Consider the following 115,343-nt stretch of genomic DNA (forward strand, 5'->3'; position numbering starts at 1 on the left):
CCATGAGCCTCATCCCGCACCTGATCAACGGCGAACGCATCGACGACCAAGGCCGCACCGCGGACGTGTTCAACCCGTCCACCGGCGAAGCCCACCGCAAGGTCGGCCTGGCCAGCCGCGCCACCATCCAGCAGGCCATCGACGCCGCCAAGGCCGCGTTCCCGGCCTGGCGCAACACCCCGCCGGCCAAGCGCGCCCAGGTGCTGTTCCGCTTCAAGCAACTGCTGGAGCAGAACGAAGCGGTGATCTCCAAGCTGATCGCCGAAGAGCACGGCAAGACCCTGGAAGACGCCGCCGGTGAATTGAAGCGCGGCATCGAGAACGTCGAGTACGCCTGCGCCGCCCCGGAAATCCTCAAGGGCGAATACACCCGCAACGTCGGTCCGAACATCGACGCCTGGAGCGACTTCCAGCCGCTGGGCGTGGTCGCCGGCATCACCCCGTTCAACTTCCCGGCCATGGTGCCGCTGTGGATGTACCCGCTGGCCATCGCCTGCGGCAACACCTTCATCCTCAAGCCCTCCGAGCGTGACCCGAGCTCCACCCTGCTGATCGCCGAGCTGTTCCATCAGGCCGGCCTGCCCAAGGGCGTGCTGAACGTGGTCAACGGCGACAAGGAAGCCGTGGACGCGCTGATCGAAGCCCCGGAAGTGAAGGCCCTGAGCTTCGTCGGCTCTACCCCCATCGCCGAATACATCTACGCCGAAGGCACCAAGCGCGGTAAGCGCGTGCAGGCCCTGGGCGGCGCCAAGAACCACGCTGTGCTGATGCCCGACGCCGACCTCGACAACGCGGTCAGCGCACTGATGGGTGCCGCCTACGGTTCCTGCGGTGAGCGCTGCATGGCCATCTCCGTAGCCGTGTGCGTAGGCGACCAGATCGCCGATGCCCTGGTGGACAAGATCGTTCCGCAGATCAAGGGCCTGAAGATCGGCGCCGGCACCAACTGCGGCCTGGACATGGGCCCGCTGGTCACCGCCGCTGCCCGCGACAAGGTGGTCGGCTACATCGACGACGGCGTCGCTGCCGGCGCCAAGCTGGTGGTGGATGGCCGTGGCTACCGCGTGGCCGGCCATGAAGATGGCTACTTCGTTGGCGGCACCCTGTTCGACCACGTCAAAGCCGACATGCGCATCTACCAGGAAGAAATCTTCGGCCCGGTGCTCTGCATCGTTCGCGTCGGCAGCCTGGAAGACGCCATGCAGCTGATCAACGACCACGAGTACGGCAACGGCACCTGCATCTTCACCCGCGACGGCGAAGCCGCCCGCCTGTTCTGCGACGAGATCGAAGTGGGCATGGTCGGTGTCAACGTGCCGCTGCCGGTCCCGGTGGCCTACCACAGCTTCGGCGGCTGGAAGCGCTCGCTGTTCGGCGACCTCCACGCCTACGGCCCGGACGGCGTGCGCTTCTACACCCGCCGCAAGGCCATCACCCAGCGCTGGCCGCAGCGCGCCAGCCACGAGGCGGCGCAGTTCGCCTTCCCCAGCAACGGCTGAGTGAGGCGTTGAACAAAAAGCCCCGGCAATCGCCGGGGCTTTTTTATTTGATGGGTTTCGCTTCGCTCCAGCGGAGAGCCGCCTGCGATACCCATCAGAGCCTAGAGGCACGGATGTAGGTTGTGGCTGAGCTATGCGAAGCCCAACGATACCGGGCGGACGGCTATTTGCCAGTCTTGCGATTGCGCACGAACAGCACCTTTCCCCCGGTCGTAGTGGTTCCACGTTCCTCGAGTTCGAAGCGTTGGGGGTTTCCCTTCATCAGGTCGCTCAACTTCTTGAAACCATACAGACGGGGATCAAAGTCGGTGCGGATCTTGGTGATGTTGGAACCCACCGCAGCAAGGGGTGCCCAGCCGTCTTCATCGTCGAGCCCATCGATGACTGTGGCAATTGCATCCACTGGTACTTTCTGCGGCTTCACCGGTGCGGGCTTGTCAGCCAACTTGGGCGTCTCGGCCGGTTGTGGCGTTGCAGTGGGCTGCGGCTTGTCGCCGTTGGAGGCGGGCTCAGGTAGCGATTCAGCACGAAGTATCTCGGTGTAGATGAACTTGTCGCAGGCCGAAACAAAGGGCTTGGGGGTCTTCTCTTCACCGAAGCCGTATACGGTCAGGCCTTCCTCTCTCAAGCGCGCGGCCAGTCGGGTGAAATCGCTATCGCTGGAAACCAGGCAGAAACCATCAAAGCGCCTGGTGTAGAGCAGGTCCATGGCGTCGATGATCAGTGAACTGTCGGTGGCGTTCTTGCCCTTGGTATAGGCGAACTGCTGGATGGGTTGGATGGAATGGTCGAGAAGGACCTTTTTCCAGCTGCCGAGTTGCGGTGCGGTCCAGTCGCCATAGATGCGTTTGACACTGGCAACGCCGTACTTGGCGATCTCTTCGAAAAGGCCTTCGATGATTGATGCCTGCGCATTGTCGGCATCGATGAGTACAGCCAGGTGCTTCTGCTGATGGGAGGTTGGGGACTTGGCAGCCATGATTCGTCCTTGATGGGGAATTACTGGAACATACCGCCAACGCGCCACTCAGCGCCAACCGGCAAACTAATGTCCATTCCAGCTTTCAGGCTGGTGGTGACTATAAACACCAATCCACGCCAAGGACCGGTCATGAACAGTCGACATCGAGCTGATCAAGTCCGATGGATGGTTTCTGGTCAGGACCCGGGGCAGTCACCATCAATTCAAGCACCCGCCGAAGCCGGGACTGGTGACGATCCCGCATCCGAAGAAAGACCTGCTGCCCCGGACGGCGGCGAGCATTTTCAAACAGGCCGGACTCAAGTGAGCCAGTCGCATCCACTCCGAACGAGCCATGTCACGCTTTACCCGATCGCAATCCTTCCCGGTGACGACGGCCACGTCTGGCATGTGGATTACATCCACCACAACCCACGCAAACATGGGCATGTTGAACGTGTGGTCGATTTTCCAGCAACCGTATCCCGCCTGCCTTACCACTGGCTGCCTGCGGCATTGCGCGCCTCGCTCGGCGTACACCCATAGCGCGCCTTGAAGCTGCGGGCGAAATGCGCCTGGCTGGAAAAGCCGTGGCGATAGGCGACCTCGCTGATATCCAGGCCACTGGCCTGCGGGCTGCTGAGTAGGCGGTGTGCCAGTTCCATACGCTTGTCGCCGATGTAGCGGCCGGGCGAGCTGCCTTCCAGGGCGAACAGCCGCGCCAGGTGGCGCACCGAGATGCCCACGGCGGCGGCCACCCATTCGCAGCTCAGACCAGGGTCTCCCAACTGCTCGGCGATAACCCGCTTAGCGACCAGCAGATAGGACGCGCTATGAGCGCTGACGCGGCGCTCACCAGTCTGACCGGAGATGATATTCGCCAACAGTTCGAAGGAATCGTCCTCGAACCCTCCCGCGTCCTGATTCGCTGGACGCTCGAAAAAGCCCTGGCTACGGTCACACAGGGTGCGGATCAGCAAGCGCTGTAATCGTGTCTCGGCACCGATTTTTAGCGGTGCGTCGAGACGCTCAAGGCAGCGTGCCTGGAACAAATCCTGGGGAATATCGAAGATGTACTGGCGCATGTTGCCGGAGAAGCCAAACAGGTAGGGCCTGTCGGTGCGATAGATGACCAGCTCGCCCGGCTCAAGCAGTGTGCAGCCCCCTTCCTGGTAGAAGAACGAGTGGCTCTCTTGCACCAGAGAGACGAAGACCGATTCCTTGGGGATCGAACGGATCATCGAGCAGTCCCGTTCCACTACATGCTCGTTGCCCTTCACCAAGGCAATGCTCAAGCGCTCCAGTTCGAGGTTCGACTGGGATGCGACCAGGCCGCTGTTGGAGTAAGAGGAACACTTGAGGCCAACGAGGATGGAGGCATTGTATTGCTCCCAGAAGCTCAGTCGCTGATCGAGCGGTATGTCGTGGGTACTGGCTCGTCGGGTTTCGAGCAAGGCGTATGAAGTCATTTTTGTAGTTCTCATGAGACCGCTGCATATCAATCCCCCAGGCAAGGCATGGCAGCTCCCAGGGCCTGTCGTCGCAAGGAGCGCGGCAACCGCTTTCAGCTGCTGCCCCCGATTGCCCGCCTCGCGATGCCCGATCATTAACATCTGAACGGTGATCTTCGTCAACTTGACGCCCGCGCCCCGATCGGGGCTGTCCGAAAAGCGCAAACAAAAGGGCCGAGTCGGTCAAACCCGCTGCCGCCGCCATCCCTAGAGTGGACCTCAGTCACAACAACGACAGAGACCTCGAGATGCCTGAGCCTGCCCGCAGCGAATTCTGGAAGGACCTGCAACCCATCCCCAATTGCTTCAAACCCGATGCCAAGCCCGAGGTCTACCTGGCCGATGCAGCCTGCGACGACTTGCGCCTCTACGTGCCCTTCACCGAGTCCGTGTCATCCCGCCCGCTGTGGATCTCACCCAGCGAAAACCGCTGGTGCGACATCCTCATGGCCCGCAGTGCTGGCCTGGTGAACCGCCACTACCACCCCCACGAGGTGTTCGCCTACACGATTTCCGGAAAGTGGGGCTACCTCGAACATGACTGGACCGCCACCGCCGGCGACTTCGTCTACGAGACGCCCGGCGAAGGCCACACGCTGGTGGCCTACGAGCACGAGGAGCCGATGCGCGCCTTCTTCATCGTCAAGGGACCATTGATCTGGCTCGACGAGCACGGCGAACCGGACGGCTACTTCGACGTGCATGCCTACATCGCGATGTGCCGCGAGCACTACAAAAAGATCGGTATTGGCGCCGCCTATATCGACACCCTGTTCCGCTGAGCACCAGCCTGGGCGCTTGCTACGGCGCCCGGGAGGAGAACCCCATGGCGCATAACAATTCCAATGCCAGCTACGAAAACGTCCTGCTTGGCGTGCTATTCCTCACCTTCGGCTTCGTCTTCTTCGACCGTCTGGCTCTGTCCTTCCTCTTTCCCTTCATGGCGGACGAGTTGCAGCTCGGCAACCGCCACTTGGGGATGCTTTCCTCGGTACTGGCCCTGGCCTGGGCGGTTTCCGGCGCACTGGTGGGCGCCTGGTCGGACCGCACAGGCGTACGCAAGCCGCTCCTGGTAGTCGCGGTGATCCTCTTCTCGCTGTGCTCGGCGCTTTCCGGAATGGTGGGCGGTTTTCTCAGCCTGCTGCTGTTCCGCGCGGTCATGGGCCTGGCCGAAGGGCCGATCCTGCCACTCTCGCAATCCCTGATGGTGGAAGCCTCCTCGCCCCATCGACGCGGGCTGAACATGGGCTTGCTGCAGGGATCCGCCGCCGGCCTGCTCGGCGCAGTGATTGGCCCGCCAGTGATGATCGCCCTCGCCGAGGCTTTCGGCTGGCGCCACGCGTTCATCATCTCGTTGGTGCCTGGCCTCGTGATCGCCTGGCTGATCTGGCGCTACGTGCGACCCGATGACAAGTCGCAGAAGTCCTCCGCCCTGCCGCTTGCCGAAGTGGCGGACAAGAACAGCCGCCTGGCCCTGCTCAAGAGCCGCAACATCGTGCTCTGCACATTGATCAGCTGTGTGTTCCTCACCTGGTTCATCGTGCTGATCTCCTTCACCCCAACCTTCCTTGTCACCCAGCGCGGCTACAGCCCCGCGAGCATGGGCGGAATCATGAGCTGTCTCGGCGTGGCCTGGGTGTTCTGGGGCTTCGCCGTGGCGGCGATCTCCGATCGAATCGGCCGACGGCCAACCCTGGTGCTGTTCTCCCTGGTCGCCGCCTGTTGCCCGCTGGCGCTGCTCTATGCACCGACACCGACCAGCCTCGGTGCGTTGATGCTGCTGACCTACACCGGCCTCGGCTGCTTCACCCTGTTCATGGCCACCATCCCGGCGGAGACGGTCTCCCGCAGCGTCATCGCCACCGCGCTGGGCATGATCATGGGGATCGGCGAACTCATAGGCGGCTTCGTCAGCCCGACCATCGCCGGCTTCGCCGCCGACCGCTACGGACTATCCATCGTCATGTGGATGTCCTGCGGTGGTGCGGTGCTGGCCGCCTTCCTTTCGCTCTTCCTCAAGGAAACCGCCCCCGCTGTGCTTGCCCGCAAGGCCGGACGGGCCTCGCCCACTGCCACTCAGCTGCAAGGAAATACGTGATGAAAGCTCTACGCTGGCACGCTGCCCGAGACCTGCGCCTCGACGAACTGCAAACCTCCGCGCCCAAACCCGGCGAGGTGGAAGTCCAAGTCGCCTACTGCGGCATCTGCGGCAGCGATCTGCACGAATACCAGGACGGCCCGCACTCCATTCCTACCCACGAAGCGCACCCGATTTCCGGTTGCCGCGCACCGCTGACCCTCGGCCACGAATTCAGCGGCGTGGTCAGCGCACTGGGCGATGGGGTGGAAGGGTTCGAGATCGGCGACCGGGTAGCTGTCGAGCCCATCTACCGTTGCGGCCACTGCCGTTACTGCCAAGGCGGCCAGTACAACCTGTGCATTTCCATGGGCTTCATCGGCCTGATGGGTGACGGCGGCTTCGCTGAGCGCGCCCAGGTGCCGGCCTACATGCTGCACCACTTGCCCGATGCCGTGAGCCTGCGCCAGGCCGCCGTGCTGGAGCCAGCTGCCGTGGCCCTGCACGCCCTGCGCCAGAGCAGCTTGAAGCCCGGCGATAGCTGCGCGGTTTTCGGCCTCGGACCCATCGGCCTGCTGCTGATCATGCTTGCCCACCTGCGCGGCATCGAACGGATCACAGCCGTGGACATCGCCCCCGAGCGGCTGCGCCTGGCCCATGAATTCGGCGCCTGCCAGGTGTTGGATGCCCGCAATCTGGATGTCGCCCAGCACCTGCAACGGGACGGTGGCATCGACTGCGCCTTTGAGGCGGCAGGCAGCCAGGCGACCCTGGACGCCGCCCTGCACAGCCTGCGCAAGGGCGGCGAAGTGGTACTCGTCGGGCTGATGGGTGAGGCGCGCTTCGACGCCTTCCACCTGGTCAACAACGAGCTGCGCCTGATCAGCAGCGTCGGCTATCGCGGCGTCTACCCCGAGCTTATCGAACTGCTGGCCAGCGGCAGTCTCGACCTCAACCGCGCCGTCACCCGCTACGTGCCACTGGAGCAGGCCGTCAGCGCCGGCTTCGACTCGCTGTTGGGCGACAAGACGCAGATCAAGGTGCTGGTCAACCCAAACCCCGTCCTCGCCGAGACCTGAACCAACTACCTACCGACTCCGGGGCTTCCCGCCCCGGGGGGCACCCTGCTGCCCGAAAACAACACAACAACAAGAAAGGACGCTCACCATGATCCGCAAACACCCGTTGACCGCCCTGCTCCTCGGCCTGCCCCTGTTGCCGCTGCCCGGCATCGCCGAAGAGGCACCCGGCCCCCTGGCCGAGCTCGGCACACAACTCGCCGAACGCGGCATCAAGACTCGCGCCACCTTCCTCAGCCTGGCCCTGAAAAACCTCGACACCGGTCCGCGCCCGCACAGCTTCGGCAACAGCGGCGACCTCTTCCTCGGCGCCGACCTGGATCTGGAGAAGATGGCCGGCCTCGAAGGCGCCTCCCTGCACATCGAAGAAACCCTGTTCATCCTCGACCGTGGCACCGGCCAGCCCACATCACGCGCCTGGCAAGGTGCAGTAGGGAGCTACTTTGGCGGCGCGCCAATCCACAACGATATCGGCGCCAGCCAACTGAGCCTGTTGACCTGGCAGCAGCAATGGCTCGACGGTCGCCTCGACACACACCTCGGCCGCTCCAACGCGCGCCGCTACTTCCTCATCTACAACTGCGAGAGCCAGATCACCTGCAACGACCCGGTGATCGACGCCTCCACCGGTATTCTGCCGCCGCCCTATGGCGCCTGGGGTGGCTACTTCAAGTACGGGCTCACGCCGGCCACCTACCTGCATGCCGGCGCCTTCGAATCCAACCCCGTCGACTACCTGAGGAAACGCCACGGCCTGGACTTCAGCACCACCGACGCCAGCGGCACCAGCCTGCTGCTCGGCATGGGTCGGCGCGAAGGCCGCGAGCAGAACCCCTACGGTTCCCACTACGAACTCAACGGCTACTACAACACCGCCAGCCAGACCGACCCGCTCACCGGGAACAGCGAGCACGGCAGCAGCGGCGCCTTCTTCAAGTTCCAGCAGACCGTCTGGCGCGCCGACCAGGGCCAGGGGAACGCCCCACAAGCCGCGCAGTTGTTCGGCTCGCTCTCGGCGGCAGCCGACGACAAACAGCCCTTCCGCCACTTCGCCGAGGCCGGCATCTCCTTCTTCGCACCGTTCGACCGTCCTCGCGACAAGCTCAACTTCAAGGCCAGCTACCTGCGCCTCAACCCACACCAACTGGAGTTCCAGCGCCAAAGCCGCATCGCCGCCGGTGGCGATCCGAGCCAGGGCTCACGCGAAGTCTACGCCCTGGAAACCAACGCCCACTTCGCCCTTACCCGCGACCTCTCCCTGCAGCCCAGCGTCCAGTACATCTTCAACCCGGACAACTACTACAACCCCGGCGCCCGCGAGATCAGCGGCGACGGCTTCGTGGTCGGGCTGCAGGTGACGCTGGACGTCGGTTCGCTGCTGGGCCTCTAGACACCATAAGGAGCCAAACCATGACCACCCGCGCTCGCCGCTTCGACTACATCATCGTCGGCGCCGGATCAGCCGGCTGCGTGCTGGCCAATCGGCTGTCCGCAGACCCAAACACCTCGGTCTGCCTGATCGAGGCCGGTCCCAGTGACCGCAACCTATTCCCTGGCAGCTACATCCGCACCCCGGCCGGCATCATCCGCCTGATCGCCAATCCGAAATGGAACTGGATGCACCAATTCAGCCGCGCCGCCGACAGCGGCGAGCCCGACATCCCCTGCCCACGCGGGCGGGTCTGGGGCGGTTCCAGTGCCATCAACGGGATGATCTACATCCGAGGCAACCGCCACGACTACGACCACTGGGCCACCCTGGGCAACCGAGGCTGGAGCTATGGGGACGTGCTGCCCTACTTCCTCCGCTCCGAATTTTTCGAGCCCGGCGAATCGTCCTGGCACGGCCGTGGCGGCGAGCTGAACGTCACCGAGTTGCGCAGCCCCAGCCCGGTCAACCAGGTGTTCTACCAGGCCGCCGAGGAACTCGGCTGGCGCTACAACGCCGACTTCAACGGGCCCGAGCAGGAAGGTATCGGCCCCTTCCACGTTACCCAGATCAACGGAGAACGCTGCAGCGCGGCGCGGGCCTTCCTCCACCCCATCCTCCACCGCGCCAACCTCCATGTGCTGAGCGCCACCCTCACCTACCGCGTGCTGCTGGAAGGCAAACGCGCTGTCGGCGTGGAAGTCAGCCAGAACGGCGATGTGCTGCAGCTGCACGCCGAGCACGAGGTGATCCTCAGCGCCGGCAGCATCAACTCCCCACAGTTGCTGATGCTCTCCGGCATCGGCCCGGCAGATGAGCTGGCCCGCCACGGCATCGTCCTGCGCCATGAACTGCCCGGCGTCGGCCAGAACCTGCAGGACCACCAGGACGTGGTGCTGATGTACCGTAGCGCCGCAGACGTGAGTTACGGCCTGTCCCCCAAGGGACTCTGGCCGCTGGCACGCTCGCCCTGGCAATACCTGCTGGATCGGCGCGGCCCGCTGACGTCGAACACAGTCGAAGCCGGCGGCTTCTTGCGCCTGAAGCCCGATGATCCTGCCCCTGAACTCGGCCTGATCGTCGCCCCCGCGCTGAAGAACCAGCCCCGGCGGCTGATCCCCTTCGGCCACGGCATCAGCCTCCACATTGCCGTGATGCACCCGCAGAGCCGCGGTGAGATCCGCCTCAACTCACCCGACCCAAACGACAAACCACAGCTCCACCCCAACTTCCTCAGCCACCCGGAAGACCTGCGCAAACTGGTGGAAGGCGTACGCCTGGTTCGGCGCCTGGCCAGCACCGCCGCCTTTCGCGGCCACCTGAAAGGCGAACTAATCCCGGGTGAAAACATCAGCAGCGACGCGCAGATCGAACAATGGGTTCGCCACAGCCTCGGTACCGTCTTCCACCCGGTCGGCACCTGCAAGATGGGCAATGACGAACTCGCGGTGGTGGATGACCAACTGCGGGTTCAAGGCATCGAGGGGCTTCGAGTGGTGGATGCGTCGATCATGCCGACGCTGATCACCGGCAATACCAATGCGCCGGTGATGATGATTGCAGAGAAGGCCAGCGACATGATTCTCGGCAATGGGCCCAGCCATACCGAAGGGATGGAAGCAAGAGAGGCTGCCACCCGTGTTCTGTCGGGATTCTGAACGAGAGCCCGACGCGAGCCCGTCTGACTGTATGGAGCTCGCGCATAGACAACACGTAACAGCAATCCCGGTCGACGATGAAGACATCAGACGGGCGATCCCTGCCCTCAGCCGGGCTGTGGTAGGTATTGTCGCTCAGGGAGAGGAAGGCCTCGTCCAGCCCTAGGCAAATAGTCGACGTGGAGCGCCCTTAGTCCAGGATTTCCACTTTGGCGCCCTTGCGGCCCCAGCCCAGAGGACACTCTTCCCCCGGCGGAACGGTGGGAACAGTCGACAAGTTCACCGTCCGCCGGAAACATCATGCCAAGCCATTTGCCGCGCTGTTCGCATGGATACACGAAACGCCCCGGAGCGAGTCTGGTGAGAGGGGGCCGGCTTTTGTTGGGGGAAGCGTATACTTCGACGGTCGGTACCAGCAGACGCGCCTCCGTATCGCAACTTTCCCTGTCCGATAACGTGGCAATCCTCTCCGCTGCGAACCTGTCGCCCGCACACCCTGCCATCAACGCAGCGATGGTCGCGACGAACATGGCGCGCATGTCAGCGATCAGTCTGGTTGTTCATACTCCAACTCTAGGTTCGCCATCTATCTTGGCCGTGACCCTCACCCAGCCGGGTTGGTCAGTGAGCGAGACAAAGCCGGGCTTGGTGACGATCCCCCATCCGAAGAAGGACCTGCTACCCCGGACCGCGGCTAGCTTTATCAAACAGGCAGGGCTCAAGTGAGCTTGCCTTCATCTCTCCCGAGGGGCTTCATCATGCTTTATCCGATTGCGATTCTCCCCGGTGACGATGGGCACGCCTGGGGTGTGGAAGTACCGGACCTGCCTGGCTGCTTCTCGGCTGGCGATGATCTGGATGAGGCGATGGCGATGACGCGGGAAGCCATCGAGGGGCATCTGGAAATCCTGGCGGAGGAGGGGGCGCCAATTCCGGTGGCGAAGAGGGTCACGTTCCATGCCGCCAATTCAGACTATGCCGGCTGCACCTGGGCGCTGGTGGATATCGACGTGACCCGCTACATGGGCAAGGCGGAGAAGTTGAACATCACCTTGCCCGGCTATCTGTTGAATCGCATCGACGACTACGTACGGAATCACCCTGAGCAGAAAAGTCGTTCGGGCTTCCTCGCCGCTGCGGCGTTGCGGGCGTTGCAGGAGTCCTGATTACCGATTCAACCGCCGTGCATCGAACGCATCGCGGGCCTGGAAGGCGGTGTAGGTCATCTGCGCGGCCACCAGCCCGGCGAGGCCGAAGGTGCGGGTCAGGCCGAATCGGCTGAAGCCGGTGGGAATCGGTGTGGCGTTGGCAATGGCATCGGCCAGCACTTCGCCCGCTACTGTGGTCGGCGCCATGCCGTGGCCACCGAAGCCAACCGCGTGCCAGATGCCATCGGCGTCCTGGCCGATCTGCGCCATCTGGTGGCGGCCGTAGCTCATCAGTCCTCCCCAGGAATACTGGATCTCCACATCCTCCAGCTGTGGATAGACCGAGACGAGGTCGGCCTTGAGCAATCTCGCGATGGCTTCCGGATTGCGGTCGAGGATGGAGATGCGGCCGCCCCAGAGAATCCGGCTGTCCTGCAGCGGTCGGTAGTAGTCGAAGGCGAAGCGGGTGTCGTAGACCGCCGACTCACAATCGATGGCCTCCGCAAGGCGCGCGCCCAGGGGCTCGGTGGCGACCACGTAGGTGGCGATGGGGAGCACCGCGCGCTCGACGTGGCGGTGGAGGCCGCGTGAATAGCCGCCGCCGGAGAACACCACATGCTCGGCGTGCACTTCACCGCCCGCGGTCCTGACCACGTACTTTCCGGCGCGCTTCTCGATGGCCTGGGCGGGGGATCGTTCGTGGAGGCGGACGCCCAGGTTCGCCAGCGTCCGGGCGATGCCACAGACGTACTTGAGCGGATGGAAGTGGAAAGCGTTGCGCTCCCGCAGGCCGCCGAAGTAGCGCTCGGTCCTGAGCATCTCCTTCAGTTCGCCGGGCGGGATGTACTCCCAATCCACGCCGTAGGCCTGCTTCATCAACTGGCGCGGGGTATCCAGGCGTGCGGGGTCGTTGAACCAGTTGGCGAGGATCACACCCTTGTCCACCAGGTCGCAGTCGATGCCGTAGTGGCGGCTGCGGTGGCGGATCAGTTCGACCGCATCGAGGGTGAGTTGATACAGGCGACGCGCCTCCTCGGCACCCAGGGTGGCCAGCAGATCGGCGTTGCCCAGGCTGTAGCCGCCGAAGACGAAACCGCCATTGCGCCCCGAGGCGCCGTGGCCGACATCGTGGGACTCCAGCACCACCACGTCGGTGACGCCACGCTCGGCCAGCCCCAGGGCGGTGGACAGTCCGGCCAGCCCGCCACCGAGGATGCATACCCTGGCGTCGGTGCGGCCCGAATGGGCGGGATAGGAGATCCGGTCGACCGTGGCTTCGTAGTAGGTGTTGGGGAATTGGGGGCTCATCAGTCGTTCCTGCGCTGGCGTCCTGCTGCTCGTTGAACGACTGTTTAGCTTGGTGGGACGATGGAGGACAACCGAAAAATCCTCCGCATGTCAGTCCTGGCAGGAATCTTCAACTGTAGGAGCGAGCTTGCTCGCGAACCTGAGGGGCTTTCGCCGGCGAGCACGCTCTTTCAGTGACGGCCACCCAACAAAAAGCCCGGCATAAGCCGGGCTTTTTCGCTGAGCACGCGGCTCACACCTTGCGCACGAACTCCGACTTCAGCTTCATCGCGCCGATGCCGTCGATCTTGCAGTCGATGTCATGGTCGCCGTCGACCAGGCGGATGTTCTTCACCTTGGTTCCGACTTTCACCACCAGGGACGAGCCTTTGACCTTGAGGTCCTTGATCACGGTGATGGTGTCGCCGTCTTGCAGGACATTGCCGACGGAGTCCTTGATCACCTTGTCGTCGCTTGCTTCGGCGCCGGCATCGGCGGACCACTCATGGGCGCACTCCGGGCAGATCAGCATTGCGCCGTCTTCGTAGGTGTATTCGGAGTTGCATTTGGGGCAGGGCGGCAGGGTGCTCACGGTTTACCTCGACTTCGGTGTCACGAAAAACCATGGATTGTATAGGGTTTTGCCATCGCTCTGGACCCTATCCAAATCTTTTAGCGAAGAACGGCTGCTAGTCTCCCTCCTCGGAGAAATCGCGGGCCGGGCCCGCATCGAGGGTGCAATGCTGCGGGCCTATGAACGTGACTACGAGTGTCTGGGTTATGAGTGACGCCGTTCCATGCGAACTGACCCTCCCGGGGTGGGCCAGGGCATCGATCAAGCATCAGCGCCCGCGCTGCATCTGGCTGACCGGCCTGTCAGGCTCGGGCAAGTCCACGTTGGCCAATGCACTAGAAGTGGAGCTCAACGCCCGTAGCCTGCACACCTACGTGCTGGATGGCGACAACCTGCGCGGCGGCCTGTGCCGGGATCTCGGCATGTCGGCGGAGGATCGCCGCGAGAACGTCCGGCGTATCGCCGAGGTGGCGCGGCTGATGGTGGATGCGGGACTGGTGGTGATCGTGTCGGCGATCTCGCCGTTCCGCGCCGATCGCGAGGCGGCGCGGCAGATGTTCGCGCCGGGGGAGTTTTCCACGGTCTACGTCAGTACCTCGTTCGACGCCTGTGCCCGCCGCGACCCCAAAGGGCTGTACCGGGCGGCACTGGAAGGGCGCATTCGTAACTTCACCGGCCTGGACAGCCCTTATGAGCCGCCGCTCGATGCGGACTGGGAAGTGGACACCGAGGCGATCGCTCTACCACTGGCGATCCACGAACTGCTCGGGTTCGTGCTGAGCAACTGAAGCTCACGGCGTGTCGATGGGCTCGGGAATGCTCAACACGCCGGCATCGGTAAAGCGGCGGGTTCCCCAGAAGCCGCCGCCCAGTTTGCCGCGTAGGGCGTAGGGCACGTTCTGGACCGGATGGGTCCCGGTGAGCGTCCAGGCCTGGCGCAGCACCGAGAACGCGGAAATGGTCACTGGCACCTCGATCAGCGTCTCGCCGAAGCCCGCCACCGTGCCGCCCTGGCTGCTGACGCCGCTGGCCAGGGGCAGGTCGTTGAGGTCCATCTCCAGCGCCACACCGCTGTAATGAATGGCGCCCTCGTTGGGGTTCTGCACGCGGAGCTTGAGATTGAAGCGCACCTCCAGCCCCTCGCCGGGGATGGGTTCCATGCCGGCCAGGTCGACCTGTAACGGGTCTCGTGTGCCGAAGCCGACGCAGCCCGTAAGCAGCAGGGGGATCAACAGGGCAGCAAGGCCGGTCGCGCGCATGAAGTGCTTCCTGCGTGAGGTGGTGCCTTGAAGTAAAGATCAGGCCGGTACGGGCGTGCCCACAATTTCTGTGGAGCGAGCTGTGGATATCTTCTGGATGAATGGCCGCGTGGCCCGTGCCTGATGGGTTGGGGCCGGTTGCTCGTTTCCTGTGCATTCGGGGTGCAACCCATTCCGCCCGCCTGTCTGCCTCAGATACCCACGGAATCTGAGGGGCAAGTTGTGGATAGCTTTGGGGTGGATCGCTGCAGGGGCCGGATTGCGCGCCTTTCAGAAGAGTGGCTGGATTTTGCTCAGGTGTCTTGAGCCTTTGGGCAGCGGGTTGCGACAGTTCTGAAGTTCGCGAATTAATTCGTTCCCACAAGGTGAGGCCAGTTCCGAGTGGCAGGACATGTATTGCCCACAAAAACTGTGGGTCGCTCTGTGGATATCTTCGGGATAAATCTCGCGGCGGCCCATGGGAGATGGGCTGGAAGCGCTTGCTCGGTTTTTCGGCGTCAGTCGTATTCGGCCGCGGTGTGATCGCCCAGCAGGCGACGCTGCCGGGGCGTGCAGGCGGTCAGCACTTCGGGGTTGAAGTGAAAGGCGAGGTAGGGCGAAAACTTCTGCGCCACCATGCGCCGGCCGTAGTGCACCTGCAGCAGGTAGCGCGTGCGGTCGGTCGTGCGGTTGCGGCTGCCGGCGTGCCAGAGTTCGCTGCGGAACATCAGTACGTCGCCGGCCCTGCACAGCACCGCCTCGGCAGACTTGCCGCGCCAACCGGTTTCGCCGGTTCGCGGTCTGCGCCCGGCGCGGTGGCTGCCAGGAATGACCAGGGTGGGACACAGGTCGGCGTCGATATCGTCGAGGTAGATATGCGCGGTGCATATCTGCATTGGCAGCGCGAAGGTCGGATCGGCCAGTAGGCTTTCCGGCAGTTCCATGGCCAGGTGATCCACATGCAGGTCGCCACCTATGAAACCCGGGTGATTGCGCCAGGCGGTCATGCCGATCAGGTGGCAGTCTTCGCCGAGTGCCGCTTCAGCCAGTTCGATGACCCCAGGCAGATCGAGGTACGGCAGCCATTCCGGACCGCGGTTGAACACGCATTTGAAGTGGTCGTCCACCAGGCCGCAGTAATCCCAATGGATGGGCTGGAGCTGGTCGATCAACTGGCGCAACGAGGATACGGCGGCGGCGTCGAGCACGCCGGGAAGCAGGGTGAAACCCTGCTCGTGCAGGGCGTGGAGATGCTCGGCGGTGGACATGGGCATGTCCTCGTTCGCGGATGGCGCTACCTGTAGGGTGGACCACGTCCACCAATCGCACCCAGGACTTCACCGCTGTGTGTAGGGTGGACGTCGCTTTTTACGTCCACCAACGAGGCCAGGTTAAGTCCCCAAGGTGGATGGAAGAGCGCCATCCACCCTACAGGTTCATGCGCTCAGCAGACCCTCGAGCCTGGCTCGCAGTGGCTCGATCTCGTCGTTCGTGAGCGTAAGCAGGAAGTCATTTCTCAGCACTTCGACCAGTTCAGCTGCATCCTCGATCCGACGGCTTTCCACGCGGCCATCGCGGTGGCGCTTGTTGAAGGTGCCGTTGGCCAGGGTCAGGCGCCATTCGCCTTCGCTGCGGGCGGTCATCAGCATCTGCCGGAATACGCTGTTCGGGTGGGTGGAGGTGTACCAGTTGCGCGGAATGCAATCGACCCAGGCGTTCACCTCCGGTCCGAAGCGATAGCAGGCCGCCCAGCCGCTTTCCGCGCGGAAGTTTTCCAGCTGCACTTCCCCGGTTCCATCCTCCTGGGGGCGCAGGCGGTAGGGCAGGTCGTTGGGCATCTCACCCGCGAGGGGCACGGCGCGCCAGGGCGTGGCGGAGCCGAAGCCGACGTCCGCCAGGTAGGGCCCTTCGGGCAGCAGCACACGCAGCATCAGGTGGGAAAGCATGGTCTGCGGCGCATCCAGCGGCAGGCCCCAGCGCACGCGGCCTCCCAGCAGTTCGAGTTGGTAGCCGAGGGCGAGCAGCAGGCGCGCGAAGAGGTTGTTCAGCTCATAGCAGTAGCCGCCGCGTTGGCGCTCCACCACCTTGGCGAATACCGCATCGGCGTCGATGTGGACGGCGCGGTCGAGCAGGACATCGACGTTCTCGAAGGCCACCCGGCGCTGATGGGCGGCGATGAGGCGGTCCAGGCTGGCGAGGTCGGGCTGCTGCGGAGCGGGGATGTCCAAGTGACGCAGGTAGGACTCGGTCTGTTGCGGGTTCAGCGCGTACATGCACGAAGGCTCCATGACGATGACGCCTGGATGCTAGCAGATGACTTCCTATTGACGATGAACGGTAGTTTGGTGTCGTTCTTAATCAACGGTGCATGTAAAAAATAAAAAACTGACGAGTCACAAGCTGACGTTGAGATGCCTTTAAATTCAAGGCTTTGTGAGTCTGTCTGCTCCGTAATGAGGCACGCATCCTGTCGATTTTTTTGCTCATCTGCGCGGTAATTGTTTGACATATTTTACGTCTTTGGCAGACTGCGCCTCCGTGGTACCCGCCTGCCTCGCGTGGCATCGGGCCCTTCCGCGTCAATAACAAAAACTCCGTCAGTCGAACTCCGGACTCCCAGGCTTTTTCCGGGCTCGACGAGCGTGCCTCTGGAACAAGAACAAATGCTGATCTGGTTTGTTGCGATCTATCTGCTGATCACTGTCGCTGTCGGCTTCTACGCCTCCACTCGCGTCAAGAACTCCACGGACTTCGCTTCCGGCGGCCGGAGTATGTCTTTCCCCCTGGTCGTGGCGATGGTGTTCGCCACCTGGTTCGGCTCGGAAGCCGTGCTGGGCATTCCCGCGACCTTCCTCGAAGAAGGCTTCGCCGGGATCATCGAAGACCCCTTCGGCTCCTTCGGGTGCCTGATGCTGGTGGGCCTGGTATTCGCCCGTCCGCTTTATCGCCTCAACCTGCTCACCATCGGTGACTTCTTCCGCAAGCGCTTCGGCCCGAACGTGGAACTGCTCACCAGCCTGGTGATCATCGCCTCCTATCTCGGCTGGGTCGCTGCGCAGCTCACCGCGCTGGGCGTGGTATTCAGCGTGCTGTCCGACGGCGCCCTGACCACCACCCAGGGCATGATGATCGGCACCTTCATCGTCCTGCTGCACACCCTGTTCGGTGGCATGTGGTCGGTGGCAATGACCGACTTCCTGCAGATGATCATCATCGTGGTCGGCCTGTTCTATCTGACCTGGCTCGTCGGTGACATGGCAGGCGGCCCTGCGGCCGTGATCAGCCAGGCCGCGAACGAAGGCAAGTTCGCCTTCATCCACGGCACTTCGGCCAAGGACATCGTCGCCTTCCTCGCTGCCGCAGTGACCATGATGTTCGGTTCCATCCCGCAACAGGACGTGTACGCCCGCGTGATGTCGGCCAAGAGCGAAAACATCGCTGCTCGCGCCTCCATGACCGGTGCCTGCTTCTACCTGTGCTTCTGCATGCTGCCGATCTTCCTCGCCTACTCGGCCAAGATGATCGACCCGGCGATGGTGCAGCATTGGCTGGCCGAGGATTCGCAGATGATCCTGCCGCGCCTGATCCTGGAACGCACCCCGCTGTTCGCCCAGATTATGTTCTTCGGCGCCATCCTCTCGGCGATCATGTCCACCGCTTCCGGCACCCTGCTGGCGCCGTCGGTGACCTTCACCGAGAACATCCTCAAGCGCTTCATCCCCGACATGACTGACCGCCAGGCCTTGCTGGCCATGCGTTGCAGCGTGCTGGCGATGACCTTCGCCACTGGCCTGTTCGCCCTGAACTCCAACTCCAGCATCTACGAGATGGTCGGCAACGCCTACAAGGTGACCCTGGTTGCCGCTGCCGTGCCGCTGTTCGCTGGCCTGTTCTGGAAGCGCGCCACTACCCAGGGCGCACTGCTGGCCATCTTCGCCGGCCTCGGCTCCTGGGGGCTGCTGGAAATGACCTACCAGGAAACCGATTTCTGGCCGCCGCAACTGGCTGGCCTGCTGTTCAGCTGGCTGGGCATGGTCGTGGGTTCGCTGCTGCCGCAACTGGTGCGCAGCCGGGCCGAGATCATCGGCGTGGCGCCCGCTAGCGCCTGATCGCTCCCGCGATGAAAAAAGCCCCGCCATGTGCGGGGCTTTTTATTGGGCGAAAAGCTGTGCCACGGCCTTGTAGGTTGTGGCTAAGCTACGCGAAGCCCAACGTAAAGGTCACCTCCGAATGTTGGGCTTCGCTGCGCTCTGCCCAACCTACGGGATACCGCGCCTTGGATATCAGGCCGCCGGGTTGGCCGGGTGTCGAGATGTGCCAGAGCCTTGTAGGTTGTGGCTGAGCTACGCGAAGCCCAATGCAAAGGTCGCTTCCGAATGTTGGGCTTCGCTGCGCTCTGCCCAACCTACGGGGATACCGTGCCGTAGCGGTCGGGCCGCCGGGTTGGCCGGGTGCCGAGATGTGCCAGAGCTTTGTAGGTTGTGGCTGAGCTACGCGAAGCCCAACGCAAAGGTCGCTTCCGAATGTTGGGCTTCGCTGCGCTCTGCGCCGTCGATACTTGTAGGGGCGAATTCATTCGCCATGCAGGCCGAAGGTCTGCCCTACGAGGCTGAATGGGGCGGCTACGCCACCCTTGGCGAATGAATTCGCCCCCACAAATCAGGCTTCAGACCACCAGTTCGACGAAGCCGCGCAGCACCGTGAGGCCGACGAACACGGCCATGGCAATCGAGCTGTTACGGGGCACTTCGTCGCAGAGCTTGCGGTAGTTGATGGGGGTGATGAAGAGCTTCGGCCAGCAGGCGAAGGCAGCGCAGAGGGTGATCAGGGAGAGCAGCGCCAGGCTGGCGGAGAAGTCGAAGGATTCGTCGGAGAACAGGCAACTGATGGGGATGATGATGCCGAGGGCGATCCAGGCGCTGGAGACCAGTTTCTCACCGCGGGTGTGCGAGGAGGCTTGGGCGCTGTCGCTGGCCATCGGAACATTCCTTTTCTGACTGCAGGCTGGGACTGCCGCGCATTCTCTACCCGCCTTTTCCATGGCGCAAGACAGAAGGGCCCGACAGTGTGCCGGGCCCCGCAATCATCAGAAGTGCACCTTGGCCAGCAGGCTGAAGGTGTTCTGGTCGGTGCCGCCGAGGATGTCGTCGCCGAGGAAGCTGTTGTCGTCGATGGCGTACTTGTTCTTCCAGTAGTCGTACTCGACGCCGACGTAGAAGTGCTTCACAGCGCTCCAGCCCATGGCCTTGCCCAGGTCGTACTTGATCTGCGGGTTGAAGTGCAGGTTGGCGTGCAGGTCGTTCGGGCGGTTGGAAGTGGCGTCCTTGTTGTTCCAGACCCAATCCATGAAGCCGTCGATCACCACGTCCGAGTTGCCCACCGGAATGGTGTAGGACCACACCGGGGTGACCTGCCATTGGCCGGACGGGTTGTTGGTGATGCCGTCGGGCTTGCGGTAGTAGAAGTTCAGCTGGAAGTAGTCGAAGCCGGGGAGCTTGAGGTCGAAGCCCGGGCCAATCAGGTAGTTCTGGTTGCGGTTCTCGCCGCGCTCATAGGTAGTCGCCAGCAACACGTCGCTGATGGGGCCGAATTCCAGCTTCTGGTCGAAGATCTTGCCGAAGGACAGGCGCGGGGAAATCTCGCCGTAGTAGGTGTTCTTGCCGGCGTTGGCGTCTTCCTCGCCGTTGTAGTTGATCTGGTCGACGAAAATGAACAGGTCGCCGAAGGTCCAGCCGCTGGCGTGCTCGAAGGTGAAGGTCTGCTGGATTTCAGGGTTGATCTGGAAATCCTTGCCATAGAGGTAGGTCAGGCTGTTGTCCTGCCAGAGCAGGGGGCCGTCGGCCAGGGCATTGCCGGCCGCTAGCAGGCCGCCAGCGAGCATCAACGAGGAAAAGACGCGGTTCATCGGGTTTGGCTCCAGTGGTTTTAAGCTGTGTCTATCTGTGTAGAACTTGTCTGATTGGTCAGGTCTGCCCCAGAGCAAAAAGAGCGCCAGGATGCTCTGGGCAAACGACCGGGCGCGCGATTATCGGGGGATGGCGGGGTTTTTCAAGCGGTTGTGCGAAGTTCGCCAGGATTTCCCGACTGCTGGAAGCTGACCAGGTGCACAACTCTGGGGCGGTTTGGCAGGCACCGCTGCGGCACAGGTTGGTAGGAGCGAGCTTGCTCGCGAAAGATCGTGCCCGGGCTGTTCGCGAGCAAGCTCGCTCCTACAGGAAGTCCGACTTCACCCTGCCAATCCGAGCGCGTGGATAACGCTCTTTTTATCCACAGTGCCAGAACAAAAAAATCCCCCAGCCGCAAGACGCAGCTGGGGGCAACTGGAGCTGAGCGATCAGCGTACGGAAATGGTGCCGGTGCGCACTCCGCCGAAGGTGGAGCGCACGGTAACGCTGGGGTTGGCCGCGGGAACGACGGCGGTGGAGTTATTCACCGACAACTTCCACTTCCCATTCGGCCCCGGCGCGGCGGTGCCCAGCAGGACGACGCCCTGGGCGCTGGTGACTTCAATGCGGATCTGGTTGCCCGCAGGCCGCGACGTCGTGCCTTCGAAGTCCCAGGAGAAGCGGTTGTTGGAACCCGCCTTCACGTCCGCCTTGGTGATCGCCAGGGTATCGGCGGCCACGGCCGGGTTCACCGTCACGGTCACCGTTGCCTGTGGCGATGTGGCGCCAATGGAGTCCTGCGCCTGGTAGTTGAAGGTGACGGTGAAGGCGGTGGTCACCGTTGCCGGTGGGGTGTAGGTGACCGTGGTGCCGTTGGTGCTGGTCGTGCCGCGATCTGTGGGCGGCGCGGTCAGGTTCACCACCGTCATCGGGTTGGCTTCCGGGTCCGCGTCGTTGGCCAGCACGTTGATCGTCACCGGTGCGCCGGCGTTGGTGGTCGCGGTGTCGTTGGCAACCACCGGCGGCAGGTTCGGCCGCACGGTGAGCGTCACCAGGGCCGGGACGGAGAGCGCGCCGAGGTTGTCACGGACCTGGTAGGTGAAGGTCAGCGTCTGCGTCGTGGCGACCTGCGCCGGCGGATTGTAGATCACCGAGCCGTTGCCGCTCTGCACCAGGCCGCCGAGGGTGACGCTGCCAAAGTTGTCGATGATCAGCGGCAGGTTTCCGTCCGGGTCGCTGTCGTTGGCGGTCAGGGCCAAGGTCACCGGTACGCCGGCGGTGGTGTTGGCGCTGTCCGGGTTGGCCACTGGCGGCTGGTTGGCCGGGACATTGGCCGGCCGTCCTTCGATGACCACGAACTCCGTGTCGCTGCCGCCGGCAGCCGATTTCACCGTGACCTTCGCCGGCGGCTGCTCGATGCCGGCGGCCACCAGGCGCTGGGTCGCGCCACTGACCGGCAGCAGGCGGCCGAAGCCTTCGGCGACCATGGACGGGATTTCCACCTCGTCACTGGAGCGCGCTTCAACCGTCAGCGTCTTGTTCGGCCAGGAATAGCGTGCCTGGCTGATCTTGACGATATCGGTCAGCTGCTGGGTCTGGGTGGTGGCCGATGCATTGGTGTCCGTGGCGGTGATCAGCACGAAGGGCGGCAGGCTGGTCGGTGCCAGGTCCTGGCCGAAGAACAGGCCGCTGCCATCGCCGGTCATCTCGAACTGGCAGGGCGACGGCGGATCGGCCACCAGGTCGAGGCTTTCGCGGAAGCACAGGGTTGCGGTGGCGCTGGAGTTGGCGAACACCGAAATCCAGGTGTGCTGGGCGTCGCGGCTGTAGGTGGCACGGTCGACGCCGACCTTGCTGGCGATGCCGCCGGTGAACAGCTTGCCGGACAGGTTGAACAGGTTGGTCTCGATGAAGAGGCCGTTGGGACCGTCGATGCGTATGAAGTTGGTCCCGAAGGGGCTGCCCACCACCGGCTCGGCCAGGTTGGGGTCGCCGATGAAGGTTTCCACCTCATTGGTTTCCGGGTTGGTTTCGGTGTACAGCGGGCCGTCCCGATGCAGGAACGGGCCGACGTTGCCGGCCAGGGCGCCGCTGAAGTCGCCGGGGGCGCCGATGCCGATGTCGCGGGTCATGTTGATGGCGCGACGGCCGGGCGCGGTGACGGTGAAGGTATCCACGCCATAGGGGTGGGTGACCTTGTAGGTGCCGGCCACCGGAACCGTCACGCGGATGCGGATGCGCGCGAAACTCTGTTGGTCGCCCTGGCGCGGGACTTCGGCCGCGAAGGCCGCTTCGATGCCGGCCACGTAGGCATCCAGCTGCAGGCCATTGCCGGGGTCGTCGATGCTGGCCTCGGCGAGCATCCAGAAGCTTTCATCCGGGAAGTTGCCGGGGAAGGCGACGGGCTTGGTGTCGTCGAAGATGCCGGGGGTCGGCAGCAGGGTGCACATGAAGTTGCCTGGCGCTCGCGAGCTGCGGGCCTTGGACAGGCAAAGCTCCAGGGGGGTGCCCTCGGTGTCCTGGTACCAGCGCGGGAAGTAGCCGCTGGCGGCGGTGAAGGGACCGGGGTCCACCGTCGCCAGTTGCGCCTCGGCAACCGGAATGCCGACGAGCACACCCAGCAACAGGGTGAGTATTCCTGGCCATCTGAACATGACTGCCTCCGTTCACCCGCCTGCGGCAGGTGAGTGTTGTTCTCAGGGGAGAATCAGGACTTCTTCGGTATCGGAGCCGCCATTGGCCGAGCTCACGTGGACGGTCGCCGGTGGAATGAGGCCGGTCGGGAGATCCAGGTGTCCGGCTACCAGCGGGCCCAGTCCCTCGGCGGTCAGCGCCGGCTGGCCGGTCTGGTCGCTGGAGCTGGCATCCACCGTCAGGCGGCCGGTGGCCAGGCTGTACTCGGCGCGGCTGATGGTCACCAGGTCCACCAGCGGGGCGGTCTTGGTGGTGGCGGTGCTGCTGGGAATGGCTGCGCTGTTGTCAGCGGTGAAGGACAAGTTGCCATTGGCCGTCGGGGTGGCCGCGGACTGGCCGTACCAGGCACCCGTGGCGCTGCCCAGCATGGCGCCGGTGGTGCCGGCGGTGTCCGTGTAGCGCACGGTGGCCGGAGCGGGCGGGGCCAGGGTGAAGAAGTCCTGCTGGCTGGCGCCCCCGGTGCCGCCGGTGGAGTAGGTGGCGCGCTCGACGATCAGCGGCGTCGGCAACGGCACCTGGGACAACTTGCCGGAAATGGCGAACTGTCGCGTCTCTACGCGCAGGCCGTTGGGGCCTTCTATCCGCACGAAGTTGGTCCCGAAGGGGCTGCCAGTGACTTCCTCCAGCACGTTCGGGTCGCCGATGAAGGACTCCGGCAGGCTGGTGACCGGATTGACCTCCACATAGGGCCCGTTCACCGAGCGCAGGAAGGGTCCGACATCACCCTTCAAGGCGCCGCTGAACTCGCCAGGCGTGGTGATGCCGATGTCGCGGGTCAGGTTGATGGCGCGTGTCCCGGGGGTATCCACATCGAACACTTCCACGCCATAGGGGTGGGTGATGGTGTAGGTGCCGGCCACCGGTACGGTCACCCGGATACGGACGCGCGCGAAGCTGATCTGCTCGCCTACCGCCGGCAACTCGCCGCTGAAGGCCGCCTCCAGGGCGGACACGTACAGCAGGTCGATGCCGGTGGCGGCGTCGGTGATGGCGGCATCGCCGGTGAACCAGAACGCCTCGTCGGGGAAGTTGGTGGGGAAGACGATCGCCTGGGTGTCGTCGAACACCCCCGGATTGGGCAGCAGGTTGCACATGAAGGAGCCGGGGACGCGAGTGCTCTGTGCCTTGGAGAGACAGAGGTCGAGGGCGCGGCCGTGGGTGTCCTGGTACCAGGCCGCGAAGAATCCGTTGGCCTCGGTATAGGTGGTCTGGTCGACCGCATAGAGACCGGCCTTGGCCGGGGCGACCGTGAGTCCGAGCAATAGCGGGAGCACGAGTTTCGGCAGTGCGTTGTGCATGGTGTTGCCCTTCCAGTCGATGAACTTCGCCGTTTGTCAGGCTCCGATGGCAAAGGGGCCCGTCGTTGACCGGAAGAGGGCGCAAACCCCATGCCAGAGCGGTTCCGGCGCTCTGGTTCGGGGTTGGTGGCTGAAACATCTTGAAATAAGTCGTGAGGAGGGGGTCCCGGCTCTGGGGGCTGGTAGCCCAGAAGTGGGTGAAAAGTGGGTGGGGAAATGGGGGATTTTCGCCCCTACCGTTCGGCGACCGCTGAACGGTAGGGCCGCGAATCTCGGGGCCTGCGCTATAACTACCCGCAGTCGGCGCAGGAGTTGCCGACCCGGCCGGAGGCCCCTTTTTACGCCCGCCTTGCGAGCGATCCGACGGTCACACAAGGGGAGGTTTCGAATGAAGATGGCGCTGGTGAGCAAGCCCTTCAATCTGTTCCGCTGGTTTTCCCTGGTGAGCCTGGTGATCATCCTCGCGGTGGCCATTCTGCTCGGCTCGGCGGCAACCCGATTCCTGATGCGCGAGAGCATCGACCGCGATGCCATGCTCAGCGCCCAGTTCATCAAGTCCATCGCCGATGTCGAAGTCATCCACGGCAACTTCTCCCCCGGCCTGACGCTTGGTGAATTCCTCGACAAGCGCGTCGATGGTGCGCGCCTTGGCGTCTCTCACGAACAGCTGGTGAAATCCCACGAAGAATTCTTCGACCACATCGTGCGCCTGCCCGATGTGCTGCTGGCCAATGTCTATGCGCCCGATGGCGTGGTGATCTGGTCGACCAATCCGAAACTGGTGGGTGGCCATTCGCTGGAGCGCGCCAAGCTGAGCGAAGCGGTCAGCAGCCGCAACACGGTGACCACCGAGCACCACGGCCCCGATGCCTGCCCGGCGGAAGACTTTTTCATGCGGGTGCCGCACAGCCTCTATCTGGAAAGCTTCATCCCGCTGGTGGACAGCCGGGGCGAAGTGCTCTCGATCATCGAGATCTACAAGGAGCCGGTGGACCTGATCGCCCGCATGAACCGCGGACTCGTACTGCTCTGGATCGCCACGGCAGTGGGCGGGGCAGTCATCTACCTCAGCCTGTTCTGGTTCGTGCGCCATGCCTCGCGCCTGGTGGACGACCAGCAGCGGCAACTGGTGGAGAACGAAACCCTGGCCCTGCTCGGCGAGATGTCCACCGCCGTCGCCCACAGCCTGCGCAACCCGCTGGCGTCCATCCGCTCCAGCGCCGAGCTGGCGCTCGAAGTGGACCCGGGGCCGCTGCACAAGAACCTGGGCGACATCATCACCCAGGTCGACCGCATGTCGAAGTGGGTGCGCGAGCTGCTGTTGTCAGCGCGTCCGCTGGCCGGCGACCAGGAACCGGTGGACCTCACCAACGCCCTGGAAGAAACCCTCGCCGCCTATGAGCCGCAGATCCGCCATGCCGGCATCGAGGTGGATTGGCAGACCCGCCACGCACCCAAGGTGGTCAGCCACCCGGTGCTCCTGCAACAACTGCTGGGTAGTGTCCTTTCCAATGCCATCGAGGCCATGCCGCGCGGTGGTCGACTGGCCATCTGCCTGGAGCCGGATGCGCAGCGCCGGTTGCTGACCCTGACCGTCAGCGACACCGGCAGCGGCATGTCGCCGGCCATGCTGGAGATGGCCTTCAAACCTTTCCATACCACCAAGCGTGGCGGTCTGGGCGTCGGCCTGGTGCTGGTGCGCAAGATCGTCGAGCGCTTCGGTGGCGCAGTCAGCATCGATAGCCGGGAAAATTCCGGTACCAACGTGCACCTGACCTTCAGGGCCACGGCAGGGGGATAACAACAAATGGGCAACAGCATTCTGATTGTCGAAGACGACGAAATCCTGGCCGACAACTTCTGCACCTACCTGCAACGGCGCCAGTTCGACGTCATGGTCTGCAGCTCGGCCGAAGAAGCGCTGCCGATCATCGAGGCGCAGCATCCGGACCTGGTCCTCACCGACTATTGCCTGCCCGGCATGAGCGGTTGCGACCTGATCAGCCGGGCCCGCGCGATGGACGAGCAGCTCAAGGTCATCATGATCACCGGCCACGGCAACGTGCAGGGCGCGGTGGAAGCCATGAAGGCCGGCGCCAGCGATTATCTGACCAAGCCGGTGGCGCTCGCCGAGTTGAAGCTGGTGGTGGACAAGGTGCTGGAGGCGCGGCGACAGGAGCAGCGCCTGTCCTTTTACCAGCAGCGTGAAGCCCAGGACTCCGGACTCGCCGGGCTGATAGGCGACTCCGAACCCATGCGCACCATGAAGGATATGGTCCGCCAGGTGCTCGGCGCCGAGGAACGCATGGCCGGGGAAGACCTGCCGGTGGTGCTGATCGAAGGCGAGACCGGGACCGGCAAGGAACTGGTGGCTCGCGCGCTGCATTTCGACGGCGCGCGCAGCAAGGGTCCCTTCGTCGAGTTCAACTGCGCTTCGATTCCGTCGCACCTCCTGGAGGCCGAACTGTTCGGCCACGAGAAGGGCGCCTTTACCGACGCCAAGGATCGCCGCGTGGGCCTGGTGGAAGCGGCCGATGGTGGCACGCTATTCCTCGACGAGGTGGGCGAGATCGACCTGCTGCTCCAGGCCAAGCTGCTCAAGCTGCTGGAAGACCGCACCATTCGTCGCCTGGGCTCGGTTCGCGAGCGCAAGGTCAACCTGCGCATCATCAGCGCCACGAACTGCAACCTCGAGCAGATGGTCCAGGAGGGCAAGTTCCGCCGCGACCTCTTCTTCCGCCTGCGCATCATCACCATCAAGGTGCCGCCGCTGCGCGCCCGTGGTGAGGATGTCCTGACCCTGGCCGAGCACTTCGTCGCCCAGCATGGCAAGCGCTACGGCAAGCCGGGGCTGCGCTTCAGCGCCGAAGCCCGGTCCGTGCTCAAGGGCTACAGCTGGCCGGGGAACGTGCGCGAGCTACGCAACATGCTCGAGCAGACTGTGCTGCTGGCGCCGGGAAACGTCATCGGTCCGGACCAGCTCACCATCTGCCGCGGCCTGCTGGCCGGGGTTGGCGTCACCGAATCGGCTCCGCCGCAGATGCTCGGCGGCCCGTTGGGGCTGGAAGACGAGAACATGAGCCTGTCCGATGCCGAGCGTGACCTGGTGGTGAAAGTCCTGGGCAAGACCGACTGGAACATCTCCAAATCCGCCCGCATGCTCGGCCTCACCCGCGACATGCTGCGCTACCGGATCGACAAGCTTGGCCTGGAACGGCCCGACCGGCAGCAGCATTGAAATGGCCCCGATTCAGGGGAATCCCCCGACCAACGTAGGGGATTATGGGGATGGTGAAACTTTTCCGCCGATCTAGACTCTAGGAATCATCGACCCGGGCGGGTCGATGCAGCCTTGGCTCGGAATGTGCAGGGATGCAATCAGCGGTCAGCCTGGCCGCCGTCCGATCTCCTGACAGGGGAGTAGCCGCAGTGACGAAGAAAGTACTGATAGTCGACGATGAAGAAATCCTTGCCGCGAATTTCCAGACCTACCTGGAAATGCTCGGTTGCGAAGTGCGCACCGCCGCCAACGGTGCCATCGCCCTGGAGGTCGTGGTGCATTTCAAACCCGACCTGCTGGTGCTCGACTATCGTTTGCCCGACATGACCGGTTTCGAGGTTTTCGATGCCATGCGCACCCTGCACAGCTGCGAAGCGGTGCTGATGACCGCGCACCCCAGCATCGAAGTGTGCAACCGCGCCATCGAGCGCAAGATCGACATCATCCTCCTCAAGCCATTCCCCCTGCATGAGCTGGGCAACGTGGTGCTCCACGGCCTGCCGACTGCCGCCCTGCGCGATCAGGAATCGCCGGCCGAGCAACCCGCCCAGGTGGACCGTCGTCGCGGTGGCGAGGTGAACTTCCCGCTGAAGCTGTATGACGGCGCCTGGGTGCTCTCCGACCGCCGCCGTCCCGCCGCAAGCTCCGAAGAGCCTCTGAAACAGATCAAGAAAGGCACGTAACGCTCCCGCTCAATAGCTTTTTTTATCCACCATCGCGGGTGCTGGCGAGCGATTTCCACCTCTACGACACTGACTGTAGGAGCGAGCTTGCTCGCGAACAGCCCGAGCACGCTCATTCGCGAGCAAGCTCGCTCCTACAGACCTCATCCCGCCCTCGCGCCTTACTGAATACTCGATGCCAGTTCGAAGATCGGGATGTACATCAGGATCACGATCACCCCGATGATCAGCCCGATGAACGTCATCAGCAGCGGCTCGAACAAGCGCACGAACCATTCGATCCAGCGGCCGGTTTCCTCGTCATGGAAATCGGCCGTGCGCTCCATCATCTCGCCAAGGTTGCCGGACTGTTCGCCGGCCCTGAGCATGCGCAGCGACACCGGGGTCGACAGCCCATGTTCTTCCAGCGCACGCGACAACGCCTGGCCCTCGCGAATGCGCGCGGCGGCTTGGTCCAGCCGTGGGCGCGACGCGGCGCCGAGCAGGCCGCGGACCATCTCGATGGCGGTGAGGATGGGAATCCCACCCTGCAGCAGAATGCCCAGGGAGCGATAGAAACGCGCCAGCTCATAGACCTGGATGCGATCACGGATCGCCGGCAAGCGTTCTACCTGGCGGCCGATGGCGCGGCGCACGTTCTCCTGGCGCAGCAACAGCACCAGAGTCACCAGCGCCAGTGCGGCGCCGCCGAATACCTCCGCCTGATGTGAGTGGAGGAACAGGCCGCTGTGCAGCAGGACCCGGGACAACCAGGGCAGGTTAGAGCCCAGCCCTTCGAACACCAGGCTGAAGCGCGGCACCACGTAGCCCACAAGGAACAACAGCACGCTGCAGCCGACCATGAACAGCAGCACCGGGTAGACAGACGCACTGATGATCTTCTGGCGCACTTCATCCATCCGCGTGCGATAGGCCACGTAGCGCCCCAGCGCATCACCCACCGCGCCGGTCTTCTCGCTGGACTGCACCAGCGCCACGTAGAGCGCGGGGAACACCGAGGGGAACTGCGCCAGCGCCTGGGACAGTGACTTGCCCTCATAGAGCAGCCGCACCAGGGCTCCCAGCACCTTGCGCGCCTGCGGGTCGGCTTCCTTCTCCGCCAGGCTTTCCAGCGCATCGATCAGTGCCAGGCCGGCATTCAGCAGTGTGGTCAGCTCCTGGCTGAACAGCAGCAGCGGGAATCCCTCGCGCCGCCGCCAGCTCCGCAGCGACCAGCCGCGCTCGGCCTGCAGGGTCAGCACCCGCAGTCCCTGGGCTTCTGCCTGGCGACGTGCGTCGTCATCGCTTGCCGCCTCCAGCGTCAGGGCGACCACGCCGGCCTGGCCACGTACCGCTTTTACCTGGAAGCGCATGGCGGTCACTGCCAACTGGTGACTTCGGCGTTTTCGCCGTCGCCGCCAGGCTGACCGTCCTTGCCCATCGTAAGCAGATCGAAATCGCCGTTCTCACCGGGGGCGCGATAGACATAGGCGCGGCCCCAGGGGTCCTGCGGCACTTCCTTCTGCAGATAAGGGCCGCCCCAGCGAGGCTCGTCCGATGGCGCGCTCACCAGCGCTGTCAGGCCCTGCTCGGTACTGGGGTAATGGCCCACTTCCAGGCGGTAGATATCCAGGGCCTTCACCAGTCCCTCGATCTGCGCGCGGGCCACCTTGGTTTCGGACTTGCCGAGTTGATTGAAATACTTTGGCGCCACAATGCCGGCCAACAGGCCGAGCACCACCAGCACCACGAGGAGTTCGAGAAGGGTGAAACCCTGTTCGGGTCGACGAAGCAACTTCATGGGAACCTCCGCTGCGGGTCAGTGCGAAGGGCTATGCAAGAGGTGTGCACGACGAGCGGGCGAGGGGGGCGACACATCACCAGTTGGATCTTCCGGCACGTGCTTTGCTGACGGTACAGCACCCAGCAACCCGAAGGGCATCGGCCCTCACAGGGGAGAACAACGATGAAAGTGCCCGCCCTGGTGCTGCTCAGCATCCTTGCGACTACCGCTGACGAAGCCCGCTCCGACATCTATCAGGTGGTCTCCGCCAACGGCAGCATCACCCTCACCAACATCCACCGGACAGACCGCAAACTGGTCCGCGTGGCCCGCGAAAGACCCGCGCTGGCGAAGGCCCCGAGCCTGGTCAAGCCGATTCGAAAAGGCAGGGCCAAGGCGCCGCGCTACGCCCTGATCGTCGCCCAGGCGGCCTTCGACTACGACCTGCCCGCCGAGTTGTTGCACGCGGTGATCAAGACCGAATCCAACTACGATCCTTCCGCGCTTTCGCCCAAGGGCGCGGCGGGCCTGATGCAGCTGATGCCCGATACCGCGAAGGATCTAGGGGTGCAGGACGTGTTCGACCCAGCCGCCAACGTGCGCGGCGGGGCACGCTACCTGAAGCGCCTGCTGAAGATGTTCGACAACGACCTTTCCCTCACCCTGGCCGCCTACAACGCGGGGCCCGGCACCGTGCTCGCCTATGGCAGCGCCATTCCTCCCTACCCGGAAACCCAGCGTTACGTACCCAGCGTCCTGGGCCACTACCAACGCCTCCAGGCCGACGCAAAACGACCCCGCTAGTGGGGAATTTCCCCAGATGCGGGGGCGTTTTCTGCGCATCAAATCGTCGGTGGAGAAGGGCAGCTGCGCTGCCCATAGCGATTGAAATCGCCCCCACAAGGATTTCATCCGGACCGCGGATTTTCTGTGGGGGCGACTTCAGTCGCCAAGCAGGCCGAAGGTCTGCCAATGGTCGCCCTTCACGTTCGAAATCGCCCCTCACCCTTCACTTCCATGCCCTCCGTCCAACCCCGGTCAAAACCGGGGAATTGGGTGGGAATCGGGTGGGGGAAATACTGGCACTTTCCCCATTAGCCATTCCAATCATCTGATTTAAAAGGCTTTGCGCTAATGGCACAGGCATTGCTCGGTCAGTCCTGCCCTCTATTGGCATCCGTGCACCTGATACCGAGGTCAGCCAAATGAAACGGACGAATCCTTCGCGCAGTGCAAACCCCATTTTCGATGGTGCCCCGAGGGCATCTCTTTACCTGGGCGGCGCCCTTCTATTGCTGGGCGCGCTCTTTCCCACCGAGGAGGCGCAGGCGGCCGTGCAGTGCACGCGCAATCTGGTGGCCAATGTCGTGGCCCTGGATCAGCCGCTGATGTTCAACCGCCTCGGCGCGCAGAACATCAACGGCATGATGTTCGCCCTGCGCCGCGACGTGGTGGACAAGAATGAAGTGCCGCTCACCCAGGGCGGCGCGGCGGTGCCCGGTGAGGTGGCGCTGCGTCCCGACAAGCGTCCGCGTCCGCTGGTGTTGCGGGTGGCCGCGGGGGACTGCCTGACCATCAACTTGCAGAACCTGCTGGCCTACCAGGCCAACCCCCGCAACCCGGACGACCCGCTGTTCAGGAAGGACGAGCAGGTTGCCGACCGCCATGTCGGCTTCCAGGTCAACGGCATGCAGGCGGTCAATGACATTGGCGACATCGCCACCAACGCCGGGCGTAATCAGAACAACCTGATCCCGCCGGGCGGCAGCCGCTCCTACACCCTGTACGCCGAGCGCGAAGGTGCATTCGCCGCCAGCAGCTATGGCGCCACCTTCGGTGGTGAAGGCACTGGCGGCAACACCGCCAACGGCCTGTTCGCCCAGGTGGTCGTGCTGCCCAAGCTCTCGCGCACTTACCGCAACGTGGTCACCGAAGAAGAGATGCGTCTGGCCACCACCGGACGTACCCCGGCCGGCCAGCCGATCATCGACTACGAAAAACGCTATCCACAGACCTCGCCCTGGAACGAGGAAGGCAAGGCCGGCCTGCCGGTGATCGCCATGATGGACAACGGCGAGATCATCTCCAGCGACACCGATGCCGTGGTCATGGGGCCCAACCCCGATGGCACCTTCCCGCAGAACACCTACCCGCTGGAAAGCTACGGCAAGCGCAACCCGGCGCTGCCCAATCGCCTGGAACCCTTCCGCGATTTCTCCTCCGTGTTCCATGACGAGAACGCCGTGGCCCAGGCCTTCCCCGGTTACTGGAACGACCCGGTGTTCGGCCATGTGCTGGAGCCGACCCGCGACTCCTTCATGATCAACTACGGTGCCGGCGGCATCGGTGCCGAAGTGGTGGCCAACCGCCTGGGCGTCGGTCCGATGCATGACTGCCTGTCCTGCGCCTACGAAGAGTTCTTCCTCAGCGCCCACGTCGTCGGTGATGCCGCCATGCAGGTGGATGTGCCGGCCAACGTCGGCCTCGAAGCCATCCTCCCCGGCCAGGTGCCGCCGGAAGGCAGCACCGGGGTGAAGGCCACCATGGCCCTGTTCCCGGCCGAGCCGTCCAACGTCGCCCACAGCTACATCGGCGATGCCGTGCGCATCCGCAACTCCCACAACGGCTACGAGCAGCATGTGTTCCACCTGCACGGCCACCAGTGGCTGTTCAACCCCAATGACGACAACTCCGACTACATCGACGCCCAGGGCATCGGGCCGGGCTCGGGCTACACCTACGAGATCGCCAACGGCGGCTCCGGCAACCGCAACCGCACCTCGGGCGATGCCATCTACCACTGCCACTTCTATCCGCACTTCGCCCAGGGCATGTGGGCCATGTGGCGCATCCACGACGTGTTCGAGGAAGGCACCCGCCTGGAGGTGTCCGAAGAAGGCGACGATGGTTATCACAAGAAAGCCTTCGAGCTGCGCAGCGGTCTGCCGGCACAAGGTGCCCGCGCCCTGCCGGACGGCGAGATCATCGCCGGTACACCGATTCCCGCCATCATCCCGCTGCCGGGCAAGGCCATGCCGCCGATGCCGGGCAAGGTCACCGTAGTCGCCAAATACGGCGAAGAGCTGGTGGCCGCGAATGACGATGACGACGAGCACGAAGAAGGCGATGACGATTCCAACCACGAGCCGGAACGCAAGGCCGTGGGCTCGGTGGCCCTGGTGGATCGCAGCGAGGCCAACCGCAATGCCGACGGTACCCTGAAGAACCCGGGCTTCCCGTTCTGGATCGGCGGCATCGAAAGCACTGTGGGCCAACGCCCCAGCACCCCGCCGCTGGACATGCTCGACACCGCCAAGGCCCAGAGCCTGCGTGATTCGGGCAAGGCCCTGTGGGCGAACATCGAGCCGGCCCAGGCCGGTGGCTGGGACGGCGGCCTGCCGCGCCACACCCTGGACGGCGTGTCCGCCGGCGGTGAAGCCGAAGTGGTCACCAGCGCCCTGGACTTCTCCAAAGTGGTCCATCGCGCCAAGGCCGTGTTCCTGCCGGAAGAGGGCACCGACGTCGAGCAGTCGGTCATGGCCTTCCACGCCAAACCCAGCCATGCGAGCTTTGCCGTGTCGCCCAGCGGCGCCGTGCAGGCCAAGGACTTCCGCACCAACGGCGCCCTGCCGGTGGGCGGCGCGCCGTACTACGAACCGTGCATGGACGACACCGGCAAGCGCCTGACCCAGGCCTCCGCCGTCGGTCGCTACAACAGCGGCGACACCATCAATGGCCAGTCCTTCACCGGCAGCTCGGCGTACACCGCCGACCGCCCGCGCGTCTACAAAGGCGCCAACATTCAGTTCGACGCCGTGTTCAACAAGGTCGGCTATCACTTCCCGCAGACCCGCATCCTCGCGCTCTGGGAAGACGCCTGGCCGGTGATCAACAAGCAGCAGCCGCCGGAACCGCTGGTGATGCGGATGAACACCTTCGACTGCACCATGTACCAGCACACCAATCTGATCCCGGCGGTGTATGAGCTGGACGACTACCAGGTGCGCACCCCCACCGACATCATCGGCCAGCACATCCACCTGCCGAAGTGGGACCTGACCGCCTCCGACGGCTCGGCCAATGGCTGGAACTACGAGGACGGCACGCTCTCGCCGGCCGCCGTTGTGGAGCGCATCCACGCCATCCGCGAGTACAACCACTGCGTCGAGGCCGACCCGCGCGACGGCACCCAGGAATGCCCGGTGGCCAAGGAGCACCCGTACTTCGGCCAGTTCGGTCGCGCCGACTGGCTGGGTGCCCGCACCACCCTGCAACGCTGGTTCGCCGACCCGCTGATCAACACCTACAACGTCGACCGGGGCCTGGGGAACATCTTCACCCACGACCACTTCGGCCCGTCCACCCACCAGCAACTGGGTCTCTACGCCACCGTACTCACCGAACCCGCCGGCTCCAGCTGGTACCACGGTGAAACCGGCCAACCGCTCTACAGTGGGCGCCCGGACGGCGGCCCGACCTCCTGGCAGGCGGTGATCGCCACCGGCGACCTGGACGGCGACGGCAAGAACGACAGCTTCCGCGAGTTCTTCATGGAGTACAGCGACTTCCAGCATGCCTACGAGGCGGGCGTCTACGTTGGCGCCGGTCCTGACGGCGTCCCGGACGCCGGTGCCTATCCAACCTCCATGGACAGCTTCCGCTACGCCATCAACCCGCCTGTGCGCCAGTCCGGCCCGAACCTCTTCGAGTCGGTGCGCGAGGCTGCTGGCGGACAGGTCCTGGGCTGCCCGAGCCGTCCCTGCCCGCAGGCGATCTCGGTGGATGACCCTGGCATGTTCGTCGTGAACTACCGCAACGAACCGGTGGGCCTGCGCATCTTCGACCCTTACAAGGTGGCCCCGGACGGCAAACCCGGCATGCAGGCAGACGGCCTGGCGGGAGATCTCGCCTATGCCCTGCAGACCCGTACCGACCGCGCCATCCCGGCGCTGAACCTGGCGCCCAGCGCCATCAGCTCGGCCACCGGCCCCACCGGTGCCAGCACCGAGTTCCCGCCACACATCAACGCTGGCGGCGACCTGCCCGGTGACCCCTTCACCCCGTTGCTGCGGGCTTACTCCGGCGACAACGTGCGTCTGCGCATGCACGCCGGCGGCCACGAGGAAGAGCACAACGTCACCCTGCACGGCGTGAAGTGGCTGCACTCCGGCACCGGCTTCGGCAACAGCGGCAACTCGGGCTGGAAGGCCTCGCAGATGGTGGGCATCTCCGAGCAATTCGGCTTCGTGGCCCCGGTGACCATGATGTCCGGCAACACCACCTATGAAGCCGCCGACTACCTCTACAACATGGATGCTTCCATCGAGGGTTACTGGAACGGTATCTGGGGTGTGATGCGCAACTACACCCAACCGCGCGCCGACCTGTTCGCCCTGCCGAACAACCCGCGCCCGGTATCGTCGCGCAACACCACCCAGTTCGACGGCGTGTGCCCGCGCACCAGCCCCAACCCGAACGGCATCGGTACCCGCACCACGGTGCAGCGCAACTACGAGATCGTCGCGGCGCTCGCCAACGACATCCTCGGCAATCCGCTGGGCCTGACCATCGGCGATCCGGCCGGGGCGGGTATGCATGCCGGCGGGCCATTGAATCCGCAGGGTGGCACCCTGGTGTACAACTCGCGGCCGATGACCATTCCGCAGGCCACCGTCATCGACGAGGAAGACGGCGAGGTGTTCACCATCGGCGGCCAGTCCGGCCCGCTGCATGACCCGACCGCCATTCTCTATGTGCGCAAGGCCGACCTGGACCCGCTCACCGGCAAGCTGAAACCCGGCGTGCCCGTCGAGCCGCTGGTGCTGCGCGCCGCCGCTGGCGACTGCGTGAACATCACCCTGGAAAATCGCCTGCCGCAGGTGATGCCTGACCTGCCGACCTACGCGGTGATGCAGGGCCTGGTCAAACGCGACCGCAACAGTGCGCAGGGCCCAACCACCTTCAACAACAACATGATGCGGCCCTCCAGCCATGTCGGCCTGCACACCCAGCTGCTGGCCTACGACATCACCAAGTCGGATGGCTTCAACGTCGGCATCAACCCGGTGCAGACCGTGGAACCGCGTGCCGCCGCTGGGGGTGCCTGGCCGTCGAAGAGCTACAAGTTCTACGTCGGCCACCTGGAGCGTGAAGGCAAGCCGGTGACCCAGCTCGGTCGCAGCGTCGACAACATCACCGCGACCCCCATCGAGTTCGGCGGCTTCAACCTGCTGCCGGCCGATCCGGTCAAGCAGGGCCAGAAAGGCCTCGCCGGTGCGATGAGCATCGCGCCCCAGGGCGCCACCTGGGTCGAGGACGCCAACATGCGCGCCGCCGCCACCGTGACCCCGCTGGCCGGCACCGGCGCGCCATACCGCGACTTCTCGCTGGTGCTGCACAAGTCGCTGAACATGCGCTGGGCCAACGGCCGACCGGTGGAAAACATGGCCTCCGAAGGCTTCGGCATCCCCGCCGATCCCAAGGACAACTCCGGCATGGCCGTGAACTACAAGAGCGAGCCGCTGTGGTACCGCTTCGGCAAGGCGCCGGACGCACCCTTCGGCCACGCCCAGGGCCACGGCTGGGGCGACGTGCCCAACGCGCACATGGCGTACAACAACGAGCTGGTGGGCGGCGACCCGCTGACCCCGATCATGAAGGTCAAGCCTGGGCAGCCGTTCCGTACCCACGTGACCATGCCCTCGGGCGGTAGCCGTGGCATGACCTTCCAGCTCGATGGCCATGTCTGGGCGTTCAACCCCTACCTGTCCGAGAAGCTGGATGTCTGGGGTTATCCGCAGAAGAACGCCGGCATCGGTTCCCTGCGCTTCGGCATCAACCCGGCGGCGCTGTACATCGGAGCCCAGGAAAGCGTGTTGCCGGCGGCGCATTTCAGCCTGTCGATCCCCAGCGCCGGCGGTGCCAATGCGGTGCCGGGGGACTACCTGTACCGGGACTACGCCGCCTTCGGCAACGTCGGCGGGGTCTGGGGACTGCTGCGGGTGACCAACGAGCAGTAGGGAACAGGATGGCGTTGAGCGTGGCGACACCCCGATGATGGGTTTCGTACCTCAACCCATCCTACAAATGCCCGTAGGATGGTGTTGAGCGAAGCGATACCCATCATCGGAGCCAACCAGGAACACTGAAATCGCAGGCCAGAAATGTCCTGCAATTTTCTTTTTCGGGGGGCAGGACTGCGTCCTGCATCGCGAATAAATTCGCCCCCACAAGAAGAGCGCCTGCCTGGGCGCGGTGTTGCCGGCGCGAGTCACCCCTCGCCCGCCTGCGGGAGAGGGGCCGGGGGAGAGGGTGCTTTCAGGCCAGCTCGGTCTCGCCAGCCCGCATTCCCCCAAAAGAGGGGGAAATGGGTGGGGAATATTCCGGGGGTCACCCTTACCCAGTTCGCAACCCATTGAATCCAGAACCCTTTCACGGCTGGCACAGGCATTGCTCCTGCATCAGGGCGAGGTCCAGACGAAGGGGAAGGACGCCAGATGAAAGCCCTGCACAACGCTTCCAGCCTGCTGCTGTTCACCGGCTTGTTGGCCGCCCAGTTGCCCGCCGCCGAAGCACCTGCCGGCGTTTCCCAGCGCCTGGTGCGCGATGGCGTCGCCATCGAGTTCGAGGCCCGACCGCTGGGCAGTGATGGCGTGCTGACCGAGGGCATGTTCGCCGACGTCCGCCTGCGCATCACCGATGCCACCACCGGCCAGCCGTTGGCCGGGCAGGTGCCGGGGGCCTGGCTCGACCAGGCGTTGCCGGAAGGCCAGGCCGACCAGTGCAAGGTGCGCATCGGCACCTACCTCAAGGGCGTGCTCAGTGCCCGTCCGATGGTGGACCTGAACAGCTACTACCTGGTGGTGATGAACAAGGATTCCGCCCTCACCGTGATCGATCCGGTGACCTCGGTGGGCGGCATCACCAGCACCCTGACCCGCGTCCCCCTGAAGCGTCCGCCCATGGATTGGGCCGCCAGCGCCGACGACCGCCTGCTCTACGTGTCCATGCCCAGCGCGGGTGAAGTCGCGGTGGTGGATACCAGCGAGTTCAAGGTGCTGAGCAGCCTCCCGGCCGGCCCCGAGCCGGTGCGCGTGGCCCTGCAGCCGGACGGCCGCTACCTGTGGGTGGGCAACAATGCCCAGCGCGGGGAAGAGGGCGGCGTGACCGTGATCGATACCCAGGCGCGCAAGACCGTGGCAACCCTGGCCACTGGCGGCGGCCACCACGAAATCGCCTTCAGCGCCGACTCGCGCTTCGCCTTCGTCAGCAGTCGCGATGCCGGCCGGGTGACGGTGGTGGACGTCGCCAGCCTGAAGAAGGTGCAGGACATCGAGACCGGGCCGAGCCCGCTATCCCTGGCTGTCTCGAAGCTCTCCGGCGCGCTCTACGTGAGCGACGGCAAGGCGGGCACCATCACCGTCATCGACGCCCGCAGCCTCAAGGTGCGCAAGGTGATCGACGCCGGCCACGGACTGGGCCCACTGCGCTTCACCCCGGATGGGCGTTTCGGCCTCGCGCTGAACAGCCTGAATGACCAGGTGCTGGTGCTGGATGCCGGCAGCGACGAAATCGTCCAGCGCGCTGAAATCACCGCCGAGCCCTACCAACTGGTGTTTACCCGCAACTACGCCTATGTGCGCGGCCTGGCGTCGCCGAAGGTGACGATGATCAACCTGGAATCCCTCGGCAGAGGCAAGCAGATCATCGTCCAGGCCTTCGAGGCCGGCCCTGCCGCGCCCAAGCTGGCCGGCGAGCTGCCGTTGGCTGACGGCCTCAGTCAGGCCCGCGACGAAGGCGCCGTGTTCGTGGTCAACCCGGTGGACAACACCACCTACTTCTACATGGAAGGCATGAACGCCCCCATGACTGGCTACCTCAACCGGGGGCACACCTCGCGCGCTGCACGGGTCATCGACCGCAGCATGCGCGAAGTCGAGCCGGGCCTGTTCAGCAGCCGCATCAAGCTGCCAGCACCGGGCAAGTTCGACCTGGCGGTGATGCTCAACCAGCCGAAGATCGCCCACTGCTTCAGCGCCGAAGTGCAAGCCAACAAGGCCATGGCCGCCCAGCGCAACAAGCCGCGCGTGGAATTCCTCATCGACCAGCCCCTGGTGAGTGCGGGCGCCACCGCCAAGGCGCGCTTCCGCATCCTCCAGGGCGGCGCGGAGGAGCCGAAGACCGGCATCGCCGACCTGCGTGTGCGCTACTTCCAGGCGCCGGCCTCGCGCCCCTACGAGGTGGCAGCGGTGGAAGTGGGCGAAGGCATCTACGAAGCGCCGATCGAACTGAAGCAGGTCGGCGCGTACTACCTGCACGTGGGCTCGGCCTCCCTGGGCATGCCCTTCGGCTCGCAACCCTATGCCAGCCTGCGCGCCGTCCCGGCCCAGGCGCGGACCAATCCATAAGGAGCACGCCATGGAACCGTTGAAGACAGGCATCGCTGCCGCGCTGTTCACCCTGGGTCTGGTCGCCGTCCCGGCGCTGGCCGGCCACACGCCGGAAGAGCACGCCGCGCACATGGCGCAGATGGCCGCCGACCCCCATGCCCAGCACCAGGGACATACCGGAGCGCAGGGCGCCCAGGTGGCCTTCGCCGACGTGCCATTGCTGGACCAGGATGGCCGCGAGCTGCGCCTGAAGGACGACCTGGTGAGCGACCGCATCGTCGTCATGGGCTTCGTCTACACCAGCTGCACCACGGTCTGCCCGGTGATCTCGGCAATCATGCAGAAGCTGCAGACGCAGCTCGGCGAGCGCGCCGGGCGGGAGGTCCAACTGATCTCCCTGACCATCGATCCGCTGCGCGACACCCCTGAACGCCTGCACGAATATGCCGGCCGCTTCGAAGCGGGCGAGGGCTGGCGCTGGGTCACCGGCAGCAACGAGGCGGTGGCCGACACGCTCAAGGGTCTCGGCACCTGGACGGCGAACTACCAGGACCATCCGCCGCTGATCATGGTGGGCGATGGCCGCACCCAACAGTGGACCCGCTTCTACGGCTTCACCGATCCCGCCGTGCTGATGGCGCGGGTCGACGAACTGAGCGCCGCCCGTGAACACGGCGGTCACGGTCACGATGCCCTTGCCCAGGAGACCCACCCATGAAGCGCCTGCTCCCGCTCGCCCTGGCCATGGCCCTGGCCAATGTTGCCCATGCCCACGAAGGCCACGAAAACCACGAAGCCGCTCCGGCATCCAATGCTCCCGCCGCGCAGACCCTGAAGGCCCGCGGCACGACGGATGCCCAGACCTACTTCACCGATACCCTGTTGCGCGACCAGAATGGCCAGGAGGTGCGCTTCTACAGCGACGTGCTCAAGGGCCGGCTGGTGATGCTCAATGTGATCTTCACCCACTGCAACGACGCCTGCCCGCTGATCACCCGCAAGCTCAAGGAAGTGCGCGACGCCATGGGCGAGGACCTGGCGAAGCAGGTCTACTTCATCTCCCTGTCCAGCGATGCCGAGAACGACACCCCGGAAGTGCTCAAGGCCTTCGCCGCCAAGCACGGTGTGGATTCGCCCAACTGGATCTTCCTGACCGGCGACAAGGCCGACATGGACCTGGTGCTGACGCGCCTGGGACAACTGGGTGAAAGCCCCGAGGCCCATTCCACGCTGCTGATCGCCGGTGACGTGCCGAACAAGCGCTGGAGCAAGATTCGCCCCGACGCGCCGGTGCCTGCCATCGCCCAGCGTCTGCAACTGATGACCATGCCCGTGGCCGGGCGTTGAGGACCGATGCCATGTGGCGCGCCGTGCTGCTGGCCCTGCTGCTCGCTCAGCTAAGTCCCGCGTTCGCGTTGGAGCTCAGCCCCGAGGAAGCGGCGGGCCGGCGCATCTACCTGGAGGGCGTGGGCGCGGCCAATGGCGAGATCAGCGCGCGGGTCGGTGCCGGCGATACCCTGGTGCCAGCGGCGGTGATGCCCTGCGCCAACTGCCACGGCGCCGATGGCCGCGGTCGTCCGGAAGGCGGTGTGCGTCCGCCGGATATCACCTGGCGACGCCTCTCCCTGTCCTATGGTCAGCTACAGGCCAACGGCCGCAGCCATGGCCCCTACGACGAAGGCGCCTTGGCCCGCGCCGTGAGTGAGGGCCGCGACCCCGCCGGGAATCGCCTCGACCCGGCCATGCCGCGCTTCGTCATGTCCCTGCGTGACATGGCCAACCTCACGGCCTACCTCAAGCGCGTGGAAGACGACCGCGACCCCGGTGTTCAGGAAACCGAGCTGCGTCTGGGAACCCTGCTGCCAACGCGAGGCCCCCTGGCCGAGCTGGGCCATACGGTGGAAGCGGTGCTGCGCGGCGCCCTGGCGCAGGTCAACGAGGCAGGCGGCATCCATGGCCGGCAGCTGTCGCTGGTGGTACGCGACCCCGGCATGGACCGGCAAAGCACGCAGCGGGCGCTGGACCAGTTGCTCGAAGAGGACCAGGTCTTCGCCTTGCTGGCACCCCTGGTGCCCGCGCTGGATGGCGACCTTTCCGACGCCATCGGCAAGGCCGGGGTGCCCCTAGTGGGGCCGTTGGCGCTGTTCGACGAAGCCGGTGACAACCGGCTGGTGTTCAATGCCCTGCCGGGCCTGCGCGAGCAACTCTTCGCCCTGGCGGGCTACGCCAGCAGCGATCTCGGCCTGCAGCAGCCCGAGGCCCTGGTGGTCTACCCCGGCGAGGCCCGGCAACAGGGCCTCGCCGAATCCCTGGCCCTGCGCCTGATGGACCAGGGCTGGTCGCGGGTGCGCCTGCTGGACTACGGCAGCGGAAACCGCGATCACGCCCTCGCATCTGCGGCCCGTGGCGCACAGGGCGTGTTCTTCCTCGGCCAGTCGGAAGACTTCGCCCGGCTCGCCGACCAGCTCCAGGCCGACGACCTTTCGCCTTACCTGTTCGCCGCCTCGGCCCAGGTCGCCAGCAGCGCCCTGCGCATTCCGCGGCGCTTTTCCGAACGGGTATTTCTCGCCTATCCCTTCATGCCCGGCGACTGGACCCCGGAAGGCGAAGCGGCGCTGCTGGCGATACGTCGCAGCCAGGGGGTGGGTGGCCAGCACGCGGCCTTGCAGGTAGGCGCCTACTGCGCCGCCATGCTGGTCAGTGAAGGACTGAAACGGGCGGGCCGTGATGCCAGTCGCGAGAAGCTGGTCAGCGCACTGGAAGGCTTGCGCGGTTTCCACACTGGCCTGACCCCGTCGCTGGATTTCGGCCCGGGGCAGCGGGTGGGCCTGGCCGGCGCGCATATCGTCACCGTCGACCTGCACGGCCAGAACTTCCGGCCGCTGGGCAGGTTCATCAAGGTGGACACACGGCTCTAAGCATCACGAAGGGGAGGACAGGACATGCAAGGCAATCCCTGGCTCGGGTTGGTCATCGGCCTGCTCACGCCCCTGGTGCTGGCGGGCGAAACCGGCATCGCCGCGCGGGTCAACGGCACCGACATCAGCAACTTCCGGCTGGAGCGGCACTTCGTCGACTACCTGAAGATCCAGGGCCGCCAGGTAGGCGCCATCCGCAGCCCGATGGCCTACAAGCGACTCAAGCGCGAGGCGCTGCAGCAACTGATCGACAAGGAACTGCTCTGGCAGGAGGCCGGCCGCCTGGGCATCAGCGTGTCGGATGAAGAAATCAGCGGCAGCCTGGCCGAAATGAAGGCCGCCTTCCCCGATACCCAGGGCTTTGCCCGGGCACTGGATGAGGCCGGCTTCGACGAGCCGTCCTATCGCGACTACCTGCGTCATGAGCTGGTCGCCAGTCGTGTGCTCGATGCACTGGCCGAGGCAACCCCGCCCACCGAGGCAGAGGTGCAGGCGGCCTACGAAAGCCTGAAACCGCAGGTCGACCCGACCATGGACGAAGCCCGCGCCAAGGCCCTGGTGCGCCAGTACCTCAGCGGCCAACGCATGGCCCAAGGCCGCGAGCAGGCGCTGGAGAAATTGCGCGAGAAGGGCAGGGTGGAAGTGCTGGTTGCGCTGTAGGGGCGCTATCCGTCCTGCTTTTCTGTGGGGGCGAATTCATTCGCGAAGGAGGCCGTAGGGCTCCCGATGGATTTGCGCACGGGCGGATTACCCTCTCCCCCCGCCCTCTCCCGCAGGCGGGAGAGGGGGCTATCCGTGCAGGCTGGTGGTCGCTGTGTTTGTGGGAGCGAATTCATTCGCGATGGGTCGCGCAGCGACCCCCGCTCTTCTGTGGGGGCGATTTCAATCGCTAAGGAGGCCGAAGGACTCCCCATGGTGTTCCGCACGGTCGGAGAAAACCCTCACCCCCGCCCTCTCCCAGAGGGAGAGGGAGTTGTCCGTGCAGTCCGAGGTTCCGCTTTTCTGTAGGGGCGAATTCATTCGCCAAGGAACCCGCAGGGTTCCCACGAAAGGCCTTCCCCACTTCTGGGGATAGCCACTGGCCGACATCGGCCATTCCCCCGGTTTTGGGGAAACCCCCGATGGCGGGGAAGTCACCCCCATTGCAAATCAGCGACTTAGAAGCCCCTCCGGCCAGCCAATCGGCTGGCACGATGCATGCGTATGTCCAGGCAAGGGCGGATTCCGGCAGCACCGGACCGCGATGGCCCCTGGAGGTACCACCATGGACAGCCAGCTTCTGACGCAGCCTGTACCGGAGCGTTTCGATACCGAACTGATGCGCGCTGCGCGCAAGCGTTCGGACGAGCTGGGTCATCGTCTGGTGGATGCCCTGGATGAATTGGCCAACCTGTCCCCCGATACTTTCGCCCAGCGCCTGGGCAATACCCTGCATTACCCGGTTCTGGCCTTCGAGGCCCTCAGCCGTGGAACGCCCTGTTTCGAGCGGGTTCCGCTGGCACTGGCCCTGAAGCGCGAGTTCGTGCTGCTGGAGCTGGATGGCGAAACCCTTGGCGTTTTCGCCGACCCCTTCGACGAGTCGCGGCTGGCCTGGATCGAAGAGCAACGCCAGGGTGCGCATCTCTACCTGGTGCATCCGCGCGAGCTGGCGGCCTACCTCGAGCGTCATGAAGAGAGCTTCCATGCCGTCGACTCCCTCCAGGCGGGGGCGGGCACCGTGCAGGAAAGCGAGGCCCTGGAAACCCTCTCCCTGGCGCGCATCAGCGAAGACGCCAGCGTGGTGGTCAAGCTGGTCAACTCCACCCTCTACGACGCCCTCAAGCTGCACGCCAGCGATATCCACCTCGGCATGACCGGCAACGGCCTGTCCATCAAGTACCGCATCGACGGTGTGCTGGGCGGCGGCAGCCGGGTGCCCGGCGTGGAGCTGGCCGAGCAGGTCATTTCGCGGGTGAAGGTGATGGCCGAGCTGGACATCGGCGAGAAGCGCGTGCCCCAGGACGGACGCTTCAAGATCGGCATCAATGGCCGGCAGATCGACTTCCGCGTCTCCATCATGCCGAGCATCTTCGGCGAAGACGCGGTGCTGCGGGTGCTCGACAAGCAGGACCTGGCCGACCAGGTCCACGGCGTGCGCCTGGAGGCCCTGGGCTTCGAGGACGGCACCCTGCGCAGCCTGCGCCGACTGGCTTCGGAGCCCTACGGCATGGTGCTGGTCACCGGCCCCACCGGCAGCGGCAAGACGACCACGCTGTACGCGATGATCACCGAGATCAACCACGGCGTGGACAAGATCATCACCATCGAAGACCCGGTGGAGTACCAGCTTCCCGGCGTGCTGCAGATCCCGGTGAACGAGAAGAAGGGCCTCACCTTCGCCCGTGGCCTGCGCTCCATCCTGCGCCACGACCCGGACAAGATCATGGTCGGCGAGATCCGCGACCCCGACACCGCGCAGATCGCCGTGCAGTCGGCGCTCACCGGTCACCTGGTGTTCACCACCATCCACGCCAACAACGTGTTCGATGTGATCGGCCGCTTCAGCCAGATGGAAGTGGACCCCTACAGCTTCGTCTCGGCGCTCAACGCCGTATTGGCCCAGCGCCTGATCCGCCTGGCCTGCCCGAGCTGCGCCGAGGCCGTGCAGCCGAGTGAGGAAGAACTGCTGGCGTCGGGCATCGACCCCGCCAGCGCGCACCAGTATCGCTTCATCACCAGCCCGGGCTGCGGACGCTGCCGGGGCACCGGCTATCGCGGGCGGACCGCCATCGCCGAACTCCTGCGCCTGGACGATGACCTGCGCCAACTGATCATCGAGCGCCAACCCATCAGCCGCATCAAGGAACTGGCCGTCAAGCGCGGCCTGCGCCTGCTGCGTACCTCGGCCCTGGACCTGGTCCGCGAAGGCCGCACCACGCTGGAGGAGATCAACCGTGTCACGTTTGTGGCCTGAGGCCTATACCGCCGTGTTCGGGCCCCACAGCGTGGGCCTGTTGCATTGCCGCAGCCGCGAGTGGCTCGGCAGCACCGACTTCGACGCCGTCGGCGGCCTGGCCTGGCCGTCGGCAGTGGCCGCGCTGGAAACCCTGCTGGCCGGACGCAAGCCGGGGCGGGCCATGCTCAAGGTGCTGCTGTCCAGCCACTACACACGTTTCTGCCTGGTGCCCTGGAGCGAGGCCATCAACACCCCCGAGGAGCTGGCTGGCTACGTGCGTCTCTGCTTCGAAGACATCTACGGCAACTTGGGCGAGGGCTGGAGCCTGTGCCTGGCGCCGGAAGCCGCTGGCCAACCGCGCCTGGCCGCCGCCATGCCGGACGAGCTGCTCACCCAGCTGCGCAGCCTGGCCAAGCGTAATGGCCTGCAACTCGCCTCGGTGCAGCCCTACCTGGTCGCCGCCTTCAACCGCTACCGCGCGGCGTTGTCGATGGACGACTTCCTCTTCCTCGTGGCCGAGCCTGGACGCGGCAGCCTGCTGCTGGCACGCGGCGGTCGCTGGGCCACCGTGCGCTCGGTGGCGCTGGACACAAGCGATGCCGCACTGAATGACCTGATCGCCCGCGAAGGCGAACTCCGTGGCCTGGAGCAAGACGCTCCGGCCGGCTTCTTCCTGCATGCCCCGGGACGCGCCGGCCAGTTCGCCGCAGAAGTCGCCCGCCTCGACGCCGAACTGCCCGAAGGGCGGTATCAGGACCCCTTGCACGCCATGGCAATGACGGTGAACTGATATGCGCCAGATCGATCTCGACTTCCAGCACAAACCCGTTTCCAGCATCCCCGGCTGGCTGCTCCTGGGGGGCGGGATGCTGATGGCCGTGCTCATGCTCGGTGCGCACCACGGCATCGATAACAAGAGCGAAACCCGCAATGCCGAATTGCAGCGCGTCGACCAGCAATTGCAGAAACGCGGACTGCGCCATGCGCCGCTCTCGGCGGGCGAAGAGAAGGCCCGCGCCGCCAGCGTGGCGGAACTGCGCCGCATCACCGCGCAGATGAACCTGCCCTGGGACGGCCTGTTCACCATGCTCGAAGCCCAGTCGCGCAAGGACGTCGCCCTGCTGTCGCTGACCCCCGATGCCCGCAAGGGCCAGCTGCGCATCGCCGCCGAGGCGCGCGACCTGCCGGCCATGCTGGCCTTCCACCGGGATCTGGAAGCCAGCGACGCGCTGAGCGATGTCTCGCTGCTCAATCACGAAATGGTCACCGAACAGGCCGAGCGTCCCATCCGCTTCAACCTGCTGGCGAACTGGGGGGTGAAGGATGCGCGTCCCTAGGCTGATCCTCATCGAACAGACCCGCCGCCTCGGCTGGCCGGGTCTGGTCGGCGGCACGCTGCTGGTCATGACCCTGGGCTACGCCCTGTTTGGCCTGCTGCCGGCACGCGAAGCGCTGGCGAACCTGGATCAGCAACTGGCCGCCGACCGCGCGCAACTGGCGGCGGCCCCCAGCGCCGTGGCCGCCAAACCGGCCAGCGACGCCTCATCGGCCCAGCTGGAAGACTTCCGCCGCAACCTGCCGGCGCAACTGGACGCCACCGGCGCCATCGACCGCATCTACGTCCTGGCCCGGGAGGAGGGCATCTCGCTGGCCCGTGGCGAATATGCCCTCGGGCTCGATCCCAAGACCCGCCTGGCGCGCTACCAGGTGCTGCTGCCCGTGCGCGGCAGCTACCCGCAACTGCGCCGCTTCCTCCATGGCCTGCAGGCGCAACTGCCGGCCCTGGCCCTGGAAGAGGTGGACCTGCAACGCAAGCAGATTGCCGACTCGGAGCTCGAGGGGCGTATCCGCATGACCCTGTATCTGGCGAGGTGACCATGGCACGCCGTCTGTTCTGGTTGGCATTCCTCGGCTCGGCCGCCGTCCTGGCGGTGGTTCCTGAGTTCTTCGGCGAGCAGGCCGAACCCATGGCCATGCCGCGCCCGCAGCGCCTGGCGGCCTTACCCGAGACCGCCGCGCCGGCCTCCGCCCCGGTCACGCCGGTGGTAGCAGAAGTCGCGGTACCGGCGGCCGACCTGTTCGCTGTGCAGAGCTGGTACGTGGCCCCGCCGCCGCCCCCGGCGATGGCCTCCGCACCGCCACCTCCGCCACCGAAGCCGACGGCGCCGCCGTTGCCGTTCAAGTTCATCGGCAAGATGGATGACCGCCAGCAGATGCAGGTCTTCCTGATGCGCGGCGAGCAGGTGCTGGTGGTGCGCGAAGGCGACCTGATCGACAAGACCTACAAGGTCCAGCGCATCGATACCGAGCGCATGACCCTGGTCTACCTGCCCCTGGATATCGCCCAGACCCTGGTCGTGGGGAGCTCGCTATGAACCGACTGTCCTGCTGCCTGGCCCTGGTGCTGCTCGCCGGTTGCGCCACCAACCTGGCCCAGCGTGAAGGGCTGGACCTAATCGATGCCGGCCAGTTCGAGGAAGGCCTGGCCAGGCTGGAGCAGACCGCTCGCGAGTCGCCCAACGACGTCAGCGCGCAGATGGCCGTGACCACCCAGCGGGCTCGGGCAGTGAAGGCATTACTCAGTGATGGCGACCTGGCCCGCACCCAGCGCGATTTCGCCACCGCGCGGCTGAACTACGAACGGGTGCTGCGGATCGAGAAGCACAACCAGCGGGCGCTGGACGGCCTGCATGTGATCGAGCAGCAGCGCAATATCAGCGACATGCTGCGCCAGGGCCAGACGGACCTGCGCCGGGGCGATGTGGTTGGGGCCTCGCGCCAGGCGCGCGGCATCCTCGCCCTGGACCCGGAGCATGAAGGCGCCCGCGAACTGCAACGCAGCATCGAGGTGGTCCAGGCGCGCTCCGCCGTGCCCTATCCGCAACTGCGCTCGCGCCTGGACCGGCCGGTGACCCTGGAATTCCGCGACGCCAACCTGAAGGTGATCTTCGAAGTGCTGGCGCAGACCTCGGGGCTGAACTTCATCTTCGACAAGGATGTGCGCCCGGACCTCAAGGCCACCATCTTCGTCCGCGAGGTGCCGATCGAGGATGCAGTCGAGCTGCTGCTGCAGCAGAACCAGCTGCACCAGCGCGTGGTGAACGACAACACCATCGTCGTCTACCCCGACTCGCCGCAGAAGCTGAAGGATTACCAGGACCTGGTGATGCGCACCTTCTACCTGACCAACACCGACGCGGCGACGGCGATGAATCTGGTGAAGACGCTGCTCAAGACCCGCGACGTTTTCATCGACGAGCGCCTCAACACCCTGACCATGCGCGACACGCCTGACGCCGTGCGTATGGCCGAGAAGCTGTTCCAGGCCCAGGACCAGTCCAACCCCGAGGTGGTGCTGGAAGTGGAAGTAATGGAGGTCTCGCGCAAGCGCATCCTCGACCTCGGCCTGCAATGGCCCAACACCTTCGGGGTGATCAACGACGACGGCTCGCCGGTGACCATCCTCGATCAGCTCAAGGGCATCGATTCGGGCCGCATCAGCATTTCGCCGTCGCCGCAGCTGAAGATCAACGCCCAGGACAACGACGTGAACACCCTGGCCAGCCCGGTGATCCGCGTGAGCAACAAAGAGCAGGCCCGCGTCCACATCGGCCAGCGGGTGCCCATCGTCAGCGCCACCTCGGTGCCTTCCACCCAGGGCCCGGTGATCACCGAAAGCATCACCTACCTGGACGTCGGCCTGAAGCTGGAAGTGCAGCCCACGGTGCACCTGAACAACGAAGTGGCGATCAAGGTCGCGCTGGAGGTGAGTAACGCCACGCCGCTGACCCCGACCCAGAACGGCACGATTCCGGTCCAGGTAGACACCCGCAACGCCCAGACCACCCTGCGCCTGCGTGACGGCGAAACCCAGGTGCTGGCGGGCCTGGTGCGCAACGACCAGTCCAACAGCGGCAACAAGATTCCCGGACTCGGCGACATTCCCGGCATCGGCCGGCTCTTCGGCAGCAACAACGACCAACTCGCCAAGTCTGAGCTGGTGCTCTCCATCACGCCGCGCATCGTGCGCAACCTGCCGTACCAGAGCCCCTACGACATGGAGTTCCCGTCGGGCACCGAAAGCAGCATGCGCGTACCGACGGTGCGCGGCCCGGTGGAAGCCCTGGGCGTCGACCTGCCCGATGCACCGGCGGTGGTGGTCAGCCCCGCCCCCATCAGTGGGAGGCCCTGAGCCATGCAACGCCAGGCTGCCTTCTCGCTGATCGAACTGGTGATCACCATGGCCATCCTCGGCCTGCTCGCCAGCATGGCCGCACCGCTGGCGGAAACCGTGATCCAGCGCGGCAAGGAGCAGGAGCTCAAGGCCGCGCTCTACGAGATCCGCGACGCCATCGATGCGTACAAGCTGGCGGCCGATGCCGGGCATATCGAGAAATCCGCCGCCAGCTCCGGCTACCCGGCGTCATTGCAGGTGCTGGTGGACGGCGTGCGTGACCTGCGCAGCATCAAGGGCGAGCGCATCTACTTCCTGCGCCGCATCCCCCGCGATCCCTTCGCCGACGCGCGCCTGGAGCCCGAGGAAAACTGGGCCCTGCGCGCCTACACCAGCCCGGCGGACGACCCGCGCCCCGGCGTGGACGTGTTCGATGTCTACTCCATGGCCGCCGGCCGCGGCCTCAACGGCACGCCTTACCGGGAGTGGTGAAGATGACTCGGCAGAAGGGCTTCACCCTCATCGAACTGCTGGTGGTCATGGCCATCATCGCCACGCTGATGACCATTGCCGTGCCGCGTTATTTCTCCAGCCTGGAGAACTCCAAGGAGACCACGCTGCGGCAGAGCCTTTCGGTCATGCGTGAGGCCCTGGACCAGTTCTACGGGGACACCGGACGCTATCCTGATTCGATAGAGGAGCTGGTTGCCCAGCGCTACCTGCGCGCCCTGCCACAGGACCCGATGACCGAGCGCAGCGATCTGTGGGTGCTACTGCCACCCCCGGAAGGCGCGCCGGGCAGCGTCTACGACGTCAAGAGCGGCGCCCCCGGCCGGGCGCGGGACGGGAGCCTCTATGCGGACTGGTGAGCAGGGTTTCACCTACCTCGGCGTGCTCTTCCTCGTGATGCTGATGGGGATGGCACTGGCCGGCGCGGGACAGCTCTGGTCCACCAGCAGCCAGCGCGCCCGCGAGCGCGACCTGCTCTGGGTCGGCAGCCAGTACGCCCAGGCCCTGCGCAGCTACTACCGGGCCTCTCCGGGCGTGGCGCAGTACCCGGCGAGCCTGGAAGAACTGCTGGAAGACAATCGCTTCCCGGAGCCTGTCCGCCACCTGCGGCAGCTCTATCCCGACCCCATCACCGGCAGCGCCGACTGGGGCCTGATCCGCTCCTTCGACGGTCGAATCGCCGGCCTCTTCAGCCAGTCCCGACAGCGCCCGCTGAAACAGGCGCACTTCCCCGCGCAATGGGTGGAGTTCGAGGGCACGGGCAGCTTCGCCGATTGGCGCTTCGTCGCCGAGAAGGCCTTCATGGAAAACACGCCAGCGAGGGCCATGCCATGAACCGCGCACCGCTGCTGGCCGTCCTCGTCCTGTGCTGCGCGCTGGGCACGGCACGCGCCGATGAAGACGAGATCATGGGCTTCATCGTCGACTACACCATTTCCCACATCGGCCACGACTTCTACCGCTCCTTCAGCGAGCGCCTGCGCGACACCAGCAAGCTGGATTTCAACCTGGTGGTGCGCGAACGCCCCGATGCCCGCTGGGGCAGCCTGATCTGGGTGGAGTACGAGCAACGCGTGCTCTACCGCCAGTTTCTCCCGCCCAACACCGCGGAACTGCAACCCACTGCCTACGCAGCGGCGGATCTGGTGCTGGAGGCCATCGCCCAAACGAAGCTGCAACGCCTCCTGCAAGACACACATGACATGGAGAGGGACGAACTATGAACAAGAACAGACTTGCCCTGTGGATGCTCGGGTTCGGCCTGGTCGGAACGGTCCAGGCCACTGAACTGGTGTACACCCCGGTCAACCCCGCGTTCGGCGGCAACCCCCTCAATGGCACCTGGCTGCTGAACAACGCCCAGGCACAGAACGATCACGACGATCCGGATTCCGGTTCCACAGCGAGCCGGCAGAGTGCCCTGGAGCGCTTCACCAGCACGCTGGAATCGCGCCTGCTGTCGCAGTTGCTGACCAATATCGAAGAAGGCAACACCGGCAGTCTCACCACCGAGTCCTTCATCATCAACATGATCGACGACGGGGGTCAGCTGACCATCGAGATCACCGATCGTGCCACCGGCGAAGTTTCGGAAGTCGTCGTCAACGGCCTGCTCCCTTAATCCAGGCATCGACAGGAAGCCACCACCATGAACAGAGTGCTGATGCTGGTCCTGCTGCTCGCTACCCTGCAAGGCTGCGGCCTGCGCCAGCCGATGTCGGCCGACACCGAAGGCCAGACCCCGACGCTGACCCCGCGTGCCTCAACCTATTACGACCTGCTGAACCTGCCCCGGCCCAAGGGCCGCCTGGTGGCGGCCGTGTACGGCTTCCGTGACCAGACCGGGCAATACAAGCCGACCCCGGCCAGCTCCTTCTCCACCAGCGTCACCCAGGGCGCCGCCAGCATGCTGGTGGACGCGCTGCAGGCCAGCGGCTGGTTCATGGTGCTGGAGCGCGAGGGCCTGCAGAACGTGCTGACCGAGCGCAAGATCATCCGCGCCTCGCAGAACAAGCCCAACACGCCGGCGAACATCCAGACCCAGTTGCCGCCGCTGCAGGCCGCCAACCTGCTGCTGGAAGGCGGCATCATCGCCTACGACACCAACGTGCGCAGCGGCGGTGAAGGCGCCCGTTACCTCGGCATCGGTGCCTCCCACGAGTACCGGGTCGACCAGGTCTCGGTGAACCTGCGGGCGGTGGACGTGCGCAGCGGCACGGTGCTGGCCAACGTGATGACCACCAAGACCATCTATTCGGTGGGGCAGAACGCCAGCGTCTTCAAGTTCATCGAGTTCAAGGAGCTGCTGGAGGCCGAAGCCGGCTACACCACCAACGAACCGGCGCAGCTCTGCGTGCTTTCCGCCATCGAATCCGCCGTCGCCCACCTGATCGCCCAGGGCGTGGAACGCCGGCTGTGGTCGGCGGCCGGGAACGAACCGGTGGAACAGACCTCGCTGAAGAAATACATGGGGGCGCAGGTGTCCATCCACTGACCCTCCGTCGTCAGGGCGGAACCCGCTGCCGCGTACGGGTGGTCAACCTTTGTGTGACTACCCAGCGAGAGCCCGCCATGACCACGCCTATCACCCGTAACACCGCCATGCGCCTGACCAGCGAAGCCTTCGTACCCTACGGCTGCAAGGTCAGGAGCAACGAAGCGGACGACAGCTTCAGCTTCACGGTTCATGACTTGCACGGGCAGCAGGTCCTGTCCATCGAGAACATCCAGAGCACCCAGTACGCCAACCCGCTGCGGCTGGCCGGGGTGATCGCCCAGGCCCGCGCCGACCTGCAGCGTGAGGGTCGCGACCTGGACCCTTGGGCGATGCCCTACATCCCTGATCCGGAAGTCCTGCCGGAAGCGCCGCCAGTCTATTGATGCCAGCGGCAGCCACGTCGCTCAGGCGCGCGCCGCCTGGGCGGCGATATGGTCGAAAACCCCCGGTTCCAGTGCCGTCTCTCCCTGCGCATCGAGCATCTGCCGATATTGCAGGTGGGCGGGCAAGCTGCTGTTGATCAGCTCCAGCAGCCGCACGCCACGCGGCGTAAGCACGAAATTCTCGCCATTGCCTCCCTGGTCCTCGGGGCGGCTTTCGATGAAGCCGTTATTGAACAGCAGGGATTCGTAGTCGGCCGCCTGCATCTTCAGCTGATCCAGGTTGCCACCTACTGCTCGGCCAGCAGCCTGGCGATCCTCCACCAGCTCGGCGACATACTCGCGCGGCGCATAGGCGACGTGGGCGGATTCCTGGACCTTGTGCAGGAGCAGTTCGAGCATCTCCCAATCGTGGTGTTTCATGGCATCGCTCCTCGGGTGTCTGTGAAGCTGCGACCGCTGGGAGAGGAGTGGGGTTCGGGTGAATGGTGTTAGTGGTAGGTGGGCAGGAGCGATTTCTACCCTACGGCACGGATGGGTAGGAGCGAGCTTGCTCGCGAACAGCCCGAGCACCCTCATTCGCGAGCAAGCTCGCTCCTACAGAAAGTCCGGTCGGGGGAGAGGGCGGCTTCAGGTCGGCTGGAAGTCTGTTGGGCAGGACTGCGTCCTGCTTGGCGAATGATTTCGCCCCTACAAGTGGAAGCCCCTGTGGGCAGGGTGGTGCAGGCACGCGTCACCCCTCGCCCGCTTGCGGGAGAGGGGCCGGGGGAGAGGGTGGCTTCAGGCTGGCTGGAAGTCTGTTGGGCAGGACTGCGTCCTGCTTGGCGATTGAAATCGCCCCCACAGGGTGAAGCCCCAGGTGGGCACGGCGGTGCAGGCGCGCGTCACCCCTCGCCCTCTGGGAGAGGGGCCGGGGGAGAGGGTGGTTTCAGGCTGGCTGGACGTCGGTTGGGCAGGACTGCGTCCTGCTTGGCGAATGAAATCGCCCCTACAAGTGAAAGCCCGTGCGGGCAGGGTGGTGCAGGCGCGCGTCACCCCTCGCCCGCTTGCGGGAGAGGGGCCGGGGGAGAGGGTGGATTCAGGTCGGCTGGAAGTCGGTTGGGCAGGACTGCGTCCTGCTTGGCGATTGAATTCGCCCCCACAAGGAGAAGCCCTGTGTATGAGGGCGGCCGGGAGATTTGGGACCGCGCCCCTACAACTGCACCCATTCCACCCGCTCTGCCTGCTCCACCCCGTCCACCCACCACCTGAGCCGGGCTTCCACCCGCGTTTCGGCGGGCAGGTCGAGACGGTTTTGCACGGGGCAGGGGCGGTCGGCGAGGCCGCTCTGGCGAGACTGGCTGCGGCCGGCCGGGCCTTGGGCGGTGACCTGGAGTTCGTAGCGGATGGTCGGCGTGGGGTTGTCGAAGCACAGGCGCACTTCGGCCTGGCCGGTGCCATCGGAGGAAAGCTGGAGGCTGGCGCTGGCCAGCAGGGCGGCGAGGAGCATGGGAAAAAGACCGCCGCCCACGGAGGGGCGGCGGTATTGGGGGATTACTGCTGGACGACGATTGCGCTGTTGCCGGTACCGTTCTGGTCGATGACGGAGTTCTGGTTGAAGTTGCTCTGGGTGACAGAGGCCTGGTTGTCCCAGCCCACCTGGGTGACGACGGAAATGTTGTTCATGTCGGCCTGGCTGATGATGGCGCTGTTGCCGCCACCTGCGCTCTGGAACACCTGGCTCAGGTTGGCGCTGCCCTCCTGGTCGATTTCCACGTTGTTGCCGATGCCTTCGCTGGAGCCTTCCGCCAGGTTGCCGCCGTCACGCTGGGCCACCGCCAGGGTGTTGTCGTCACCGGTCTGGTCGAAATACAGCTCGTTGAAGTTGCCTTCCTGGGTGAAGTTGGCGGTGTTGCCGTTGCCGTTCTGGGTCAGTGCCACAGTCTGGTTTTCACCGAACTGGCCGCCTTCCTGGGCGCCTTGCCAGTTGCTGGCATAGACGTTGTTGTCGTTGCCGTTCTGGTCGATGGTCAGGCTGAGGCTCACGCCGTTCTGGTAGGTCAGACTGAGGTTGCTGTCGCCGGTCTGGGTGATGGTGCTGGTGGCGTCGGTGGATTCGAACTGGTCGGCCCACGCGGCGTTGGCGTTGCCGGTCTGGGTCATGGTGGCGACGTTGCCGGAGCCGAAACTCTGGTCGACGATCACTTCGTTGAACTCGCCGCCGCCCTGGTCGATGGTGGCCAGGCTGCCGTCCTGCTCGGTCTGCCAGATCTCGGCGTAGCCGGTGTCGCCGCTCTGGAATATCACCGCCTGATTGTCGAGGCCGGGGCCGGTCTGATCAACGTAGGCCTCGTTGTCGGTTCCGGACTGCAGGACCTCGACGCGGCTGCCGGTCTGGTCCGTCTGCCAGGTGGCCGCCTGGTTGTGGGTGCCGCTCTGGTTGATGGTGGTGACGTTGTCGGTGCCGAATACCTGTTCGGAAGCGGCGATGTTCTGCTGGTCGGCCTGGGTAATGTTGACCGTGCTGCCGATCTCGCTGTCCTGGAAGCTGAACGCCTCGTTCTCGCTGCCATTCTGGGTCACGTTGGCGTGGCTGTTCTCGTTGAACCATTGCTCGCTGTGGGCAATGTTCCATTCACCGCTCTGGAGGTGGGTGACATCGCTTCCGGTTTCGGTGTTCTGCACGGCGGTGGAGGCGTTGTACTCGCCGTTCTGGGTCTGGGAGACGGTGCCGGTACCGTCCTTCTGGTCGGCGAAGGCGTTGTTACCATCGCCTGTCTGGTCCTGGGTGGCGGTGCTGAAGGATGCAACGGCCTGCTGCACTTCAGCGACGTTTTCCAGGCCGCTCTGGGTCTGGGTCGATTGGCTGTCATCTGCGAAGGCCTGGATGCTGACCAGGGCCAGGATTGCTGCGGCAAGCGGTTTGTACTGGAACATGGTGTTGCCTCCTGGGGACGGTCCCCCGAGTCATTGGATCGTGAGTGCGCCTTCAGTGCTGGATCACCTGCACGCTGAGGCCGTTTCCATACTGGGTAACGCTGCTGTTCAGTCCGTCCCCGGACTGCACGATGGATGCGCTGTTGTCGGCACCGACCTGGTCGATGCCGGCGCGGTTATTGGTGCCGCTCTGGGAGATGAACGCCTGGTTGCCCGTACCCTGCTGGGAGATGGACGCCAGGTTTTGCACACCTTCCTGGAGGATGTAGGCCTCCTGGTCGCTGCCGTTCTGGATGATCTGACCCAGCAGCGACTGGCCGTTCTGCGTGAGCAGCGCGACGTTCGCTTCGCCCAGCTGACGCACCAGAGCCTGTTGGTCCAGCGGTGCGCCTTGCGGGCTGGCGAGGTCGGTGTTGCCACCGGCCAGGTCGAAGTTCTCCATCAGGTCCGCCGCCTGCGGCACGCCGCTTCCGAGCCCGAGGGCCAGGAGGAGGACGGTGCGCGACAGGACGGCGGAGTTCATGGCCAGGCTCCTAGCGGGGAACCAGGGTGACGGTGCGTACCGTGCCCTGCGAGGTGGTGATGGTGGCCGTAGGGGCTGCGGTCGGAACCGCGCCAGTGGTGGTCACCGACATCCGCCAGCGTCCGCTTAGCGGCACCACGACCGAGCCCAGGTCCAGCAGGCCGGTAGTGGTGGTCACCTGCACCCGCACGGCGTTGCCTACCGTGACCGAGCTGGTGCCGTCCAGGGCCCAGGTCACCCGATTGTTGGAGCGCAGGGTGAACTCGTTGGTGGCGACGGTGAAGTTCTCCGCAGCGGCCGGTGGCGGCGACACCTGCACGCTCACGCTCACCGGGGCGGAGAGCGCGCCGAAGGCGTCCTGGACCTGGTAGGCGAAGGTGGCCGTGAAGGCAGTGGTGACGTTGGCCGGCGGGTTGTAGGTGATGGTGGTGCCGTTGGTGCTCGCGATGCCTTGACCGTTGGACGGCTGGGTGAGGTTGACCACGGTCAGCGGCGCGTTGCCCTCCGGATCGCTGTCGTTGGCCAGCACGTTCAGGGTCAGCGGTACGCCGAGGGTCGCGCCGGTATCGGCGGTGGCCACAGGCGGCTGGTTGGGGCTGACGGTGACGGTGACGGTCGCCGGCGCCGACTCCATCCCGCGTAAATCCTGGGCGCGGTAGGTGAAGGTGGCGGTGAGCGGGCTGTTGACCACCGGCGGCGGGGTATAGACGACGTTGGCGCTGCCGCTCATGGCCACGGTGCCGAAGCCGGGGGCGGGCGGGTTCAGGCCGGTGATGCTCAGCGGCACGTCGCCGTCGGTATCACTGTCGTTGGTCAGCACGCTGATCGTCACTGGTACGCCGAAGCTGGTGCTGGCGCTGTCGTTCACGGCCACCGGCGGCTGGTTCGGCACTTCCGCTGGCGCGCTGCCGACGACGACCACCGGCTCGGTATCGGCACCGCCTGCGGCGGACTTCACCGTGACCACGGCTGGCGGCTGGGACAGATCAGTCACCCGCAGGGTCTGCAGGACACCGGCCTTGGTCATGCGGCCAAAGCCCTGGGCGGCGAGATCGGGAATCTGCGTCTCATCGCTGGAGCTGGCTTCGATGGTCAGCGAGTGATCGGCCCAGTTGTAGCGTGCAGTGCTGACTTTCACCACGTCGGTGACTTCACGGGAAACCGAGGTCGGTTTGGTGACGTTGGCCGGGTCGGTGCCGGTGACCACCACGAAGGGCGGAATGACTGACGGCGACGGGTTGTGGGCGAAGAAGTAGCCGCTGCCGTCGTTCTCCATGTCGCTCAGGCAGGCAGGCTTGGTACCGCCAGTCACCAGTTCCAGGGTTTCCCGGTAGCAGAACTCGGAGTTGGCCGGACCGTTGGCGAACACTTCCAGGCGAGTGCCCTGGCTGGTGCGCCGGTAGCTGGCCCGCTCGATTTCCACTGCGGTGGCGGCGCGGGAATCGAACACCTTGCCGGAGACCGAGAACAGCTCAGTGCGGATGGTCCCTGCCGGGCCGCTGATCTCGACATAGTTGGTGTCGAAGGGACTGCCGGTCACCGTAGAGGGAACGTTGGGGTCACCGATGAATTGCTCGGCTTCCCCGGTTTCCGGGTTGGAGGCCGGATAGGGATAACCCGGGCCTTTCAGGAAGGGACCGACATCGCCATTGACGGCACCGGTGAAGACGCCTGGAGCGCCGATGCCGATATCGCGTGTCATGTTGATGGCGCGACGGCCCCCCCTGTCGGCGGCTTGCGCCGGGGTCACGGTGAAGGTTTCCTGGCCGTAGGGGTGGGTGACGATGTAGGTGCCCGGCACGGGGATATTGGCGCGGATGCGGATGCGGGCGAAGGCCTGCTGGTCACCGACGCGGGGGACTTCAAGAGCGAAGGCGGCCTCGATGGCGGCGGTGTAGACCTCCAACTCGTAGCCGGCGGCATTGGCCGGGATGTTGGCCTCGGCCATGTACCAGAACAGCTCGCTGGGCCAGTTGTTGGGGAAGACCATCGGCTGCAGGTCATCGAACTGGCCGGGTTCCGGCAGCAGGGTGCACATATAGCCGCCGGTGGGGCTGAGTGCCTTGGATTGGCAAAGCTCCAGGCTCAAGCCGTCGCTGTCCTGGTACCACTGTGGGAAGTAACCGGTGGATGCGGTGTAAGGGCCTAGGTGGACCGCCTCGAGGGCGGCCTCCGCCATGTCGATACCTTCGACGGCGAGACCCAGGGTAGTGAGAAGCAGGCAGGGCCACTTATTCATGTTGCCTCCTGGCGCTTGAGCGCTCGGCTCTGGGTTCGCTTAGGGAAGGATGACCACTTCTTCGGTGTCACTGCCGCCGCTGCCCGAGGTGACGGTGACCGTCGCCGGTGGGGTGGGCGTGACGCCGGTAATCAGGGTCTTGGTGGCGCCCTCGCCGGTGAGCGAGCCGATGCTCGCGCCGCTGCTGGCGGTGGCGGTGAGCTCGGGCGGTGAGGTCTCGTCGCTGCTGCTGGCCACCACGGTCAGTTGGCCGGAGGTCAGGCTGTACTCGGCGCTCTGGATCCGCACCAGGTCCACCAGTGGTGCGCTGACGGTGGTCGGCGTGCTTTCCGGGATGGCGATGCTGTTCTCGGCATTGATGGTGACGCTGGCCGGCGTCGAGGGATTGCCAGTGGATTGGCCGTACCAGTTGCCGGTGGAGTTGGCCTCGGTCATGGCCACTGCGGTTCCCCCAGCGTCGTCATAACTCGCGGTGCCGGGTGGTGGTGGCGCCATCACGAAGACCTCCTGCTGGGCGCTGGCACCTGCTTCACCGGTGCCGCGCGAGTAGGTCGAGCGCTGGACGATCACGGGGGTGGGGCGCTGCACATCGGAGAGCTTGCCGGAGATGGCGAACAGGTTGGTGCGCACGTCGATGCCACCGGGACCCTGGATGCGCACGTAGTTGGTGTTGAACGGGCTGCCGGTGACCGGCTCGGTCAGGTTGGGGTCGCCGATGAAGCGCTCGGTCGCGCTGGTTTCGGGGTTCACCTCGATGTAGGGGCCATTGACGCTGCGCAGGAACGGGCCGATGTCGCCACCCAGGGCGCCGTCATAGGTCTTCGGCGCGCCGATGCCGATGTCGCGGGTCATGTTGATCGCCCGGCCACCATCGGTGCCGAACTCGGCGGCGGTCACTTCGAAGACTTCGACGCCGTAGGGGTGGGTGATGGTGTAGGTACCGATGGTGGGGACATCCACCCGGATGCGGATACGGGCGAAGCTGATCTGGTCGCCATCCGCGGGTTCTTCAACGGCGAATGCGGCTTCGATGGCGGCCCCGTACGACAGGTCGATACCACTGGCCGCATCGGCAATGGCGGCGTCGGCGGTGAACCAGAAGGCTTCCGGCGGGAAGTTGGTGGGGAACACCAACGGCAGTGCATCGTTGAAGACGCCTGGTTCCGGCAGCAGCGAGCACATGTAGCTAGGAGCGCCAGGGGCGCCGGCTACCCGTGAGCTAACAGTCTTCGACAGGCAGAGGTCGAGGGTGCGGCCGTGGGTGTCCTGATACCAGGCGGCGAAGTAGCCGAGCTCGGGGAGGTATTCCCCACGGTCGACATCGAACAGGGCAGCGGGAACCTGGTCTGCCGCGACGATCAGGAGGAACGAGGTGGTGGCCTTGGAGAATGTGCGTTGCATGAGCGTCTCCTCTTGCAATGTGGGCGCCTCCCTGCGGAATCGCGTCGTCACAGGCTGGCTGATCGGCCCTTCGCAACGACCGTGCCAGTGTTTCGAAATTACCTCGCAAAGCCGCGCCGTAACTGGCTCACGGCCGTTACAGAAAAATCCGCCGAGCAGGTCGCCGAGGTGGGGGAGGCTCCCCACAACTGGGTGAATTTGGGGGTGGTGGGGGAGTGGGGAAAAGCCGGGGAATGGCTGGGTAAAACCTGGGGAAACCGCATGGGGCGGGGCTTTCAGCCGCGATGGGTAAAACCGGCCTGGTTTATGCACCGGTACAAGCGTCCAAGGCCGCCCGGTTGGCACGACGGGCCGAACCCATCACGCAACGCATAGGAAGGCTTCCATGAGCGCTCTGTCGGTGATCTGGGATAGGTATGCGATCGGCAAGACCGGCGATACGCCTCCACCGCAATTCAACCTGCTGCGCTGGTTCTCGCTGGTCAGCCTGGTGGTCATCGCCAGTGTGGCCATCGGCCTGGGCATCATCTCGACGCGCTTCGTGGTCACCGAGAGCATCGAGCGCGACGCGATGCTCAGCTCGCAGTTCATCCAGTCGATTGCCTCGGCCGAAATCCGCCATGTGGCCTTGCCGTCGAGCATGACCATGGGCGAGCTGCTGGACGCCCGCCAGGACGGGCACCATCCGCAGCACATGCTGGAAGCGCGGAAGCGGGCCCGCAGCGAATTCCTCGATCACATCTCCATGCTGCCCGATGCCCTGCTGGCCAATATCTACGGCGCCGACCGGGTGATCGTCTGGTCCACCAACCCGGCGCTGGTGGGCAAGGACATGAGCGGACACGACGAACTGGAAGAAGCCTTCTCCTCGCCCGCGCAGGTCGCCGCCAGTTATGACGAGGTCTCGGGTGGACGCGCCGAACAGAAGTTCCTGCGTGCCCCGCGCACTTTGTTCATCGAGAACTACATCCCGCTGCTGGACGACCAGGGCAACGTGGCCTCGGTGGTGGAAATCTACAAGGAGCCCCGCGACCTGGTGCAGCGCATCCAGCGTGGCTTCGTGCTGATCTGGCTGGCCACCGCCATCGGCGGCGGGCTGATCTACTTCGGCCTGTTCTGGATCGTGCGCCGCGCCTCGGGCCTGCTGGCCCAGCAACAGAGCCAACTGATCGCCAACGAAACCTTCGTCGCCCTGGGCGAGATGTCTTCCGCCGTGGCTCACAGCCTGCGCAATCCGCTGGCGGCGATCCGCTCCAGCGCCGAGTTGGCACAGGAACTGGTGGACCCGCCGGTGCGCAAGAACGTCGCGGACATCATCAGCCAGGTGGACCGCATGTCGAAGTGGGTGCGCGAACTGCTGATCTCGGCGCGGCCGCTGTCCGGTGACTCCGAAGCGGTGGAACCGGTGGCGGTAATCAGCGAGGCGTTGCACGGCTTCGACCAGCAGATCCGTCATTCCGGCGTGCGGGTGGAGTTCCATGCCGAAGCGGCGCCGGCGGTGGTCAGCCACAAGGTGCTGCTGGCGCAGGTGCTCAACAGCCTGTTCGCCAACGCCATCGAAGCCATGCCCAACGGCGGCCTGTTGCGTATCGAGGTCAAGCCCGACAGCACCGGCAAGCGCCTGCTGCTGGCCATCACCGATACCGGCCAGGGCATGACGCGCAAGCAGGAAACCATGGCCTTCAAGCCCTACTACACGACCAAGCAGGGCGGCCTGGGCGTGGGCCTGGTGATGGTCAAGCGGATCATGGAGCGCTTCGGCGGCAAGGTCAGCCTGACCAGCCGCGAGCGCGAAGGCACCCGCATCTGCCTGAACTTCAAGGTCGCTGGGGGGCGCATGTAATGGAACACAGCGTACTGATAGTCGAAGACGACGAGCTGCTGGCCGGCAACATCCAGACCTACCTGGAGCGCAAGAACTTCGAGGCCCTGGTGTGCCATTCGGCCGAAGAGGCGCTGGAGCTGCTGCGGGATCAGGTGCCCGATGTGCTGCTCACCGACAACTCGCTGCCGGGCATGAGCGGCCATGAACTGATCCGCGAGGTGTGCAACCGCGCGCCGCAGATAAAACCGATCATGATGACCGGCTACGGCAACATCGAAGACGCCGTACAGGCGATGAAAGCCGGCGCCTTCCACTACCTGACCAAGCCGGTGGCGTTGGCCGAGCTCAAGCTGCTGCTGGACAAGGCCCTGGACGCCCAGCGCCTGGAGCACAAGCTGGACTTCTACCAGAGCCGCGCGGCGCAGGATGCCGGGCTGGCGGCGCTGATCGGCGAGTCGCCGGCGATGATGGAAGTCAAATCCATGGTGCGCCAGCTGCTGGATGCCGAGAGCCGCATGGCCGACGCCGAGCTGCCTGCGGTGCTGATCGAAGGCGAGACCGGGACCGGCAAGGAACTGATCGCCCGCGCCCTGCATTTCGACGGCGCGCGCAGCCGTGGCCCCTTCGTCGAGTTCAACTGCGCCTCGATTCCCGCGCACCTGCTGGAGGCCGAGCTGTTCGGCCATGAGAAGGGCGCCTTCACCGATGCCAAGGACCGTCGCCTGGGCCTGGTGGAAGCGGCCGATGGCGGCACCCTGTTTCTCGACGAAGTCGGCGAGATGGACCTGGTGCTCCAGGCCAAGCTGCTCAAGCTGCTGGAAGACCGCACCATCCGCCGCATCGGTTCGGTGAAGGAACGCAAGGTCAACCTGCGCATCATCAGCGCCACCAACTGCAACCTCGAACAGATGGTCCAGCAGGGCAAGTTCCGCCGCGACCTGTTCTTCCGCCTGCGCATCATCTCCGTTCGCGTGCCGCGGCTGTATGTGCGCGAGGGGGACGTCCTGCTGCTGGCCCGGCATTTCCTCAAGCAGCACGGCAAGCGCTACGGCAAGCCCGGCCTGCAGTTCTCCGCCGAGGCCGAACATGTGCTGCAGAGCTACAGCTGGCCGGGCAACGTGCGCGAGCTGCGCAACATGCTGGAGCAGACCGTGCTGCTGGCCCAGGCGAACCTGATCACCGCCGCGCAATTGCATATCTGCCCGAGCCTGGTGGAGGACACAACGGCCCACTACCGCACCCATGGCAACGGCAATGGCGACGGTCATGGCGCCGAGCCCGAGGCCGAGCGGGAAATGGTCATCCGCATGCTCGACAAGACCGACTGGAACGTCACCAAGTCCGCCCGCCTGCTGGGGCTGACGCGGGACATGCTGCGCTACCGAATCGAAAAACTGGGCCTGATCCGGCCGGATCGCCGTCACTGATCCGCCATCAGGCCCCGACGCCCACGGGCGTCACTGTTCCCTAGCACTCCCTCTCGCCAATACGGGAGGAGGAGATCCTTGTGGCCGGGCTGCGATCCTGCTCGCATCGCCGCATCGTCCACCGGGGTTCGGTGCCCTCACACCGGCCCCGCTTTCTTATTCCAGGCGCCAGCTCCGCAAGGGGCTGGCGCCTTCGCATCCGGGGTGCCGCGAGCGCCCAGGCCCGCCGCCCTCCGATCAGATTCCCTGAACTTCGCTGCCTCCTCGCGCTTCTACCGGCATATGCCCCGTTCCCGAGGACACCGACATGACTGTCAGCATCGACCTGGACCGTGACCTCTGCACCCTGGAACTCAATGGCAGGCTGATCGAGCTGCCGATTCACCAGATAGTGGTCAATACCGATGAGGACCTGCGCGCGTCGGTGATCCGTTGTGTCGATGGCAATGCGGTGATCAGCGAGGACCAGGCGCAGATGCTGATTGGCGCCGGCGCCAAGGATGATCGCAAGCACCTGTTCGTCGACGGTGGCGACGGGCCGGGCGAGCACTGAGGCAGCGGATGACTGGCAGAAACGAAACGGCGTGCACGCCGTTCCAATGAATACGAGCCGTTGGTTTTGAAGGGGTTCACATGAGCAGCGAGCGCAATACCGACACGCATAGACGTGACAACAAGGCCCTGGCGGACTTTCCGCGCTGGCTGGTCGACCCGGATTATGTCGACCTGGTCCTGGAGCGCGATCCGGACGATCCGCTCTTCGACACCACCCTCGACGACGCGGAAACCTTCCGTCACTCCCGTCATGGGTAACGAGAATTGTTTTTACCTGTAGCGCCGCCTGATTAGCTAATGGCAGAATGCGATCAGACACGGATGTCACCCATCTTCATCGCGCGCCAGCGATCCTCTGCCGGCCAGCCAGGCCGCCTCCCTCCCGACACATTTCGCAATCACCCTCCCGGTGGTCGCGAGGGGATACCCAGAGCCTAAAGAAGCCGCCCGCGCAGCCGATGCAGGAAATACCTCCCTGCGTAATCACCTCCCCCGAGCCCCGACATGTTCAACTCCCGTTTGAAACAGGAACTGCTCAGCCTGCGCGAAGAGCTGTCTTCCATCCAGCAGGTGCGCGACAGCCTCGATGAAGAAATGCTGGCGCTCTACCTCGACGCGCGTGGCCGCATCGATTCGGTCAACCGCAACTTCGAACAGGAGATGCTCTACCGCGCCGACCAATTGCTCGGCAAGAACCTGCTGGAGATGATCCCCGAACACGTTCGCGGCCTGGACTTCCATCTGAAGGTGAAAACCGCGCTGGACCGTGGCGAGCACCTGGCGGGAGTGGTGCGCTTGCTGCGTGGCGACGGTGAAGAGGCCTGGCTGCGCTGCATCCTGCAACCGCTGCGCGACAGCACCGGCCAGTTGCAGCGCTTTTCCCTCTACGCCAGCAACCTCACACGCACCATCGAGACCTCCCGCGAGCACGAGAACCTGATCAACGCCCTGCAGCGTTCGACGGCGGTGATCGAGTTCAACCTCAAGGGCGAGGTGCTGACGGCCAACGACCGCTTCCTCGACGGCATGGGCTACAGCCTGGAACAGATTCGCGGCAAGCATCACCGCATGTTCTGCGAGCCGGAGGAATACAACTCGCCGCAGTACCAGGCCTTCTGGGACAAACTGCGTCGCGGCGAATACATTGCCGACCGCTTCAAACGCATCGACAAATATGGCCGCATCGTCTGGCTGGAGGCTTCCTACAACCCGATCATCGACGCCCACGACCGTCTCTACAAAGTGGTCAAGTTCGCCACCGTGATCACCGAGCAGGTCAACCGCGAGGCGGCGGTGGCCGAGGCCGCCAGCATCGCCTTCGAGACGTCCAAGGGCACCGACGACAGCGCCCAGCGCGGCGCCGCCGTGGTGCAGCAGACGGTGGAGGTGATGCGCGAGCTCGCCACCCGTATGCAGGAGGCGGTTCAGGGCATCGAGGCGCTGGACCAGCAGTCGCAGGTCATCGGTGCCATCGTCAAGAGCATCAGCGGAATCGCCGACCAGACCAACTTGCTGGCCCTCAACGCGGCCATCGAAGCGGCCCGTGCCGGCGAGCAGGGACGTGGCTTCGCGGTGGTGGCCGACGAGGTCCGCCAACTGGCCTCGCGCACCAGTGCGGCGACGGTGGAAATCTCCAAGGTGGTGGAACAGAACCAACAACTGGCCGAACGCGCCGTCGCCATGATCGACCGTGGTCGCGAGCAGGCCGAACTGGGCCTGCAACTGTCCGGTCAGGCGGGTAACGCCATCGTCGAAATCCAGGACGGCGCGCAACGCGTCGTCAGCGCCATCGGCCAGTTCTCCAGCCACCTTTCGCGCTGATTGGCTGGCTGACTGTAGGAGCGGCGGCCGACCTCGTTGGGCTTCGCTGCGCTCTGCCCAACCTACAAAAGCCCCTCTCCCCAACCCTCTCCCTGAAGGGAGAGGGGGCTGTCCGTGCGGGCGTCCCTGTAGGGGCGAATTCATTCGCCAAGGGGCGCGCAGCGGCCCCGTAGGGTGGAAATCGCTCTTCATTTCCACCTTTGGCGTCCGGCCGCGCGCCGTGATGGTGGATGAAAAGAACGTCATCCACCCTACGCACGGCCCCCGCTTCGGCACATCCCTGTGGGAGCGAATTCATTCGCGAAGGAGGCCGCAGGCCTCCCAAATCCCCCATGCACTCCCGGCATCGAAAATATAGGAACAAGGCATTTGTTCCCGCTCCTGGGCTGGTTTTTAATGCAGGCTCTTATTCCGTAACGACCTTTTAAATTAAATAAGTATATTTTAAAGGAATAAGAATATGACCTTGCAGCCTTCGGGGGAGACCATGAACAGATCCGCCGCACCACCTGTCCCGTCCATGACCGGGCATCGCTGTCGCTGACCGCCTGCCGCGCCCACGGCGCGGGTCTCCCGGAACCACCTCGACTCATTCCAACGTCGCGCCGACTGCGCGATGCGGCCCGCTTTTGCCCGGGCCTTTGCACAGGAAGCACGCACATGCCATACCGCTCTCTCGCTCGCATCGCCAGGCCACTGGCCCTGCAACGCCTGACCACCCCCGAATACGCCCTGACCCTGCTGCTCGCCCTCGGCGGATTGCTGGCGCCGGCCCATGCTGAAGAGTCCGCCGCCAAACCCACCGCCAAGGAGGACACGGCGCTGGAGAAGGTCACCGTCACCGCCCGACGCCGCGAGGAAGACGTGCAAGAGGTGCCGACGCCCATCACCACCTTGAGCGGCGACAACCTCGAGGCGCAGAAGGTCTACAAGGTGCAGGACCTGCAGCAGGTGCTGCCGAGCGTCAACGTCGCCTACATCCATGCGCGCCAGTCCAGCGTCGCGGTGCGTGGCATCGGCAACAACCCGGCGAGCGATGGCCTGGAAGGCAGCGCCGGCATTTACCTGGACAACATTTATCTCGGCCGTCCGGGCATGGCGGTGTTCGACCTGCTCGACGTGGAGCAACTGGAATTGCTGCGCGGCCCCCAGGGCACGCTGTTCGGCAAGAACACCACCGCGGGGGTGATCAACATCAGCACCCGCAAGCCCACCTTCACCCCGGAGCGCAGCCTGCAGCTGTCCGGCGGCGAGCGCGGCTACTTCCAGGGAAAAGGCTCGGTTTCCGGGGCGCTGGCCGAATCCGTCGCCGGGCGCCTGTCGTTCTACCGCACCCGCGAAGACGGCTATATCGACAACCAGCATGACAGCCGCACCTTCGTCGGCGGCGAGCGCGAGGGCGCGCGCGGCCAGTTGCTGTTCGAGCCAAACGAAGATTTCAGCCTGCGCTGGATCACCGACTACAACCAGGAGGACTCCACCAACGGCGTGTGGGCGCTGTATGGCGTGTCGGACCGCTTCCGCCAGCGTGCCGCGCTGATCGGTGCCAACCCGCAGCTCGATGTGAAGAAGCGCGAGGTGAACATCGACTCCGTTCAATCGGTGAATGTCTGGCAGGGCGGCTCGTCAATCGAAGCCAACTGGAACCTGGACAGCGGCTACACCGTCACCTCGATCAGCGGCTACCGCTACTGGCACTTCGTTCCGCACAACGATGCCGACCTCACCGATGTCTCGGCGATCATCGACAGCGGCGTCGAAGTCCACGACCGACAGTTCTCCCAGGAATTCCGCCTGGCCTCACCCACCGGCGGCGCCTTCGACTATGTGCTGGGCGCCTACCTGTTCAACCAGAACCTTGGCAACAACACACGCACCCAATACGGCCCCTTCGCCGACCTCTACCTCACCGGGGTGAACCGCAATCTCCTCAACAACGTATCCACCCAGACCAACGGCAAGATCGAAACCGACAGCTTCGCCCTGTTTGGCCAGGGCAACTGGCACATCACCGATCGCCTGGACTTCACCTTCGGCCTGCGCGGCACCTACGAAGAGAAGCAGGCCCGCCTGCACCGCTTCGCGCCCGAGGGCGGCGCGCCCCTGACCGGAGCGCTGGCGGCCGCGCGGCAAGCGCAGCTGGGGGCGCTGGATACTGGCGACTTCGGCCTGCATAACGCCGCGCCGTCCGGTCTGCTCAGCCTCAGCTACAAGGTCAGCGATGGACTGCTCGGTTACGCCAGCCTGGCCCACGGTGAGAAGTCCGGCGGTGTGAACCTGGTGGCGCCGGTGGCGGGGCTGGGAAGTGACTCGCTGATCGTCGGCCCCGAGCGCGCCAACGACGCCGAACTGGGCTTCAAGAGCACCCTCGACGACGGCCGCCTGCTGTTCAACGCGAACATCTTCTGGACCGGCATCCACGGCTACCAGGCCACCACCCTGACCACCACTGCCTCGTCGCTGACACCCGTATCGGTACTGGCCAACGCCGGCAGCGTGCGTTCCCGTGGCGTGGAGTTCGAATCCACCTGGCGACCGCTGCGCGGCCTGACCCTGAACGCCAACGGCTCGTTCAACGACGTCACCTACCTCAGCTTCAAGGACGCCCCGTGCCCTGGGGAGATCAACACCGTGACCCCCACCGCCAAGTGCGACCTCACCGGCGAACGGGTCGTGGGCGCCTCCCGCTGGATCGGCAACGTCAACGGTGAATACACCTGGCAGACCGGCAATGGCCTGCGCCCCTATGTGAATGCCAGCTACTCCTACCGCTCCGAAGCCGAAGGCACCCTGGACAACTCCGAGCTTTCCAAGATCGACGGCTACGGCCTGGCCAACTTCGCCGCCGGCATCCGTGCCGACCTCGGCGACGGCCTGCTGGACACCTCGCTCTGGGTGCGCAACGCCTTCGACAAGGACTACTACCTGACCGCCTTCGCCTTCAGCAACGGCGCCTATACCGCTTCCGTGGGCCAGCCGCGCACCGCCGGCGTGTCCCTCCGTTACGACTTCTGATCCGCGACCAAGGAGAACCCCATGAGCACTGTCGTCACCGCCCTGCGCCAGCCCCTCGACGGGCTGCGCATCGAACCCCTCGCTGCGCCCCTGGGTGCCGAGATCCGTGGCCTGGATGGCCGCCGCGACCTGACTGCGGCGCAGATCCTCGCCCTCAAACAAGCCCTGCGTGACCACCACATCCTGATCTTCAAGGACCAGGAACTGGATGACGCGCAATACCTGCGCTTCACCTCCTGGTTCGGCTCGGTGTTCCAGCCCCATCCGGATTACCTGGTGCTGTCTTCGGGCACAGACGGCAAGGCGCCCGACATCGTCAAGGTGGCCAACACCGAGGACGGTGAGCTGAGCAACATCGCCCTGCCGGCCCACAGCGACCACCACTGGACACCCACTCCCTCGGCCGGCTCGCTGCTCTATGCGCTGGAGGTGCCGGAGGAGGGCGGCGAAACCACCTGGACCAACCTGGCCCTGGCCTATAACGCGCTGGACGAAAATACGCGCCGCGAGATCGATGGCCTCAAGCTGATCAACTACAACCCCTTCGTGCGGCTGCGTGACGGCTACAACCTCGGCATCACCTACCGCACGCCGGACATCGAGCCCATCCAGGGCACCGAGCACCCGCTTGTGCGCACCCATCCGGAGAGCGGCAGGCGCCTGCTCTACCTCGGCGTGCACACAGAAGTGGAAATCCCCGGCTACGCCCCGGACAAGGGCATCGAACTCATCGGCCGTCTGCGCGAGCACCTCAAGGACCCGCGCTTCTCCTACACCCACCGCTGGGAAGTGGGCGACATCGTGTACTGGGACAACCAGGCTACGCTGCATGCGCGCAACGGCTTCCCGGCGACCCAGCGGCGCCGCCTGAAACGCATCAGCCTGGCCGGCAGCCGGCCCTTCTAAGGAGAGATCGACCATGACCACATTGTTCATTGCCCCCGGCGCCTGTTCGCTGGCCTCCCACATCGCCGTGCGCGAACTGGGGTTGCCGTTCCAGATCGAAAAGGTCGCGCTGCGTGTCGCGGATTCGCCGATTCACGCGATCAACCCGCTGGGCCGCGTGCCGTCCCTGCAACTGGATGGCGGCACCGTGCTGACCGAGAACAGCGCCATCCTGCCGTTCCTGGCTGACCAGGTTCCCGGCACTTCGCTGTTCGCTCCGGCTGGCAGTGCCGAGCGCGGGCAGATCCAGGGCTGGCTCGGTTACCTCGCGGCCGAGGTTCACACCGCATCGTTCCGCCCGCTGAACCGCCCGGAGCGCTATTCCGCCGACGAGGCCGCGTACCCCGGCATCCGAGAGCAGGCGCGGGTGCAGTTGCTGAAGGCGTTCGAGCACATCGAGCGGCATCTGGAAGGCCGTCTCTGGCTGGTGGGTGAACGCTTCACCCTGGCGGACATCTACCTCGGCGTCTTCGCCACCTGGCTGACGCGTTTGGGTGCACCTTTCGATGGCCTGACCAATGTCGCCCGCCTGCAACGGCAATGGCTGGAGCAGCCCGCCGTGCAGCAAGCCCTGCGAGACGAGGGGCTGCTCAAGTAACGCACCTGCCCGGCGCGTGCCGGGCACCTTGGCATCCACAGCAACGAGACTGGCAGGCAGGCGATGGCCACGCCTGCCAGTGGCTGAGAGAATCCTCCGGGTTGAATTCAGCGTCTTGTGCCGGGTGGATGCCCAAGGAGGAGTGCATGGTCGCGCTGACATTGCGCCTGGCCATCCTCAATGCGCTGCCCTTCGTGCTGGTGTTGCTGGTCGACGCCATGCCCGGTCTCGCGCCCCTCTGGGACTTCGCCAATGCCGCCGGCCTGCTCGGCGGGGTGATCCTCCTGCTGTTGTTCGCCTACAGCGGCCGGCCGATGTCGCGGCCGTACTTCGACGGCAAGTTCTTCATGGTCCTGCACCGCGACCTGGGATACGCGGCGCTGTTCTTGCTGCTTCTGCACGTCGGCCTGCTGCTGGTGGACGAACCGCTGGTGGTGGAATACCTGCTGCCCTCGGCTTCCTTGCCCATGCTCTCCGGCACGCTCGCGGCCCTGTTGCTGCTGGTGCTGGTGCCCATCAGCCTGCCCGCCATACGCCAGCGTCTGTGGCGTCATCACCTGCGTTTTCGTCGCTGGCACTACGGGATCAGCACCGTGCTGCTGGTGCTGTTGGCAGTGCACGTGATCGGCGCCGGGTTCTACACCGCAACGCGCTGGAAGGCTGTGTTCTGGGGCGTAATCACCGTCTGTGCGCTGTTCTGGCCGCTGCTGCCGCGCAGGCCCCTGGCCCCCGTCGACGGGCGCAGGAGGCGCAACACAGCCGTTTTCGCCAGCCGCCTCTGCGCCGGCCTGTTGGTATTCGCCTTGTGCCTGGCCGGGGGCTTCGCCCTGCTGGCCAACAGTGACCTGCCGCTATGAGATGGCTCTACCTGCTGGCCAGCCTCGGGCTCCTGGCGCTGCTGGGCTACGGCCTCGCCCAGGGGCATGCCGAACTGGTACGGCAGCGCCCGTTGTTGCCGCTGAACTTCGATCACGGCGTGCATGGCCAGGTGAATTGCCTGACCTGCCATCACGACTATGCAGACCGCTCGCCGGCGCCACCGTCCGGCGACCGCACCTGCCTGTTCTGCCACAAGAAGTCGCCCGCGTTGGCGGTGCGTATCGAAGAGGATTTCCACCAGCTCTGCCGTGGCTGCCACCTGGAACGGGTGCAGGCCATACACGCCGCCGGCCCGGTGCGCGCTTGCCAGCAATGTCACGCTCTCGCGATTCCCTTGCCGGAGTTGCCGTAGGAGCGAGCTTGCTCGCGAAAGAGGGTGCTCGGGATGTTCGCGAGCAAGCTCGCTCCTACATGTTCAATTGCTGAATCAGGCTCACAGGCTCATGCAATTTTATTGGGATTATCACAAGAGTTCTCCGGCCATAGAGTGAACACAACTCGAACAGAAAGCCCGCGCGGTGCGGGTTCCACACAGGAGAGTTGCTATGCGTACCTGGTTGATTACTGGAGCTTCCCGTGGTTTCGGCGCCCTCATCGCAGCACAGGCCCTGGCGGCCGGTGATGCGGTAATCGCAACCGCCCGCAAGCCGGAAGACGTTATTGCCCGCCTGGGCGACCATCCCAACCTGCTGGCCGTGCGCCTGGACGTGACCCGCGAAAGCGAGGCCCATGAGGCGGTGGCAGAGGGCATCAAGCGCTTCGGTCGCATCGACGTGCTGCTCAACAACGCCGGCTACGGCATCCTCGGTGCGGTTGAGGAAACCAGCGCGCAGGAAGTGGAGCGCATCTACGCCACCAACGTCTTCGGCCTGCTCAACGTCACCCGCGCCGTGTTGCCGCACATGCGCCGCCAACGTTCCGGTCACGTCATCAACATCTCCTCCCTGGGCGGCTACCAGTCCTACTACGGCTGGGGTGTTTACGGTTCCACCAAGTTCGCTGTGGAAGGCATCAGCGAAGCGCTGCACCAGGAACTGGCGCCGCTGGGCGTGAAGGTCACGGTGGTGGAGCCGGGCTTCTTCCGCACCGACTTCCTCGATGAGCAATCCCTGGTGAAAACCGCCCTGGAACTGGCGGACTACGACGAAACCGTGGGCGCCATACGCCGCTTCGCCGAGGGTGCCAACCATGCCCAGCCGGGTGACCCGAGCAAGTTCGCCGGGGCCATCCTGACACTGGTGAATGCCGCCAATCCGCCGCAGCGCCTCGCCCTGGGCAGCGACGCGGTGCAGCGAATCGCCGACAAGCACAGCCTGGTGGAAGGTGAAGTGGCGGCCTGGAGGGAGCTGTCGCTGTCCACTGACCTCGAGGCCTGATAACCGCCAAACCGCAAAAAAGGCGAAGCCCCTGGAGATCGTTCGGTCTTCAGGGGCTTCGTTTATGTCGCCAGCGGGTCGCGGTGCCGGTGCGCATGGCGCACCCTACGTATGAGTCGAGGCGCCAACTGAAAGCCACACCCGCGTGCCAAGTACTGACGGAAAAACGCCCGTTCGTCGGCGTGGAAGGACCGATTGCCGCTTATCCCGGCAACTCAACGCGACGTCTGAAGCTGCTGGCCATCTGCCCCTTATTCCCCCTATACAACAAAGGCCATCCGTCCGCGCGACCCCGCACGACGAGTCCACCTGTCAGGGGGCGAAAAATGTAAATGCAATCCCGCACTCAACCGATACGCGTGATGCTGATCGATTGTCGTCCCCTCGTCCTGATGGGTCTCCACGACTTGATCAATGCCAGAAAACCACGGATGGAAGTGTGTGGCCAGGCCAGTAGCTATGCCCACGCGCTGGATTGTGCCGATCAGCTGCGCCCGAATGTCATCTTCTTCAGCTTCTTCCCGGATGCACTGGACCCGCTGGACGTCATTTCCTTACTCACCCGCAGCAACGACATGAAAGTGCTGCTGCTCAAGGGACTGTACGAGGCCGTTCCCGTTGCCCGGGCGATAGAAGCCGGCGCCCGTGGCGTCGTGCTGGCGGAGGATCCGACGGAGTCGATCATCCGCGCCATCATCAAGGTCCACCACCGCGACATCGGGCTGGACAGAGCCTGGGCCGGCGGACTATCCGGCTATTCCGCAGCCGGGAAGGTGCGCGTGAATGGCGATCCGGAACGCGCGAGGTACTCGCAGCTGACCCTGCGCGAACGAGAGCTGATTCGCGCCATCGTGGGCGACCCGTCCGCCAAGTACATGTGCATCGCCGCGCGGTTGGGTATCAGCGAGCACACGGTGCACAACCACCTCAGCAACATCTATCACAAGCTGAACCTCATCAATCGCGTCGACCTGCTGATGTACGCGTTGAAGCACGGTCTCACCAGCGGCGGCGAGCCGCCGGATTCCACCTGGGTGGAAATGGACTGATCCTTCCGACCCGACCTCCCCAATGAAAATGACCTGGCTCCCTTGCGGGAGTCAGGTCGTTCACTTTTAGCGGTCTCATGCGATGGCGGGTGGGCTCGCGCGGGGATCTGCAGAAAAGACGGGGGTGGTTTTCATGCCACCCCCGCGTCCTTTCACACCGCTGATGTGTCAGGCGCTGCCGAACATGATGTCGGTGTTCAGGAGGTCGACCCCGACCACGGTGATGGTCGTGTTTTGTGCGCCTGACTCGTCGATCGTCACGATGCTGTTTGCACCGGTGTTATCGATCGATTGGACCACGGCGCCCGCATCGCCAATGAGCACCAGCTTGTCTCGCAGACTCGGCCCCGCATCGAAGCCGTTGACCTGGTACAGGTTCTCGGCGGCCGACAGATCGACGTTGAAGGCATCCTGCTCACCGATCGTGCCAGCCATCCTGTAGTCGAAGAGCGGGTCGTTCGGGTCGTTCGCAAACAGATTGGCGTCGAGCGTACTTGTCGCCGTGTCCCCATCCTTGTCCGTCAGCGTTGCGTTGAATGCCAACTGGATATCGTTGGCCATGCTCTCGACCTGCTTGATGAACTGGATCACCGGCACCTTGATCACGCCCAGGCCCATCGTGAGCTGAACAGCGTCGATCATCTTCGCGCCATCCCATTGGACGAGGAAGGACTTCTGGTTTCCTGCCTCGGAGACCAGGTCAGCGGCAAGAACCTTCGTCTGGGCCGAACTCGTGCCGTCCTCGAAGAAGATCCTGTAATACAGCTCTTCGGTGGCCGGGTTGTAACCCTGCAGCGTGTTGTCGATGAACACCTTCATGGCCGTCAGCAAGGTCTCGGGATTGATGACGAAACTCTCGTCGCCGCTATTGATGCCGGCCGTCCCGTTTCCATCCAGGTTGTTGTTGCCGACGCCGATGCCGGATGTGCTGACGTTCACGTCCGCTGTGCCGAGGAACGAGAACCCGCCAGCTTCTATCTGCGCTTCTGTGAGGTCGGGCGCTCCCTGCACGATGGCGCTCAATACCTGGGCTGCGGTCGTGCCCGCGTTTACGCCGAAGAACACAATCTCCTCGGATGGCGAAGGAATGGTCGGCGGATCCTGCTTGGGAATCAGCAACGTGCGGACAGGGTCGGGACCGCCCGCATCGAGTGATCCGTCGGCACTGCTGAGGACGATCGTCGAACTGAAGCCTTGCACCAGATCCAAGGCATAGGTGCCATTGGCGAAGGCAGTCAACGTGTAGTCGATGGTGGTATTGGCCGTTGTCGCGTTGTTGTCGAAATCACCGGTCAGGCTACCTGCAAAGCGGTACGCGCCATTGGCATCCGGTGAGGGCGATAGCTCGGTGAGCGTGCCGCTCCCGGTGGTGGTCGTGTTGTCCGGCCTGACAAGGGTGAACTGACCATTGACCAGCGAGATATCCAACCCCGCTGCACCCAGCCCGTCGGCTCCGGCCGCCATGCTCCAGTTCCCGTATTGGGGAAGGATGGTACCGGTCCCCATCAGGTTGCCGAATGCCAGTGTCGGCGTGTCGTCGTCGACGGTGATGACCAGCTTCTCGGGGGCCGCCGTCACCGTGTCGCCGTCAGCGTCGGTGGCCTGCAGCAGCGAGCCCAGGTTGAGGGTGATGTCGTTCTCGTCATTGCCCGCCGCATGGTCCAGGGCCTTGAGCAGCGTGAAGCTGTAGGCGCCCGCTGCGGTCAGGCTGAAGGTGAACACGGCGACCGCGCCGGCCGAAGCGGTGAGCAGGTTGCCGACGACATTGTAGGTCACCGCCACGCCGCCCGAAGTCAGCGTCTGCGGAAGGCCGCTGGTATTGCTGGACAGGGAGTAGCTCAGTGGCGCATCGGCGCCGGACTGGAAGATACCGGTCACGCTGCCACTGGCCACGGTCGCCGCGCCGGCCACGTCGCCGGTGCCTCCGGCGATCCCGCCGGCCAGGCCGTCCTCGTCGACGGTGCCGGTTGCGGCGGCACCGGTGGCGGTCGGGGTGTCGTCGTCAACGGTAATGACCAGCTTCTCGGGTGCGGCCGTCACGGTGTCGCCGTCAGCGTCGGTGGCCCGTAGCAGCGAACCGAGGTTGAGGGTGATGTCGTTCTCGTCGTTGCCTGCTGCGTGATCCAGGGCCTTGAGCAGCGTGAAGCTGTAGGCCCCGGCCGCCGTAAGACTGAAGGTAAACACGTCGACTGCGCCGGCTGAAGCGGTGAGCGTGTTGCCGACGACGCTGTAGGTCACCGCCACTCCGCCCGAAGTCAGCGTCTGCGGCAAGCCGCTGGTGTCGCCGGACAGGGAATAGCTCAATGGCGCATCGGCACCGGACTGGAAGATGCCGGTGACGCTGCCACTGGCCACGGTCGCCGCGCCAGCTACGTCCCCGGTGCCACCGGCGATCCCACCGGCCAGGCCGTCCTCGTCGACAGTGCCGCTTGCGGCGGCGCCGGTGGCGGTCGGGGTGTCGTCGTCAACGGTGATGACCAGCTTCTCGGCAGCAGCCGTCACCGTGTCGCCGTCGGCGTCGGTAGCCCGCAGCAGCGAACCGAGATTGAGGGTGATGTCGTTTTCATCGTTACCGGCCGCATGATCCAGCGGCTTGAGCAACGTGAAGCTGTAGGCCCCCGCTGTGGTGAGGCTGAAGGTGAACACGTCGACTGCGCCGGCCGAGGCGGTGAGCAGGTTGCCGACGACGCTGTAGGTCACCGCCACGCCGCCCGAAGTCAGCGACTGCGGCAAGCCGCTGGTGTCGCCGGACAGGGCGTAGCTCAATGGCGCATCGGCGCCGGACTGGAAGATACCGGTGACGCTGCCACTGGCCACAGTCGCCGCGCCAGCCACGTCACCGATGCCACCGGCGATGCCGCCGGCCAGGCCATCCTCGTCGACAGTGCCGCTTGCGGCGGCGCCGGTCGCGGTCGGGGTGTCGTCGTCGACGGTGATGACCAGCTTCTCGGGTGCGGCCGTCACCGTGTCGCCGTCGGCGTCGGTGGCCCGCAGCAGCGAACCGAGGTTGAGGGTGATGTCGTTCTCGTCATTGCCGGCGGCATGGTCCAGGGCCTTGAGCAGCGTGAAGTTGTAGGCCCCGGCCGCCGTGAGACTGAAGGTAAACACGTCGACTGCGCCGGCCGAAGCGGTGAGCGTGTTGCCGACGACGCTGTAGGTCACCGCCACGCCGCCTGAGGTCAGCGCTGGTAAGCCGCTGGTGTCGCCGGACAGGGAATAGCTCAACGGCGCATCGGCACCGGACTGGAAGATACCGGTGACGCTGCCGCTGGCGGTGGTCGCTGCGCCGGCCACGTCGCCGGTGCCACCGGCAATCCCCCCCGCCAGGCCGTCCTCGTCGACAGTGCCGGTTGCGGCGGCGCCGGTGGCGGTCGGGGTGTCGTCGTCGACGGTGATGACCAGCTTCTCGGCAGCAGCCGTCACCGTGTCGCCGTCAGCATCGGTGGCCCGCAGCAGGGAGCCGAGGTTGAGCGTGATGTCGTTCTCGTCATTGCCCGCCGCATGATCCAGGGCCTTGAGCAGCGTGAAGCTGTAGGCCCCCGCTGTGGTCAGGCTGAAGGTGAACACGTCGACCGCGCCGGCTGAGGCGGTGAGCGTGTTGCCGACGACGCTGTAGGTCACCGCCACCCCGCCCGAGGTCAGCGTTTGCGGAAGGCCGCTGGTGTCGCCGGACAGGGCGTAGCTCAGAGGCGCATCGGCGCCGGACTGGAAGATGCCGGTGACGCTGCCGCTGGCGGTGGTTGCTGCGCCGGCAACGTCGCCGGTGCCACCGGCGATACCTCCGGTCAGGCCGTCCTCGTCGACAGTGCCGCTTGCGGCGGCGCCGGTCGCGGTCGGCGTGTCGTCGTCAACGGTGATGACCAGCTTCTCGGCCGAGGCCGCCACGGTATCGCCGTCGGCGTCGGTAGCCCGCAGCAGCGAGCCGAGGTTGATAGTGATGTCGTTCTCGTCATTGCCGGCTGCGTGATCCAGGGCCTTGAGCAGCGTGAAGCTGTAGGCGCCCGCTGTGGTGAGGCTGAAGGTGAACACGTCGACCGCGCCGGCCGAAGCGGTGAGCGTGTTGCCGACGACGCTGTAGGTCACCGCCACCCCGCCCGAGGTCAGCGTCTGCGGCAGGCCGCTAGTGTCGCCGGACAGGGCGTAGCTCAGCGGCGCATCGGCGCCGGACTGGAAGATGCCGGTGACGCTGCCGCTGGCGGTGGTTGCCGCGCCTGCCACATCACCGGTGCCACCGGCGATACCCCCGGCCAGGCCGTCCTCGTCGACGGTGCCGGTTGCGGCGGCACCGGTCGCGGTCGGGGTGTCGTCGTCAACGGTGATGACCAGTTTCTCGGCAGCCGCGGTCACCTTGTCGCCGTCGGCATCGGTGGCCCGCAGCAGCGAACCGAGATTGAGGGTGATGTCGTTTTCATCGTTGCCGGGCGCGTGATCCAGAGGCTTCAGCAGCGTAAAGCTGTAGGCGCCCGCTGCGGTCAGGCTGAAGGTGAACACGTCGACCGCGCCGGCCGAGGCGGTGAGGGTGTTGCCGACGACGCTGTAGGTCACCGCCACGCCGCCCGAAGTCAGCGCCGGCAAGCCGCTGGTGTCGCTGGACAGGGAATAGGTCAACGGCGCATCGGCACCGGACTGGAAGATGCCAGTGACGCTACCGCTGGCCACGGTCGCCGCGCCAGCCACGTCACCGGTGCCTCCGGCGATGCCGCCGGCCAGGCCGTCCTCGTCGACGGTGCCGGCCACGGCGGTGCCGTTCGCTGACGGCCCGTCGTCCTCGAAGACCAGCTTGGAGCCGATTTCGGCGGTCGCAGTAGAAACGTGGGTCAGCTTGAAGCCACCGATATCGAAATCGGCGTGGTTAGTGCCCTTGGCGTTGAGGGCCGCGCCGTTCTCGACGAGCACGCGGTTGTGATCCGCCGTTGTGGTGTATTCGATCTTGTAGCCGGCCTTGACGCCGGTGATCGTTGCAACACCAGCCGTAAAGGTGATGGCAATGCCCGGATCATTCACCGAGCCGTTCGAGTTCTCGATCACTTGCCCGGTGCTGATGTTGATGACCCGGACATTGGTGATTGCAACCGACGTATCGTTCGAATAGCCGTTGATGAAATCCACACCAGATTCGGTTGCCGTGGTGAATGCGCTGATTTTTACCTGAGCGGTCTTGCCGCTTTGCAATTGCACGACGTCGAAGCTGGCCGCGCGCGCATTGAAGACGGCGGTAAAGTCGATGTTGGATTCGAGATCGGCTTCGTTTTGATCCAGGTTGGGAATGGTCACGTTCTGCCTGGCGCCGGTGACGAACGAAAAGCGGATGCCCTCCTGTTCCGTGATCATCTGATTGTTGGTGCCGAAGGTGGTCGGGCCTCCCGCCTGGCTGGTATTGATCGTGTCGCCAGTCGTTATGTTGGCGCCTGCTGACTGGTCGGCGGGGTTCTTGCCGGTGGCGATGATGGTGGGGTCCGTGATCCTGCCATTGACAACGGTGGGGGTCGCCGTCGTGAACATCAGGAACAGGTTTTGCCCGGAGGGTGCATTGGCCAGGCTGAACACCAGGTCCTCACTGGTACCAATGAAAACCTTGTCCGCCAGATTGAGCGCATCGTCGGGATTGGTGGTGTCCGGGTGTTTGAGCGGTTGGTACTCCACTGTCCAGATCTTGCCGCCCGAGACTGGTGATCCGGTTTCTTCGATATAGGCAGCGAACACGATCGCGCCGGTTGCGCCACCGGCGCGGCCCAGCAGGATGTTGTTGTTGCTCGTATCGGTATAGAGAAAGATGCTGGTGCCATCGAGCGTATCCAGTCCACTGTCCAGTCCATTGAGCGCTGCGCCAGAACTGTCGACGAAGCTGACATCGGTAATGCTTGCGCCGGGCGCCGCGCTGATGGTGAACGCATTGCTGCCCGTGTTGCCCGCGGCACCGGTATACCCACTCAAGGCCGCACTCGTCGCGGTGCCGGCCAGGAGTGCGGTCAAACGGTTGGAGAAGATCGAGGGTAGGGCCGCCAACAGAATTTCGGTGTCATTCGAGTCTTCAGGTTCGCTTGGCGTAGCGGTGAAGTTCTGCAAACCCGCCGTCTCATCAAGGATTGTGAGGCTGCCCGTTGTCGTAATAGTCATGGCTTTCTCCCCGGCAGTGTTGGTCATCAAGGCCTGACCGTTGACCCTTGTTCACTACTGACCATCACTATGAGGAAGCGCCGGGTGTGGGCGCATCGACCGATACTCCCAGGTGGCCTAGGAGTTTCGGACTACTCGGGGGGAGAGGAGGGGGGCAACTGTTGCGGTGGTGAGAAAAACGGGCGATCGCGGCCAGGTCGTGCCCGGTCGGAGGCGGGTCAGTTGTGCTGTAGCCACACCTGGTACAGCTGATACAGGAGCGCCAGCGCCAAACCGAGCAGGAGCAGATCGCGGAACATCTTCAGCGTCAGCACCCAGTAAACCGCGATCGCCACCATGGCACCGAGGATCAGGCTGTGCGTCTGCTCCCAGTGCTTGGTGTAAGTCGTCGCAAGGTAGCCAGCCCCGAGGGACGCCGTTACCTGCAGGAGCGTCATGAACAACAGCCCACCGGAAAACGGCTTCGGGGGGGCGTCGTACACCCGCCCCAGACCTCGGCAGTAGCGGCACTCGATGGTGCGGCCGTCCTTCTGAATGGTGCGGCTGCCATGACATACGGGGCATTGTTGCCAAGCCATAACTCGCCTTGCCACTTGTCTGGGACTACCAATGGGTAACGGTAGATCGGCTGGAGACAATTGGCATTCCCATTTGTATGTATAAGTTTGCCGTTGGGGGGAGGGGGTCCAGGGCGAGGGAGGGTGATTGGGGCCCCCTGGAGCCGCAAATGCTGTCCGAGGTCCTGCATGTCCAGCAGCCGGCCATCGCCAAGATGGAGAAGCGCACCGACAGTACATCTCCACCCTGCGCAGCCATATCGACGCCATGGGTGGGCAACTGGAGGTGATCGCCCGGCTCCCCCGACGGTGGACGGGAAGTTCTTGAGTTTCTGCTTACTCTGGGAACGTTCTTTGGATTCGCGATTGAGATTTTCGCCTGCCTTCTACTTTGGTATCTGGCGTAATACTTAGGTATCGGGAAGATATATTGATTGGTTGATTAATCTAGTCTTACGCACAAATGAAGCTCCACGAGCCCAGCGATACATTAAACATCAAGGGTTTCGGAGGGTTTCATCGTGAGCCTTTTGATAAACGAATTTGCGGACAGCGCCTCATCGCTTCGCTCAGCAGTTCTTGTCTGTCTGGCCCTGATGACCACCGTCGTTGCCCATCAACAGCCACTGACCAAGCCCCGCAGCGCTGCCCTCTCGGCACGAGGACCCTCGAGTTCCCTGGTCAAGCTGGACGATATCAATCAAGAAGCCAGCAAATTGCCCATAGGCTCGCACTTGATCAGTCCGCGCAAGCTGTATGCACATCACGGCATATATCTGGGAAATGGCGAAGTTGCTCACTATTCCGGATTCTGCACTTCATTCAAGGCGGGCCCCGTTGAGGTGACTGATCTCGAATACTTCGCCAATGGCAACGATATCTGGGTAGCTCAGGAGCAGCGCAGATATTCCAGCAACGAGATAGTCAGTCGTGCGCGTTCAAGAGTTGGCGAGCGTCAATACAGCCTGCTTTCGAATAACTGCGAGCACTTCTGCAATTGGTGCATAAGCGGAGAAAGCTATAGTGCACAGATAAATGCCTGCCTTCACTTCTCGCGCCATGCTTTCTCCTGGATTTCGGGTTCGCAACCGAGCTTCATTGCATAGCCTCGGTCCCCACGTCAGTCCAAACGCTTCTGGAAATAGAAACGCTTGTGGCCTGGGGGAAAATCCTCGAGGTGACCGAACTCGGTGAAACCGTGTTTCTGATAGAACCCGGGTGCCTGGAAATCAAAGGTGTCCAGCCAGATGCCGACGCAGCCTTTCTCACGCGCAACGTCTTCAGCCATTTTCATCAGCCGCGAGCCTGTACCTTGCCCCCGCGTCTGCTCCGGAATGGCCAGCAACTCGATGAACAACCAACGATAAAAAATTTCCCCGTACAGGCCTCCAAGCATTTCATTGGAGTGCTCATCGCGAACCAGCAGCGCGATTGCTTCCCTTCCCGGATCACCCGCTCGAGAACGGTTATGCGCCCGCAAGGGCCCAATGATCGCCGCGAGCTCTTCTTCTCCTGGGTTTACCGTCATCTCGATACGAGTACTCATTCGCTAGTCCTTTAGACGTTGGGTCTGTGCCTCGCTCCCTCAGTGGCAAGCAGGAGCGCCACGCCAAGCCTCCCACAAAGGTTGGCCCGCCGAATAGGTGGAGCAGGCCACGCCGCTGTCGTAGCGGTCTACATAGGCAACCAGGCGGGACAGCGACGAATATCCATGAACAGTGGTTCGTTATAGGGCCGATGCAGCCAGTGTTTCAGTGCCACCTGGTTGCTCCGGCGAAGCTTGCGGTTGAGTGGTGAGATGCAGGGAGCAGCTGGGCAGCAGAGATGTCCACCCTGGATGGTGAGTGCCAATTGGCCACTGGTCGATAGTAGGATGCGCGGGCTCATCCAGTGCAGCAGGGAGGCCAAATGGAACTTTTCAGAGCGATCGTTGCGTTGGACCCTGCTCGGAAGCAGCGGATCGCTCCACTGTTCATGCCGGGTCTGGGGCGGGACGAACTGGAAGGCCTGCGTGATGCGGACAGCCTGGTTGCGGAGGTTTGCCACTTCTTCAAAACGGCTTCGACTTTCTGGGGGGCCGCGGCGACAGCGGTAGCCTCGTCCGAGGGCGAGCTGTTCTTCGAACTCACCGACCCATCCGTTACCTATCGGCTGGAGCCGGTTTAAGGACGCAGTGGAATGCAAGACGTTTTCCAGCTTGAACCGCTGACCGAGATCGACCAGAGGCAGTCCTACATTCGTGCCTATCCGCACATACTCGCTTCGCTGAGATCCCGGCAAGTTCTGGACGAACAGGACTTCGTGTGTGGCGCACACATGGTTTATGGGTGGATGCCGACCATCCTGGAAATTCATGCCAGCGAATCCCTCGATGTTCGCAATGGTGTGGCGCTACTGAACAAGGCGAGCGCCGAGGGCTGCCTCAGTGAGGATGAGATCGAGCGGCTGGCCCAGTTGGTGAATCGCTCCGTGGTTGGCGCGTCCAAGCTGCTGCATTTCGTGAATCCAGAGGCTTTCGCGATCTGGGACTCGAGAATCTACCGATTCATCCATCGGTAGGAACCGCATCAATACCGCGTCAACAATGCTGCTGAGTATGGAAAGTACCTGGCGCGGCTCCAGAAGCTTCGGCAGGATGAGCGGTTCCCTGGCTTTCATGCCTCGGTCAATCGGAAAATGGGGTATCCGGTTTCTGCCTTGCGTGCGCTTGAGGTCGTGATGTTTATCAATGCGCCCCGTACCGGTTCGGCGGCGGTTGCCATGTAGACAGGCATCCAGAGCGACAGCGCCCACAGTTTTTCATTTCCCGTGAAGGGTGGTTACGACACAGGATGTCGCAGCTACCAGTCAGTATTGTCCCTACGGTACACACGCAGGAATCCTACCCATGCAGGAGCTTGAACCCGGCCTTATCGTTATCCATGGCAACCACCTGGAGGAGCTGCGTGCCCTGTCGGTGGAGTGGATGAAGCGCTACCCGCTGCGGCCGCTGGAGAACGAAGTGCTGTTGGTGCAGAGCAACGGCATCGCCCAGTGGCTCAAGCTGGCGCTGGCCGAGCGGGACGGTTGTGGCATCGCCGCGGCGCTGGACGTGGACCTGCCGGCGCGCTTCCTCTGGCAGGCCTATCGCAGCGTGCTTGGGCGCGACGCCATTCCCGAGCAGTCGCCGCTGGACAAGGCGCCGCTGACCTGGCGCCTGATGCGCCTGTTGCCGGGATTGCTGGCCGATGATGCATTCGCGCCGCTGCGCCGCTTCCTCGCCGATGACAGCGACCTGCGCAAGCGCCACCAATTGGCCGAGCGCCTGGCCGACCTGTTCGATCAGTATCAGGTCTACCGCGCCGACTGGCTGGCGGATTGGGCTGAAGGCCGTGACATCCTGCGTACCTCTCGTGGCGGCGAGCGCGAGCTGGACGACGCCTCGTGCTGGCAGCCGGCTTTGTGGCGCGCGCTGCTGGCTGATGTGGGCGAGGAGCATCTGGCAGAAAGCCGCGTCGGTGTGCACCTGCGCTTCGTCGCTCGCCTGCGGGAGCTGGATGCGCCGCCGCGCGGCCTACCGCGCCGCGTCACCGTGTTCGGCATCTCCTCGTTGCCCGCCCAGGTGCTGGAGGCACTGGCCGCCATGGCCCGTTTCAGCCAGGTGATGCTCTATGTGCACAACCCCTGCCAGCACCACTGGGGCGACATCGTCGAAGACAAGGACCTGCTGCGCCATGAGTACCGCCGCCAGCAGCGCAAGGGCGGCGGCGCCGGGCAGATCGGCCTGTTCGACCAGGAGGAAATGCACCAGCACGCCCAGCCGTTGCTGGCCGCCTGGGGCAAGCAGGGCCGCGACTACATCAACCTGCTGGATCAGTACGACCAACCCCAGCGCTACCGCGAGGAATTCGAGCGCATCGACCTGTTCAGCCCGGCGTCGGAAGACAGCCTGCTGGGCCAGTTGCAGAACGACATCCTCGACCTCCGCCCCCTGAAGGAGACCCGCGACACCTGGCCTCCCGTGGAACCTTCGCGGGACCGTACCCTGCGCTTCCACATCGCCCACAGCGCCCAGCGCGAGGTGGAGGTGCTGCACGACCAGCTGCTGGCCTGCTTCAGCGAAGACCCGACGCTGCGCCCGCGCGACGTGATCGTCATGGTGCCGGACGTGAACACCTATGCGCCTCACATCCAGGCGGTGTTCGGCCAGTTCAGCAGCGATGATCCCCGCTTCATCCCCTTTACCCTGGCTGACCAGGGCCTGCGCGGCAAAGACCCGCAGGTGATCGCCCTGGAGCATCTGCTGCAATTGCCGGACAGCCGTTTCAGTGTCAGCGAGGTACTCGACCTGCTGGACGTGGCCGCCCTGCGCGCGCGCTTCGGCATCTCGGAAGACGAACTGCCTACCCTGCGCCGCTGGCTGGAGGGTGCCGGCATCCGCTGGGGCCTGGATGCCCGGCAGCGCGAATCCCTTGGTCTGGGCGAGGGGCTGGAACAGAACACCTGGCGCTTCGGCCTGCGCCGCATGCTGCTGGGCTATGCCGTGGGCGGCGCCGGGGCGTACGCGGGTATCGAGCCCTATGACGAGATCGGCGGCCTCGACGCGGCCCTGATCGGCCCGCTGACCCGCCTGCTGGAAGCCCTCGACCGCCAGCTGGCGCAGCTGCGCGAGCCCGCCGCTCCGGTGGTCTGGGGCGAGCGCCTGCGCAGCCTGCTGGAAACCTTCTTCCTGCCCAAGGGCGATCGCGAGGAAGTCCTGCGTACTCAGTTGCTCGACGCCCTCGATGGCTGGCTGGCGCTCTGCGAAGCGGCTGGCCTGCAGGAGCCGCTGCCGCTGCCAGTGGTACGCGAGGCCTGGCTCGGTGACCTCGACCAGGGCCGCCTCAGCCAGCGCTTCCTCGCCGGCGCGGTGAACTTCTGCACCCTGATGCCGATGCGCGCCATTCCCTTCCGCCACGTCTGCCTGCTGGGCATGAACGACGGCGACTACCCGCGCAGCCAGACGCCGCTGGACTTCGACCTCATGGCCGGCGACTACCGCCCCGGCGACCGTTCTCGCCGCGAGGATGACCGCTACCTGTTGCTGGAAGCATTGCTGGCGGCGCGTGACCGCCTCTATATCAGCTGGGTGGGCCGCAGCATCCGTGACAACAGCGAGCGGCCGCCGTCGGTGCTGATCGGCCAACTGCGCGACCACCTCGGCACCGCCTGGAGTCTCGCCGGTGGCGGCGACCTGCTCCACGCGCTGACTACCGAACACCCGCTGCAACCCTTCAGCCGCCGTTACTTCGGCGCCGAGCCGGAGCTGTTCAGCTATGTCCACGAGTGGGCCCGGTTGCACGGTCAGGCAACGCCGGGTGAAGCCGCGGGCTGCCTGCCGGCCTGGGAGGATGGTCTGCAGATCACCCCGGAATTGTTGCAGGGCTTTCTGCGCGACCCGGTGAAGTGCTTCTTCACCCGTCGACTGAAAGTGCACCTGGATGAAGATGAGCAAGCCGAGCTGGACAGCGAACCCTTCGCCCTCGATGGCCTGGAGCGCTACCAGTTGCAGGACAACTTGCTGAAATCTGCCGTGCTGGCGCGCAACGGCGACACCCAGCAGGCGCTGGTGGAAGCGGCTGACCGATTGCAGCGCAGCGGTGTGCTGCCCCTGGCCGGTTTCGGCGAGCAGTACCGCAGCAGCCTGCTGGAGCCGCTGCCGGGGCAGCTGCAACGCTATGAAGGGCTATGCCTGCAGTGGCCGGAGCGGGTGGAGTCGCCGCAGCGACTGAGCTTCAGCGCGGGCGCGGTGCAACTCGACGGTTGGCTCGGTGGTCTGCGGCAGCAGGCCGACGGCCACTTGGCACGGCTGGAACTGCTGCCCAGCGCCCTGGCCAAGGACAAGACCTGGAAGTGGCATCGCCTGTTGCGTCCCTACGTACTGCATGTGGTGGCGGCAGCGTGCGGTGCTCCCATCACCACGCTACTGGTGGGCGAGGACCAGAGCTTGGCCTTCGAGCCGTTGGCGGCCGAACATGCCGGAAAGCTGCTCACCACCTGGCTGGAGGCCTGGACCGCCGGTATGCAGGCGCCGCTGCCGGTGGCACTGAAGACTTCCCTGGCCTGGCTGAAAGACGGCAACGACGACAAGGCCTGCGGCGTGTATGAGGGCGGTTACAACATCACCGGCGAGGTAGCCAGCAGCGCCAGCCTCGCCCGGCAGTTCCCCGATTACGCCGCCCTGATCGCCGATGGCCAGTTCCCTGCCTGGAGCGAACGGCTCTACCAGCCGCTGCTGGAGAGCCACCCCATTGCCCTCAAGGAGGAGCAGGCATGAGTCAGCCCCAACGCCCCCTTGCCTTGCGGTTCCCGCTGCATGGCAGCCGCCTGATCGAGGCCAGTGCCGGCACCGGCAAGACCTTCACCATTTCCGCGCTCTACCTGCGCCTGATCCTCTGTCATGGCGACGACGCAGCGTTTCGCGAGCCCTTGCTGCCGCCGCAGATCCTGGTGGTGACCTTCACCGATGCCGCCACCCGCGAGCTGCGGGACCGTATCCGTGCGCGGCTGGTGCAGGCGGCGGCGGTGTTCCGTGGCGATGGCGAATCCGACCCCCTGCTGGACGAGCTGCGCGGCGATTTCCCGGAATCCCGCTGGCCCGACTGCGCCCGTCGCCTGGAGCTGGCCGCGCAATGGATGGATGAGGCGGCCGTATCCACCATCCACGGCTGGTGCCAGCGCATGTTGCGGGAGCACGCCTTCGACAGTGGCAGCCTGTTCAGCCAGACCCTGGAAACCGACCACAGCGAACTGCTGGCCGAAGTGGTGCGCGATTACTGGCGGCAGCATTGCTACCCGCTGCAGGGCGTCGCACTGGAATGGGCCGCGCGCAGCTGGGGCACTCCGGCCAACCTTGGTGCCCGTTTGCGACCGCTGCTGGGCGAAGACGGCGCGGCCAGCGCACAGCCCCTGGGCGAGTTGCTGGAACGAGCCCTGCTGGATCGCGAGCGAGAGCTGGTGGCGCTCAAGGCGCCCTGGCGAGCATGGGCCGATGAGCTGCAAGGCCTGTTGGACAAGGCGGTGGCCGACAAGGACGTGGACGCCCGCAAGATCCAGGCGCGCTACTACAACCCCTGGCTGGACAAATTGCGGGAGTGGGCGGATGGCGACGAGGCGCGACTGGACCTCGGCACCGGCTTCACCCGTCTGACCCCCGATGGCCTTGCCGAAGCCTGGAAGGGCACACCTCCTGCGCATCCGGCGCCGGAAGCAATGGCCAGCCTCAAGGCTCAGCTCGACGACTTGCCCGCCGCGGACGAAGCTGCACTGCACCACGCCGCCGCCTGGGTTCGCCAGCGTTTCGATCGGGAGAAACGCCAGCGTGCGGAGATGGGTTTCGACGACATGCTCACGCGTCTCGACGCCGCCCTGCAGAGCGAGAACGGGCCGCGTCTGGCCGAGGTGATCCGCCACCAGTTCCCGGTGGCGCTGATCGACGAATTCCAGGATACCGACCCGCTGCAGTACCGCATCTTCGACACCCTCTACCAGGTGGAGGCCAATCGCGACGACTGCGGCCTGTTCATGATCGGTGACCCCAAACAGGCCATCTATTCCTTCCGTGGCGCGGATATCCACACCTACCTGCGGGCGCGCCGCGCCACCGCTGGGCGGCACTACAACCTGGAGAAGAATTTCCGCTCCAGCCAGAACATGGTGGATGCGGTGAACGACGTCTTCCGCCGCGCCGAGAACCGCGAGGGCGGGGCAGGGGCCTTCCTGTTCCGCGACGACCTGCCGTTCATCCCGGTGGAGGCCCAGGGCCGCAAGGAAACCTGGACCGTGGAAGGCGAGGCCCAGCCAGCCCTCAACCTCTGGCAGCTGGCCACTGAGGAACCGGTGGCCAAGGGCAACTACCTCGCCGCTCTGGCTGCAGGCGCGGCCAGCGAGATCGTCCGCCTGCTGGACCTCGGCCAGCGGCAGCGCGCCGGCTTCAGCAAGGACGGTGCACTGAAACCGCTGCAGCCCAGCGACATCGCCGTTCTGGTGCGTGATTTCAACGAGGCCCAGGCCATCCGTGGTGAGCTGGCCGCGCGAGGGGTGCGCAGCGTCTACCTGTCGGACAAGGATTCGGTGTTCGCTGCCCAGGAGGCGCGCGACCTGCTGCTGTGGCTGCGTGCTTGCGCCGAGCCGGACCAGGATCGCCCCCTGCGCGCCGCCCTGGCCAGCGCCACCCTTGGGCTCGATCTGGCCGAACTGGAGCAGCTCAACCTCGACGAGCGCATCTGGGAACGCCGCGTCATGCAGTTCCGCGATTACCGCCAGCGCTGGCAGCGTCAGGGCGTGCTGCCGATGCTGCGCCAACTGCTGCAGGACTTCGAACTTCCGCAGCGACTGATGGGGCGTGACGATGGCGAGCGGGTGCTGACCAACCTGCTGCACCTGGCTGAGCTGCTGCAGCAAGCCGCTGCCGAACTGGATGGCGAGTTGGCGCTGATCCGCCATCTGGCCGAGTTGCTGGCCGGCGACGGCCACGCCGCCGAGGAACAGGTGCTGCGCCTGGAAAGCGACGAGGCCCTGGTGCGGGTTGTGACCATCCATAAATCCAAGGGCCTGGAGTACCCGCTGGTGTTCCTGCCGTTCATCTGCGCCTTCCGTCCCGTGGATGACAAGAAGCCATTGCAGGTGCACGACGGCGAGCGCCGCCGGCTGGTGCTCAAGGCCGATGAAGACACCCTGGACAAGGCCGAGCGCGAACGCCTGGGCGAGGACCTGCGCCTGCTCTACGTGGCGCTGACCCGCGCCCGTCACGCCTGCTGGCTGGGCGTAGCGGACCTGAAGATCGGCAACGCGAAGAAGTCGCGCCTCCACGAGTCGGCCTTCGGCTACTTGCTGGGTGGTGGCCAGGTTCTGGCCGAGAGTGCGGGGCTTGCCGCCTGGTTGGAGCCGTTCGCGGCGGCGCCGCGCAGCACCGTGCTGCCGGCCCCGGAAGCGACAGAACAGCGTTATGAAGCCCTGGAGGACGGGCAATTCGAGCCCCATTGGCGCACCCCCGAGCGACGCGCCGCCGAGCATTGGTGGATCGCTTCCTACAGTGCCCTGCGCCGGGACGAGGGCTCGCTGTCGACGCCGAGCCGCCACGACGACGCGGCGCCGGACAGCGCGGCCATGCAGAACTCCAGCGATGACGAAAATCCCGAGCTGGCGCAGGCTCCGCTGCCGGTATCCGCCCAGGGGCTGCACCGTTTCCCTCGTGGTCCCAACCCCGGCACCTTCCTCCACGGCCTGCTGGAAATGGCCGCCGAGGAAGGCTTCGCCCAGCTCTCTGCTGACCCGGAGGCGCTGCGTGACGCCGTGGCGCGACGCTGCCGTCGTCGTGGCCTGGAAATGTGGATCGACCCGCTGCACCAATGGCTGCAAGCGCTGCTGGTACAACCGCTGCACCTCGGCGATGGCCGCGCGGTACGCCTGGCGGAGCTGACGCAGTACCAGCCGGAGCTGGAGTTCTGGTTCGAGGCCAGTCGCGTCGACGTGCTGCGCCTCGACGCGCTGGTGCAGCACCATGAGCTACCGGGCGTCGCTCGCCAGCCGCTGCGCGCCGACACCCTGAATGGCATGTTCAAGGGCTTCATCGACCTGGTGTTCGAGCATGAAGGCCGCTACTACGTGGCCGACTACAAGTCGAACTGGCTGGGCACCGATGACGCCGCCTACACCCGCGAAGCGATGGCCGCGACCATGGCCAGCCATCGCTACGACCTGCAGTACGTCCTCTATGTATTGGCCCTGCACCGGCAGTTGCGCCTGCGCCTGCCGGACTACGACTACGACCGTCATCTGGGCGGCGCGCTCTACCTGTTCCTTCGTGCGCCCGGCCCGGGTGTGTACCTGGCGCGCCCGTCGCGCGAACTGATCGAACAGCTGGATGCCCTGTTCCTGGGCGAGCCTGAGGAGGCCGTTGCATGAGTCCCACATTGTCGCTGGCGCTGAGTGACCGTGACGAACTCTTCGCCCTGCTGGAAGCCTGGAGCGAGCGTGGCTGGCTGCGGGAGCTGGACCGTGCCCTGGCGCGGTTCCTTGCCGAGCTGGACCCGACAGCCTCGCCGCTGCTGATCCTCGGGGCTGCCCTGGCCAGCCACCAGCTGGGGCAGGGCCATGTCTGCCTGGACCTGGCCGCTACCCTGGCCAATCCGGATTTCACCCTGTCCCTGCCGCCGGAGGGGGAGGACGCGGAACTGGCGACGCTGCTGCCATCCCAGGTGCTGGCCGGGTTGACCCCGGAACACTGGCTGGCGGCGTGCGCCGGCAGTTCGCTGCTGGAAGCCGACGGCGCGCCCCTGATTCTGAGCGGCCCCTGTCTTTATCTGCGCCGCTACTGGGATTACGAGCGCCGGGTGGCGAGCAACATCGGCGAGCGTCTGCGCGCGACGTCCGCTGCGCCGGCTGACCTTTCCGCGCGCCTGGCTACGCTTTTCCCCGAACCCTTCGTGCTGGATGGTGAACGCCTCACCGACTGGCAGAAGCTCGCCTGCGCCCTGGCGGCCCAGGGCCGTTTCACCTTGATCACCGGCGGTCCCGGCACCGGCAAGACGACCACGGTGGTGCGTTTGCTGGCGCTGCTGCAGGAGGCCGCAATGGCAGCGGGCGCACCGCTGCGCCTGAGCCTGGCGGCCCCGACCGGCAAGGCGGCGGCGCGCCTCACCGAGTCCATCGGCGGGCAGGTGGCATCACTGCCCGTGTCGGACGCGGTACGTGAGCAGATTCCCAGCACCGTCACCACGCTGCATCGCCTGCTGGGCAGTCGCCCGGACAGTCGCCATTTCCGTCATGACGCCGGCAACCCGCTGCCGCTGGATGTGCTGGTGGTGGACGAGGCCTCGATGATCGACCTGGAAATGATGGCCAATCTGCTGGATGCACTGCCGGCCCATGCACGGCTGATCCTGCTGGGCGACAAGGACCAGCTCGCGTCGGTGGAGGCAGGCGCCGTGCTTGGGGATCTCTGCCTGGAGGCGGAGGCGGGTGGATACAGCGCCAGTACACGCGCCTGGCTGGAGGCCCAGACCGGCGAGCGGGTGGAAGATCCAGCGCTGGTGCCAGGCGAGCAGGCGCTGGCCCAACACATCGTCATGCTGCGTCACTCGCGGCGCTTCGGCAGCGGTTCCGGCATCGGCCGCCTGGCCCGTGCGGTGAACGTCGGGGATGCCCCGACCGCCCGCAGCACCCTGGCGGCGGGCAGCGGCGACCTGCATGTACTGCGTCTGTCCGGTGAACAGGACCGTGCCTTGGAGCGCCTGTTGCTGGATGGCCTGGCCAGCGGTGAACGCAGGCCGCAAGGCTACGCCCATTACCTGGAGGTGATGCGGCAGGAACGCCCCGAGCCGGGTGCTGAGTCGGCCGCATGGGATACCTGGGCAGGCAAGGTGCTGAAGGCCTTCGACCAGTTCCAGCTGCTCTGCGCGGTTCGCAAGGGGCCGTGGGGCGTCGAGGGGCTGAACGAGCGCATTGCCCAGGCGCTTCAGCGTCGTGGCTTGCTGGAACAGGATCATGGCTGGTACGAGGGACGCCCGGTGCTGGTGACCCGCAACGACTACAGCCTGGGACTGATGAACGGCGACATCGGCATCGCCCTGCGCCTGCCGGAACCACCCGAGTTTCCCGGCGCCCCGCCGAGGCAGGTGCTGCGCGTGGTGTTCCCCCGCAACGATGGCAGCGGCGCACTGCGCCATATCCTGCCGAGTCGACTGGGAGCGGTGGAAACCGTGTTCGCCATGACGGTGCACAAGTCCCAGGGCTCGGAGTTCGCCCACTGCGCGCTGATCCTGCCGGATACCCTCAACCCGGTACTGACCAAGGAGCTGGTCTACACCGGCATCACCCGCGCGCGGGACTGGTTCAGCCTGATCGAGAGCCGTTCCGGCATTTTCGAGCAGGCAGTACAACGCCGCGTTGAACGGCGCAGTGGATTGGGGGAATCGCTGCTGGACGCTGACTTGGGATGAGTAACCAGACCAGACGGCCCTCAGCGCGCCTGGAGCGTCGCCAGTCCGGAAAGCTCGCGCAACTTGCGGCCGGCTGTTTCAGTCTCGCGAACGCGCTCCTCGTTTCCAGCGGCGATCTCCACCAACTGGCTGCGGCGGCGCCAGAGTACCCAAGAGGCGTGCGCCGCCAGGTCCACGAGCGGGGCCGTTACTTCAAGCTCTTGAGGTAGGCGATCAGGTCCTGGCGTTCCTGGGGGTTGGGTTGGCCCGGGTACATCATCAGGTTGCCTGGCAGCAGGGTGGCCGGGCTGGTGAGCCACCTGTCCAGGTTGGCGTCGTTCCACTCAAGGCCGGCAGCCTTGAGTGGCGCGGAGTAGCCGAACCTCGGCGCCTGGGAGCTGGTGCGGCCATATACGCCGTGGAGGCTTGGGCCCATGAGGTTCTTGCCGGCTTCGACGCTGTGGCAGAAGCCGCATTGGGCGGCGAACAGGGCCTGGCCCTTGGCGGCGTCGCCTTGGGCGAAAGCGAGAGATGAGGCCAATGCCAGGCCGGTGACTAGGAGTCGTTCGTGGAACATGGTGTTTCCTGCACGTGAAAAGGCCTCGCCGGGCTGACTCGGCGAGGCCTTGCTGCTTTTAGAACGTGTTGGCGAGGTCAATGCCGGACTTGCCGGGCGCCAGGATGTTGTTCGGGTCCAGGGCGCGCTTGATGGCGTGTTCCACCTTGCGCTTGACGGTACCGTAGCTCTGCGCCACACGCTCCTGGAAGGCGGTATTGACGCGGTAGACGGCGTAGCCGTGTTTCTCGAACTCATCCAGCAGTTCGTGGAAGCAGGCATTGGCGCGCTGGGTTTCCTCAGGGTTGGTGCGGTCGTACAGCACGTCGATCACGTGGTGCATGTCGCGCCAGCCGACGATGAATTCGCCGACGTAGTCCAGGCCGTGCTTGTTGAGAATCTTTTTGGCCAGCGCCTGCTGCTTGTCACATTCGCTGCCACGGGCCTGGCTGACCGGGGCGAACCACATGGAGCCGCCACCGCCGCGCCAGTTGTACAGGCCGAACTCCTGCAGGTTGGGCACGCCGGACATCAGCTGGGAACGGTACTTGAAGGGCTGGGTTTCGCCGGCTTCTTCCTGGGTGACGATCTTGCCTTTGCCCAGTTTGGCCAGGGCGCCGGTGACGATCTTCCAGTTCACGTCCACCTGTTCCTGGGTGCCGTAGAGGGCGGCGTAGACGTTCCAGGCACCAAGGTTCTTGTCCTTCTGGATCTGCTTCAGGATGGCGTCCGGGGTGGCGCCCGGCTCGGTGGTGTAGTCCGAGCGGCGGGTGTTGCAGGTTGAGGCTTCCCAGAGCACGCCGGCGATCACCACGGAGTTGGGGATGACCTGGGCAATACGCAGCGGGCGGATGAACTCGACGATCTCACTGATATCGGACTCGTTCTCGAACTTGATCTCGAAGGGCTTGAACACCGGCGGCTTGGGCATGAGCCAGAAGCCCATCTTGGTGCAGATGCCGTAGTTGGCCTGGGTGAACATGCCGTCCAGGGTCGGGCCGTAGCCCCACTTGAATACCTGCCAGGCGTTGTCGCCCTTCACGCCGCCCATGCCGGTGCGGTAGACGTCGCCGTTGGCCAGAACCACTTCCATGCCGCACTGCATGAGGAAGTGCTCGCCGTAGGGGGTGTAGCCCACACCGCGATCCATGGTGTTGCCCAGCGGGCCGGCGATGGCGGACGGCGCCGAAAACGACAGCATCAGTGGGAGGTTGTTTTCCTGGATGTAGTCGTACAGCTGCTGGTAGGTCACTCCCGGCTCCACCAGGGCGGTGCACAGCTCTGGATCGACGTGGATGATCTTGTTCATCTTCTTCAGGTCAAGGATCACCTGACCGCGCTGGCCGGGAGCCGCCGAGCCGTAACCGAAGTTGCGGCCGGTGGAGATGGTCCACACCGGAATGCCGTGTTCGTTGCAGATCCTCACGACACCCTGCACCTGTTCCACGGTGGTGGCAGTGACGGCGGCGGAGGGCGCGTGTTCGGCATTGTCCACGGCCATCATGATCTTGTTGTAAGGGATCAGTTGTTCGTCCTTGACCAGGACGTTGTCCTCGCCCAGCAGCTTGCGGAATTTGGCCAGGGCTTGCTGGAAGTTGGCGTCATTCACGCCACGGGGAAGCAGGGTTTTCTGGGTTTGCTCGGTCATTTGTCAGCTCCTTCAAGCCACGATCGAGAACGAAACGAATTGGCCGGCGAGCGCCGGCTGATGGCTGGCGATACGCGGGGCCGCGCTGCTGTCGGCGCCACCCAGGCCGGCCAGGCTGTAGCCGAGGCTGGCCGCCCATTGCGCGGAACCGCCGCTGCGCGCGGCGCCGGTCAGCTTCAGGGGCTGGCCGCCGAGGGGGTGTTGTTCGCTCAGGCTGAAACCGCCGCCACAGGCGTGCAGCTGCTGGCCCAGGTGCAGGGCGCAGCCTTGGGCGCTGTCGGCGCTGAGCAGGTGGTGGCGGGTGGCGCCGGCGATTGCGCTGTGCTGGCCGAGCCACTGCACGCGTGCGCCGTTGCTGCGGGCGAGGTCGAGGATCAGGGCTGCGCTGGCGTCATCCACCAGGCCGATGATGCGTTGCGGCTGGCCACTGCGCAGGCGCTTTTCAAGACCCAGGATGAAGTCCAGGCCGAGGTCAGCGCGCTGCACTTCGGCATTACCGGCCGCCGGGCTGGAGCCTACCCCTGCGAGGAAGGCCTTGCCGGCCGCCCCGTCATCCACCAGTACCAGGGTGGGCATTGGCCGGGCCTGGCCACCCAGCATGGCTTTGGTCATCGCCAGGCTGGAGCCGCCCATGGCGATGCCGGTCAAACCGCCCAGGGCCATGCCCTTGAGCAGGGTACGACGTTCGATGTTCATCGCCGGCACCTCAGGGCTTGGCCGCGGGAGCGGGCGACTTGGAGATGTACTCGCCGACCTGCTGCAGGGCCTTGTCATCGATGAACGAGGCCGGGAAGGCCGGCATGGCGCGGAATCCATTGCGCACCACGGCGGAAATGTACTGCGGCGGCAGCTGGCGGCCGGTGATCACCGGACCCACCTGGTGTTCGTGGCAGTGGCCGCAGACCTTCTGATAGACGTTCTCGCCACTTTTCCAGACCCCGTCGCCATCGGCGAAGGCCTGGCCGGCGAGCAGGGCGAAGGGCAGTGCAAGGCTGGCCAGCAATGGCCGTTTCACAGCTTGGCTGTTGAGGAGTGAGGACATTTCGTACTCCGTTTTTTATTGGTGGGGTGCGGTTTGATGGAACGGCAGTATCAGAACGGATAGGGCCGCGGGCTGTGTTGCAGGGTGATCCAGTGGTCGGTGGTGAACTCCTCGATGGCCCAGTCGCCGTTGAATCGGCCGAGACCGGAGTTCTTCTCGCCACCGAAGGGGGCGTTGGGTTCGTCGTTGACCGGGATGTCGTTCACGTGGGTCATGCCGGCGTGGATGCGTTGGGCGAACTGCACGCCGCGCTCCAGGCTGCCGGTGAACACTGCGCTGGACAGGCCGTACTCGCTGCGGTTGGCCAGCTCCAGGGCGTGTTCGGCATCACGGGCGGACTGGATGCCCACCAGCGGGCCGAAGATTTCCTCGCGGGCGATCTCCATGTCGGCGGTGACGTTGCCGAACACATGGGGCGGCATGACATTGCCCTGGGGCTCGCCGCCCACCAGCAGGGCGGCGCCTTCGGCCTTGGCGGTGGCGATCTTTTCTTTCAGGCCGGCCAGCTGCCTGGCGTTGATCACAGGGCCGACCACGGTCTCGGGCTTGCTCGGGTCGCCGTAGGGCAGGGCCTTGACCCGCTCGACGAAGCGCTGGGTGAAGGCATCCACCAGGGATTGCTCGACGATGATGCGGTTGACCGCCATGCAGATCTGGCCCTGGTGCAGGAACTTGCCCACCACGGCGGCGTTGACTGCCTGTTCCAGGTCGGCATCGGCCAGGACCACGAAGGGACTGTTGCCGCCCAGCTCCAGCGCGACGTGCTTGAGGTGCTCGCCGCCGCTGGCGATGCGGCCGATGTTGCGGCCGACCTGGGTCGAGCCGGTGAAGGAAATGAACGCCGGCACCGGGTGCTCGACGAAGGCGTCGCCGATTTCCGCGCCCGAGCCCACCACCACGCTGAGCACGCCAGCCGGCAGGCCGGCTTCCTCGAAGATGCGCGCCAGCAGCAGGCCGCCGGTGACCGGGGTGTCGCTGGCCGGCTTGACCACCACGGCGTTGCCCAGGGCCAGGGCCGGGGCCAGGGATCGGGCGGTGAGGTGCAGGGGGAAGTTCCACGGACTGATTACGCCGATCACCCCCAGGGGGGCTCGATACACGCGGCTTTCTTTGCCGGGGATGTTGGAGGCGACGATGCGCCCGTGGACGCGGTTCGGCAGGCTGGCCGACTCCAGGGTGATGGCGCGGGCGGCGCCCCATTCGATCTGCGCCTTGATGCGAGTGCTGCCGGACTCGCGGATGATCCAGTCGATTATCTCTTCGCGGCGCTCATCGAAGACCTTCACCGCTTCCAGCAGGACGCGGGCGCGCTCGGCCGGTGCCTTGGCCGCCCACGCGCCCTGGCTTTCGCGGGCTTTGCGATAGGCCGCGTCGAGGTCCTCGCGGCTGGCCAGAGCGATGCGCAGCAGGAGCTCGTCGTTGTAGGGGTTGAAGACTTCCAGCTGGCGACCGGTACTGCCGGCGCGCCATTGACCGGCGAGGGGCTGCAGCTCGAGGTTCTGGTAGGCAGGGCGGGTGGTGTCCATGGGGGCTCTCTTGTTTGAGCGGAAGGCTGCCGGTGGCGGCGATCCGATGGTCGTATGGAGGCGTGGCGACACCTCAGGCGTGACGCGCGGGCGCCTGGCCTATGGCGGTACGATCGGGGATCAACAACGAAGTCGTGATGCGGGCGGGCGAGGGGGATTGCTTGGCGATGGGAAGCAGTTCATGGGGCCGTTACCTGCATTGTTGTTGTCTTGGGTGCACGCAACAGGTCCTTAACAACTACCGTGCCATTTCTTTTGATTTCATTTTTTTCCTTTTAAAACAATTATTTATGTCGCTACTGTGGACGACAGCCGGGTGCGTCGAGGCGGTTGCGAGACGGGTGGTGCGGAAATTTCTGCAGAGAAGTCTCCGGGGCGCTGAAAACTTCCCAGAGCAGTTCGCGGGAGACTGTGCGGTTATCGAGTAACGGCAAGCGCTGGCGCCGGAAGGTCAATTGACCGGCCATTCCTCGTTGGCATACTGAACGGGTCTTTCCTGCCTCCTGCCCTAGACCCATGACTCGCAAATCCTCGAGCAATCCCGGCCGCGCCATGGGGGATGAATTCCTCAAGCAGTTGCTCAGCCAGCAGAAACGCCTGATCGTCGACCATGCCAACCAGTTCGGCAGCAGCGGGCTGCCTTCGGCCGAGCAACTGGCGGAGACCGTCGCCTTCGCACCCCAGGACGGCAATATCTGGCTCTGCGGACAGCGCATGATGCTGCTGCAAGGGGCCGCCTTCGGCGCCATACGCCGTGAGTTGGTGGAAGCTCTCGGCCTCGACAAGGCGCGTGGCCTTCTGACCCGCATCGGCTGGCAGGCCGGGGCGCGGGATGCCGCCCAGGTCAGCGCGCAGTGGCCCGAGGGTGACCACGCCAGCCTCTACAGCGCTGGTCCGCGCCTGCACATGCTGGAGGGCATGGTGAACGTGGAGGTGGTGCGCTTCGACATCGACTCCAGCGTCGGTCATTTCTATTCCGAGTTCTTCTGGCACAACTCACTGGAGGCCGACGAGCACATCGCCAGCTACGGGCTGGGCAGTGAGCCGGCATGCTGGATGGAGGTGGGCTACGCCAGCGGGTACGCCTCGTCCCTGCAGGGACGTCTGGTGGTGTTCCGCGAACAGGAGTGCCGCTGCATGGGGCACTCGGCCTGTCGTATCGTCGGCAAGCCGGCGGAGCAGTGGGACGACATCGATACGGACCTGGCCCACCTGGATGCCAGCGATTTCCTCAGCCGCAGCACCTACGGTTCGGCCGGCGAGACGGAAATGGCCGAGCTGGAGGAGCCGTCCGAGGACCAGGCCATGGTGGGCATCTCCGCCGCCTTCGTCGCTGCCAGCCAGCAGCTGTATCGCGTGGCGCCGACCCAGGCCACGGTGCTGCTGACCGGTGAATCCGGGGTGGGCAAGGAGCTTTTCGCGCGCACCCTGCACCAGGCCAGTCCGCGGCGCCACACACCGCTGGTGGCGCTGAATTGCGCGGCGCTGCCGGAAACCCTGCTGGAGGCGGAGCTGTTCGGTGTGGAGCGCGGCGCCTTCACCGGCGCCGACCGCTCCCGTCCGGGGCGCTTCGAACGGGCCAAGGGCGGCACCCTGTTCCTCGACGAGATCGCCACATTGAGCCTCAGCGCCCAAAGCAAGATCCTGCGGGTGCTGCAGGAGGGCGAGATCGAGCGGGTGGGCGGCACCACGGCGATCCCGGTGGACGTGCGGGTAATTGCCGCCACTAATCTGGATCTGCGGCGCGAGGTCGAGGCCGGGCGCTTCCGGGAAGACCTGCTGTATCGGCTGAATGTGTTCCCGATCCACCTGCCGCCCCTGCGCGAGCGGCGCGAGGACATCCCGCTGCTGATGAGCTACTTCTTGCGCAAGTTCAGTGCTCGCCATGGGCTCAAGCCCCTGGGTTTCAGTACACGGCTGGTCAACGCCCTGCTTACCTACCGCTTCCCCGGCAATATCCGCGAGCTGCAGAACCTGATCGAGCGTGGTGTGATCGCCGCCGGAAATGGCGAGCTTATGGACCTGGTGCACCTGGCGGAGGCGGGTGAGCCGCTGCGCTCCAGTGGCATCGGCCTGACCGCTGAGGGCCGTCTGGACGCCGTCGGTGGTGAGCCGCAGGCGCGAGCCGAGGTGGCTGTCGCGGATCAGGCGTCGGTCGAACCGGAGCTGGCCGACCTGCAGGCCTTCCTCAGTGGCCGCGAGCGAGTGCTCGGGACTTCGTTGAAGGAGATCGAGCAGCGCCTGGTACACCTGGCGCTGGAGCGCACCGGCGGCAACCTCACCGCGGCGGCGCAGATGCTGGGCATGAGCCGTGCCCAGATCAGTTACCGGCTCAAGGGGGAGTGATCCCCCCTGATCGGTCACGGATGGCTCAGAGGGGCATGGTGAACTTCACCCAGTAGGTCTGGCCCTCTGCGCGATTGCGCACGCCGCTTTCGTCCTGCCACTTGGCACTGATGAACCAGCCATTGCCGCTGTACTGCACGGCCGGCCCGATGGAGAAGCTGCGGCCACGGTTGCCGTCATTGGCGTCCACCAATGCGGCCGAGGTGCAGTTCGAGGCACTGCACTTGTCGTCGCTGATCTGCTTGTAGGCGTGGCCGCCCACGCCCACGACCCAACCGTTGCCCAGGCCCCAGCCCAGGGTGTAGTCGGCGTGCAGTTCGCGGCCGGACTGGTAGTGGGTGTCGCGGTTCTCGAAGTTGTAGTCGTGCATCAGGCGCACATCGGCGTTGAAGCCGTTGGGGTCGGTGTAGGTCATCGCATACACCGCCTGCACGGTGTAGTAGTTGTTGCCGAGGTTGATCAGGTCGTCCTTGTCGTAGCTGCCGGTGGGGGCCACGAAGTCGACGCCGACGGCGGTGTGGAACTTGTCGCTGTGGTGGAAGCCGACAACCGGGCCGAAGTGGGCGTCGCCGATGCCGCGCTTGTGGTCGTGCGGACCGTTCTTGACGTTCAGGCGGATGTCGTTGAGCGGCAGCAGGGCGTGGAAGCCGAGGTTGCCGCCGAGCACCTGCTGTTCGGTGACCCAGATGAAACGCGGCACGATGGTGGTGACTCGCAGGTCGATGTCGGCGGCCTTGTCGCCTGCGTTGTCGCGCAGGGAGTCGGCCAGGTAGTTGCCCACGAACACCTGACCGTAGGTGCCGGGCGGCGGCAGGATACCCATGCCGTAGATCTCGATACCCATTGGCCAGGACGACAGGCCGCCTTCGGTGGCTTGCGCCAGTTGGCTGGTGCCGGCGAGCAGCAGGCTGGTGGTGCAGGCAATGACAGGGGTGCTGAAGGATTTCTTGTTCATGTAAGGCAGCCTTGTTGTTATTGGGTGCGAGCAAGGCTGGTGTCTTGCTCGGAGAGTGCCCTAAACAATTAGCGTGCCAGTCGATAAGTTCTGATTTTTGCCGAAGATGGCGTCCTGTTTGCGTTTTTTCGCAATGGATTGGCCTGGTGCCCCGTGGCGCGGCGACAGGCTGTTAAGAAAATTCCGCGCCCTGGAGAATTCTCGACGCCGGCGCTAGGTGTCGCTGCCGCCACGGCGAAAGGCATTGGGCGACTGGCCGTTGAGGCGGCGGAAGAAGCGCGAGAAGTAGGTGGGGTCGGTGAAGCCCAGGCTGTCGGACACCTGGGCAATGGTCATGTTGGTGTAAATGAGATTTCGCCGGGCCTCCAGCAGCAGGCGCTGATGGATGATCTGCAGCGCGCTCTGGCCGGCCAGCTGGCGACACAGGTTGTTCAGGTGGACGCTGGACAGGCTCAGCCGGTGGGCGAAGGCCTCCACCGTCAGGTGTTCGCGGTAGTGCTGCTCCACCAGTTTGATGAAGCGCCCCAGCAGCTGCCGGTTGCGTTCGTCGCGCCCGCTGGGGGGCGTGATCTGCTGGCTGCGCCGGCTGATCCAGACCATGAGTACGTTGACCAGGGAGTTGAGCACCAGCTCGCGGGACGGCGCGCTGCCTTCGTATTCCTTGAGCAGGGCGGCGAACAGGGTGTTGATGTAGGTGCGGTCGGCCCCCACCGGGTAGCAGCCCGAGGAGGCAAGCACCGCCAAGGGCGCGCCGAGTTGCGCCTCCAGCAGCTCCACCAGGGGCGCCCCCAGGGTCAGCACATGGCCCTCGATATTCTCGGAAAACTGGAAGCCGTGGACGCAGAGCGGCGGAGTGACCTGGATCGACGGCTCGAGGATGTCGCTGCGCCGGCCTTCCACCTCCACCACCGCCTGGCCGCGCTGGACGTAGAGCAGCTGGAACAGGTCGGCGTGGCGGTGCGGCTTGATCTCCCAGTGGTGCAGGCTGCTGCGTTTCGGAATGGATTCGCAGTGCAGCAGGTCGGGCGTCGGCCAGGCCTGGTTCTCACCATAGAGCTTGAATACGGGAACGCCTGGAATGCTGGTTTTCATGAGCTGGCCTGGGAGCTGTGGCGCTGTTCGGAGCTGGTCGATAATCGGACGGTGTTTTCAAAAGTGCAAGTTATAGCGAGATTCTGACCTTCTTTTTCAATTTCTGTCAGCAAAAATGCAGGTGAGCATAAACCCACGTGTTTCAGGCTCCTGTCTGCTCCGTTGGCCTGAAGCCCTTTTTGCGAGACAACAACAATGAAAACTCAGGTTGCCATCATCGGTGCCGGCCCCTCCGGATTACTGCTCGGCCAACTGCTGCACAAGGCCGGTATCGACAACATCATCGTCGAGCGCCAGACCCCTGATTACGTGCTCGGCCGCATCCGTGCGGGGGTGCTGGAGCAGGGCACTGTCGACATGCTCCGCGAGGCCGGCGTGAGCGATCGGATGGACGCCGAAGGCTTGGTGCATGAAGGCGTTGAGCTGGTGTTCGATGGCAAGCGCGTACCCATCCACCTGACCGAACTCACCGGTGGCAAGAGTGTGGTGGTGTACGGCCAAACCGAGGTTACCCGCGATCTGATGGACGCCCGCGCCGCCAGCGGCGCACCGATCATCTACTCAGCCGGCAATGTCGCGCTGCACGAACTCAAGGGCGAACGCCCCTATGTCACCTTCGAGAAGGATGGCCAGTTGCAGCGCATCGACTGCGACTACATCGCCGGTTGCGACGGCTTCCATGGCGTTTCGCGCAAGACCATCCCGGCCGGTGTGCTAACCGAATACGAGCGGGTCTATCCGTTCGGCTGGCTGGGCCTGCTGTCCGACACCCCGCCGGTGAACGAAGAGCTGATCTACGCCCACCACGAACGCGGCTTCTCGCTGTGCAGCCAGCGTTCCCTGACTCGCAGCCGCTACTACCTGCAGGTGCCGCTGACCGACAAGGTGGAAGATTGGCCCGATGAGCGCTTCTGGAACGAGCTGAAGGCACGTCTGCCCGAGGAAGTGGCTGAGCGCCTGGTGACTGGCCCGTCCCTGGAGAAGAGCATCGCGCCGCTGCGCAGCTTCGTGGTGGAGCCGATGCAGTATGGCCATCTGTTCCTGGTCGGTGACGCCGCCCACATCGTGCCGCCTACCGGCGCCAAGGGCCTGAACCTGGCCGCCTCGGATGTGTGCTACCTGTACCGCATTTTGGTGAAGGTCTACGGCGAGGGGCGTACCGACCTGCTGGAGAAGTATTCCGAGCTGGCGCTGCGCCGAGTGTGGAAGGGCGAACGTTTCAGCTGGTTCATGACCAACCTGCTGCACGACTTCGAAGGCGACAAGGACGCCTGGGACCAGAAGATGCAGGTGGCCGACCGTGAGTACTTCCTGAACTCTCACGCCGGCCTGGTGAATATCGCCGAGAACTACGTCGGCCTGCCCTACGAAGAGGTCTGCTGATACTGACGGCCCCACCGCCCGCGGCGGGGCCGATTCCAACCTGGAGGCATGCCCATGGGAATCTTCGATTGGAAGCACTGGCTGGTGCTGTTGCTGGTGGTGCTGGTGTTGTTCGGCGGCAAGCGGCTGAAGAGCCTGGGGGCCGACTTGGGCGAGTCGATCCGCACCCTTCGCCGCGCCTTGGCGACCGAGGGCAAGGGCGAGCCCCACCCCGCCGAAGTTGATAATGCCGCACGTATCGCGCAATCCGTCCCAGCCCCGGCCCTGAGGCCTCGTCCCCGAGCGCCCGCGCCGTCCTAGCCGGCGGCCTTCCCGCCGGCTGCGCTATGGGCGGACAGCTGGAGGTGATTGCGCGCTTCCCTGACGGTGCCGTGAAGATCAGCAATTTCGCGGACCTCGATGAGCGCCACGGCTGAGTTCGACACTTCTTCGACACATCCAAGCAGAAACGAAAAAGCCCCCGAATCTCGCTAGAAAATTCGGGGGCTTAATCGTGGATTTTGGTGGAGCCGGGGGGCGACCTCGGTGTCAGAGTCGGATCTTCAGCGACTTGGGGATCAAGCCGAGATCGGGCCGAGGCCCGATATTGTCTGGCTTTCTCACTGCTCAAACATAGGAAGGATTTTTCGAGCGTTAAGGGCGCAACAAATTTAATCGCAGATTTCAGGGAGACCTTGTGGCGGTGGAGTGGGCAATTTCTTCGGATCAAATCCCTATTAGGGATTTGATCCAGTGTGAGCCCAGCTTGCCAGGGCCTTACCGGTTGTTCCGGTAGGCCGTGGTTGCCTGTTTCGGAGCAGGCTGGAATTCGGTCTCAATCGATCGAAACGGCCAGTCGCTGCTCCGAAACCCGCAGTATTCAGGCAGTCGGCTCTGTACGTTCCTGCTTCTCGCGCTTCAGTTCGCGGAACTCGCAGTAGTGTTCGAAGGCAGCCTTGAGTACGACAGCCAACCCGACGGTGGCAAGAATGTTCTTGAGCATACTGTGGGCTCCTTCAGGCTAGAAGAACCAGCGCGAAACACACCAGCCAGACAACGAAGTAGGCCAGGTTCTGCTGCAAATTCTTGGCTCGCTGATACAGATACACCGGTACCAGCCAGACCCAGCCTCTGAAGCGGCTGGTATTGTGCCCGGCCTTTTGCAGGCGCTTCTCGTCGAAGAAGGACAGCAGCAGATTGAGCGCTAGCGTGATGTACCAGTAACTGACGTTTTCCATCGCTCGCGCCGCTGCCGCTTCGCTGCCATTGAGAGCGCCTGCGACGAACCACTCCATCAGGTAGCCGATGATGGGCGCGAAGGCGAGCACCCAGACCAGGGTGTTGTTCACCTGGCTGCCAACCAGTGGCGGCGGTGTCTGGAGTAGATGTTGTCGCAGCGGGGTATCCTCCAGCTTCGCCCACTCGCGGAAGCCGTGCATCCACACGGAGCTGCCGTAGCCGAGACGACCAGAGCGGATCAGCTCGACCATCTCCTGTTCGCTGGCGCCGCCCTTGCGTTCGCCCTTTTCCTCGTAGAACCACAGGTTTGTACTGCTTTGTACATCGGACATCGATTCACTCCTCGAATCGTTTCACGGTGTGACGCAGTGTCACCGCTTCTGGCGACAACCCGTGTCGCAGTGTGGGCTGCCTTACCAGGCTGAGTGGCAGCTGTTTTCCGGGCTGCCCAGCGGCTGGAGTACGCTGGAGATGCTTTTGGTGGGCAGATTGACGGTCTGTCCGCCAGCGGCAAGCTTCAGGTTGTTGGCTTTGCGCAGGGCCTCCCAGAATCCGGGGAAGTTGGTCCCGCAAACCCGGCAGTCGGTGAAAAAGGGGTTGCTGTAAGTCTCTCCGTCGACGATCACATCGAAGCCGTTGCCCTCATCGGAGCTGTATTGCCGGCCACCGATGCTGGCGTGGGCGCGGACATAGCCATCCTCCTCATGGTCCGGGCATGAGATGTTCAGCTCGTTGCCATTGCCGTCGTCCACCAGATGCTCGCTGACGCCCATGCCCCAGCCGGAAGTCCATTCGTAGGTGCCGGCATGGGCACCCGTACCGGCGAGCAGGCTGCAGAGCAGCAGGATGCTTGGTTTTTGCATGATGAATCCCTGTGTCATGTCGTTTAGGTGCGTGGGTTACGAAAGAACTGGGTGAGCCGTGCCCGCATGATTTCTGCGCGGCTTGCAGGGCGGGTTTCCAGCTCGGTGTGCTGGCAGACCGGGCAGCGGTAGAACCAGTCGATGTTCAGTTGGAGAGCGTCGCTGGCTGGAGTGGTGGTGCGCTTCCAGCCACAGTGCGGGCAGATGAAGGTGCGGGGCAGGGGCGGCAGTGGCATGTAGGGTCTCTACGTTGTGTGTGGCGAGACTGTGCTGCAACAGGGCGACAGAAGGTGTCGCGGTATTGCAGCCAAGCGTTGCTCTGGTAGGGTACGGCGCTGATTCAAGGAGAGAACCATGCAGTTCCAGCCGCTCAAGCAACGCCATCGCCGGGAGCGCGATGCCCAACACCCGAACCTGCGCCTGCGTGTGCATCGTGCCCTCAGCTGGCTCGACCGCGCCGAGCAGGCGGAGGACCTCGACGGTCGATTCATCTTCTTGTGGATCGCCTTCAACGCCGCCTACGCCAGCGATATCGACGATCGGCAGCGACTCTCGGAGCAGGACACCTTCAAGGCCTTTCTGGAAAAGCTCTGCTCGCTGGACGAGAAAAAGCGCATTGATGCGCTGATCTGGCAGGAGTTTTCCGGCAGCATCCGCGTGCTGCTAGATAACCAGTACGTATTCCAGAGCTTCTGGGATCACCAGAGCGGCAAGATTGACGAAAGCACCTGGAAAACTCGCTTCGCCAGCGGCAAGCGAGCCGCTCAATTGGCGCTGGCCAGCGGCAACACGCCGGCATTGCTCGGCGTGTTGTTCAACCGCCTCTACACCCTGCGCAACCAGCTCATCCACGGTGGCTCGACTTGGGGCGGTTCGGTGAATCGCGAGCAGATGCGCGACTGCACGAACCTGCTCGGCAAGCTGGTGCCGCTGATCATTGAGTCGATGATGGACAGCCCAGGCACCCTGTGGGGGGATGCTTGCTATCCGGTAGTGGATTAGCTCTGCACGTCAGGCGCCCGTTGCGTCATGCAGCGGGCGCCTGAACGGAGTTAGTCCAGTGTTTTGAATTCTGCGTCGATGGTTTCTGCTTCGGCTCGCCATGCCTGGAAACGCTGCTGACGTTTGCGGCCTTCATCCAGATTGCTTTGCAGTTCTTGTCGGCGGCTATTGAGCAGCAGGTAGTCGGGGAAGAACTCTTCCTTGAAGCGTTCGGAGTTCACCAGGGCGAGAAAGTCCTGACGCTGCTGTTCGAAGTTGTCGACCATCGTTGCGATGGACTTCTTGAATGCTTCTTCGCGCTTGTATTGCTCCCAGCTATCCCAGGCTTCGAGGGCCACGCCGAGGAAGGCCAGTGCCCCGTTGGCGCCTTTGGCGAACTTCACGGCGCCCCACGGTTTGAACTTCAGGTACTTGCCGATATCCATGCCCACTGTCTTGGCAATCGTAGTGAGGCCATCACGTGCGGCCAGTACCGTGGTGTTGTTGATCAGGTTGCCTTTGAGCACGTGGTTGATGCCTTGCTTACCCAGGGCTTTGACGGTGGTGTTGAAGTGATTGACCTCACTGTCGAAGCCAACCTGCATCTTTTCGACCTCAAGCGAAATCGACTGGGTCTGGCGGCTGAATTCATTCTGCAGGCGGGTGGACAAGATGATTCCTTCAGCACCGACCTCTCGCTCGAAGAAGTCCGCAAAGGTTTCCAGACTGCAACCCTTGGCCTGCAAGATCAGATCGGAGAAGTAGCGTGTGGCGAACTCGCGCAGGCTGATGCGTGCATCTTCGATTTGCTGCCCGGTCACTGCTAGCTGTTTGCCCAGGCGAACGTTGAGCTCGTCGAGTTTGCCGACCTCCAAGGAAACCTTCTGATCGTTCTCGATGGCAATGGGCAGTTGGTTGCTGAGCACGTCACGGATTACGCTGGCGCGCATATCGTTGGCCAGTGCGGCGCTACCACCGTTCTGCTGGATCTTTCCAGTGGTGGCCGTCTGCAGCGTGGCGATATGCGACAGAGCCTTGAACTGTTCGAGGTTGGCCAGCCAGTGCTCCACACCCATGTCGAAGGGGTTGGCAGCCACGGCGACGATGGACAGTTCGGCCGCTTCCTGATCGCTCAACCCGATCTGTTCGCGAAGCCGGCCTGCCACATTTTCGCGTTTGACCTGCAGGTTGGTCTGGTAGTCCTGCTCGTCCTCTACGTCGGCTACTTCGTCGAAGCGACTGAGGACGAAAACTGTACGTGGCAGCAGATCCAGGGTGCGGAACAACCAGGTCAGGTCATCCTTGTGGCTTTCCTTGACGGGGTTGGTCGAGTTCATCACGTAGAGCACCAGGTGAGATTCGCTCACGTACTTTTTGGTGATGTCCTTGTACTTCTCGATGGTGTGAGTTTCGGCATTTTCCTGTTCCTTGAAGCCGAACAGCCCCGGAGTGTCGATCAGTACGAAGTCTTCGTCGACTTCGTAGACTTTCACCTCATTGGAAGACTCCTGGTGGCTGATCTTCATGCTGGACCTGTCCAGCTTCTCCATCCAGGCTGCCGCAATCGAAGTCTTGCCTTCAGAAAAGCCGCCAATCAGAGCGACCTTGAGTTTTTCACCAGACACGCTGTTGATGACATTCTGCAGCTTGCTGCTCAAAGCGGGGTCAATCGGTACTCCGGCCTGCACGCCCTGGCTGAGAAAACCTTGCAGCCTGTCGAGCAGCGTCAGCGCGCTTGCCTGTTGGGCCTTGAACGTCTTGAGAGTGTTTTCCATTACAGATTTCCTGCGATTTCGATTTGGCGGGAGAGGATTTTCAGGCGGTTAGTCGAGCGAGACAGCGTGCTCACCTGGTTAGCAGCCTGTTTGGCAGGCGCTTCAAGTGCCAGGTCGAGTTGGTCGATGGTCCCCTGCATTTCGCTCAGGGCGCTGTCCAGGCTTTCGCGCAGCGTGTCGCGCAATTGCTCGGTGGCACTGCGCAGGTTTTTATCCGTGGCTTGGCGTTGTTGGGACTGCTTGTAGTCCTTGTCGATTGCACTCCAAAACGCTTTGCCGACTGCGATCAGGAAGGTAAGCGCTGCGCCCCCAGCGACCCACAGGCTGGCCCCGCCAGTGAACGGTGCCGCGGCGATACCCACTAGGCTGGCCAGTAGCCCCGCAATCTTGATGCCGTTATCGATTTTTATGTTGAGGTTGAAATGCTCGTTGAAGCGCATGCTGCCGAGCTTCGCGTAGCTTGCGGTCAACTCCTGGGCATGTTTTTCGAAGCGCTTGAGAATATCTTCGGCTGCGTTCTGGAAATTGCCGACCTCTGCATTCACTGCCTTGGGCAGTTGCTTGCCCAGCAGTTGCTGCTGGGTTTCAAGCTGCTCGGTCAGGGCACTTTTGAAAGCGTCGTTGCTGATATTTTCTCTGATCTGTGCGTAAACGCTGTTGCGCACGTTGCTGGCAAAGTTGTCGATCAAGGTTTCGCCGCAGGATTCCAGCCGTTTTCTCAGCGCCTGGAAGCTGCTGCTCAACTGGCTTTTGGCGCTTTGCTCTTCCTGGGAGAGTTTGTTCGACAGTGCGTTCAGGGTTTGCTGAACGCCAGAGAGCGTTTTGGTGGTCTGGTTGAGCGCATCATTGGCCTTGTTGAAGTTGGCTCGGATGATCTTGGCTTTGCCGTTAAGGAGCAACCGGCCGCTGAGCAGTTGCAGGAAGGCGCGTAGACGGGACTTTTCCAGCAACTCGTCGGCGCCGAAGTCCTCGAGCACTTTGCTGCGACGTTTGGCATTCTGCGACCCAGGCGCGAGGTGGTCGGTCGAGGCGAGGAATGCAGGCAGCGCGCTCAGCGGGAACACCGCCTGATAGTGTTTGCCAAGCTGCTCGCCCATCTTCTCGTCAAGCCCGGCAAGGCTGATGCTCTCATCGTCGGAAATCAGCGGTCGGCCAGACAGTGAGTGCTTAGGGCTGGTGATTTTCTTGTTGAAAATCGTCCATACCTCAGTTTGCGCTCCCAGGTGATGCTTGATCTTTTCCAGTGTGCCTTGGTGCTGCCCGTCGCCCGTTTGCGGCGGTGCAGGCTGGTTGGTGACATAGAACACCGCGTGAGCGGTCTGGACGGCACTTTCGATCTGGTCGAGTACCAGGCCTTCCTTGCCCTCGATACCAGGTACATCCAACAGTGCGAAGCGCTGGCCGTCCAGCTCGAGCTCATAGCGCTGCGTTTCTCGGGTGTAGTCGGGCCTGCCGTCACCGATGATTTCACCGTCGGCATGGACCTGCAGCTGCGCCACCAAGTCCGCCAGCTGGCTTTCATTTTCCAGGCGCTGCTGGGAGAGTGTTCGCTGATGCTGCGTCGCCTCCGTCTGCTGGGCGGAAAGCGCCGTACAGGCGTCGTCGCGCGCTGTTGCGATTTCGCCCAGCTGCCGCTCCAGAGCAAGGCGTTCCTGCCCGGCCTTCTGTTGTTCGACTTCCAGGGTCGCGGCGGTACTGTCGCGTGCCGCCGTGGTCGCTGTCAGCGTGGCAGTGGCCTCATTCAACTCGATCTCTTCCGGCATTTTTCGGAACAGGTTCAACAGCTTCTGCCAGAGTGACGCGGTGTGTTTACGTTCGGCGAGCAGGGTGTGCAGACGGGTGACGGCCGCAAGGGCGTTCTTGTGCGATTGCTCTTGCTGCTGGAGCGCACTGCCAAGTCGTTGCGCCAACTCGCTGGATCGGGCGTTGGCCTGGTCGAGGGCGCTTTGGGCTTCCCTGAACGGCTGTTCGAATTGCTGCAGTGTGGCACTCAGCTGCTGCGTCAGTTCGCCGAGTCGAGCTTCGGCTTGCTCGATACTCTGTTGCAGCCGCTGCAGGGTTTCTTCAGTCAACCCATACTGCTCGCGCAGCTTGCGGAATGCCTGCTGGCTCGCCCGCTTACCAGACTCCTGGAGCAGGATGCGCAAGGTCTCGATTAGGGTCGATTTGCCCGCGCCGGTTTCGCCGTAGAAGGCAATGGTGAACGTGTTCCACTCGGCATTTTGCTCCAGCTCGGCGAGCCGCTTGAGCAGTGCCGCCCGATGTTCGGTGAGCCGCCGGAGTGCCTCTTCGCGAGCCTGGTTCAGGGCTTCGTCGTCCGACGGATTGTTCAGTTCGCCAATGATGAGTGCCAGCTCGTCGTTGATTCGCTGGTAAACCTCACTTGGGCTGCTCAGTTCGAGTGTCATGTCGTGTTCTTCGGCATATTGTTCGGGCGCCAGGGTTGGCATGAAAGCGTCAGCAGGTGCTTGAGCAGGCTCTGACGAGATGGGTGTGCATGCTTTGAAGCGTGTTTCTGCCAGCACTTCAGGTAGCCGCTCCCAGTAATCTGTGTGGCCGAAGTCGTTCATCTCGATGCTCTCGAAATGTTCGACCTCGTTACGCCCTAGGCAGGTTTCACCCCAGTTCAACAGAAGGGCCTTATCTGCCTTGGAATAGGCATTGATCAGGCGGCCCTGGAGCAGCCCGCGCATTTGCTGCGCTTCGACGGCTGTTACTTCGACTGCGGCGGCCATCAGCAGCACATCATTGATCGCGAGCTGCTGCCTCTTTGTGAAGGTTCTCAGGCTGCTGATGACCACCCGGCCTCCGAGCGAGTGGCCGATCAGGTTGATAGTTTCAACCTGTGGGTGGTCGCGGCGCAGGTATTCGCTCAATTGCTCAAGTAGCACTGCACCCATTCTTTCCGCCCGTGAGCGGGCGTCAGTAAAGTTGCTCCTCCGGTCCTTGGCGAAAGAGCCTGCTAGGTCCAGGTAAGTGAGGGGGCCTCCTGTTACCAATGTCAGACCCGCTGTGCCAAGCCTCCAAAGCGAAGACTTGTCGAAATGGAGGTAGTGATTCGAGGGCCAGAACGCGAAGATGTTGGTGTAGTTCCTGAGTTGGTCGGGAATTTTGTCGAGTAGGAGTTTTTTGTCCTCGTCGCTATGCCCGGCGCTGTAGCCGTGAATGAAGATATTGGCTTCCGTCGCGTTGTGGCTGGCGCCAGGCGAAGTCTGGAAGCTGAATGGTTGGGGCATGGAATCTCCTTATCCGAGGTTACAGCCAGCGCTTGGCGACCATAGCGATCAGGTGCAGGCACAAGCCCGCACAGGCGAAAACGGCAATGATCTTGGCGACGATGAGAAAGAAGCCCTGTAGGTCGCTGAACAGAAAACCCACGACTACGCCCAGGCCGGCGATCAGTGTCGCGATCAGCAAAAGGCCAATGTAAGGGCGTAACAACCGTGATGCGGCTCCTCGTTCGATGAGACCTACAAGGGCGCCTAGCGCGATGAGAAAGATGACGATGCCAGCCACAATGCCCATTGATCTGTCGGTTCCTTGACTGTGTTTTTTGCAAGAGGGTTCGTTCTGGGGCTGCCGAGTCGGGTTGTTGTGATGCACGACTAATTCATGCACCGCTCGCCTCGTTCACGGTGCGTAGAGCGCTTCCAGCTTGGCGGCTTTTTGCCGAACCGCCTGAGCCCATGTCGCTGGTTCATGCACCCGCACGTTCTCACCCAACCCGAATACCCACCAAAGCGTCTCCTGATCGTCCGGCACCATGGCGCGAAGGCGTTTCCAGTCGCTACCTTCCAACAGCTCCAGACTCTGCTGCGTGCTCAGCGGGGTTTCGCCTAGCAGCCAGGCAATCTGCGGTGATATGTCGGCGACCAGCTCCACCTGTTCGATAGGGGCAGCGGTGTTGAGGTGCTGGCGGATGTAGCGGTCGATCTCGAAGTCGGGGTGTTCGCGGGCGGCGGTGTCGAGGCACTCGGCCTGGCGGATGCGATGAAGGGCGAACTGGCGCAGATCGTCGTAGCCATCGACGGTGCCAATCAGGTAGCCAATGGACTGGCGGGAGACCAGGCCGGCAGGGTGGATCAGCAGCGTCTTGGCCTCGCCCTTGCTGCGGCTGAGGTAGTCGACTTGCAGCTGGCGGGCCGCCAGCAGTGCGCCGGAGACTGCCCGCCAGACGTCGGCATCGACCTGGGCCGGCTGCAGGGCCTTGCCGTTGGGATGGGTGCGGACGCGTCGGGCCCAGTGGGCCAGATCGTTCTGGCCGAGGTTGCCGAGGTAGTTGCGCGCCTTGTTGAACTGCGGCATTAGCAGGTCCAGCACGCTCTGTGGCAGTAAGCTGCGCAGGTGGCTCTCGGCCAGGTAGAGGGCAAGCGCGGTCGAGGGCTCCATATCGCGCAGGTCCAACGGTGTGCCTTTCGTGTAGCTCCATTCATTGCGCCCACCCTTCTTGTTGCTGGTCAGCGAAAAGGGCGCGGACAGCCGGTTCAGATCCCGCTGTACAGTACGGAGCTCCACTCTATAGCCACGGTCGTGCAGCTTTTCGAGCAGCGTCTGGGAGGAGATGTAGCGCGGGAATTCGGGGATCAGGCGCAAAAGGGTCAGTTGCCTGAGGAGGGTGTCCTTGGCTTCGGACATAACTACTTCCTTGTCGTCTTGAACTGGAGTGACGTTTGTTGGCGTCACTTATGTGGCGAATTTACCCCTATTCGATGGCAGTTTGCCATGGTTGCCGGTTGGCAAGGATCTTCTCGAGCGAGCGGCGTCTGCGCCTAGGGTCTCTAGTCGGGTTGCCCGTCGTATAAGAGGGCTAGGTGATCGGCACTGGGGGCAGTGATCGAAAGGCTCTTGCAGCATGCATTCCCCGTCGCCGAGCAGCGACGTCTGCTGCCAGTCACAGCATTGGCAGCAATGGGTCAGTGCCTTTCGCATTTGCTGCGTCTCCTCTATCGAGCGGATGGAAGAGACAGTACCTAGAGGTGGCGTCAGATTCTGTCGCGGGTGTGTAGGCGAGGCCCGGAACCCCGTCTCGGCTCAAACCCTCAAGCTTTTCGACAGTATCGAATCAGCTCGGTTAGCCCGCAGCACAACGCGCGGGCGTCGCTCACTGATATAACCAGGAACGAAGTTCATCCAGGTTCGCCACCACGATCTGCTGTGCTGTGGCTTTGGCATGCACCTTGGTTGGGTCAATCTGGTAGCGCTGAAGTACGTACTGCACCAGCGCTCCTCGTGTGTTGATCACCAGTTGCCCGTCGAGCATGCCGAAGTCGTTTTCGATGATGACTTTCTGATCGGGCTTCAGGCGCGAATCCGGTTCGATGATGATCTCCACCAAGCTATTCCAGCCGCCGTCCTGCTCGCGGGTGTTCTCTGATGTGTCATCCATGAGTTCCGGGGTGCCCCTGAAGCGGCTCAGGACAAAGTCTCGGTAATCACGGTTTTTCTCGCAGTACGCGCGTACATGCCATCGCATGCCGGTGAAGACTAGAGTGTGCGGAGCGATCAGGCGGGCTTCGCCGTCTGGGGTGGTGAAGGACACATATTCGCACTCCAGGCGGAGCCCTTCTCGGCAAGCACGCAGAATGGGACGGAGCACTTCGGGCTTGACCGAACGATCCGGTACGCGCAGCACCTCGGTGTGGGCATAGGCCAGCGCCAGGCCCTCGATATGTGGGGCGCGGTCGTGGTTCTGATTGAGCAGGTGCAGGTATGCGCTGGCGCTGTCGTCAATGAACAGCGGCTTGAACTGCTTGCTGGGTACGTACCCCTTCAGGTGCTTGTCATATGTCAGGTTTTTGGGCGCATGCTCGCTAATGTAGGTGTTGATGTCTTTCGACGCCTGCTGCCGGCTGATCCCAAAGCTCTGTATGAGGTGCCCAGTTGTCAGTCGGCCTTCCCACCAGGCTACCGTCTCGATCAGGCGATAGCGCAACGCCAGATCCCAGCGCACTGATTCGATTGATTGCTTGCGCTTCATGGCTTCTCCATCTGCTCGAAAACTTTACCTGTACGGGTAAACACCGTGGATGCGTCGCTTTACGCTACATATCCTGATGGTGTCATTCAAGCCGGCCGTCATCGGCGGGTTAGCAGAAGGAGAAACGCTGTGGCTGATATCGGAATGTCTTTGGCAGGACTCGCAATTGCCCTGGTGCTGGTTTTGGGCGTGACACTGTTCTGGCAGTTGATGCGTCGGCGTGAGGCGCAGGCTGGGCTGCAGAATTGCCAGGTGCTGTTCGATCAGCAGCGCGCCATCAGCCAGCAGCAGGAGTTGGAACTGCGCGAACTGACCGCTTCTGTGCGGGCCGAGAAGGCGCATGTGGAGCAGCTGCAACGCTATACCCAGGAGAGTGCGGCCGGTGCTCGGGAAGAGCTGAAGCAGCTCGGAGTTAAACTGGCGGACGCACAGAGTCAGGCCAGCGCCGCACGTGCTCAGCATGCACAGCTGTTGCAGCAGCATGAAGAGCTCAAGCAGGCCCACGGGCGCCAGCAGAACAGCCATGACGTGCTGCAGGAGAAGTTCGCCAATCTGTCCAGAGAACACGCGACCCTGAGCAGTACCCTGGAGCAGAAGCAACAGCACTTTGCCGAGCAGCAGCAACTGCTGAAGGATAGCCGCGACCAGCTCAAGCTGGAGTTCGAGCAACTGGCTGGTCAGATCTTCGAGGCCAAGGGCCAGGCCTTCTCGCAGCACAGCCAGCAGTCTCTGGATGCGCTGCTCAAGCCCTTCCGCGAGCAGATTGAAGGTTTCCGCACCAAGGTTGAGGACATCCACCTCAAGGACGTGCAGCAGCAGGCCGCGTTGACCCAGGAGCTCCTGCACCTGAAAGAGCTCAACCGGCAGATCACCCAAGAGGCCCAGGACCTGACTACTGCCCTCAAGGGGCAGAAGAAGGCCCAGGGTAATTGGGGTGAGCTGATCCTGGAAAACGTGCTGGAGCGCTCCGGGCTGATCCAGGGTCGCGATTTCGAGCGCGAGATCAGCTTCACCGACGACGAGGGTCGCAAGCGCCCTGATGTGATCGTCCACCTGCCTCAGGGCAAGCACCTGATCATCGACGCCAAAGTGTCGCTAAACGCCTACACCCGCTACATCAACGCCGAGGACGACACCGAGCGACGTGTGGCCCTGGCCGAGCATGTGGCGGCCGTCGGCCAGCGCATCAAGGAACTTTCCGACCGGCACTACTTCGACCTGCCTGGGCTGAATGCTCCTGAGATGGTGTTCATGTTCGTGCCGATCGAATCGGCCTTCGTCGAGGCGCTCAAGGCTGACGAAACCCTGTTCCAGAAGGCCATCGAGCAGAACGTGCTGGTTGCCACGCCGACCACCTTGCTGACCAGCCTGAACATCGTGCGCCAGTTGTGGCGCTTCGAAGACCAGAACAAGCACACCGCAGAACTGGCCGAGCGTGCGGCCAAGGTCTACGACAAGCTGCGTACCTTCCTCGGCAGCATGGATGGGGTGGGCAAGAGCCTGGAAAAAGCCCAGGACGCGTATAAGAAGGCCTGCGACCAACTGGTGCATGGCAAGGGCAACCTGGTCAAGCAGGTCAGCGATTTCCGCCAGCTGGGCGTAGCGGTGAAGGGGGAGATCACCGAGGAGTGGGTCGATAGAGCTGATCTTGAGCTCAACCTGCTCGAGCATGAGCCGCAGCCCGAGGAGGTCTGAAATGCGTGCGCTCATCCTGTTGCTGGCGTTGGCGCTCTGTGCAGGTGCCCAGGCCGAAGACCGCGACCTGGACAATGACGGCCGCTGGGACTTTGGTCGTGGTGGCTCGGATCGCGATGTCGATAACGATGGCCGATGGGACCATGACAAGGGCGGTAATGACCGTGATCTCGACAATGATGGACGTTGGGACTACGGAGCGGGTGGTTCGGACCGCGATGTCGACAACGATGGCCGT

At 64.3% G+C, this 115,343-nt stretch carries 95 protein-coding genes and 1 pseudogene (1 of these 96 running past the window's edge); 58 read left to right on the forward strand and 38 right to left on the reverse strand.

Annotated features, from left to right (window positions below; genetic code table 11):
• Positions 1–2: 2 nt before the first annotated feature.
• A complete protein-coding gene (locus E8E95_RS10575) occupies positions 3–1,499 on the forward strand; it encodes a CoA-acylating methylmalonate-semialdehyde dehydrogenase (protein WP_280348325.1) in 1,497 nt (498 codons plus the stop codon).
• Between the two features lie 163 nt (positions 1,500–1,662).
• Here E8E95_RS10575 and E8E95_RS10580 read toward each other — a convergent pair whose 3' ends face one another.
• On the reverse strand, positions 1,663–2,478 hold the full coding sequence (locus E8E95_RS10580) for an NYN domain-containing protein (protein ID WP_280349799.1): 816 nt from the start codon (positions 2,476–2,478) through the stop codon (positions 1,663–1,665).
• Positions 2,479–2,623: 145 nt separating this feature from the next.
• On the opposite strand from E8E95_RS10580, the gene E8E95_RS10585 reads away from it, so the two are divergent.
• Positions 2,624–2,788, forward strand: a complete 165-nt coding sequence (locus E8E95_RS10585) for a type II toxin-antitoxin system HicA family toxin (protein ID WP_280350114.1) — start codon at positions 2,624–2,626, stop codon at positions 2,786–2,788.
• A 166-nt stretch (positions 2,789–2,954) separates the two neighbouring features.
• On the opposite strand, the gene E8E95_RS10590 is transcribed toward E8E95_RS10585, so the two are convergent.
• Positions 2,955–3,929 (reverse strand): helix-turn-helix domain-containing protein, encoded by a 975-nt coding sequence (locus E8E95_RS10590; protein ID WP_280350116.1) that lies wholly within the window; start codon positions 3,927–3,929, stop codon positions 2,955–2,957.
• Between the two features lie 290 nt (positions 3,930–4,219).
• Between E8E95_RS10590 and E8E95_RS10595 the strand changes: the two genes are divergently transcribed.
• The 7 genes and pseudogenes from E8E95_RS10595 (at position 4,220) to E8E95_RS10625 (ending at position 11,380) form a co-directional block, all read left to right on the forward strand.
• Positions 4,220–4,753, forward strand: a complete 534-nt coding sequence (locus E8E95_RS10595; protein ID WP_280349801.1) for a 2,4'-dihydroxyacetophenone dioxygenase family protein — start codon at positions 4,220–4,222, stop codon at positions 4,751–4,753.
• A 44-nt stretch (positions 4,754–4,797) separates the two neighbouring features.
• Positions 4,798–6,069, forward strand: a complete 1,272-nt coding sequence (locus tag E8E95_RS10600) for an MFS transporter (RefSeq protein ID WP_280349803.1) — start codon at positions 4,798–4,800, stop codon at positions 6,067–6,069.
• Complete coding sequence (locus E8E95_RS10605) at positions 6,069–7,127, forward strand: 2,3-butanediol dehydrogenase (protein WP_280349805.1); 1,059 nt, start codon at positions 6,069–6,071, stop codon at positions 7,125–7,127. The genes E8E95_RS10600 and E8E95_RS10605 overlap by 1 nt, the downstream gene beginning before the upstream one ends.
• Positions 7,128–7,215: 88 nt before the next feature.
• Positions 7,216–8,517 (forward strand): carbohydrate porin, encoded by a 1,302-nt coding sequence (locus tag E8E95_RS10610; RefSeq protein WP_280349807.1) that lies wholly within the window; start codon positions 7,216–7,218, stop codon positions 8,515–8,517.
• Between the two features lie 20 nt (positions 8,518–8,537).
• Positions 8,538–10,214 carry a GMC family oxidoreductase N-terminal domain-containing protein gene (locus E8E95_RS10615; protein ID WP_280349810.1) on the forward strand — a complete coding sequence of 559 codons (1,677 nt, stop codon included), beginning with the start codon at positions 8,538–8,540 and terminating at the stop codon, positions 10,212–10,214.
• A 633-nt stretch (positions 10,215–10,847) separates the two neighbouring features.
• Positions 10,848–10,940, forward strand: a pseudogene (locus E8E95_RS10620) (type II toxin-antitoxin system HicA family toxin); the annotation flags it as partial.
• Between the two features lie 32 nt (positions 10,941–10,972).
• A complete protein-coding gene (locus tag E8E95_RS10625) occupies positions 10,973–11,380 on the forward strand; it encodes a type II toxin-antitoxin system HicB family antitoxin (protein WP_280349812.1) in 408 nt (135 codons plus the stop codon).
• Here E8E95_RS10625 and E8E95_RS10630 read toward each other — a convergent pair whose 3' ends face one another.
• Together E8E95_RS10630 and E8E95_RS10635 are read right to left on the reverse strand one after the other, a co-directional pair.
• Complete coding sequence (locus E8E95_RS10630) at positions 11,381–12,670, reverse strand: FAD-binding oxidoreductase (RefSeq protein ID WP_280349814.1); 1,290 nt, start codon at positions 12,668–12,670, stop codon at positions 11,381–11,383. It abuts the gene before it with no gap.
• Between the two features lie 232 nt (positions 12,671–12,902).
• Complete coding sequence (locus tag E8E95_RS10635; RefSeq protein WP_179059706.1) at positions 12,903–13,241, reverse strand: zinc ribbon domain-containing protein YjdM; 339 nt, start codon at positions 13,239–13,241, stop codon at positions 12,903–12,905.
• Between the two features lie 188 nt (positions 13,242–13,429).
• On the opposite strand from E8E95_RS10635, the gene cysC reads away from it, so the two are divergent.
• Entirely contained in the window at positions 13,430–14,011 is a 582-nt protein-coding gene (cysC, locus tag E8E95_RS10640) for an adenylyl-sulfate kinase (protein ID WP_280349817.1), read from the forward strand.
• Positions 14,012–14,014: 3 nt separating this feature from the next.
• Here cysC and E8E95_RS10645 read toward each other — a convergent pair whose 3' ends face one another.
• The 3 genes from E8E95_RS10645 to E8E95_RS10655 form a co-directional block, all read right to left on the reverse strand.
• Positions 14,015–14,482, reverse strand: a complete 468-nt coding sequence (locus E8E95_RS10645) for an LEA type 2 family protein (RefSeq protein WP_280349819.1) — start codon at positions 14,480–14,482, stop codon at positions 14,015–14,017.
• A gap of 497 nt (positions 14,483–14,979) precedes the next feature.
• A complete protein-coding gene (locus E8E95_RS10650; RefSeq protein ID WP_280349821.1) occupies positions 14,980–15,735 on the reverse strand; it encodes a phytanoyl-CoA dioxygenase family protein in 756 nt (251 codons plus the stop codon).
• Between the two features lie 162 nt (positions 15,736–15,897).
• A complete protein-coding gene (locus tag E8E95_RS10655) occupies positions 15,898–16,734 on the reverse strand; it encodes an arylamine N-acetyltransferase (protein ID WP_280349823.1) in 837 nt (278 codons plus the stop codon).
• Between the two features lie 390 nt (positions 16,735–17,124).
• On the opposite strand from E8E95_RS10655, the gene E8E95_RS10660 reads away from it, so the two are divergent.
• The gene (locus E8E95_RS10660; RefSeq protein ID WP_179059711.1) at positions 17,125–18,570 is read left to right on the forward strand and encodes a sodium:solute symporter family protein; all 1,446 of its coding nucleotides are present in this window, start codon (positions 17,125–17,127) and stop codon (positions 18,568–18,570) included.
• A 557-nt stretch (positions 18,571–19,127) separates the two neighbouring features.
• Here E8E95_RS10660 and E8E95_RS10665 read toward each other — a convergent pair.
• The 4 genes from E8E95_RS10665 to E8E95_RS10680 all read right to left on the reverse strand — a co-directional run bounded on the left by E8E95_RS10665 (position 19,128) and on the right by E8E95_RS10680 (position 24,338).
• The gene (locus E8E95_RS10665; protein ID WP_280349826.1) at positions 19,128–19,439 is read right to left on the reverse strand and encodes a hypothetical protein; all 312 of its coding nucleotides are present in this window, start codon (positions 19,437–19,439) and stop codon (positions 19,128–19,130) included.
• A gap of 108 nt (positions 19,440–19,547) precedes the next feature.
• Positions 19,548–20,366: an outer membrane protein OmpK gene (locus tag E8E95_RS10670; RefSeq protein WP_280349829.1), complete on the reverse strand. Its 819-nt coding sequence runs from the start codon at positions 20,364–20,366 to the stop codon at positions 19,548–19,550.
• A 429-nt stretch (positions 20,367–20,795) separates the two neighbouring features.
• A complete protein-coding gene (locus E8E95_RS10675; RefSeq protein ID WP_280349831.1) occupies positions 20,796–23,000 on the reverse strand; it encodes an Ig-like domain-containing protein in 2,205 nt (734 codons plus the stop codon).
• A gap of 42 nt (positions 23,001–23,042) precedes the next feature.
• Positions 23,043–24,338, reverse strand: coding sequence for a hypothetical protein (locus E8E95_RS10680; protein WP_280349833.1), 1,296 nt, complete (start codon positions 24,336–24,338; stop codon positions 23,043–23,045).
• A gap of 388 nt (positions 24,339–24,726) precedes the next feature.
• On the opposite strand from E8E95_RS10680, the gene E8E95_RS10685 reads away from it, so the two are divergent.
• From E8E95_RS10685 to E8E95_RS10695, 3 genes are all read left to right on the forward strand, one after another.
• Positions 24,727–26,139, forward strand: a complete 1,413-nt coding sequence (locus E8E95_RS10685; RefSeq protein WP_280349835.1) for a HAMP domain-containing sensor histidine kinase — start codon at positions 24,727–24,729, stop codon at positions 26,137–26,139.
• Between the two features lie 6 nt (positions 26,140–26,145).
• Entirely contained in the window at positions 26,146–27,576 is a 1,431-nt protein-coding gene (locus tag E8E95_RS10690) for a sigma-54 dependent transcriptional regulator (RefSeq protein ID WP_280349837.1), read from the forward strand.
• Positions 27,577–27,767: 191 nt separating this feature from the next.
• Complete coding sequence (locus E8E95_RS10695; RefSeq protein ID WP_280349839.1) at positions 27,768–28,301, forward strand: response regulator; 534 nt, start codon at positions 27,768–27,770, stop codon at positions 28,299–28,301.
• A gap of 161 nt (positions 28,302–28,462) precedes the next feature.
• On the opposite strand, the gene E8E95_RS10700 is transcribed toward E8E95_RS10695, so the two are convergent.
• A complete protein-coding gene (locus tag E8E95_RS10700; protein WP_280349841.1) occupies positions 28,463–29,653 on the reverse strand; it encodes a type II secretion system F family protein in 1,191 nt (396 codons plus the stop codon).
• A 5-nt stretch (positions 29,654–29,658) separates the two neighbouring features.
• A complete protein-coding gene (gene gspG, locus E8E95_RS10705) occupies positions 29,659–30,081 on the reverse strand; it encodes a type II secretion system major pseudopilin GspG (RefSeq protein ID WP_280349843.1) in 423 nt (140 codons plus the stop codon).
• A 165-nt stretch (positions 30,082–30,246) separates the two neighbouring features.
• On the opposite strand from gspG, the gene E8E95_RS10710 reads away from it, so the two are divergent.
• The 20 genes from E8E95_RS10710 (at position 30,247) to E8E95_RS10805 (ending at position 52,869) form a co-directional block, all read left to right on the forward strand.
• On the forward strand, positions 30,247–30,867 hold the full coding sequence (locus tag E8E95_RS10710) for a lytic transglycosylase domain-containing protein (RefSeq protein ID WP_280349845.1): 621 nt from the start codon (positions 30,247–30,249) through the stop codon (positions 30,865–30,867).
• Positions 30,868–31,268: 401 nt separating this feature from the next.
• Positions 31,269–37,082, forward strand: coding sequence for a manganese-oxidizing multicopper oxidase MnxG (gene mnxG / locus E8E95_RS10715; RefSeq protein WP_280349847.1), 5,814 nt, complete (start codon positions 31,269–31,271; stop codon positions 37,080–37,082).
• A 477-nt stretch (positions 37,083–37,559) separates the two neighbouring features.
• Positions 37,560–39,470: a cytochrome D1 domain-containing protein gene (locus tag E8E95_RS10720; RefSeq protein WP_280349849.1), complete on the forward strand. Its 1,911-nt coding sequence runs from the start codon at positions 37,560–37,562 to the stop codon at positions 39,468–39,470.
• A 10-nt stretch (positions 39,471–39,480) separates the two neighbouring features.
• Entirely contained in the window at positions 39,481–40,170 is a 690-nt protein-coding gene (locus E8E95_RS10725) for an SCO family protein (RefSeq protein WP_280349850.1), read from the forward strand.
• Complete coding sequence (locus E8E95_RS10730) at positions 40,167–40,799, forward strand: SCO family protein (protein WP_280349851.1); 633 nt, start codon at positions 40,167–40,169, stop codon at positions 40,797–40,799. The genes E8E95_RS10725 and E8E95_RS10730 overlap by 4 nt, the downstream gene beginning before the upstream one ends.
• A gap of 11 nt (positions 40,800–40,810) precedes the next feature.
• The gene (locus E8E95_RS10735) at positions 40,811–42,370 is read left to right on the forward strand and encodes an ABC transporter substrate-binding protein (protein WP_280349852.1); all 1,560 of its coding nucleotides are present in this window, start codon (positions 40,811–40,813) and stop codon (positions 42,368–42,370) included.
• Between the two features lie 24 nt (positions 42,371–42,394).
• Positions 42,395–43,030 carry a SurA N-terminal domain-containing protein gene (locus tag E8E95_RS10740; protein WP_280349854.1) on the forward strand — a complete coding sequence of 212 codons (636 nt, stop codon included), beginning with the start codon at positions 42,395–42,397 and terminating at the stop codon, positions 43,028–43,030.
• Positions 43,031–43,634: 604 nt separating this feature from the next.
• Positions 43,635–45,323 carry a GspE/PulE family protein gene (locus E8E95_RS10745; protein ID WP_280349855.1) on the forward strand — a complete coding sequence of 563 codons (1,689 nt, stop codon included), beginning with the start codon at positions 43,635–43,637 and terminating at the stop codon, positions 45,321–45,323.
• Positions 45,304–46,095 (forward strand): hypothetical protein, encoded by a 792-nt coding sequence (locus E8E95_RS10750; protein ID WP_280349856.1) that lies wholly within the window; start codon positions 45,304–45,306, stop codon positions 46,093–46,095. The genes E8E95_RS10745 and E8E95_RS10750 overlap by 20 nt, the downstream gene beginning before the upstream one ends.
• A 1-nt stretch (position 46,096) precedes the next feature.
• Positions 46,097–46,642, forward strand: a complete 546-nt coding sequence (locus tag E8E95_RS10755; protein WP_280349858.1) for a pilus assembly protein — start codon at positions 46,097–46,099, stop codon at positions 46,640–46,642.
• Positions 46,629–47,180: a GspMb/PilO family protein gene (locus tag E8E95_RS10760; RefSeq protein WP_280349860.1), complete on the forward strand. Its 552-nt coding sequence runs from the start codon at positions 46,629–46,631 to the stop codon at positions 47,178–47,180. Before E8E95_RS10755 ends, E8E95_RS10760 begins: the two co-directional genes overlap by 14 nt.
• A 2-nt stretch (positions 47,181–47,182) precedes the next feature.
• Positions 47,183–47,680: a secretion system X translation initiation factor gene (locus E8E95_RS10765; protein WP_280349862.1), complete on the forward strand. Its 498-nt coding sequence runs from the start codon at positions 47,183–47,185 to the stop codon at positions 47,678–47,680.
• Entirely contained in the window at positions 47,677–49,497 is a 1,821-nt protein-coding gene (locus E8E95_RS10770) for a secretin N-terminal domain-containing protein (protein WP_077527339.1), read from the forward strand. The genes E8E95_RS10765 and E8E95_RS10770 overlap by 4 nt, the downstream gene beginning before the upstream one ends.
• Before the next feature lie 3 nt (positions 49,498–49,500).
• Positions 49,501–49,971 carry a type II secretion system protein gene (locus E8E95_RS10775; RefSeq protein ID WP_280349866.1) on the forward strand — a complete coding sequence of 157 codons (471 nt, stop codon included), beginning with the start codon at positions 49,501–49,503 and terminating at the stop codon, positions 49,969–49,971.
• Positions 49,972–49,973: 2 nt separating this feature from the next.
• Positions 49,974–50,348, forward strand: coding sequence for a prepilin-type N-terminal cleavage/methylation domain-containing protein (locus E8E95_RS10780; RefSeq protein WP_280349867.1), 375 nt, complete (start codon positions 49,974–49,976; stop codon positions 50,346–50,348).
• Positions 50,335–50,823 carry a type II secretion system protein gene (locus tag E8E95_RS10785; RefSeq protein WP_280349869.1) on the forward strand — a complete coding sequence of 163 codons (489 nt, stop codon included), beginning with the start codon at positions 50,335–50,337 and terminating at the stop codon, positions 50,821–50,823. The genes E8E95_RS10780 and E8E95_RS10785 overlap by 14 nt, the downstream gene beginning before the upstream one ends.
• The gene (gene csgE / locus E8E95_RS10790; protein WP_179059735.1) at positions 50,820–51,212 is read left to right on the forward strand and encodes a curli production assembly/transport protein CsgE; all 393 of its coding nucleotides are present in this window, start codon (positions 50,820–50,822) and stop codon (positions 51,210–51,212) included. The genes E8E95_RS10785 and csgE overlap by 4 nt, the downstream gene beginning before the upstream one ends.
• Positions 51,209–51,610, forward strand: coding sequence for a curli assembly protein CsgF (locus E8E95_RS10795; protein WP_280349872.1), 402 nt, complete (start codon positions 51,209–51,211; stop codon positions 51,608–51,610). Before csgE ends, E8E95_RS10795 begins: the two co-directional genes overlap by 4 nt.
• Positions 51,611–51,637: 27 nt before the next feature.
• Positions 51,638–52,483, forward strand: a complete 846-nt coding sequence (locus tag E8E95_RS10800) for a CsgG/HfaB family protein (RefSeq protein ID WP_077527345.1) — start codon at positions 51,638–51,640, stop codon at positions 52,481–52,483.
• A gap of 77 nt (positions 52,484–52,560) precedes the next feature.
• Positions 52,561–52,869, forward strand: coding sequence for a hypothetical protein (locus E8E95_RS10805; RefSeq protein WP_280349874.1), 309 nt, complete (start codon positions 52,561–52,563; stop codon positions 52,867–52,869).
• Between the two features lie 21 nt (positions 52,870–52,890).
• Here E8E95_RS10805 and E8E95_RS10810 read toward each other — a convergent pair whose 3' ends face one another.
• The 6 genes from E8E95_RS10810 to E8E95_RS10835 all read right to left on the reverse strand — a co-directional run bounded on the left by E8E95_RS10810 (position 52,891) and on the right by E8E95_RS10835 (position 59,945).
• Positions 52,891–53,289 (reverse strand): transcriptional regulator, encoded by a 399-nt coding sequence (locus tag E8E95_RS10810; protein ID WP_280349876.1) that lies wholly within the window; start codon positions 53,287–53,289, stop codon positions 52,891–52,893.
• Between the two features lie 769 nt (positions 53,290–54,058).
• Positions 54,059–54,355, reverse strand: a complete 297-nt coding sequence (locus E8E95_RS10815) for a hypothetical protein (protein ID WP_280349878.1) — start codon at positions 54,353–54,355, stop codon at positions 54,059–54,061.
• 44 nt (positions 54,356–54,399) lie between these two features.
• Complete coding sequence (locus tag E8E95_RS10820; RefSeq protein WP_280349879.1) at positions 54,400–55,782, reverse strand: curlin; 1,383 nt, start codon at positions 55,780–55,782, stop codon at positions 54,400–54,402.
• 52 nt (positions 55,783–55,834) lie between these two features.
• The gene (locus E8E95_RS10825; RefSeq protein ID WP_280349881.1) at positions 55,835–56,305 is read right to left on the reverse strand and encodes a curlin; all 471 of its coding nucleotides are present in this window, start codon (positions 56,303–56,305) and stop codon (positions 55,835–55,837) included.
• 10 nt (positions 56,306–56,315) lie between these two features.
• Complete coding sequence (locus tag E8E95_RS10830; protein ID WP_280349883.1) at positions 56,316–58,544, reverse strand: Ig-like domain-containing protein; 2,229 nt, start codon at positions 58,542–58,544, stop codon at positions 56,316–56,318.
• A 39-nt stretch (positions 58,545–58,583) separates the two neighbouring features.
• A complete protein-coding gene (locus E8E95_RS10835; protein WP_280349885.1) occupies positions 58,584–59,945 on the reverse strand; it encodes a hypothetical protein in 1,362 nt (453 codons plus the stop codon).
• A 385-nt stretch (positions 59,946–60,330) separates the two neighbouring features.
• Between E8E95_RS10835 and E8E95_RS10840 the strand changes: the two genes are divergently transcribed.
• The 12 genes from E8E95_RS10840 to E8E95_RS10895 all read left to right on the forward strand — a co-directional run bounded on the left by E8E95_RS10840 (position 60,331) and on the right by E8E95_RS10895 (position 73,435).
• Positions 60,331–61,788, forward strand: coding sequence for an ATP-binding protein (locus E8E95_RS10840; RefSeq protein ID WP_280349887.1), 1,458 nt, complete (start codon positions 60,331–60,333; stop codon positions 61,786–61,788).
• A complete protein-coding gene (locus tag E8E95_RS10845; RefSeq protein ID WP_280349889.1) occupies positions 61,788–63,197 on the forward strand; it encodes a sigma-54 dependent transcriptional regulator in 1,410 nt (469 codons plus the stop codon). Before E8E95_RS10840 ends, E8E95_RS10845 begins: the two co-directional genes overlap by 1 nt.
• 307 nt (positions 63,198–63,504) lie before the next feature.
• A complete protein-coding gene (locus E8E95_RS10850; protein WP_280349891.1) occupies positions 63,505–63,750 on the forward strand; it encodes a DUF3203 family protein in 246 nt (81 codons plus the stop codon).
• 80 nt (positions 63,751–63,830) lie between these two features.
• A complete protein-coding gene (locus E8E95_RS10855) occupies positions 63,831–64,010 on the forward strand; it encodes a hypothetical protein (RefSeq protein WP_280349894.1) in 180 nt (59 codons plus the stop codon).
• 246 nt (positions 64,011–64,256) lie between these two features.
• Complete coding sequence (locus E8E95_RS10860; protein ID WP_280349895.1) at positions 64,257–65,573, forward strand: methyl-accepting chemotaxis protein; 1,317 nt, start codon at positions 64,257–64,259, stop codon at positions 65,571–65,573.
• 660 nt (positions 65,574–66,233) lie between these two features.
• Positions 66,234–68,588, forward strand: a complete 2,355-nt coding sequence (locus E8E95_RS10865) for a TonB-dependent receptor (RefSeq protein ID WP_280349897.1) — start codon at positions 66,234–66,236, stop codon at positions 68,586–68,588.
• Between the two features lie 21 nt (positions 68,589–68,609).
• The gene (locus E8E95_RS10870; protein ID WP_280349900.1) at positions 68,610–69,494 is read left to right on the forward strand and encodes a TauD/TfdA family dioxygenase; all 885 of its coding nucleotides are present in this window, start codon (positions 68,610–68,612) and stop codon (positions 69,492–69,494) included.
• 13 nt (positions 69,495–69,507) lie between these two features.
• Entirely contained in the window at positions 69,508–70,131 is a 624-nt protein-coding gene (locus tag E8E95_RS10875; RefSeq protein ID WP_280349902.1) for a glutathione S-transferase C-terminal domain-containing protein, read from the forward strand.
• Positions 70,132–70,277: 146 nt separating this feature from the next.
• Positions 70,278–70,988, forward strand: a complete 711-nt coding sequence (locus E8E95_RS10880) for a ferric reductase-like transmembrane domain-containing protein (RefSeq protein ID WP_280349904.1) — start codon at positions 70,278–70,280, stop codon at positions 70,986–70,988.
• On the forward strand, positions 70,985–71,362 hold the full coding sequence (locus E8E95_RS10885) for a cytochrome c3 family protein (RefSeq protein WP_280349906.1): 378 nt from the start codon (positions 70,985–70,987) through the stop codon (positions 71,360–71,362). Before E8E95_RS10880 ends, E8E95_RS10885 begins: the two co-directional genes overlap by 4 nt.
• Before the next feature lie 193 nt (positions 71,363–71,555).
• The gene (locus E8E95_RS10890) at positions 71,556–72,386 is read left to right on the forward strand and encodes an oxidoreductase (RefSeq protein WP_280349908.1); all 831 of its coding nucleotides are present in this window, start codon (positions 71,556–71,558) and stop codon (positions 72,384–72,386) included.
• Between the two features lie 332 nt (positions 72,387–72,718).
• The gene (locus E8E95_RS10895) at positions 72,719–73,435 is read left to right on the forward strand and encodes a response regulator transcription factor (RefSeq protein ID WP_280349910.1); all 717 of its coding nucleotides are present in this window, start codon (positions 72,719–72,721) and stop codon (positions 73,433–73,435) included.
• A 168-nt stretch (positions 73,436–73,603) separates the two neighbouring features.
• Here E8E95_RS10895 and E8E95_RS10900 read toward each other — a convergent pair whose 3' ends face one another.
• Complete coding sequence (locus tag E8E95_RS10900; protein WP_280349912.1) at positions 73,604–79,579, reverse strand: hypothetical protein; 5,976 nt, start codon at positions 79,577–79,579, stop codon at positions 73,604–73,606.
• 191 nt (positions 79,580–79,770) lie between these two features.
• A complete protein-coding gene (locus tag E8E95_RS10905; RefSeq protein ID WP_280349914.1) occupies positions 79,771–80,130 on the reverse strand; it encodes a hypothetical protein in 360 nt (119 codons plus the stop codon).
• Positions 80,131–80,630: 500 nt separating this feature from the next.
• Here E8E95_RS10905 and E8E95_RS10910 point away from each other — a divergent pair, with 500 nt between their 5' ends.
• A complete protein-coding gene (locus tag E8E95_RS10910; RefSeq protein ID WP_280349916.1) occupies positions 80,631–81,215 on the forward strand; it encodes a lecithin retinol acyltransferase family protein in 585 nt (194 codons plus the stop codon).
• Positions 81,216–81,229: 14 nt separating this feature from the next.
• On the opposite strand, the gene E8E95_RS10915 is transcribed toward E8E95_RS10910, so the two are convergent.
• Positions 81,230–81,655, reverse strand: coding sequence for a GNAT family N-acetyltransferase (locus E8E95_RS10915; protein WP_280349918.1), 426 nt, complete (start codon positions 81,653–81,655; stop codon positions 81,230–81,232).
• Positions 81,656–82,017: 362 nt separating this feature from the next.
• On the opposite strand from E8E95_RS10915, the gene E8E95_RS10920 reads away from it, so the two are divergent.
• The 5 genes from E8E95_RS10920 (at position 82,018) to recD (ending at position 92,069) form a co-directional block, all read left to right on the forward strand.
• On the forward strand, positions 82,018–82,275 hold the full coding sequence (locus tag E8E95_RS10920) for a hypothetical protein (RefSeq protein ID WP_280349920.1): 258 nt from the start codon (positions 82,018–82,020) through the stop codon (positions 82,273–82,275).
• Positions 82,276–82,287: 12 nt separating this feature from the next.
• Entirely contained in the window at positions 82,288–82,668 is a 381-nt protein-coding gene (locus tag E8E95_RS10925) for a hypothetical protein (RefSeq protein WP_280349922.1), read from the forward strand.
• Between the two features lie 328 nt (positions 82,669–82,996).
• Positions 82,997–86,404 (forward strand): exodeoxyribonuclease V subunit gamma, encoded by a 3,408-nt coding sequence (gene recC / locus E8E95_RS10930; protein WP_280349924.1) that lies wholly within the window; start codon positions 82,997–82,999, stop codon positions 86,402–86,404.
• Entirely contained in the window at positions 86,401–90,033 is a 3,633-nt protein-coding gene (gene recB / locus E8E95_RS10935; protein ID WP_280349926.1) for an exodeoxyribonuclease V subunit beta, read from the forward strand. The genes recC and recB overlap by 4 nt, the downstream gene beginning before the upstream one ends.
• Positions 90,030–92,069 carry an exodeoxyribonuclease V subunit alpha gene (gene recD, locus E8E95_RS10940; RefSeq protein ID WP_280349928.1) on the forward strand — a complete coding sequence of 680 codons (2,040 nt, stop codon included), beginning with the start codon at positions 90,030–90,032 and terminating at the stop codon, positions 92,067–92,069. The genes recB and recD overlap by 4 nt, the downstream gene beginning before the upstream one ends.
• A 187-nt stretch (positions 92,070–92,256) precedes the next feature.
• Here recD and E8E95_RS10945 read toward each other — a convergent pair whose 3' ends face one another.
• The 5 genes from E8E95_RS10945 to pchA are packed head-to-tail and all read right to left on the reverse strand — an operon-like array spanning position 92,257 to position 96,820.
• A complete protein-coding gene (locus tag E8E95_RS10945; protein WP_280349931.1) occupies positions 92,257–92,625 on the reverse strand; it encodes a c-type cytochrome in 369 nt (122 codons plus the stop codon).
• 58 nt (positions 92,626–92,683) lie between these two features.
• The gene (locus E8E95_RS10950; RefSeq protein ID WP_280349933.1) at positions 92,684–94,252 is read right to left on the reverse strand and encodes an FAD-binding oxidoreductase; all 1,569 of its coding nucleotides are present in this window, start codon (positions 94,250–94,252) and stop codon (positions 92,684–92,686) included.
• A 12-nt stretch (positions 94,253–94,264) separates the two neighbouring features.
• Positions 94,265–94,948 (reverse strand): hypothetical protein, encoded by a 684-nt coding sequence (locus tag E8E95_RS10955; protein WP_280349935.1) that lies wholly within the window; start codon positions 94,946–94,948, stop codon positions 94,265–94,267.
• A gap of 10 nt (positions 94,949–94,958) precedes the next feature.
• Positions 94,959–95,294, reverse strand: coding sequence for a cytochrome c (locus tag E8E95_RS10960; protein WP_190831786.1), 336 nt, complete (start codon positions 95,292–95,294; stop codon positions 94,959–94,961).
• Positions 95,295–95,344: 50 nt separating this feature from the next.
• A complete protein-coding gene (pchA, locus tag E8E95_RS10965; protein WP_280349939.1) occupies positions 95,345–96,820 on the reverse strand; it encodes a 4-hydroxybenzaldehyde dehydrogenase in 1,476 nt (491 codons plus the stop codon).
• A gap of 516 nt (positions 96,821–97,336) precedes the next feature.
• Between pchA and E8E95_RS10970 the strand changes: the two genes are divergently transcribed.
• The gene (locus E8E95_RS10970) at positions 97,337–99,166 is read left to right on the forward strand and encodes a sigma-54-dependent Fis family transcriptional regulator (RefSeq protein WP_280349941.1); all 1,830 of its coding nucleotides are present in this window, start codon (positions 97,337–97,339) and stop codon (positions 99,164–99,166) included.
• Positions 99,167–99,191: 25 nt separating this feature from the next.
• Here the strand turns inward: E8E95_RS10970 and E8E95_RS10975 are convergent, their stop codons facing one another.
• A complete protein-coding gene (locus E8E95_RS10975; protein ID WP_280349943.1) occupies positions 99,192–100,121 on the reverse strand; it encodes a transporter in 930 nt (309 codons plus the stop codon).
• Positions 100,122–100,334: 213 nt separating this feature from the next.
• The gene (locus E8E95_RS10980; RefSeq protein ID WP_280349945.1) at positions 100,335–101,213 is read right to left on the reverse strand and encodes a helix-turn-helix domain-containing protein; all 879 of its coding nucleotides are present in this window, start codon (positions 101,211–101,213) and stop codon (positions 100,335–100,337) included.
• Between the two features lie 195 nt (positions 101,214–101,408).
• Here E8E95_RS10980 and pobA point away from each other — a divergent pair, with 195 nt between their 5' ends.
• Positions 101,409–102,596: a 4-hydroxybenzoate 3-monooxygenase gene (gene pobA / locus E8E95_RS10985; protein WP_280349947.1), complete on the forward strand. Its 1,188-nt coding sequence runs from the start codon at positions 101,409–101,411 to the stop codon at positions 102,594–102,596.
• Between the two features lie 54 nt (positions 102,597–102,650).
• Positions 102,651–102,896, forward strand: a complete 246-nt coding sequence (locus E8E95_RS10990; RefSeq protein WP_280349949.1) for a twin-arginine translocase TatA/TatE family subunit — start codon at positions 102,651–102,653, stop codon at positions 102,894–102,896.
• Between the two features lie 559 nt (positions 102,897–103,455).
• On the opposite strand, the gene E8E95_RS10995 is transcribed toward E8E95_RS10990, so the two are convergent.
• From E8E95_RS10995 to E8E95_RS11010, 4 genes are all read right to left on the reverse strand, one after another.
• Positions 103,456–103,578 (reverse strand): hypothetical protein, encoded by a 123-nt coding sequence (locus tag E8E95_RS10995; RefSeq protein ID WP_280349951.1) that lies wholly within the window; start codon positions 103,576–103,578, stop codon positions 103,456–103,458.
• A 13-nt stretch (positions 103,579–103,591) separates the two neighbouring features.
• A complete protein-coding gene (locus tag E8E95_RS11000; RefSeq protein WP_280349953.1) occupies positions 103,592–104,146 on the reverse strand; it encodes a GYF domain-containing protein in 555 nt (184 codons plus the stop codon).
• Positions 104,147–104,227: 81 nt separating this feature from the next.
• Positions 104,228–104,677: a hypothetical protein gene (locus tag E8E95_RS11005; protein ID WP_280349954.1), complete on the reverse strand. Its 450-nt coding sequence runs from the start codon at positions 104,675–104,677 to the stop codon at positions 104,228–104,230.
• 23 nt (positions 104,678–104,700) lie between these two features.
• The gene (locus tag E8E95_RS11010) at positions 104,701–104,913 is read right to left on the reverse strand and encodes a hypothetical protein (protein WP_280349956.1); all 213 of its coding nucleotides are present in this window, start codon (positions 104,911–104,913) and stop codon (positions 104,701–104,703) included.
• 118 nt (positions 104,914–105,031) lie between these two features.
• On the opposite strand from E8E95_RS11010, the gene E8E95_RS11015 reads away from it, so the two are divergent.
• The gene (locus E8E95_RS11015) at positions 105,032–105,679 is read left to right on the forward strand and encodes a HEPN domain-containing protein (protein ID WP_280349958.1); all 648 of its coding nucleotides are present in this window, start codon (positions 105,032–105,034) and stop codon (positions 105,677–105,679) included.
• A 50-nt stretch (positions 105,680–105,729) separates the two neighbouring features.
• Here the strand turns inward: E8E95_RS11015 and E8E95_RS11020 are convergent, their stop codons facing one another.
• The 5 genes from E8E95_RS11020 to E8E95_RS11040 all read right to left on the reverse strand — a co-directional run bounded on the left by E8E95_RS11020 (position 105,730) and on the right by E8E95_RS11040 (position 113,410).
• Positions 105,730–107,433: a LeoA/HP0731 family dynamin-like GTPase gene (locus tag E8E95_RS11020; protein ID WP_280349960.1), complete on the reverse strand. Its 1,704-nt coding sequence runs from the start codon at positions 107,431–107,433 to the stop codon at positions 105,730–105,732.
• The gene (locus E8E95_RS11025; RefSeq protein WP_280349962.1) at positions 107,433–110,669 is read right to left on the reverse strand and encodes a DUF726 domain-containing protein; all 3,237 of its coding nucleotides are present in this window, start codon (positions 110,667–110,669) and stop codon (positions 107,433–107,435) included. The genes E8E95_RS11020 and E8E95_RS11025 overlap by 1 nt, the downstream gene beginning before the upstream one ends.
• Positions 110,670–110,688: 19 nt before the next feature.
• Positions 110,689–110,958 (reverse strand): hypothetical protein, encoded by a 270-nt coding sequence (locus E8E95_RS11030; protein ID WP_280349964.1) that lies wholly within the window; start codon positions 110,956–110,958, stop codon positions 110,689–110,691.
• Positions 110,959–111,063: 105 nt separating this feature from the next.
• Positions 111,064–112,068, reverse strand: coding sequence for a WYL domain-containing protein (locus E8E95_RS11035; RefSeq protein ID WP_280349966.1), 1,005 nt, complete (start codon positions 112,066–112,068; stop codon positions 111,064–111,066).
• 466 nt (positions 112,069–112,534) lie between these two features.
• A complete protein-coding gene (locus E8E95_RS11040) occupies positions 112,535–113,410 on the reverse strand; it encodes a WYL domain-containing protein (RefSeq protein ID WP_280349968.1) in 876 nt (291 codons plus the stop codon).
• Between the two features lie 129 nt (positions 113,411–113,539).
• Between E8E95_RS11040 and rmuC the strand changes: the two genes are divergently transcribed.
• Together rmuC and E8E95_RS11050 are read left to right on the forward strand one after the other, a co-directional pair.
• Complete coding sequence (rmuC, locus tag E8E95_RS11045; protein ID WP_280349970.1) at positions 113,540–115,105, forward strand: DNA recombination protein RmuC; 1,566 nt, start codon at positions 113,540–113,542, stop codon at positions 115,103–115,105.
• A 1-nt stretch (position 115,106) separates the two neighbouring features.
• A protein-coding gene (locus tag E8E95_RS11050; RefSeq protein WP_280349972.1) for a hypothetical protein crosses the window boundary here: on the forward strand, positions 115,107–115,343 show its 5' portion. Its footprint extends 114 nt past the window's final position; 237 of the gene's 351 nt are visible here — the first part of the coding sequence; the start codon lies at positions 115,107–115,109; its stop codon lies beyond the right edge, outside the window.

The organism is Pseudomonas sp. BN414, assembly GCF_029871275.1.
Lineage (GTDB): Bacteria > Pseudomonadota > Gammaproteobacteria > Pseudomonadales > Pseudomonadaceae > Metapseudomonas > Metapseudomonas resinovorans_C.

Bases quoted from the DNA above. Each gene is read 5' to 3' on its own strand.
- E8E95_RS10770 (WP_077527339.1), top strand. From the start codon at position 47,677: ATGAACCGACTGTCCTGCTGCCTGGCCCTGGTGCTGCTCGCCGGTTGC.
- E8E95_RS10960 (WP_190831786.1), bottom strand. From the start codon at position 95,294: ATGTCCTCACTCCTCAACAGCCAAGCTGTGAAACGGCCATTGCTGGCC.
- E8E95_RS10815 (WP_280349878.1), bottom strand. From the start codon at position 54,355: ATGCTCCTCGCCGCCCTGCTGGCCAGCGCCAGCCTCCAGCTTTCCTCC.
- E8E95_RS10755 (WP_280349858.1), top strand. From the start codon at position 46,097: ATGCGCCAGATCGATCTCGACTTCCAGCACAAACCCGTTTCCAGCATC.
- E8E95_RS10590 (WP_280350116.1), bottom strand. From the start codon at position 3,929: ATGACTTCATACGCCTTGCTCGAAACCCGACGAGCCAGTACCCACGAC.
- mnxG (WP_280349847.1), top strand. From the start codon at position 31,269: ATGAAACGGACGAATCCTTCGCGCAGTGCAAACCCCATTTTCGATGGT.
- E8E95_RS10595 (WP_280349801.1), top strand. From the start codon at position 4,220: ATGCCTGAGCCTGCCCGCAGCGAATTCTGGAAGGACCTGCAACCCATC.
- E8E95_RS10870 (WP_280349900.1), top strand. From the start codon at position 68,610: ATGAGCACTGTCGTCACCGCCCTGCGCCAGCCCCTCGACGGGCTGCGC.
- E8E95_RS10925 (WP_280349922.1), top strand. From the start codon at position 82,288: ATGCAAGACGTTTTCCAGCTTGAACCGCTGACCGAGATCGACCAGAGG.
- csgE (WP_179059735.1), top strand. From the start codon at position 50,820: ATGAACCGCGCACCGCTGCTGGCCGTCCTCGTCCTGTGCTGCGCGCTG.
- E8E95_RS10920 (WP_280349920.1), top strand. From the start codon at position 82,018: ATGGAACTTTTCAGAGCGATCGTTGCGTTGGACCCTGCTCGGAAGCAG.
- E8E95_RS10805 (WP_280349874.1), top strand. From the start codon at position 52,561: ATGACCACGCCTATCACCCGTAACACCGCCATGCGCCTGACCAGCGAA.
- E8E95_RS10775 (WP_280349866.1), top strand. From the start codon at position 49,501: ATGCAACGCCAGGCTGCCTTCTCGCTGATCGAACTGGTGATCACCATG.
- E8E95_RS11035 (WP_280349966.1), bottom strand. From the start codon at position 112,068: ATGTCCGAAGCCAAGGACACCCTCCTCAGGCAACTGACCCTTTTGCGC.
- E8E95_RS10765 (WP_280349862.1), top strand. From the start codon at position 47,183: ATGGCACGCCGTCTGTTCTGGTTGGCATTCCTCGGCTCGGCCGCCGTC.
- E8E95_RS10580 (WP_280349799.1), bottom strand. From the start codon at position 2,478: ATGGCTGCCAAGTCCCCAACCTCCCATCAGCAGAAGCACCTGGCTGTA.
- E8E95_RS10670 (WP_280349829.1), bottom strand. From the start codon at position 20,366: ATGAACCGCGTCTTTTCCTCGTTGATGCTCGCTGGCGGCCTGCTAGCG.
- E8E95_RS11030 (WP_280349964.1), bottom strand. From the start codon at position 110,958: ATGGGCATTGTGGCTGGCATCGTCATCTTTCTCATCGCGCTAGGCGCC.
- E8E95_RS10820 (WP_280349879.1), bottom strand. From the start codon at position 55,782: ATGTTCCAGTACAAACCGCTTGCCGCAGCAATCCTGGCCCTGGTCAGC.
- E8E95_RS11040 (WP_280349968.1), bottom strand. From the start codon at position 113,410: ATGAAGCGCAAGCAATCAATCGAATCAGTGCGCTGGGATCTGGCGTTG.
- recB (WP_280349926.1), top strand. From the start codon at position 86,401: ATGAGTCAGCCCCAACGCCCCCTTGCCTTGCGGTTCCCGCTGCATGGC.
- E8E95_RS10650 (WP_280349821.1), bottom strand. From the start codon at position 15,735: ATGCCCATGTCCACCGCCGAGCATCTCCACGCCCTGCACGAGCAGGGT.
- E8E95_RS10675 (WP_280349831.1), bottom strand. From the start codon at position 23,000: ATGTTCAGATGGCCAGGAATACTCACCCTGTTGCTGGGTGTGCTCGTC.
- E8E95_RS10625 (WP_280349812.1), top strand. From the start codon at position 10,973: ATGCTTTATCCGATTGCGATTCTCCCCGGTGACGATGGGCACGCCTGG.
- E8E95_RS10950 (WP_280349933.1), bottom strand. From the start codon at position 94,252: ATGACCGAGCAAACCCAGAAAACCCTGCTTCCCCGTGGCGTGAATGAC.
- E8E95_RS10980 (WP_280349945.1), bottom strand. From the start codon at position 101,213: ATGAAAACCAGCATTCCAGGCGTTCCCGTATTCAAGCTCTATGGTGAG.
- recC (WP_280349924.1), top strand. From the start codon at position 82,997: ATGCAGGAGCTTGAACCCGGCCTTATCGTTATCCATGGCAACCACCTG.
- E8E95_RS10865 (WP_280349897.1), top strand. From the start codon at position 66,234: ATGCCATACCGCTCTCTCGCTCGCATCGCCAGGCCACTGGCCCTGCAA.
- E8E95_RS10835 (WP_280349885.1), bottom strand. From the start codon at position 59,945: ATGCAACGCACATTCTCCAAGGCCACCACCTCGTTCCTCCTGATCGTC.
- E8E95_RS10610 (WP_280349807.1), top strand. From the start codon at position 7,216: ATGATCCGCAAACACCCGTTGACCGCCCTGCTCCTCGGCCTGCCCCTG.
- pchA (WP_280349939.1), bottom strand. From the start codon at position 96,820: ATGGACACCACCCGCCCTGCCTACCAGAACCTCGAGCTGCAGCCCCTC.
- cysC (WP_280349817.1), top strand. From the start codon at position 13,430: ATGAGTGACGCCGTTCCATGCGAACTGACCCTCCCGGGGTGGGCCAGG.
- E8E95_RS10645 (WP_280349819.1), bottom strand. From the start codon at position 14,482: ATGCGCGCGACCGGCCTTGCTGCCCTGTTGATCCCCCTGCTGCTTACG.
- E8E95_RS10630 (WP_280349814.1), bottom strand. From the start codon at position 12,670: ATGAGCCCCCAATTCCCCAACACCTACTACGAAGCCACGGTCGACCGG.
- E8E95_RS10730 (WP_280349851.1), top strand. From the start codon at position 40,167: ATGAAGCGCCTGCTCCCGCTCGCCCTGGCCATGGCCCTGGCCAATGTT.
- E8E95_RS10660 (WP_179059711.1), top strand. From the start codon at position 17,125: ATGCTGATCTGGTTTGTTGCGATCTATCTGCTGATCACTGTCGCTGTC.
- E8E95_RS10975 (WP_280349943.1), bottom strand. From the start codon at position 100,121: ATGAACAAGAAATCCTTCAGCACCCCTGTCATTGCCTGCACCACCAGC.
- E8E95_RS10915 (WP_280349918.1), bottom strand. From the start codon at position 81,655: ATGAGTACTCGTATCGAGATGACGGTAAACCCAGGAGAAGAAGAGCTC.
- E8E95_RS10745 (WP_280349855.1), top strand. From the start codon at position 43,635: ATGGACAGCCAGCTTCTGACGCAGCCTGTACCGGAGCGTTTCGATACC.
- E8E95_RS10890 (WP_280349908.1), top strand. From the start codon at position 71,556: ATGCGTACCTGGTTGATTACTGGAGCTTCCCGTGGTTTCGGCGCCCTC.
- gspG (WP_280349843.1), bottom strand. From the start codon at position 30,081: ATGAAGTTGCTTCGTCGACCCGAACAGGGTTTCACCCTTCTCGAACTC.
- E8E95_RS10945 (WP_280349931.1), bottom strand. From the start codon at position 92,625: ATGTTCCACGAACGACTCCTAGTCACCGGCCTGGCATTGGCCTCATCT.
- E8E95_RS10830 (WP_280349883.1), bottom strand. From the start codon at position 58,544: ATGAATAAGTGGCCCTGCCTGCTTCTCACTACCCTGGGTCTCGCCGTC.
- E8E95_RS10600 (WP_280349803.1), top strand. From the start codon at position 4,798: ATGGCGCATAACAATTCCAATGCCAGCTACGAAAACGTCCTGCTTGGC.
- E8E95_RS11020 (WP_280349960.1), bottom strand. From the start codon at position 107,433: ATGGAAAACACTCTCAAGACGTTCAAGGCCCAACAGGCAAGCGCGCTG.
- E8E95_RS10680 (WP_280349833.1), bottom strand. From the start codon at position 24,338: ATGCACAACGCACTGCCGAAACTCGTGCTCCCGCTATTGCTCGGACTC.
- E8E95_RS10895 (WP_280349910.1), top strand. From the start codon at position 72,719: ATGCAATCCCGCACTCAACCGATACGCGTGATGCTGATCGATTGTCGT.
- E8E95_RS10720 (WP_280349849.1), top strand. From the start codon at position 37,560: ATGAAAGCCCTGCACAACGCTTCCAGCCTGCTGCTGTTCACCGGCTTG.
- E8E95_RS10810 (WP_280349876.1), bottom strand. From the start codon at position 53,289: ATGAAACACCACGATTGGGAGATGCTCGAACTGCTCCTGCACAAGGTC.
- E8E95_RS10900 (WP_280349912.1), bottom strand. From the start codon at position 79,579: ATGACCAACACTGCCGGGGAGAAAGCCATGACTATTACGACAACGGGC.
- E8E95_RS10780 (WP_280349867.1), top strand. From the start codon at position 49,974: ATGACTCGGCAGAAGGGCTTCACCCTCATCGAACTGCTGGTGGTCATG.
- pobA (WP_280349947.1), top strand. From the start codon at position 101,409: ATGAAAACTCAGGTTGCCATCATCGGTGCCGGCCCCTCCGGATTACTG.
- E8E95_RS11005 (WP_280349954.1), bottom strand. From the start codon at position 104,677: ATGCAAAAACCAAGCATCCTGCTGCTCTGCAGCCTGCTCGCCGGTACG.
- E8E95_RS10685 (WP_280349835.1), top strand. From the start codon at position 24,727: ATGAAGATGGCGCTGGTGAGCAAGCCCTTCAATCTGTTCCGCTGGTTT.
- E8E95_RS11025 (WP_280349962.1), bottom strand. From the start codon at position 110,669: ATGCCCCAACCATTCAGCTTCCAGACTTCGCCTGGCGCCAGCCACAAC.
- E8E95_RS10795 (WP_280349872.1), top strand. From the start codon at position 51,209: ATGAACAAGAACAGACTTGCCCTGTGGATGCTCGGGTTCGGCCTGGTC.
- E8E95_RS10970 (WP_280349941.1), top strand. From the start codon at position 97,337: ATGACTCGCAAATCCTCGAGCAATCCCGGCCGCGCCATGGGGGATGAA.
- E8E95_RS10605 (WP_280349805.1), top strand. From the start codon at position 6,069: ATGAAAGCTCTACGCTGGCACGCTGCCCGAGACCTGCGCCTCGACGAA.
- E8E95_RS10825 (WP_280349881.1), bottom strand. From the start codon at position 56,305: ATGAACTCCGCCGTCCTGTCGCGCACCGTCCTCCTCCTGGCCCTCGGG.
- E8E95_RS10850 (WP_280349891.1), top strand. From the start codon at position 63,505: ATGACTGTCAGCATCGACCTGGACCGTGACCTCTGCACCCTGGAACTC.
- E8E95_RS10840 (WP_280349887.1), top strand. From the start codon at position 60,331: ATGAGCGCTCTGTCGGTGATCTGGGATAGGTATGCGATCGGCAAGACC.
- E8E95_RS11010 (WP_280349956.1), bottom strand. From the start codon at position 104,913: ATGCCACTGCCGCCCCTGCCCCGCACCTTCATCTGCCCGCACTGTGGC.
- E8E95_RS10760 (WP_280349860.1), top strand. From the start codon at position 46,629: ATGCGCGTCCCTAGGCTGATCCTCATCGAACAGACCCGCCGCCTCGGC.
- E8E95_RS10905 (WP_280349914.1), bottom strand. From the start codon at position 80,130: ATGGCTTGGCAACAATGCCCCGTATGTCATGGCAGCCGCACCATTCAG.
- E8E95_RS10845 (WP_280349889.1), top strand. From the start codon at position 61,788: ATGGAACACAGCGTACTGATAGTCGAAGACGACGAGCTGCTGGCCGGC.
- E8E95_RS10725 (WP_280349850.1), top strand. From the start codon at position 39,481: ATGGAACCGTTGAAGACAGGCATCGCTGCCGCGCTGTTCACCCTGGGT.
- E8E95_RS11000 (WP_280349953.1), bottom strand. From the start codon at position 104,146: ATGTCCGATGTACAAAGCAGTACAAACCTGTGGTTCTACGAGGAAAAG.
- E8E95_RS11015 (WP_280349958.1), top strand. From the start codon at position 105,032: ATGCAGTTCCAGCCGCTCAAGCAACGCCATCGCCGGGAGCGCGATGCC.
- E8E95_RS10615 (WP_280349810.1), top strand. From the start codon at position 8,538: ATGACCACCCGCGCTCGCCGCTTCGACTACATCATCGTCGGCGCCGGA.
- E8E95_RS10665 (WP_280349826.1), bottom strand. From the start codon at position 19,439: ATGGCCAGCGACAGCGCCCAAGCCTCCTCGCACACCCGCGGTGAGAAA.
- E8E95_RS10575 (WP_280348325.1), top strand. From the start codon at position 3: ATGAGCCTCATCCCGCACCTGATCAACGGCGAACGCATCGACGACCAA.
- E8E95_RS10740 (WP_280349854.1), top strand. From the start codon at position 42,395: ATGCAAGGCAATCCCTGGCTCGGGTTGGTCATCGGCCTGCTCACGCCC.
- E8E95_RS10880 (WP_280349904.1), top strand. From the start codon at position 70,278: ATGGTCGCGCTGACATTGCGCCTGGCCATCCTCAATGCGCTGCCCTTC.
- E8E95_RS10990 (WP_280349949.1), top strand. From the start codon at position 102,651: ATGGGAATCTTCGATTGGAAGCACTGGCTGGTGCTGTTGCTGGTGGTG.
- E8E95_RS10800 (WP_077527345.1), top strand. From the start codon at position 51,638: ATGAACAGAGTGCTGATGCTGGTCCTGCTGCTCGCTACCCTGCAAGGC.
- E8E95_RS10885 (WP_280349906.1), top strand. From the start codon at position 70,985: ATGAGATGGCTCTACCTGCTGGCCAGCCTCGGGCTCCTGGCGCTGCTG.
- E8E95_RS10855 (WP_280349894.1), top strand. From the start codon at position 63,831: ATGAGCAGCGAGCGCAATACCGACACGCATAGACGTGACAACAAGGCC.
- E8E95_RS10785 (WP_280349869.1), top strand. From the start codon at position 50,335: ATGCGGACTGGTGAGCAGGGTTTCACCTACCTCGGCGTGCTCTTCCTC.
- E8E95_RS10655 (WP_280349823.1), bottom strand. From the start codon at position 16,734: ATGTACGCGCTGAACCCGCAACAGACCGAGTCCTACCTGCGTCACTTG.
- E8E95_RS10860 (WP_280349895.1), top strand. From the start codon at position 64,257: ATGTTCAACTCCCGTTTGAAACAGGAACTGCTCAGCCTGCGCGAAGAG.
- E8E95_RS10995 (WP_280349951.1), bottom strand. From the start codon at position 103,578: ATGCTCAAGAACATTCTTGCCACCGTCGGGTTGGCTGTCGTACTCAAG.
- E8E95_RS10690 (WP_280349837.1), top strand. From the start codon at position 26,146: ATGGGCAACAGCATTCTGATTGTCGAAGACGACGAAATCCTGGCCGAC.
- E8E95_RS10955 (WP_280349935.1), bottom strand. From the start codon at position 94,948: ATGAACATCGAACGTCGTACCCTGCTCAAGGGCATGGCCCTGGGCGGT.
- E8E95_RS10875 (WP_280349902.1), top strand. From the start codon at position 69,508: ATGACCACATTGTTCATTGCCCCCGGCGCCTGTTCGCTGGCCTCCCAC.
- E8E95_RS10735 (WP_280349852.1), top strand. From the start codon at position 40,811: ATGTGGCGCGCCGTGCTGCTGGCCCTGCTGCTCGCTCAGCTAAGTCCC.
- E8E95_RS10710 (WP_280349845.1), top strand. From the start codon at position 30,247: ATGAAAGTGCCCGCCCTGGTGCTGCTCAGCATCCTTGCGACTACCGCT.
- recD (WP_280349928.1), top strand. From the start codon at position 90,030: ATGAGTCCCACATTGTCGCTGGCGCTGAGTGACCGTGACGAACTCTTC.
- E8E95_RS10700 (WP_280349841.1), bottom strand. From the start codon at position 29,653: ATGCGCTTCCAGGTAAAAGCGGTACGTGGCCAGGCCGGCGTGGTCGCC.